Here is a 115,343-nt window from a genome sequence, read left to right as displayed (position 1 = left end):
GCGACGGGGGCGTGGCACACCAGCGCCACCGGCTTGGTCTGCGCGAGGAACTGCTCCAGGAGGCCGATCGAGACCGGATCGTCGGCGAGGTCCCAGACCGGGCCGTGTCCGCCCGGGTAGAAGACGGTGTCGAAGTCGGCTGCCGAGACCTCGTCGAGGCGCACGGTCGAGTCCAACTGCGCCTGCGTTTCCAGGTCTTCCTCGAAACGCCGGGTGAGGTCCGTCTGGAAGTCGGGCTTGGCGCTCGTGGGATCCAGGGGCGGGCGGCCGCCCTTGGGCGAAGCGAGGGTGACGTCCCAGCCCGCCTCCTTGAACCGGTAGTAGGGGGCGGCCAGTTCCTCCAGCCAGAACCCGGTCCGCCGACCGGTGTCACCGAGGCGGTCGTGCGAGGTCAGGACCATCAGAATCTTCGTCATGTCGCTTTCCTTCCGAGTGTTTTCCCGCTCGAGAAGAAAGTAGACCAGTCGTCTATGACTCGTCAAGTAGACCGGTCGGACCAGTTGAGCGAAGTGACGGGAGAGGTACGCACGAGCTGCAACAGCAACAGCGAGAGCGCGGGGGTGCGCTCAAGATGTGTCCGTGGCCCCGTCCAACAGTGCCGCCGCCAGCGTGCGGGCGTGCGCCAGCCGGCGGCCATCGCCCTCCAGGCCGGCCCGCACCATCGCGCCCTCCAGCAGGAAGGACAGGTGCTCGGCCAGCGCGCCGACCTCTTCGGGGCGTTCGAGCAGCAATTGCCCGAGGTGGCCGACGATCAGTTCCTCGACGGCCTCCTTGTGGCGGCGTACGACGTCACGCCCGGCGTCCCCGGCGGGCAGCTCGGCCGCCGCGTTGAGCATGCCGCAGCCACGGAACCCGGTCTCCCGGGCGTCCTCCGCGCAGTCGGCGTAGGCGTCGAAGACGGCCAAGACCGCCTCGCGGGGCCCCGCCGCCCCCTCCAGCCGTGTGCGGTACGTCGCGAGCCACTTCTCGTGCCGGGCATTGAGATAGGCCCTGACCAGCTCGGCCTTGGAGGAGAAGTTGTTGTACAGACTCGTCTTGGCCACGCCGGCTTCGGCGATGACCGTGTCGATCCCGGTGGCGGTCACACCGTCGGCATAGAAGCGGCGTGCGGCGGCCGCCAGCAGACGCTCCCGGGCCGGCCGTCGCCTACCGACCGCGGCCGCTCCCGTCTTGATCTCGCTCATCCCACGCTTCCCGATCTCGATGGGCGGACGCCATGGCGCCCCACTCCCCTTAAATGAACAGACCTGTACAGTTTAGCTCCGGAGACCGACCTACCCAGCCAGGAGCCGACCGCATGCACTTCCTGCCCAGTGACCTGATCGTCGACGGGGTCCGCATCGCCTACCGCGACCGCGGCGAGGGCGAGCCCGTGGTGTTCATCCACGGCACCCCCTCGCACTCCTACGAGTGGCGGAACGTCGTGCCGCACATCGAGGCCACCGGTCACCGCTCCCTCACCTACGACCTGCTGGGCTACGGACGGTCCGAGCGGCCAGTGGACCGCGACACCTCGGTCGCCGCCCAGACGGACCTGCTGGGAAGCCTCCTCGATGCCCTGGGCATCGAACAGGCCGCTGTCGTCGCCCACGACATCGGCGGCGCCATCGGTCAGCGGTTCGCCATCGCCCATCCCGAGCGGGTGCGGCGACTGATGATCATCGACACGGTCAGCTATGACTCATGGCCCTCCGAGACCTGGCAGAACATCATCGATGAGCGGCTGGAGGACCACATGCGGCTGCCGCAGGAGACGTTCGACGCCCTGCTCACCCGGCAGCTGGAGATGACGGTGTCCGACGGCGCGGCGACGATGACCGGCGATGTCCTCGAGGCGTACCTGGCACCCCATCGGTCGGCACTGGGACGCGTCTCCTTCTTCGAGCACCAGGTGCGGCACTACGACTCCCGGTACACCGAGGAGATCACCGGCCAACTCACCTGCCTGACCATGCCGGTCCGTGTCCTCTGGGGCGAACGCGACCAGTGGCAGTCTCTGTCCTACGCACAGCGGCTCGCTGAAGACATCCCCCGCGCCCGTCTCACCGTCATCCCCGGGGCCGGACACTTCGTGATGGAGGACGCGCCCGAGCGCGTCACGGAGGAGATCCTCGACTTCCTCGCAGAGCAGGACCGACTGCCGCAGGGGCAGCAGCGGTAGCGCGGCAGTGACGGCTGCGTCGATGTTCCCAAGCCGGGGACCGGGCGGCCAGGATCCTTCCGGCGGTCATGGGCGAAGCCACAGACGGATCACTGCCGTGGTGACGGTGCCGTGGAAAACGCAGGCCGTTCGTCGCAACGAGCGACGACCGCCTGGGAGCTGTTCGCCCTGTCGCCGCCGGCGCGACCGGGCCGTGTCCGGGGCCGTCCGTGTGATCCCGAACGGTCAGAGCGTGACGGCGCGCAGTGCGATCAGGGCGATGGCGATCAGGGTGAGGACGATCGCCGGGGAGGCGCCCTTGTGGTCACGGACGCGCAGGTGGGAGGCGACCGCACCGGCGAAATAGAGCGCCAGGCCGACAGCCGCGGCGATCCCGAGCGCCCTCCACCAGACGCCGACGACGAGACCCGCCGCGCCGGACAGCTGAGCGGCGACCAGGAGCGGCAGCATGCCCTCGGGGACACCGAGAGAGGCCATCTGGCCGGTGATGTGCTGTGTCCGCATGGACTTGGCGCCGGCCGACGCGACCAGCACTGTCGTCATGAGGACGGCAACGACAATGTATGTAATGAGCATGGCAATACCTCGGCTGCATGTCGGACCGGATGAACACCCGGTGGGGCCCGTCGGACACGGCCGACATTAGGCAGCCGTCAGGTACCTGAAGGTAACCTTCGACTCATGAGCTTCCGTCCCGGCAACGCCTTCCTCGCCGACTGTCCCGCCCTCCTGGCCATCGAACTCCTCGCCAGCAAGTGGGCCGTGGTCACACTCTTCGCGTTGACCGAGGGTCCCTTGCGCCATGGTGAGCTGGTCGAGCTGAGCGGCGGCATCTCGCGCAAAGTGCTGACCCAGACGCTGCGCCGGCTGCAGGACAACGGGCTTGTCGAGCGGCGCGCGTACGCCGAGGCGCCGCCGCGCGTGGAGTACGGCCTGACCGAACTCGGGCGCACCCTGGAGGAGCCGATCAGGATGCTCACCGCCTGGGCCAGGGATCACGGCGAGACCATCGCCGACTTGCAGGAGGTCGCCGGGAGGAAGGCCGCAGCCAAGGGGGAGACCGCAGAGGTCACCGACAGTGGTGCCCCGCGGTGACGTCCCGCTCGCCCGCCAGCCGCACCACACGCATTCGGCCCGGCGGGTGCGGCTGGGCACCCGCCGGGCCGAATGCGCGTGGTGTCACAGATGGAGGAGGTGCCGGGTCATGGCCGCCGCGGTGTCGAGCGGTGCGAGACTGCGATGGATCTTGGCCATGACACTCGCGCCGAGCCACATGTCGTAGAGCGCCTGGGCCATCTCACCCGGATCACCGTCGACCGTGATCGACCCGTCCTCCACACCGTCGGCGAGAGTGCGCCCGAGGCGCTCGACGATCGCGTCCGTACCTTCCTTCAGGGCCAGCCGCATCGCCTCCGACAGGTCGGCAACCTCCGCCCCGAGTTTCACCGCGAGGCACTTGCCTTCGCACTCGTCGAAGCTCTGCGTCTCCCGCCACTGCTGCCAGTACGCCATCAGCCGCTCGACGGCCGGCCTGCCCGGCTGGGTGACGATGCGGTCCATGTCCGCGAGGTACTCGGCGAAATAGTCCCGCAGGAGCGCTTCACCGAAAGCGTCCTTCGAGGGGAAATAGTGATAGAAGGAACCCTTCGGGACGCCCGCCGTCGCGAGCACCTCGTTGATGCCGACACCGGAGTAGCCCTTGTGGGCCACGATGCGTCGGGCCACCCCGAGGATGTTCGAACGGGTGTCGGTACTGCGCGTAGCTACTGCCATGACAGCAGACTAACAGTAGATTAGACTAGTCGTCTACCGGTGTCTCAGGGCATTTCACTGCTCGAGGAAGGCGAGGAGCGCCTCGTTGACCTCGGCGGTGTGGGTGAAGAGCAGCCCGTGCGGCGCACCGTCGATCTCCACGTACCGGGCCGTGGGCAGCGCCTTGGCGAAGCGTCGGCCAGTGGCGTCGACGGGGAGCGTGCGGTCGGCGGTGCCGTGGACGATCAGTGCGGGGACGTCGATGCGGGGGATGTCCGCACGGAAGTCGGTGGGCCAGGTGAGCGGCGCGGCGGCCGAGGCGATGGCCCCGGAGCCGGCGGCGACGTTCCACGCGTTGCGGACGGCCTCTTCGCTGACGCGGGTGCCGAGGTTCTCGTCGAGGTTGAAGAAGTCGTCGTAGAAGCCGGTGAAGAAGGCGTAGCGGTCCTTCTTGACGGCGTCGGAGACGCCCTGGAAGAAGGAGCGGGGGGCCGCGCCGTCCGGGTTGTCGTCGGTGATCTCCAGGAACGGCTCGAGAGACGCCAGGAAGACGGCCTTGGCGATCCGCGCGGATCCGTAGGTGGACAGGTAACGGGCGACCTCGCCGGTACCCATCGAGAAGCCGACCAGGACCGCGTCGCTCAGGTCGAGGGTTTCCAGCAGAGTGTGCAGGTCGGCCGCGAAGGTGTCGTAGTCGTAACCGGTGGAGGGCCGGCTGGACCTGCCGAAGCCGCGCCGGTCGTAGGTGATGACCCGGTAGCCGGCCTCCAGCAGGGCCGCCGTCTGCCCTTCCCAGGAGTCGCCGTCCAGCGGGTAGCCGTGGATGAGCACGACCGGCTGACCGGCACCCTGGTCCGTGTAGTGCAGTTCGATGTCCGTGCTGTTCTCGGTGCCGACCTTGATACGACCCATGACGTCCGCCTTTCCAGGGGCTGTGGTGTCTCTGCGACCCTTTATATACGACCGGTCTACTGGAATCAAGGTGCCTCCTGTCGGCCGGGGCGGCGGCGGGGCCATCCGGCGGGAGGGCCTGTGTGCCGGCCGTCGCCGCCGACTCCGGCCGCGCCCGCGCCCTCGGTCTTCTCCGGTGGCGCGTTCGTCCCGGCGTCCCGGCCCGCCCGACGCCCCGCGGACACCGCGCCGCTGGAGCACGTCTGGGGGACGACGCGGACGGTGGCCCTGCCGCCGGGAACCGGTTCGTACGGTGATGCGGCCAGGAATCAGGCGGACCTGGTGCCCGACCGGGCGAGGAACGTCATGGCCATGGCGATCACTGCCACTGCGGATCCGGCGATCAGGACGGCGGCGGGAGCCACCAGCGCGCCCAGCGTCTGCACGAGGACGGGATAGGCGAATCCGACGTAGGTGAGGGCGTAGAAGACGGCGATCGCCGTCGCGACGTCCTTGGCGGGAGCGAGCGATTCCACCAGGCGCAGACCGCCCATCAGGAGCAGCCCGTACGCCGAGCCCAGGGCGACGGCGGCGACCGGCAGCAGAGGCAGCGCACCAGTGGCCACGGTGAGGGCGGCGACGAGCAGACCGGCGACAGCGGCGGACATGCCGATGCGCAAGGGCGCCGCCGGTGAGCGCCGGGCGAGCCGGCGCGCCCAGGGCTGCACCAGGATGCCCGTGCCCAGAGTGACGGCGGCCATGGCTCCGCTGCCCACCGGGCCATAGCCCCCCAGCGGGACCAGGACGGGCAGCGCCGCGAGCGACACCGTCGCGGTCCCGAACACCCAGGGCGCCGTCGGCAGGACCGCGGCGAGGAAGACCCGACTGGCCAGCACCGCTCGCAGTCCGCGGTCCGCGGCACCGCCCCGGGTACGGGACGCGGCACCCCGGCCACCGGTCTCGGGAGTGCCGCGCAGGAACGGCAACACCAGCCCCACAAGGGCGATGTGGACGAGGTAGGACGTGACTTCGGGCGCGGGGAACCACTGGACGAGGACGCCGGAGAGGAACGGCCCGGCCGCGAAACCGGCAGTCAGCGCCACGGCGGCACGCCGCGCCCCCGCTCCCGGCGCTCGCGCGGCGTCGGACAACTCCTTGATCCACGCCGTTCCCGGGCCGAAAGCCGACCCGGCGCTGATCCCGACGAGGACACGTCCGAACAGGATCGTGCCGAAGGCCCCACCCGAGGCGAGGATCACCCCGGAGCCGAGCACGGAGACCACGAGGGCCGCGAGGAGCACCCGCCGCCGGCCCAGCCGGTCGGACAGCCGCGCCATGACCAGCAGGGCGGGGACGAGCCCCAGGGCATAGGCCCCGAACAGGCCGTCCACCTGAAGCGCGCTCAACCGGTCGCGATAGACCTGCAGAAGGGAGGCGAACATGTTCGCCCCCCATCCGACCACCACGATCGCGGCGGCGGGCCCGAGCCACGCGGTGGGCCCGACCGGAAGCACATCCGGACCCGCCCCGCCCGCCGTCCAGGGCGGCCTTGGACGGCCGGCAAGGTATCCGGCGGGTCGGGGAAGGGGACGGGTCGGGATCCGCTCAGCACGCTGTGACGTTCGCATGGGCAGAGCCTAGCCACAATTAGACCAGTCGTCTACACCGCGGCCCTCTCGTGCGGCGCGAGCTACGGCTCGGCCCCGGACACCTTCGTCCGGGGCCGTTGTGAAGATCGTCCCGCCTACTCGAACCACCGCACGGCGGGATACCGGTCGAGCAACCTGCCCGAGCTACGAAGCCGCAGGTCACGCAGGCTTCGTAGCAGGCTCGAGGATCGCCACGCACTCCACGTGATGCGTCATCGGGAACAGGTCGAACGCCCGCAGTGAGCGCACCCGGTAGCCGCCCTCGCGGAAGTACGCCAGGTCGCGGGCGAGGGCAGCGGGGTCGCAGGCGACGTAGGCGATGCGGCGGGCGCCGAGGGCGGAGAGGTGCTGCACCGTCTTGCGGCCGGCGCCCGCGCGGGGCGGGTCGAGGACGATGAGGTCGGCCTCGGTGATGCCCGTGCGCGGGAGCGCGGACTCGACCTTGCCCTGTTCGATGCGGACGCGGTCGAAGCCGGCGAGGTTGTGCCGGGCGTCCTCCACCGCGCGCTTGCCGGACTCGATGCCGAGGACCGCGCCCTTCTCGCCGACCCGGTCGGCCAGCGCGCCCGCGAAGAGGCCGACCCCGCAGTACAGGTCGAGCGCGGTGTCGCCCTTGCGCGGGAGGAGGCCCTGCATCACCGCCGCGACGAGCGTGTCGGCGGCCTTGGGGTGGACCTGCCAGAAGCCGCCGGCGCCCACCCGGTGGGTACGGTCGTCGGCGCGTTCGCGCACGAAGGGGCGGCCGTGGACCCGGTGCACGCCCCCGGAGCGCTCGTCGACCCGGAGGACGGAGACCGGGCGGTCCAGCTCCACCAGGGGCAGCCGCGCGCCCGGCTTCGGGGTGAGGACGACCTGGCGGTCCTGGGAGCCGGTCGCCGCGATCGCCTCGACGGAGTCCATGCCGGGCCACTGCCGGCGCTCGATCCCCAGTTCGCTCACGCCGGGCGCGGCGATCAGGCAGTGCTCGATCGGCTCCACCTCGTGCGAGCGGTGCCGGCGCAGGCCCGCGCGGCCCGAGGGGTCCACCGCGTAGCTCACGCGGGTGCGCCAGGCCGGGACCTCACCCGCGGGGAGCTTGTCGCCCTCCGCGGGCAGCACCGTGCCGTCCCAGCCGGCCTCCTCGGGGGTGAGTCCGGCCAGCCGCTGGAGCTGTTCGGCGATGACGTCCGCCTTGAGCCGCCGCTGGGCGCCCGGCTTGGCGTGCTGCCAGTCGCAGCCGCCGCAGCGGCCGGGGCCGGCGTACGGGCAGGGGGCGTCGATGCGGTCCTTGGACGCCTCGATGACGCTCACCGCGTCCGCGCGCAGGAAGCGGGCGCCCTCCTCCCCCTCGGTCACCCGGGCCACCACGCGCTCACCGGGAAGCGTGTGCCGCACGAAGAGGACCTGGCCCTCGGACGTGCGTGCGATGCAGTGGCCGCCGTGGGCGACGGGGCCGACCTCGACCTCGTACTCCTGTCCCACCAGCGACTTCCTCGGTTCTGCCTGCATGGGGGGAGTACTCCAGATGATCAAGAGGGGGTGCGGCGGGGCGGCACGCGCCTGTCCGCCGGTGGGCAACAGCCCACCAGTCTACGTGCCGCCGCGCCTGCCCCGGTCCCTCAGCCCTTCGCGCTCGACTCCCGGTGATGGTGATGATCCCGGTGCTCCGCGGGGCCGCGGCGCACCGCGCCCGGCGCGTTCCACTCCTGGCGCCTGCGCGCCCGCAGCTTCGCCGCCTCGGAGGACTGCAGCTGGTACGGCACCGAGGTCACCATGACCCCCGGCGTGAACAGCAGCCGGCCCTTCAGCCGCAGCGCGCTCTGGTTGTGCAGCAGGTGCTCGTACCAGTGGCCCACCACGTACTCCGGGATGATCACCGACACCGCGTCGCGCGGGGACTCCTTGCGCAGACTCTTGACATAGTCGATGACCGGCCGGGTGACCTCGCGGTAGGGCGAGTCGAGGACCTTCAGCGGCACGTCGATCCCGCGCCGCTCCCACTCCGCGCGCAGCGCCTTGGTCTCCGCCGCGTCGACGTTGACGCTGAGCGCCTCCAGGCTGTCGGCGCGCAGCAGCTTGGCGTAGGCCAGGGCACGCAGCGTGGGCCGGTGGATCTTGGAGATGAGGACGACGGAGTGGACGCGGGAGGGCCGCACCATGTCGTCGCTGGGCACCTCGTCCTCGGGGGCGGCGATCTCGTCGGCGACCCGGTCGTAGTGCTTACGGATCGCCGTCATCGTCGCGTAGAAGATGCACATGCCGAGCAGCGCGACCCAGGCGCCGTGGCTGAACTTGGTGGCCAGGACGACGACGAGCACCAGGCCGGTGAAGAACGCGCCGAAGGTGTTGATCGCGCGGGAGCGGATCATGTGGCGCCGCTTGGCCGGGTCCTTCTCCGTGCGCAGGTGCCGGTTCCAGTGCCGGACCATGCCGGTCTGGCTGAGCGTGAAGGAGACGAAGACGCCGACGATGTAGAGCTGGATCAGCCGGGTCGAGTCGGCCCCGTAGATGATCAGCAGCAGTGTCGCCGCGCCCGCGAGCAGCACGATGCCGTTGGAGAAGGCGAGCCGGTCGCCGCGGGTGTGCAGCTGGCGCGGGAGGTAACGGTCCTGCGCGAGGATCGAGCCGAGCAGCGGGAAGCCGTTGTACGCGGTGTTCGCGGCGAGGAACAGCACCAGCGCGGTGGCCGCCGCCAGTACGACGAACAGGAAGCTGCCGTTGCCGAAGACGGCCTCGGCGACCTGCGAGATCACCGGGTCCTGCACGAAGGAGGAGCCGACCGGCGAGCCGCCCCGGATCAGGTCGGCGGCGGGGTTCTCTGCCATGCGCACCTTGGTGACCATGGCGAGCGCGATGATTCCGCAGAACATGGTGACCGCGAGCAGGCCCATCATCGCGAGCGTCGTCGCGGCGTTCTTCGACTTCGGCTTGCGGAAGGCGGGGACGCCGTTGGAGATGGCCTCGACGCCGGTGAGCGCCGCACAGCCGGAGGAGAAGGCCCGCAGCAGCAGGAAGACCAGGGCGAATCCGGAAAGGCCCTGGTGCTCGGCCTTGATGTGGAAACCGGCTGTCGGCGCCCGCATCGTGTCGCCCATGACCAGGCCCCGGAACGCACCCCACACGATCATGATGAAGACGCCGCCGACGAAGACGTACGTCGGGATCGCGAAGAGCTTGCCCGACTCCTTCACCCCGCGCAGGTTCATCAGCGTCAGCAGGATCACCACCGCGACCGCGCAGATCACCTTGTGCTCGACGACGAACGGGATCGCGGAGCCGAGGTTCTCGATGCCGGAGGCGATCGACACGGCGACCGTGAGGACGTAGTCGACGAGCAGCGCGCTGGCGACGGTCAGACCGGCCTTGGGGCCGAGGTTGGTGGTGGCCACCTCGTAGTCGCCGCCGCCGCTGGGGTACGCGTGCACGTTCTGCCGGTACGAGGCGACCACGGTGAACATCAGTACGACGACCGCGACCGCGATCCAGGGACTGAAGTGGTACGACGACACGCCCGCGATGGAGAGGACCAGCAGCACCTCCCCCGGCGCATAGGCGACGGAGGAGAGCGGGTCGGAGGCGAAGACGGGGAGTGCGATGCGTTTCGGCAGGAGCGTCTCTCCGAGCCGGTCGCTGCGCAGTGCGCGCCCGATGAGGATGCGTTTGGGCACGTCGGTCAGTTTGGACACAACAGGGGATGTTAAGGGTTCGAACACGGGGGCGCCCACCCGCCACCCCCGGCGCGATAGGGGCGGCGGATCACCGTTTTCCGCAGGAAGACGGGCCCGGACCCGGCACGGCCGGTCCCGAATTCTTAACGGAATCTTGCCGGGGGGTGGGGAATCGGGCAGCCCCGGGTCCGGTCGGGGATCCGCCGCCGCCCGCCGCCCGTGCCTCAGCCGAAGGGCGACTGCCGGTCCGCGCGCAGCTCGTTCAGGGAGTGCTGGATGGTGTCCTTCACCTCGCGGGCGAGCTTCTCGACCGTGCGCGGGTCGTCGGCGGCGTCCGCGGGAAAGTCGTCCACGGTGATCGGCGCGCCGAAGCGGATGGTCCACTTGCTCGGCAGCGGGACGAGGCCGAGCACGCCGAGCAGCGGGAACGTGGGCGTGATCGGGAAGTACGGCAGGTTCAGCATGCGCGCGAGGGTGCGGGACTCGCCGATCATCGGGTACGTCTCCTCGGCGCCGACGATCGCGCACGGCACCATGGGGCGGCCCGAGCGCAGCGCCACCGCGGCGAAGCCGCCCCGGCCGAAGCGGCGCAGCCGGTAACGCTCCTCGTACGGCTTGCCGAGGCCCTTGTAGCCCTCGGGCATGACGCCGACCAGGTCACCCGCGCCGAGCAGCCGCAGCGCGTTGGCCCGGCAGGCGCGGACGTGGCCGGCCTTGCGGGCGACGTCGCGGACGAGCGGCAGTTCGAAGGCGAGGTCGGCGGCGAGCAGCCGCAGCCGGCGGTGGGCGGGGTGGTGGTCGCGCAGGGCGACCTGGAGCATCAGCGCGTCCAGCGGCAGCGTGCCGGAGTGGTTGGCGACGACGAGCGCGCCGCCCTCGGCCGGGACGTGCTCCAGGCCCTCGACGTCGACCCGGAAGTACTTCTCGTACAGCGGCCTGAGCAGGGGCAGGATCAGCTCGTCGGTGAGGTCGGGGTCGAAGCCGAAGTCGTCGACGGCGCCGTCGTCGGAGGTCAGCCGGGCCAGCGCGTCGGTGCCGGCGGCGAGGAACTCGCGCAGCAGCTCGGCGGTGAGCGAGGGCTCGGACTCCGCATCGGTGCCTGCCGCTGTGCGTGCCTCTTCCTCTGCGGCTCCGGACGGATTGTCTCCAGTCACGCGTGCCTCTTCTCGGGTCGGTGTCGGGTCGGGCGGGTGGTGGCGCGCGGCGGGCTCGGGGCTGCCGCTACGTTGGACGCGGGGCGACGGACCGCTCCCCGGGGGAGTCCGCCGCGGCGTTCCCCCGGCATGATGGTGCACCGCGGCCCGCGCACCGGGCCGCCACTGTTGCCCGGCGAGCCGAAAGAGAGCCATGAGCAGGACGCGTACGCGGGCCGCGAGGTCCGCGGGGAGTGTGGTGTAGGGCCGTGCACATCGTGATCATGGGCTGCGGCAGAGTGGGTTCCGCTCTCGCCCAGACCCTGGAGCAGCAGGGGCACACGGTCGCCGTGATCGACCAGGACCCCACCGCCTTCCGCCGGCTCGGCTCCGGGTTCGGTGGCCGGCGCGTCACCGGGGTCGGCTTCGACCAGGACACCCTGCGCGAGGCGGGCATCGAGGAGGCGGGCGCCTTCGCCGCGGTCTCCAGCGGCGACAACTCCAACATCATCGCCGCCCGGGTGGCGCGCGAGATGTTCGGCATCGAGAACGTGGCGGCGCGGATCTACGATCCCCGGCGCGCCGAGGTCTACCAGCGGCTCGGCATCCCGACCGTGGCGACCGTGCGCTGGACCGCCGACCAGATGCTGCGCCGGCTGCTGCCCTCGGGCGCCGAGCCGCTGTGGCGGGACCCCACCGGCGGGGTGCAGCTCGCCGAGGTGCACGCCTCCCCGGCCTGGGTGGGCGAGAAGATCAGCCGGCTGCAGGAGGAGACCGGGGTCCGGGTGGCGTTCCTCACCCGGCTGGGCGAGGCGATGCTGCCCTCCTCCCAGACGGTGTTGCAGGAGGGCGACCTGGTGCACGTGATGATGCGCACGGACGACGTCGAGAAGGTCGAGGCGACGTTCGCCGAGGGCCCTGAGAAGGAGGCCGGTCACTGATGAGGGTCGCCATTGCCGGGGCCGGTGCGGTGGGCCGCTCGATCGCGGGCGAGCTGCTGGAGAACGGCCACGAGGTACTGCTGATCGACAAGGCGCCGACCGCGATCTCGGTGGAGCGGGTACCGCAGGCGGAGTGGCTGCTGGCCGACGCGTGCGAGATCACGTCGCTGGACGAGGCCGCACTGCAGCGCTGCAACGTCGTCATCGCGGCGACGGGCGACGACAAGGTCAACCTCGTCGTGTCGCTGCTCGCGAAGACGGAGTACGGGGTGCCGCGGGTCGTCGCCCGGGTGAACAACCCGAAGAACGAGTGGCTGTTCAACGAGGCGTGGGGCGTCGACGTCGCCGTGTCCACGCCGCGGTTGATGTCCGCGCTGGTGGAGGAGGCGGTGAGCGTCGGGGATCTCGTACGGCTGCTGCGCTTCAGCCACGGTGACGCGAACCTGGTGGAGCTGACGCTGCCGCCGGAGTCGGCGCTGGCGGGGACGCAGGTGGGCGAGGTGCGGTGGCCCGAGGACACGTCGCTGGTGACGATCATCCGGGGGACGCGGGTGCTGACGCCGTCGCCGGAGGACGCGCTGGAGGTGGGTGACGAGCTGCTGTTCGTCGCGGCGCAGGCACGGGAGGAGCAGCTGGAGGATCTGCTGTCGGTACGGCGGGAGGACGCGGTCGGCTGAGCGGGGGCGGGGGGCGCTCCGCGCCCCCCAGGGGCGCGGGGCTGTGCCGATCTGCGGCTCCGCCGCGCGGGCGCGAGCAACCACGACGCACCGGCAGTCGCCCACGCACACGCGCCCCCGAGTTATGAGGCGCTCTCCTCCGCCGCCCTCTCCTCCGCCGCCTTCTCCTCCGCCTCCATCTCCGCGAAGACGTCGATCGGCGCGGGCGCCTTCGCCAGGAAGACCCATGTCAGCCAGACCGCGAGCAGGAACGGGGGGATCTTCAGGGCGATCAGGACCCAGCCGAGCTGCGTCGTGTCCGCCCACCAGTACAGCGGGAAGAGGATCGCGCACTTGGCGAGCAGGATCAGGCCCCACGCCCAGCTCGCCTTCGCGTACGCCTTCTTGCGGCCGGGGTTGCGCGTGCGCCAGGAGAGGTTCTCCTTGAAGACCGGCCCGAGCATCAGGCCGATCAGCGGCACGCCCGCCAGCGTCGTCACGATGTACGCGAGCGCCAGGCCGAGCGTGTAGAGCATGCCCGGCAGGTAGAAGTCCTTCGCGTTGCCGGTCATCATCGCGAACACGACGCCGAAGGCGACGCCGAAGACCCCGCTGAACGCGTGCTTGACCGTGTCCCGGCGGACCAGCCGCACCACGACCAGCAGCAGCGACACCACGAGCGCGGCGATCGCCGACACGTGCAGGTTCTTGTTGATCGTGAAGATGCTGACGAAGAGCAGCCCCGGCAGCACCGTCTCGACCATGCCCCGGACACCGCCGAACGCCTCGAAGAGCGCGGCCTCGGTGACCGCGCGCGAATCGTGCGCGGTGTCGTCTTCGGTCGGCTTCTCGAGTGAGGTCACCGGCTACTCCCGTCCGAGCGGTCTCAGTTCGTATTTCGGGTTGAACAGCACTCTGCGGCCCCGGCTCATCGAGACCCGCCCCGAGGCGATCAGTCTGCGCCCCGGTTCGATCCCGACGATGGAGCGTCTGCCGAGCCACACCACGTCCAGCGCGGCGGAGCCGTCGAACAGCTCGGCCTCCAGGGCCGGTACGCCGGCCCGCGGGCGCAGCGTGACCGTGCGCAAGGTACCAGTAACGGTGACCAGCTGTCGGTCCTGGCAGTCACCGATGCGGGTGCAGCCCGCGGTCTCGGCGTCCTCCCGCAGCTCCTCCGACTCCAGGTCCTCCTGGGACGAGGAGAGCCGGTCGAGCATGCGCCGGAACCGGCCCACCGGCTTCTCGGAACGGGGAACAGCACTCATACCCGAAAGCGTACCGGGGGCCGCCGACACCCACGGAGGGGCTACTTCTCGAACCGGTATCCCATCCCCGGTTCGGTAATGAAGTGCCGCGGATGCGAGGGGTCCGTCTCCAGTTTGCGGCGCAGCTGGGCCATGTACACGCGCAGGTAGTTCGTCTCCGTGCCGTACGACGGCCCCCACACCTCCCGCAGCAGCTGCTTCTGGCCGACCAGACGGCCGGGGCTGCGCACCAGCACCTCCAGCAGGTGCCACTCGGTGGGCGTGAGGCGCACGTCCCGGCCGCCGCGGTTGACCTTCTTCGCGGCGAGGTCGACGGTGAACCCCTCGGTCTCCACGACCACGTCGTCCTCGCCGCCCCCGGTCGGCTCCGCACGGCGTACGGCGGCGCGCAGCCGGGCCAGCAGTTCGTCCATGCCGAACGGCTTGGTGACGTAGTCGTCGGCGCCGGCGTCGAGCGCGCCGACCTTCTCGTCGGAGGAGTGGCGGGCGGAGAGCACCAGGATCGGCACCCTCGTCCAGCCGCGCAGCCCCTTGATGACCTCGACGCCGTCCATGTCGGGCAGGCCCAGGTCGAGGACGATCACGTCGGGGCGGCGTGCGGCGGCCAGCCGGAGGGCGGTCGCGCCGTCGTGCGCCGCGTCCACCTCGTAGGCGCGCGCCTTGAGGTTGATCACGAGGGCGCGGACGATCCCCGGCTCGTCGTCGACCACGAGCACACGCGTCATGAGGCCTGCCTCTCCGGTAGGGCGAGCGGACCGGACCCGGCGGGCCGGGCGGGACCGGTGGCGGCGGGATCGGTGGCGGCGAGGGCCACGGCCTCCGACGGTTCCGTCTCGTGCCCGGCCGCGCGCAGGGTCAGCACCATCGTCAGTCCGCCGCCGGGGGTGTCCTCGGCGGTCAGCGTGCCGCCCATCGCCTCGGCGAAGCCGCGCGCCACCGCGAGGCCGAGCCCGACTCCGGAGCCGCGCGGGGCGTCCCCGTAGCGCTGGAAGGGCTCGAATATGCGTTCCTTCGCCTCGTCCGGCACCCCGGGTCCGCGGTCGACGACGCGGACCTCGACCCGGTCGGCCAGGGCGCTCGCGGCGACGAGGACCGGTGTCCCGGGCGGGCCGTACTTGACCGCGTTCTCGACGAGGTTGGCCACCGACCGCTCCAGGAGCCCGGGGTCGACGGCGACCATGGGCAGCGTCTCGGGGACGTCCAGTTCCACGCTGTCCTCGGGGACCCCGCCGAGTGCCATCGGCACCACCTCGTCCACGTCGATCTCGCGGATCAGCGGGGTGACGGTGCCGGTCTGCAGCCGGGACATGTCGAGCAGATTGCCCACCAGGTGGTCGAGCCGGTCGGCGCCCTCCTCGATGCCCTCCAGAAGCTCCGCCCGGTCCTCCTCCGACCAGGCCACGTCGTCCGAGCGCAGCGAGCTGACCGCCGCCTTGATCCCGGCGAGCGGGGTGCGCAGGTCGTGGCTGACGGCGGCGAGCAGCGCGGTGCGGATGCGGTTGCCCTCGGCCAGCGTCCGGGCCTGTTCGGCGGCCTGCCGCAGCCGCTGCCGGTCCAGGACGACCGCGGCCTGCGCGGCGAACGCGGCCAGCACCCGGCGGTCGGAGGCGGGCAGCACCCGCCCGGACAGCGCCAGCGCCATGTGGTCGCCGACGGGCACGTCCACGTCGGCGTCCTCGGGCCGCGCCACGCGCGTGCCGGGACCCACCGCGCCCGCGCAGGTCCACGGGGCCACGCCCCCGGCGCGTTCCAGCAGCGCCGCCGACTCCATGGCGAAGGTCTCCCGGACCCGCTCCAGGAGCGCCTCCAGGCTGGTCTCCCCGCGCAGCACGCTGCCCGCGAGGAAGGAGAGTATCTCCGACTCGGCGCGCAGCCGGGCCGCCTGGTGGGTGCGCCGGGCGGCGAGGTCGACGACGGAGGCGACCGCGACGGCGACCCCGACGAAGATCAGGATGGCGACGATGTTCTTGGGGTCGGCGATGGTGAAGCGGTGCAGCGGGGGTGTGTAGAAGTAGTTGAGGAGCACCGAGCCGAGCGCCGCGGAGGCGAGCGCCGGGAGCAGCCCGCCGAGCAGGGCGGCGGCCACCGTCAGCGCCAGGAACAGCAGCATGTCGTTGGCGAGGCCGAGGTCGACGGTGTTGAGCAGCAGGGCGAGGACGACCGGGCCGGCGACGCCGGTGGCCCAGCCCGCGATGATCCGGGTACGGCCGAGCCGGGCGCCGCGGGCGGCGGGCAGTCCGCGTCCCTTGGCGACCTCGTCGTGGGTGACGATGTGCACGTCCAGGTCGGGCCCGCAGTCGCGGGCCACCGTGGTGCCCACGCCGGGGCCGAGGACGTACTGCCAGGTCTTGCGGCGCGAGGAGCCGAGCACGATCTGCGTGGCGTTGGCGCCGCGCGCGAAGTCGAGCAGGGCGGCGGGGATGTCGTCGCCCACCACATGGTGGAAGGTGCCGCCGAGATCCTCGACGAGGGTGCGCTGGACCGCGAGTTCCTTGGGCGAGGCGGAGGTCAGCCCGTCGCTGCGGGCGACGTAGACGGCGAGCACCTCGCCGCCGGCCCCCTTCTCGGCGAGTCGCGCGGCCCGGCGGATCAGGGTGCGGCCCTCGGGTCCGCCGGTCAGCCCGACGACGATCCGCTCCCGGGAGCCCCATATCGTCGAGACCCGGTGCTCGCTGCGGTACTGGGTGAGGTATTCGTCGACCCGGTCGGCGACCCACAGCAGGGCCAACTCGCGCAGGGCGGTGAGGTTGCCGGGGCGGAAGTGGTGCGAGAGGGCGGCGTCGACCTTGTCCGGCTGGTAGATGTTGCCGTGCGCCATGCGGCGGCGCAGCGCCTGGGGCGACATGTCGACCAGCTCGACCTGGTCGGCGCGGCGCACGAACTCGTCGGGGACGGTCTCCCGCTGCCGCACCCCCGTGATCGACTCGACGACGTCGCCGAGTGATTCCAGGTGCTGGATGTTGACGGTGGAGACGACGTCGATCCCGGCGGCCAGCAGTTCCTCCACGTCCTGCCAGCGCTTGGCGTTGCGCGAGCCGGGGACGTTGGTGTGCGCGAGCTCGTCGACCATGGCGACGGCGGGGGCGCGCTGCAGCACGGCGTCGACGTCCATCTCGGTGAAGACGCCGCCGCGGTACTCCAGCTCCCGGCGCGGCACCTCCTCCAGGCCGCGCAGCAGCGCCTCGGTGCGCGGGCGGCCGTGGTGTTCGACGTAGCCGACGACGCAGTCTGTGCCGCGTCCGACCCGGCGGCGGGCCTCGCAGAGCATGGCGTAGGTCTTGCCGACGCCCGGTGCCGCCCCGAGATAGATCCGTAGTGTGCCGCGTCCCATGGCCCCATCGTCCTTCTGTGCCGCACCGCGCCGCCATGTGTCACCGCGTGCGCAGCGTCGACCCTACGGCTCATGATTCCGGCAAAACGGGTGGTGGGCACGGTTCACGACGTCCTTGACGCAACCCTGACGGCGGCGGCACGCCCTTCGGGTTCCCCGCGGGGCGCTCAGGCCTCGGTCAGTTCGCCGTCGCTCAGCTCCAGCACCCGGTCGGCCAGCCCCAGCAGCGTCGCGTCGTGCGTGGCCACCACGGCCGTGACGCCCTCGCTGCGCACCACCGCCCGCAGCAACTCCATCACCGCGAGCCCCGTCTCGGCGTCGAGCTGTCCCGTCGGCTCGTCGGCTATGAGCAGCGACGGGCTGTTGGCCAGCGCCCGCGCGATGGCCACCCGCTGCTGCTGCCCTCCGGACAGCTCCCCGGGCCGCTGCTCCGCGTGGTCGGCGAGCCCGACGAGCGACAGCAGCAGCGCCACCCGCTCCTCCCGCTCCCGCCGGCCGGCCCGGCGCAGCCGCAACGGCACGCCGACGTTCTCGGCGGCGGTGAGGATGGGTATCAGGCCGAAGGTCTGGAAGACGAAGCCGATCCGGTCCCGCCGCAGGGCGAGCAGCCCCTCCTCGCCGAGGTCGCCGAGGCCGAGCCCGGCGACGGTGATGCGCCCCGCGTCCGGTTCGTCGAGCCCGCCGATGAGATTGAGCAGGGTGGTCTTGCCGGATCCGGAGCGGCCCTTGAGGGCGACGAGTTCGCCCCTGGGCACGTCGAGGGAGACGCCGCGCAGCGCGTGCACGGCGGCGGCGCCGGTGCCGTACGACTTGTGCACCTGCTCGACGCGCACCATCGTCTCGGTTCCGGTGTCCTTCTCGGCCCCGGTGACGACCACGCTCATGAGCCCTCCCCCGCTTTCCCCCTGTGCCGGCGTGCCCGGCATTCTCACCCGATTCCCACCCGCGCTCGCCCGGTCGAACGGCCGGGAGACGGCCGCGGTTCCCGGTGCGCCGGATTTCCCCCGGACGGGTACGGGCGGCCGCGAGCGCCGCACCGCACCCGGGTCCGGCCCAGGTCCGGACGGGCGAAAGGGCCGCACCCCACCAGGGATGCGGCCCCGTACGTCATCCGGACCGAATGCGGTCAGCGGACCTCGGTGATCTCCGGTCCGCGCTGGAGCTGGCCCATGCCGCCGGAGAAGCGCGAGCCCTCCTCCTGCTGGACGCCCTCGGGCACCATCTGTGCGTCGTTGGGCAGCTTGAGGACGATCGGGTCGCGGGGCGCCATCGGGCCCTCGCCGCGGACCACGACCGTGTCCCGGAAGATCTGCTCGAGCAGTCCGGCCGCCTGCGGCTGCACCGCGCCCTGCCCGGAGATCACTCCGCGCAGGAACCAGCGGGGACCGTCCACACCGACGAACCGCACCACCTGGAAGCCGCCGGTGCCGTCCGGCAGCTGCACGGGCACCTGGGCCCGCAGCTCCCAGCCGAGCGGACCCTCGACCTCGTCGACGATGCCGCCCTGCTGCGTGATCCCGGTGGCGATCTCCTCGCGGACCTCGCCCCAGATGCCCTCGCGCTTGGGGGCGGCGAAGGCCTGCAGCTGGACGGCGCTGTCCCGCAGTACGACGGTGGCGGCGACGATCGCGTCACCGGCGACCTCGACCCGCAGTTCCATGCCGTCGACACCGGGCACGAACAGACCGCCGAGGTCGACCCGGCCCTCGGCGGGGTCGCGCACCTCGGAGTCGTCCCAGGGGCCGTCGGGCCGCGGTCCGGGCGCGAGCCGTACGCGCTCGCGCTCTCCCTCGGCCTGCTCGTCGTCCGCCTCGGTGTCGACGTCGTCGACGACCTGCTCGGCCTCGCCCGTCGCGTCCGCCACGTCGTCGGCGGACCCCTTCTTCTTGCGACGTCCGAACACGTCACTGTCCTTCCCGGTCGGATACGACCGAAGCGTATCGATTCCCACCCGTTGCGCCGCCCACGGCGGCATGACCGCCGGTGGACCCGAAGCCCCCCTCGGCCCGCGCCGAGCCGGGAAGCTCCGCGACCTCGTGGAAGCGGACCCTCTCGACCTGCTGGACGACCAATTGGGCAATCCGGTCGAAGCGCTCGAACCGCACGCTCTCGCGCGGGTCGAGATTCACCACGATCACCTTGATCTCCCCACGGTACCCGGCATCAACCGTCCCCGGGGCATTCACGAGGGCGACACCGCAGCGGGCGGCGAGACCGGATCGCGGGTGCACGAAGGCCGCGTACCCCTCTGGCAACGCCACAGACACCCCGGTGGGCAGGACGGCCCGCTCACCGGGCGCGAGCGCGCACGCCTCGGTGGTGCGCAGGTCGGCTCCCGCGTCGCCGGGGTGCGCGTACGCCGGAAGCGGTACGTCGGGATCGACGCGCCGGACGAGCACCTCGAGCCCCTGCCGGGGGGTGCCGCTCGCGTCGGCCGGGGGCCGGGAACCTGGGGAAGTACCAGTCACAGGCGCAGACCTTACCCGCGCGTCGGCCCCGCTCCGACACCGTGCCAAGCTTGGCTCCATGCAGCACTCCGCGCCCGCGTACGAAGAACGTCTCACCGCGCCCCGCTCCTGGTGGCTGATGTGCCTCCTGATGGGCATCGCGGTGGCCCTGGTCCTGCTCCCCTTCGGCACGCTGCCGATGCTGGGCGGCCTGGTGGGCGGTACGGCGGTCTCGGCGGTGGTGGTGAGTGCGTACGGTTCCCCGCGCATCCGCGTGGTCGGCGACGCGCTGATCGCCGGCGAGGCACGGATCCCGGTGTCGGCGCTGGGCGAGGCGGAGGTGCTGGACCAGGAGGAGGCCCAGGCCTGGCGCACCCACAAGGCCGACACCCGCGCCTTCATGCTCCTGCGCGCCTACATCCGCACGGCCCTGCGCGTCCAGGTGACGGACCCCGAGGACCCCACCCCGTACCTCTACCTGTCCACAAGGGAACCGGAACGCCTGGCGGCGACCCTCAAGGCCACGCGCACACAAGAGCGCCCCTGAAGGGGGCGCGGGGCGGTGTCGGTCCGCGGCTCCGCCGCGTGGGCGGTCACCCCTCCCCCGCACCCCACGAAACCTGAACCCGCCGCAGATCCTTTCGCACCCGCTCCGCGAGCCGCTTCGTCTCGCGCCGGTTGAGCGCGGCCCCCACCGCCGCCCCCACCAGGAACGGAATCAGGTTCGGCAGATCCCGCACCAGCCTCTTGGTGATCTGCTGCCGCAGCTCCCGCTTCATCTGCCCCCCGAGCGCCGCGTTCAGCGACGCCGGCTTCGCGACGTCGATCCCCCGCTCACCGGACCAGGACCGCAGGTACATCGCGCTGCGCTGCGCGAGCGTCCCCGGCGGCCGTACGCCGTACACCTCGTGCAGTTCGGCGATCAGCTTCAGTTCGACGGCGGCGACGCCGGTGATCTCCGCGGCCAGTTCCGTCGGCATGGCCGGCGGCACGGGCATCATCGCGGCGGCGCCCACCCCGGCGCCCACCGTCGCGGTCGCGGCCGCCGCGCCGGCGACGAGTCTGTCGGCGAGTTCCTCGGGCCCGAGCCCCGGGAACTGTCTGCGCAGGGTGTCGAGGTCGCGGACGGGCACGCGCGGGGCGAGGTCGATGATCCGGTCCGCCAGGAAGGCCAGTCCCAGCCGGACCCGGTTGTCGCCCCTGCGGAGGCCCTCCCGGACGCCGTTACGCACGTATCGCACGGCGGCGGCCCCGCGCCTCCTCGCGGCGTGCGGCGCCTCGGCGGCGGGCACGGGCAGCGCACCGGCCGCGTACGCGGCGTCCAGCGGCGCGGACCCCGTGGGCACCGCGGAAGCCGGATCCGCACGCTTCCCGGGCACCGGGAAATCCGCGGGCGCCCCGGAATCCCCGGGCGCCGAAGAATCCGAAGAAGAATCCAAAGACGTGCCGTCCGACGCGAGCGAGGCCCCCCTGTCGCCCGGGGTGCCGGTCTCCCCGGGCTCTCCCGGGTGTTCCGGTACTCCGGGCCCCGAGGGACCCCGCTCGTCGTCACGCACGCCGTGAGGGCCGTCGTACGGCCCCGAGTCCGCCTCCGCCTTCTTGCGGAAGCGGCGCTTCCAGGGAGGGGTCGAGCCGGTCACGGCCGACCCCGCCTCAGTCGCAGTCGCGGCAGATCGGCTGGCCGTTCTTCTCACGGGCCAGCTGACTGCGGTGGTGCACCAGGAAGCAGCTCATGCAGGTGAACTCGTCCTGCTGCTTGGGCAGCACCCGGACGGCCAACTCCTCGTTGGAGAGGTCGGCTCCGGGCAGCTCCAGGCCTTCGGCGGCCTCGAACTCGTCGACGTCGACCGCCGAGGTCGACTTGTCGTTCCGCCGGGCCTTGAGTTCCTCCAGGCTGTCGGAATCAACATCGTCGTCGGTCTTGCGTGGGGTGTCGTAGTCGGTTGCCATTTCGCTCTCCCCCTCTGGGTGTCTGCGGGTGTCTCCAGCGCACGTAACGCGTGAGAGGCCGGACTTGTGCCCGCCTCGAGGCGGAGATTTTGCCTCACATCAAGGTCTGTTACTCAATCGACACCCAACCGGAGCCCCCAAGAGTGATCGGGTTGGATGGCGAACCGGACCGTACACGGTCCGCGCGGTACCGCTCAAAGGCGTCTCACCGTGTACTTCCCGTGATCCCGGCACCGGAAAACCCGGATTTTCCGGCTTTGTCGGCGCCCAAATGATCACGCAGCGTAGACGACCGGAAAAGCTCTCCTGTGATCCATCACACATGTGACCACCGGATGACCGGTTCGGAAATTACGCCCAAAGCGAACATTTTCCGGTCCGGCCGTGCGAGCGGCGACATGATGTCAGATCGGCAGGGTGACGCGCATCACGAGTCCACCGCCCTCCCGGGGCCGGGCGGAGATGTGCCCGCCGTGCGCTCTGGCCACCGAGCGCGCGATGGACAGCCCGAGCCCCACCCCCTTGTCGCTGCCCGTGCGTTCGGTACGCAGCCGTCTGAAGGGCTCGAAGAGGTTGTCGATCTCGTAGGCCGGCACCACGGGGCCGGTGTTGGCGACCACCAGGACCGCCTGACCGTGCTGCACCTCGGTGGTGACCTCCACCCAGCCCCCTTCGGGCACGTTGTAGCGCGCGGCGTTCTGGACCAGGTTCAGGGCGATCCGCTCCAGCAGCACGCCGTTGCCCTGGACCACCGCCGGCGCGCAGGCGCTGCGGATCTCCACGCCCTTGGCCTCGGCCTCGGCGTGCACCTGGTCGATGGCCTGGGCGGCCACCTCGGCGAGGTCGACGGGTTTGCGCTCGACGATCTGGTTGTCGCTGCGGGCCAGCAGCAGCAGGCCCTCCACGAGCTGCTCGCTGCGCTCGTTGGTGGCCAGCAGGGTCTTGCCGAGCTGCTGGAGCTCCACCGGGGCGCCCGGGTCCGAGAGGTGGACCTCCAGGAGCGTGCGGTTGATCGCCAGGGGCGTTCTCAGCTCGTGCGAGGCGTTGCCGACGAAGCGCTGCTGGGCGGTGAAGGCCCGCTGCAGCCGTTCCAGCATGTCGTCGAAGGTGTCGGCGAGCTCCTTGAGCTCGTCGTCCGGGCCGTCCAGCTCGATCCGCCGGGAGAGGTCCGAACCGGCCACCGCGCGCGCGGTGCGCGTGATCCGGCCGAGCGGCGACAGCACGCGGCCCGCCATCGCGTAGCCGAACGCGAACGCGATCACGGCGAGGCCGAGCAGCGCGAGCAGCGAGCGGCTGAGCAGGTGGTCCAGGGCCACCTGGCGCTGGTGGTCGGTGCACGCGCTGATCGCGTCGTTGAACTCGGTCAGCGACAGCTTGTTGTTGACGCCGGGGCAGTCGTTGCTCGTCACCTTGAGGTCGTTGAACTCGACGATCTTGAACAGCGGTTCGCTGCCGGTGCGCAGCGCCTGCGCGGCGAGCAGATAGATGATCGACAACAACAGGATGCCGGCGATCAGGAACATGCCGCCGTAGAGCAGTGTGAGCCGTATGCGGATGGTCGGGCGCAGCCAGGGGAAGGGCGGTTCCGGTCTGCGCGGGTCCCAGGTGGGCTTCGGGGGCGCCGAGGGGGGCGCCGGTGTCGCGGCCACGGGGATCAGATCCGGTAGCCGGAGCCGGGCACGGTGACGATCACCGGGGGCTCGCCGAGCTTGCGGCGCAGGGTCATGACGGTCACCCGGACGACGTTGGTGAACGGGTCGGTGTTCTCGTCCCAGGCCTTCTCCAGGAGCTGCTCGGCGGAGACGACGGCGCCCTCGCTGCGCATCAGCACCTCCAGGACCGCGAACTCCTTGGGGGCGAGCTGCACCTCCCGGCCGTCCCGGAAGACCTCCCGGCGGTTGGGGTCGAGCTTGATCCCGGCGCGCTCCAGGACCGGCGGCAGCGGCACGCTGGTGCGCCGGCCGAGTGCGCGCACGCGCGCGATCAGCTCGCTGAACGCGAACGGCTTGGGCAGGTAGTCGTCGGCGCCGATCTCCAGGCCCTCGACGCGGTCGCTGACGTCGCCGGAGGCCGTGAGCATCAGCACGCGCGTGGGCATGCCGAGCTCGACAATCCGGCGGCAGACGTCGTCGCCGTGCACCAGGGGGAGGTCACGGTCGAGGACGACCACGTCGTAGTCGTTGACGCCGATGCGCTCCAGGGCGGCCGCACCGTCGTACACGACGTCGACGGCCATGGCCTCCCGGCGCAGTCCGGTGGCCACCGCATCGGCGAGCAGCTGCTCGTCCTCGACGACGAGTACGCGCACGTCGCTTGTCCTTCCTTCGTCCGCTCCGCGCGGCACCCCGGAAGGGCGCACGCGGGCAGGGGTCTGTCGTGGAGTGAGGTCTCCATCCTGCCCTTTTCGGCCATAAGTCGGCTGTAAGGCGGCTGAGCGGACGTGCGGGGCGCGCCCCGTGCGCACGGGAGGACCTCCCGTGGATCCCGGGACCCACGGAATTTCTTCACCCACCGAGGTTTCCGCGCGACGCGGCATGGGGAGGACGGCTTTACACCCCGCGATCACGCTCTGCTTGGGCACGCCACCCCCGTGTGGCGGGCCGGCGACCGCTTTGCGCAGAGCGGACGTGGGTGTCCGGCACCGTCGCCGTCCGGCGGTCGACGCCGGGCATCCGCAGGAGCCGTGATCGTCCCTTCCGAATGGCACACCACCGTGCCACCGACCCACGACCCAGGACGAGGGGGCGCAGCATGGACGCATTCACCGCAGGACTTCTGCAGCGCATAAGGACGACCGAGTCCGACCTGACGCGGGCGCGCGAGACCGGCGACGACTTCCTCGCGGAGGTCGAGGAGTCGGAACTCGACGACCTGCGTCGTCTGGCCGCCGAGCACGGCGTCGAGGTCAGCGCGTGACCCGCGGCTGACCGACGCGTACGGCGTGCCGACGGCATGCCCGCGGCGCTCGTACGCCGTCTCATCATCTTGCGTACGTCATGAGAAGCGGGGCCCCGGTGGATCCAGACCGGGGCCCCGCCGCATGTCTCGTCCCGCCGCGGGATGCCGCCGCGGGAGTGTTTCAGTCGTGCCAGGCGCCCAGGGCCTCCAGGCGGGCCTGGAGCGGCTCGAAGAGGCCGGGAGGTGCCGCGAGCGTCAGCTCGGGCGAGACGGGCTCTCCCGGGCGTCCACCGGTCAGCGCGCCCGCCTCCCGGGCGATCAGGTCGCCCGCCGCGTAGTCCCAGGGGTGCAGCCCGCGCTCGTAGTACGCGTCGAGCCGGCCCACCGCCACGTCGCACAGGTCGATCGCGGCCGAGCCCCCGCGCCGGATGTCCCGCACCTCGGGCACCAGGTGCCGGATCACCTCGGCCTGCCGGGCGCGGCGCTCGGCGAGATAGCCGAACCCGGTCCCGACGAGGGCCTGTCCGAACACCGGGGCGGGCCGCACGCGCGCGGGGCGGTCATTGACGTACGCGCCCTCCCCCAGGACCGCGCGGTACGTCTCGCCGCGCAGCGGTGCGTACACGACACCCACCACGGTCTCGCCGTCCGACCGGGCGGCGATGGACACCGCCCAGCTGGGCAGTCCGTACAGGTAGTTGACGGTGCCGTCGAGGGGATCGATCACCCACTGGACGCCGCTGGTGCCCTCGACGCTTGCGCCCTCCTCGCCGAGTACGCCGTCGTCGGGCCGGGCCTCGGCGAGCAGCCCGGTGATCAGCTTCTCGGAGGCGATGTCCATCTCGGTGACGACGTCGACCGCGCTGGACTTGGTCGCGGCCACTGAGAGGTCGTCGGGCCGGCCGTCCCGCAGAAAGGTGCCCGCGCGGTCGGCCGCGTCGAGCGCGATCCGCAGCAGTTCGGTCCTGAGCGCGCCTTGTTCCGGCTGGTTCACACCGCTCCTCACGCGTAGGGGCTGTCGGCGCCCGCGGCGGCGGGCTTGGGGGTACGGGCCGGGCAGCAGCCCACCGGGCAGACGTCGTGGCTCGCGCCGAGCGCGCCGAGGGCGCACGGGGCCGCCGGCTGCCCGCGCTCGGCGGCGGCCCGCTCGGTCACCAGGTCCCGTACGGCGGCGGCGAAGCGCGGGTCGGCGCCGACGGTGGCGGACCGGCGCACCGGCAGGCCCAGCTCCGCCGCCTTGGCCGTGGCCTCGGTGTCGAGGTCATAGAGGACCTCCATGTGGTCCGACACGAACCCGATGGGCGCCATCACGACGGCGGGCACGCCCTTGCCGTGCAGCTCCTCCAGGTGGTCGCAGATGTCGGGCTCCAGCCATGGGATGTGCGGGGCGCCGGAGCGGGACTGGTAGACCAGCCGCCACGGGTGGTCGACGCCGGTCCGCTCCCGTACGGCGTCGGCGATCAGCTGGGCGACGTCCAGGTGCTGGCGCACGTACGCGCCGCCCTCCCCGTGCTGCTCGACGGGGCCCGAGGTGTCGGCGGCCGTGACGGGGATGGAGTGCGTGCAGAACGCGAGGTGGGCGCCGTCGCGCACGTCCTCGGGGAGGTCTGCCAGCGACTCCAGGACGCCCTCGATCATGGGTTCGACGAAGCCGGGGTGGTTGAAGTAGTGCCGCAGCTTGTCGATCCGCGGCGGCTCGAGCCCCTCCCCCTCCAGCGTGGCCAGCGCGTCGGCGAGGTTCTCGCGGTACTGGCGGCAGCCTGAGTACGAGGCGTAGGCGCTGGTGGCGAGGACGAGGACGCGGCGGCGGCCGTCGGCGACCATCTCGCGCAGGGTGTCCGTCAGATAGGGCGCCCAATTGCGGTTGCCCCAGTAGACGGGCAGGTCGAGCCCGTGCCCGGCGAAGTCCTCGCGGAGGGCGTCGAGGAGGGCGCGGTTCTGGGCGTTGATGGGGCTCACGCCGCCGAACAGGAAGTAGTGCTGCCCCACCTCCTTCAGTCGCTCCGTGGGGATGCCGCGGCCACGGGTCACGTTCTCCAGGAACGGGACGACGTCGTCCGGGCCCTCGGGGCCGCCGAACGAGAGGAGCAGCAGGGCGTCGTAGGGGGTGGGATCGAGTACGTCGGGCATGCCCTCGATCCTCCCACGGGGGGATCACGCGGGCCCGTGGGGGCAGCGTCCCCCGGCCTCCTGCCGGGGGCCCGGAAATCGGGGTTACCGCGGGCCGGTGACACGCGTACATTGGGGAGGCCTTGGTCGTAAGGCGTATCTTCCCGCTTCACGCCTTACCGCATCACCGGAGAGCCCCCGTGCCCAGCCCCTACCGCGCCCTGTTCGCCGCCCCCGGCTCCGCCGCGTTCTCCGCCGCCGGGCTGGTCGGGCGGATGCCGCTGTCGATGATGGGCATCGGCATCGTGACGATGATCTCCCAGCTCACCGGCCGCTACGGGCTCGCCGGGGCGCTGTCGGCCACCCTCGCGCTGTCCGCCGCGCTGCTCGGGCCGCAGATCTCGCGCCTCGTCGACCGGCACGGGCAGCGCCGGGTGCTGCGCCCGGCGACCCTGGTCGCGCTGGCCGCCGCGACCGGGCTGCTGCTGGCCGCGCACCACGGGTGGCCGGACTGGGCGCTGTTCGTGTGCGCGGCCGGGATCGGCGCCGTGCCGAGCCTGGGCGCGATGATCAGGGCGCGCTGGGCGGCGCTCTACCGCGGCACCCCGCAGCTGCACACCGCGTACTCGTTCGAGTCGGTCATCGACGAGGTGTGCTTCATCTTCGGCCCGATCCTCTCCATCGGGCTGTCCACCCGGTGGTTCCCGGAGGCCGGGCCGCTGCTGGCCGCGTGCTTCCTCGCGGCCGGCGTCCTCTGGCTGACCTCGCAGCGCGCCACCGAACCGGCGCCGCATCCGCGCGCCCACCACGGCGGCGGCACGGCTCTGCGGGCGCCGGGCCTGCAGGTGCTGGTCGGCACGTTCGCGGCGACCGGGGCGATCTTCGGCGCGGTCGACGTGGTCACCGTCGCCTTCGCGGACGAGCGGGGGCACAAGGGGGCCGCGAGCGTCGTCCTCGCCCTCTATGCGGCCGGTTCCTGCGCCGCCGGACTCCTGTTCGGACTGATCCGCTTCGCCGGGGCGCCGGAACGCCGCTGGTTCCTGGGCATCTGCGCCATGGCCGTGAGTATGATCCCATTCCTACTGGTCGGAAACCTGCCGTCTCTGGCCGTGGCGCTGTTCGTTGCGGGGCTGTCCGTCGCACCCACGATGATCACGACGATGGCCCTCATCGAGCAGCACGTACCCCGCGCGAAACTGACCGAGGGCATGACCTGGGTGAGCACCGGGCTCGCGGTCGGCGTCGCGCTCGGCTCCTCGGTGTCCGGGTGGGTGATCGACGCCTCCGGGGCCCGTGCCGGGTACGGGGTCCCGGTGGTCTCCGGGGCCGTCGCGGTGGCGGTCGGTCTCCTCGGGTACCGCCGGCTGTCGAGGCCGGTCACGCGGCGGGAGGGGCCCCATGAGCACCACAGCGAGCGGGACGAACGGCACGGGGAGCGGCGGCGCGAGGAAGGCCGGCGCGGCCGGGACCGTGAGGGGGAGGACCGGCCCGTGGCGTAACTGGGCGGGCAACGTCACCGCCCGGCCCGCCCGCGAGGTCGCCCCGGCGTCCGTCGAGGAGCTGTCCGCCGCGGTGCGCCGCGCGGCCGAGGACGGGCTGCGCGTCAAGGCGGTGGGCACCGGTCACTCCTTCACCTCGGTGGCCGCCACCGACGGCGTCCTGGTACGCCCCCACCTGCTGACGGGGATACGGAACATCGACCGCGCGGCCGGCACGGTCACCGTCGAGGCCGGCACCCCGCTCAAGCGCCTGAACGAGGCCCTGGCGCGCGAGGGGCTCTCGCTCACCAACATGGGCGACATCATGGAGCAGACGGTCTCCGGCGCGACCAGCACCGGCACCCACGGCACCGGCCGTGAGTCCGGCTCGATCGCCGCCCAGATCAGGGCACTCGAAATGGTGACGGCCGACGGCTCGGTGCTGACGTGCTCCGCGGACGAGCACCCGGACGTGTTCGCCGCCGCCCGCATCGGGCTCGGCGCCCTCGGCATCATCACCGCGGTCACCTTCGCCGTGGAGCCGGTCTTCCTGCTCACCGCGCGCGAGGAACCGATGCCACTGGACCGAGTCCTGTCCGAATTCGACCAACTCTGGGCGGAGAACGAGCACTTCGAGTTCTACTGGTTCCCGCACACCGGCAACACCAACACCAAGCGCAACAACCGCAGCGCCGGCCCCTGCCGGCCGGTGCCCACGGTCAAGGGCTGGTTCGAGGACGAGTTCCTCTCCAACCACCTCTTCCACGCCGTCAACCACCTCGGGCGCGCGGTCCCCGCGACGATCCCCGTCATCGCCGGCATCAGCAGCCGGGCGCTGTCCGCGCGGACGTACACCGACCTCCCCTACAAGGTCTTCACCTCCCCGCGCCGGGTGCGCTTCATGGAGATGGAGTACGCCGTTCCGCGCGCCGCCCTCGCCGACACGCTGCGGGAGCTGAAGGCGATGGTGGACCGCTCGCCGCTGCGGGTCAGCTTCCCCGTGGAGGTCCGCACCTGCCCGGCCGACGACATCGCGCTGTCCACCGCCTCCGGCCGGGACAGCGCCTACGTCGCCGTGCACATGTTCCGCGGCACGCCCTACCAGGCCTACTTCACCGCCGCCGAGCGGATCTTCACGGCGCACGAGGGGCGCCCGCACTGGGGCAAGATCCACACGCGCGACGCCGAGTACCTCGCGGCCGCCTACCCGCGCTTCGGCGAGTTCACCGCGCTGCGGGACCGGCTCGACCCGGACCGGCGGTTTCAGAACGACTACTTGCGGCGAGTGTTGGGGAGATAGACACCTGGCTGCCGGACCACCCGGCCGTCGGACTCGGAGCACGCCGTGGAAGCACACCGTTGAAGCACACGGTTTCCGAGAAGTCCGACGGCGTGGTGATCCACGAAGGTGGTCCGAATGGAGTACTGTTGCGAGCCCTGGGTCCCGGGTCCCATCAGGGTGTCCGGGACCGTGCTGGACCGCCGGGAGGGAGAGTGCGTTGCACAGAGTGACTGAGCTCGTCACTCAGCGTTGCGATCAGGTAACCGTGCCATAACGGCGTTCCAGGGCCCGCGCCCGACACGCCGGGCAACTCGGCAAGGTTGTGGCAGGCTGCACCCGGGCAGGCCACACTCGACTAGCGGAAGCAGCGACGCACGTGACGTCGGCAGGCACCACCCGGGAGGTCCCCATGCCCGAACTGCGTGTCGTGGCCGTCTCCAATGACGGCACACGGCTGGTGCTGAAGGCTGCGGACAGCACGGAGTACACGCTTCCGATTGACGAACGGCTCCGCGCCGCCGTGCGCGGCGACCGTCCCCGCCTCGGCCAGATCGAGATCGAGGTGGAGAGCCACCTCCGCCCCCGTGACATCCAGGCCCGTATAAGGGCCGGCGCCTCCGCGGAGGAGGTCGCCCAGCTCGCCGGGATCCCCGTCGACCGCGTCCGCCGGTTCGAGGGTCCGGTGCTGGCCGAGCGCGCCTTCATGGCCGAGCGGGCCCGCAAGACCCCGGTCCGCCGCCCCGGCGAGAACGCCGGTCCGCTGCTCGGCGAGGCCGTGCAGGAACGGCTGCTGCTGCGCGGCGCCGAGAAGGACACCATCCAGTGGGACTCCTGGCGCCGGGACGACGGCACGTGGGAGGTCCTGCTGGTCTACCGGGTCGCGGGCGAACCGCACTCCGCGAGCTGGACCTACGACCCGCCCCGCCGGCTCGTCCAGGCCGTGGACGACGAGGCGCGCTCGCTGATCGGCGAGTCCGACGACCTCGCCGCGCCCGAGCCGAGCTTCCCGTTCGTGCCGCGGATCGCCCGGCTGCCGCGCGACCGCCCGCTGGACCGCGCCCTGGACCGGGGGACGGACCGCCCCGTGCTGCCCGCGCAGATCTCCGAGCCCGCCGAGGAGAGCGCGGGCGAACGGGACTCGCTGACCAGCCTGTTGGAGGCGGTGCCGAGCTTCCGGGGCGACCTGGTGGTCCCGGAACCGCCCGCCGAGACGGAGGACGAACCCGCCGACGAACCCGTCGCGGAGGAGCCCCCGGCGCCGGCGGCCTCGGCCGGCTCGGCCTACGCGGACGTACTGATGCCGCGCTCGGTGACCAGCCACCGCGACCGGCTGATCGGCTCCACCGACCGGCAGGCGGAGGCGGACGGCGTCCGCCCGGGCCGCAGGGCGGCCGTGCCGAGCTGGGACGAGATCGTGTTCGGCACACGGCGCAAGAAGCAGGAGTAGCCGAGCGGCGCCGGATCGGCGCCGGGTGTTCGGGGGTCGGCACCGGCCGCCGGCGGGTGCCGTCACGGACGGTGAGTCAACCGCACGCATGGGCAGCCACGTTCGTGTAAGGGTCGATTTCCGGCTGACCGCCCGTCAATCCGTGGATGACGGCTCGTCAAGCACACGAAGGGCCCGTACCACTCCCGGTACGGGCCCTGTTCCTGTACGCCCCCTCTTCGGTCACTGCGGGTCCGGGCCCACCGCCACCGGGCGGCCCGAGTCGGCGCTCCACTCCGACCACGAGCCCACGTACAGCGCGGCCGGGACGCCCGCCGCGGCGAGCGCCAGCACCTGGTGCGCGGCGGAGACGCCGGAGCCGCAGTACACGCCGACCTCGGTGCCCTCCGTGACGCCCAACGCCTTGAAGCGGTCGGCGAGTTCGGCGGCGGGCAGCAGTGTGCCGGACGCCGTCGTGTTCTCGGTGGTCGGCGCCGACACCGCGCCCGGGATATGGCCGCCGACCGGGTCGATCGGCTCCACCTCGCCCCGGTACCGCTCCCCCGCCCGCGCGTCGAGCAGCAGCCCGGTACGCGCCAGCGCCGCCGCCCCGTCCGCGTCGAGCAGCGGCATCGCGCCCGGCCGCGGCCGGAAGTCGCCGGGTTCCGGAGTTTCGGTGCCGGTCGCGAGCGGCCCGTCCCAGGCGGCGATCCCGCCGTCCAGCACCCGTACGTCCGGGTGCCCCGCCCAGCGCAGCAGCCACCAGGCGCGCGCCGCCGCCCAGCCCTGGCCGCCGTCGTGGACGACGACGGGGCGGTCGGCACGGACACCGGCGGCGCGCATGGCCGCGCCGAAGCGCTCCACGTCGGGCAGCGGATGCCGGCCGGCCGGTCCCGGCGGCCCGGCCAGGTCAGCGTCCAGGTCCACGTAGACGGCGCCCGGCAGGTGTCCCGCCGCGTGGGCGGCGCGGCCGTCGAAGGGGGCCTGACCGGACGCCTTGGCGGTGCTCAGCTGCCAGCGGACGTCGAGCAGCACGGGCGGCGCGGCGGAGCCCGCCGACTGGTCCGCCGGGCGATCGGCGGGCCGCTCGCCCAGTAGACCGGCCAGCTCGGATGCGGAGATGAGGGGGTTCATGGCCCCCATCCTCCCGCACGGGGTGGCCACGTCGTCCCGATCCGGCTACCCTTCCCGCCGGACGGTTCCGATCACCCCGCGTACGGGAACGGACACCATCCGTACTGCTGATCGTCACCGCGCGGCCATCGCCCGGCAACGGACGGGACACCGCACCCCGGAACGTCCCCCGCGGTGACGCACCGACGACGGCGCGGCCCGGCCCGGGACGCGCCGCCCGCGGTGCGACCATCGGCCCGAAGCGTGCGCCGGCGCGACCGCGACAGACCGCACGCAGGCGAAGCGGACCGGCCACCGCCAAGGGGCCGAGAAGAGAGTGACCATGACCGAGGCAAGCCGGCCGGCCGGCCCGAACGGCACCGCGCACGCCCGCCCCGCACCCGGCACGCCCTGCTGGGTGAGCCTGATGGTGCACAGCACGGCCGCGACCCAGGAGTTCTACGGCGAACTCTTCGGCTGGGAGTTCCGGCCCGGCCCCGAGCAACTCGGCCCGTACGTACGGGCACTCCTGGACGGCCGTGAGGTGGCCGGCATCGGACAACTGCCACCCGACCGGGAGCTGCCGGTGGCCTGGACGCCGTACTTCGCCTCGGACGACGCGGACGCGACGGCGGAGACCGTGCGGCACTGCGGCGGCACGGTGGGCGTCGGCCCGCTGGACGCGGGCGCGGCCGGCCGGCTGGCCGTCGCCGTCGACCCGTCGGGCGCGGTCTTCGGCATCTGGCAGTCGGCCGCCCACTTCGGCACGGAGCTGACGGGGGCGCCCGGGACCCCCGCCTGGAACGAACTGCTGACCTACGACTCCACGGGCGTCACGAAGTTCTACCGCAACGTCTTCGGCTACGAGGAGGAGCCCGCCGAGGCCGCCGAAGCCGCCCCCGCCGAACAGGTCGACCGCGTCGTCCTGCGCCGCCACGGCCGCCCGGTCGCCGTCGTACACGGCATGGGCCGGGCCCTTCCCCGCGACCGGGGCGCACACTGGCTGACGTACTTCGAGGTACCCGACACGGACGAGGCCAGCCGGCGGGTGACGGCCCTCGGCGGCCGAGTCGTCGAACCGGCGCACGACGGCCCCCATGGCCGCACCACCACGGCCACCGACCCGGAGGGCGCCCTCTTCGCGATGCTGCAGCGGACGCGCTGACGTCGACACCATCGCTCCGAAGTCCCCCTGTCAGGAGTGAACGCACTCCCGGCCCGCGCCGTTCGCCGCCGTGAAGCAGAGCTTCAGGCCGGTCCGGGCCGCGTTGCCGATCATGGGTGTGAAGCTGTAGCGGTCGGCGTCGGCCGTGCTGCTGATGACGACGTGACGCGGCCGGGCACCGGGGGCGGTGACCTCGATCGTGTCGCCGACCTTCGCGTGCCAGATGCGGCCCCATGCCGCGGCGCACGCCGGGCTGTACCGGATCTCCATGCCGGCGCCCGTGGCCGAGTGGTGCGCCGGTCCGAGCGCCTCCGCGCGGCCGGGCAGTCCGCAGGACATCAGGTCGGGGTCCTTCCCGTCGCACGTGCTCCCGTGACAACCCGGGCGGGGGTTCAGCGGAGTGGCCGCGACATGCGTCGACGGCCGGCCGGTGCCCGGGCCCCAGACGCAGAGCGCCACGACGACGAGCGCGGCGGCCACCGCGGCCACGCCTTTGCCGGCGGTCACCAGTCGCGGACGCCGGGCGCGTCCAGGGGCACCGGGGACCGGTGCCGGCGGGGGCGGGGCGGGCGCGGGCGGCGTGGAGCCGGCGCGCCCGCTCCACTGGGCGTCCGCCAGTTCCCACAGGGCGAGCAGCCGTTCGGTGGGCTCCCCCGCCACCGCGCAGAGGGCCCGGACGGCGTCCCAGGGAGCCGGCTTCTTGCCGTTGAGATAGCGCTCCCAGGACGACTTGCTGTACGGGGTGCGCTCCGACAGCGCCACAAGGCTCAGCCCCGTGCGCGCCCGCACCTCGCGGAGCCGCTCGGCCAGCGCCGCGCACTCCGGTGCCGGGCCGGTCATCCGCGCAGCACCTGCCAGGTGTGGGGCCCCACCACGCCGTCGGCCGGCAGTCCGGCATGTTTCTGCAGGCGCATCACGGCCGCGATGGTCTGCTGCCCGTACACACCGTCGACGGCACCGGGCGCCAGGTGGCGATAGCGCAGTATGCACTGGGCCTCCACCACGTCCCAGCCCGGACCGGCGAGCACCGCGGTGCGCGTCGCGCTGTATCCCGCGCTCAGTCCCCCGTCGGCCCCGGGACTTCTGCGGACCTTGCACGGGTACCTCTTGCCGGGCTTGAAGACGTACCGGCCCGGCCCCTCGGTCGTGGGAGTGACGCGCGCGCCCGGAAGCGAGCCGGACGCGGCCGCCGCCGCAGCCGGCGCCCCGGCGTCCTCGTCACCGCTCCACGTCCGGGTCAGCAGGGCTCCGGCGCCCATGCCGATGAGCGCCGCCACCACCACGGCCACCAGGAGAACCGGTCTACGCACTCCCGGCGGCCGCTGTGCCGTCACCTCCGCGGGAGGCGGACCGGACCGCTCGGCAGCCGTCGCCTTCCGTGCCCCCGGGCTCGCGTTGTCCTGTGCGCCGGCCGATGGAGACGGCACGGGAGTCCCGTACTGCCCTGCCTGGCCCGCGACTTCGTGCAGCACCAGCAGTTTGGTCGGGTCGGTGCCGGCGATCCGCGCCAGCTCCTCGACCGCCTGCCGCGGGGGCATGGCCTTCCCGTTGAGATAGCGTTCCCACGACGAGCGGCTGTACCCGGTCTTGGCCGCGATCGAGGCCAGGCTCAGCCCGCTGCGGTCCTTCAGCCTCCTCAACTGCACGGTGAGTTGCCGGCTTCTCTCGTCCAGCGTCTCCGGCAGTTTCCTCCAAGCAGCCACGTCCACCCCCCGGTGTGCGTCGGGGAGCCCCCCGGTGGCTTCCCCGCTCCCCTGTCCCTGCGTTGATACCCCCCGTGCGCGGTCCGGAGGATCGGCCGGGGCCCCGCTGCCGAGAGTTCCGGCCAGGGCCCGGGCGCGGCCGTCGTCCCAGGGATGCCGCACCCTCCGCCACGTCCCAGCAGGTCGGCGGGGGTGTCGTCCCACCTCGTCCCAGTCCCGCCGGTCCCGGTGGCGGTGCCTGACATTGGCCAGCAACCTCTGTAGGGCAACGGCCAAGGAGTCGGCCGGCCGGCCCCGCCCCGGTCACTCCCGATCGAAGGAGCAACGGAACATGACGGCACATATCCGACCGCGCCTGACCATGGCGCTGGCGGCCACCCTGGCCGCGCTGACGCTCGGCGGCCTGAGCGCCGCGCCCGCGTCGGCCAGCAACAGCTACACCGGGGCCGCCTACATCGGCGGCAAGGGCGTGTTCACGGACGACTGGGAGGACGAAGGCATCCTGTCCACCGGCTCCAACGCGAACTCCAACGCCACCTGCCTGTGGCAGAAGGTCCTGTGGTCGTACGGCTACCTCGGCTGGGGAGACATCGACGGGATCTTCGGCCCGGACACCAAGGCGGCCACGAAGAAGTTCCAGTCGGACTGGGCCGTCCCGGGCCCCTCGGACGGTATCGCGGGCAAGGACACCTTCACGGTGGCCGGATACACGATCCAGAACGACGGCACGTACAACGGCTCGGAGCACTCGTTCAACCTGTGGCGGAACAGCGAGGGCCACTACGACTTCTACGACAGCAGCGGCGTCGTCCGCAGCGCCGGCTACAACTACCGCACCTGCAGCTGACGGTCCGTACCGGCAGCGGGGAGCAGAAGGGGGAAATCATGCGGAGTCGAACCCTGGCGAAGTCCGGGATCGGGATCCTCACGGCAGTGGTGAGTGTGGCCGGGGTCGTCCTCTCGGCGGGCAGTGCCAGTGCGAACTCGTGTTCCGTCACCTCCCCGTGGGGACACCGCGGAAAGTACATGTGCGGAACCGACCTCTACGCGGGGAAGGCCGACTGGGACCACGACGGTCGCGTCGACGAGATGTTCGTGATCGCCCCGAACCGGACGATCTGGCACGACTGGAAGAACTCCGGCGGGTGGAAGGTGATGCCGGGCAACGGCCGCGCCGACAACGTGGACGGCACGCGTGCGGACGCCTACCAGCGCTGCGTCTGGGTGTACGTGCGCAGCGGACAGACGCACTGGAAGAACTGCTTCTACAGCGGCACCTGGCACAACTGGGCGTACGACCCCGGGTGAGTCCACCGGAGTTCCCCGGTGACGGCGCGAGGACCGCGTCGTCACCGGGGCACGTCTCGTGGTGCCCCCCGAGCGGCAGGGCGCACCGTCGCGGCGGTGGCAGTCCTCAGGCGGGGGTCACCGGCAGCACGTCCGGCGACAGCGCGCCCGCGCGGGAGGTCGCGGCCGTCATGCGGCGGCGGTGGTGCCGGCGGCACAGCACCTCGTAGCCGATCTCGTCGGGGGACTGGGCGACGTCGCCGACGACGACCTGGGCGCCCTCGACGACCATGACGCCGCCGACCGTGCGCGCGTTGTGCGTGGCGCGGGCGCCGCACCAGCACAGGGCCTCGACCTGGAGGACCTCGACCCGGTCGGCGAGTTCGACCAGCCGCTGGGAGCCGGGGAAGAGCTTGGAGCGGAAGTCCGTGGTGATGCCGAAGGCGTAGACGTCGATGTCGAGGTCGTCGACCACGCGGGCGAGCTGGTCGATCTGTTCGGGGGCGAGGAACTGGGCCTCGTCGGCGATGACGTAGTCGGCGCGGCCGCCCTGGGAGAGGTGTTCGACGAGGTATCCGTACAGGTCCCGGCCGTCCTCGACCTCGACCGCGTCCGTGACCAGTCCGAGCCGCGAGGACAGCTTGCCCTCGCCCGCGCGGTCGTCCCGCGTGAAGATCACGCCCTGCAGTCCGCGCGCCGAACGGTTGTGCTCGATCTGGAGGGCCAGCGTCGATTTCCCGCAGTCCATCGTTCCGGAGAAGAACACCAGCTCGGGCATGGCGGGACGGGCGCCTTTCGGTGGGAGGTGCGGTGAGCGTATCGGAGGGGTGTTCAGGAGCGTACTTCGAGCAGGGGAACCCACTGTTCGGCCGGGGTCATCGAACCGTGGTTGCCGGTCATCGCCGACTCCTTCGGTTCCCGTTCGGAGGCGATGAGCAGCACGTCGTCGTGGGCGGCGGCGACGACGTCGCCGAGGCGCGGCCGGACCCGGTCCTCCACCTCGGGACCGAACCAGCCGGCCGCGATCGCCTCCTCGCGCGAGGCCACCCAGAACTGCTCGCCGAGCACCTCGCGCCAGCAGGCCAGCACGTCCTCCTGGGCGCCGGGCACCGCGTAGACGTGCCGGGCGCGGCCCTCGCCGCCGAGCAGGGCGACGCCGGCCCGCAGCTCCCAGTCCTCGTCGAAGTCGATGCGGTGCTCCTCGTCGAACGGGATGTCGACCATGCCGTGGTCGGCCGTGACGTACAGCGCGGTGCGCGGGGGCAGTTGCTCGGCCAGGCGCTGGGCCAGGCCGTCGATGTGCATCAGCCGGCCGCGCCAGGCGTCGGAGTCGATGCCGAAGCGGTGGCCGGCGCCGTCCACCTCGGAGTAGTAGGTGTAGACGAGCGCGCGGTCGGCCGCGGCGAGCTGCTCGGCGGCCAGGTCCATGCGCTCCTCGCCGGAGAGCCGGCCGAGGAAGGTGCCGCCGCTGAGCGCGACCCTGGTCAGCGGGGTGTTCTCGAAGTGCGGCGCGGAGACCTGGGCGGCGTGCACACCCGCCGCGTGGGCGAGCTGGAAGACCGTGGGGTACGGCTGCCAGGGCGCGGGCGGGGCCCAGGGCTGCCAGCGCAGCTGGTTCATCAGTTCGCCGGTGTCCGGATTGCGCACCGTGTACCCGGGCAGTCCGTGGGCTCCCGGGGGCAGGCCGGTGCCGACGGAGGCGAGCGAGGTGGCGGTGGTGGCCGGGTAGCCGGCGGTGAGCGGGCGTCCGGTGCCGCCGCGGGAGGTGCCGAGCAGCGAGGTGAGGAACGGGGCCTCGTCGGGGTGGGCCCTGAGCTGCTCCCAGCCGAGGCCGTCGACGAGGAGGACGCAGGCGCGGTCGGCCGGGGCCAGCTCGGGGATCGCGGCGGCGGTGCCGGGCACGCCCATGCCGGCGGCGAGGGTGGGCAGCAGGTCGGCGAGCGAGCCCGTGCCGTACTCGGGGACGGGCGCGGACTGAAGGGCGAGCGGTTCGGGGTCGTCCCAGGCGGGCAGTGCCATCAGCGGGCCGGGTCCGCGGTCGCCTCGGAGAGGGACTGCGCGAAGGCGAGCGCCTGGGCCACCGTCTCCGGGCCGTCCCCGGCCTCGCTCACGCGCAGGCTGAGGTCGTCGGCGGTCGAGCTGCCGGTGTAGCCGTGGTCGGCCTCGCAGTTGGGGTCGCCGCACGCGGCGGGCTCCAGGTCGATGCGGGAGACCGCGCCCCAGCCGATGGTGAGCACGACCTCGCGGGGCGGGGTGCCCGGCTTGTACGACTCGGGGTTGGCGACGACGCGGCTGAGCACGACGGACGAGATCCGGCCGATCTTCACGGACTCCGTGGAGGTGGTGGCGTACGGCGTCGGGGAGGTGTCGTCGGCGGCCTGCTCGTCGGTGTGGCTGACGATGAAGCGGTTGCCGGTGAGGACGAGCACCGTGACGTGCCGGCGGACCTCGTTCTGGTCGAACGTCGTCTCCTGGTGGACCAGGTACGACCGGATGGGCTCGCCGCCCACGGCGGCCTCCACCGCCTCGGCCACGAGGGCCGGGTAGTAGCCGCTGCGCTCGATCGCCGCTCGCAGCCCCTGGGTCGTCGTACTGGTCTTGGCCATGATGTCCATCCTACGGGGGCCCGCCGACTGCCCGGCACCGCTCGTCGCCGACCCCTCCACGGGCGGTGGACCCCGGTGTACCGGTCAGTACACCGGCAGGGTGCGGGGGCCCAGGTCGTCGCGGGCGGGCGGGGGTGCGAGCCGGACGGTGGCGCCGAGGACGGCCGCGCCGTGCGGGGCGACGACCACCGGCTCCAGGGTGACGGCGACGACCTCGGGGTGGTCGTCGACCAGGCGGGACAGGCGCAGCATCAGCTCCTCCAGCGCCGGGGTGTCCACCGGTGCCGAGCCGCGCCAGCCGAACAGCAGCGGGGCGGTGCGGATCGCACGGACGAGCGAGGAGGCGTCCCGGTCGGTGACCGGGACCAGTCGGTGCGCGGTGTCGCCGAGGAGCTGCGAGGCGGCCCCGGCGAGCCCGAAGGACAGGACGGCGCCGGCGGCGGGGTCGATCACCGCCCGTACGACGGTGTCGACGCCGCGCGGTGCCATGCCCTGCACCACGGGGCGCAGCTCCTCGGGGCCGCCGAACAGTTCGGTCAGCTCGGTGTAGGCGCGGCGCAGCTGGCTCTCGTCGGCGAGGTCGAGGCGGACGCCGCCGAGGTCGGCGCGATGGCGCAGGTGGGGGGCGGTGGCCTTGAGGGCGACGGGGTAGCCGAGCGTCCGGGCGGCCTCGGCGGCGGTGCCGGGGGTGGGGGCGGGCAGCGCGCGGTGCACGTGGATGCCGTAGGCGGCGAGCAGGTCGCAGGTGCGGTCGGGGCCGAGGGTGAGGCCCTGGCCGCCGGTGAGCCATCGGTCGATGAGGCGGGCGGCGCCCTTCTCGTCGATGTCGTCGTACTCGGGCACCTTGCCCGGCTCGGCCGACTCGCGCCGCCACTGCGCGTACCGCACGGCTTCCGCGAGTGCGCGGACGGCTCGCTCGGCGGCGGGGTAGGCGGGGATGAGGCGGGGGGCGGTGGGTGGGGCCGCGGGTTCCTGTGGGGCGGGGGTGGGGTTCTGTGGTGCGGGCGTGGGGGGCTGCGGTGTGGAAGCGGACGACGTACGGTCCTGCGGCTGCGGCGGGGCCGGGGGGCCGGGCGGCTGCGGGCCCGTGCTGGCCGCCGCCGACAGGGCCTCGGCCAGACCTCCGAGTTCCACGTGGACCACCAGGACCGGCTTCGCGGGCGCCTCCGTCGCCGCGGAGCGCAGCGCCTCGGCCAGCGCGGCGTCCGCCGCCGCGCCCTCCCCCACCGCCGGGATCGCCGTGACGACCACGGCGTCGCACGCGGGGTCGGCCAGCGCGCGGGTCAGCGCGGCGTGGAAGTCCTCCGCGCTCGCGCCCGTCGTCAGATCCAGCGGCGGCAGCGGGCGCAACCCCTCGGCCAGGCAGGCGTCGTACGTCAGCAGCCCCAGTGACTCGGAGTTGCCGAGGATGGCCACCCGGGGGCCGGCCGGGAGCGGCTGCCGGGCGAGCAGCAGGCCGGCGTCGACCAGTTCGGTGATGGTGTCGACCCGGATGACCCCGGCCTGCCGCAGCAGCGCGGAGACCGTGGCGTGCGGCAGCCGGGTGCCCCGTACGGCGTGCCCCGTCGGGGTGCCGCCGTGCCGGGCGCCCTGGACGACGACCAGGGGTTTGACGGCGGCGGTGCGGCGGGCGAGCCGGGTGAACTTGCGGGGGTTGCCGATGGTCTCCAGGTACATGAGGGCGACGTCGGTGTCCGGGTCGTCGTACCAGTACTGGAGCACGTCGTTGCCGGAGACGTCCGCGCGGTTGCCGGCGGAGACAAACGTTGAAACACCGGTAACACCGGTGACGCCGCTCACACCGGTGACGCCAGTAACACCGCTCACACCGGTGACGCCGGTGACGCCGTTCGCATGCGCACCCGGCACGTCCGTCACCCCGGTGACCCCGCCGCCGCGCCGGTGCAGCCGGGCGAGCAGGGCGATGCCGATGGCGCCGGACTGGGCGAACATGCCGATCCGGCCGGGCCGCGGCATCTCGGGCGCGAGGGAGGCGTTGAGCCGGACGGCGGGCGCGGTGTTGACGATGCCGAAGGCGTTCGGGCCGACGATGCGCATGCCGTACGTCCGCGCCTGGCGCACCAGCGCGCGCTGCCGTTCGCGCCCCTGCGCGCCGCTCTCGGCGTACCCGGCGGAGAGGACGACGAGGCCCTGCACGCCGTGCTCGCCGCACTCGGCGACCACCTCGGGGACCCGTTCGGCGGAGACGGCGACGACGGCGAGGTCGACCGGGCCGTCGATCTCGCGCACGGAGCGGTGCGCGGGCACTCCGTCGACGTCCTCGAGGTCGTCGGCGAACGCCTTGTTGACCGCGTGCAGCCGGCCGGTGAAACCGGCGTCCCTGAGGTTGCCGAGCACGCTGCGGCCCACCCCGCCGGGCGCCCGGCCGACGCCGACGACCGCGACCGAGCCGGGGGCGAGCAGCCGGTGCACGGAGCGCGCCTCGGCGCGCTGCTCCCGGGCGCGCTGCACGGCCAGCGAGCGGTCCGTCGGCTCCAGGTCGAACTCCAGTCGGACGACGCCGTCCTCGAAGCTGCGTTTCTGGGTGTACCCGGCGTCCGTGAACACCTTGATCATCTTGGTGTTGGCGGGGAGCACCTCGGCGGCGAAGCGGCGGATGCCGCGCTCGCGGGCGACGGCCGCGACGTGCTCCAGGAGCGCGGAGGCGACACCCCTCCCCTGGTGCGCGTCCTGCACCAGGAAGGCGACCTCGGCCTCGTCGGCCGGGCCGGTGGCGGGCAGGCCGTCGGCGTCGATGCGGTCGTACCGTACGGTGGCGATGAACTCGCCGCCGACCGTGGCCGCGAGCCCCACCCGGTCCACGAAGTCGTGGTGCGTGAAGCGGTGGACGTCCTTGGCGGACAGCCGCGGGTACGGCGCGAAGAAGCGGTAGTACTTCGACTCGTCGGACACCTGTTCGTAGAAGCTGACGAGGCGCTCGGCGTCGTCGGCCGTGATGGGCCGGATCCGCGCGGTGCCGCCGTCGCGCAGCACCACGTCGGCCTCCCAGTGGGCGGGGTACTCGTGCCGGTCCGACGGGATCTGCATGGGGCCCAGCGTACGGCGCGGGTCCGACACCGGCGTCCATCGGAGCCGACCGCACACCCCGGACCGGCGTTGTGGAACACTGGTCTAGACAACCTGGCACACCTGAAGGGCAGCATCACCATGGCTGAGCGCCGCGTCAACATCGGCTGGGCCGAGGGCCTCCACGCCCGCCCCGCCTCCATCTTCGTCCGGGCGGCCACCGCCTCCGGCGTCCCCGTGACGATCGCCAAGGCGGGCAGCGCCCCCGTCAACGCCGGCTCGATGCTGGCCGTGCTCGGCCTGGGCGTCCAGGGCGGCGAGGAGGTCGTCCTCGCCTCCGACGCCGAGGGCGCGGACGCGGCCCTGGACCGCCTGGCCAAGCTGGTCGCCGACGGCCTGGAGGAACTGCCGGAGACGGTCTGAGCCGTCCGCTCCTGTGCGGGGCGGCGGTTCATTCCGGCGCAGAAAGCCGCGTCGCCCCCGGGGGCGACGCGGCTTTCTGCTTTCCACCCGTCCGTCCGTGAATTCTCCGGCGTGGACGCACAGGATGACGAGCAGCGAAAAGGAAAACGGGGTCCGCACTTCCCCGCGTCCACTCTCCTTTGTATACGGCACCCCTGTTAATTCTGCGGGCCCGCGATGTTTACGGCTTGTTGCGGATTCCTCACACCCATGTCCGCGCCGACGGGCCGCAGCCGGTGGGACGTGGTCGTCCGTTGGGTGTGCTGTGCGGCGAGGATGTGGGCGCGGGCGTCGTCGCCCCGGGCGATCGCGTCGACGATGCCGCCGCGTTCCGCCCAGTCCGCCACGGGGTCGGCCGGTGTCCCGGTGACGTACATCCATGCGATCTTGTGCCGCAGCTGGGCCAGCGTGGTGCTCAGCGCCGGGCTCCCGGCGGCCTGCGCGAGCGTGTCGTGGAACCAGCCGTCCAGGGAGCGCAGGTCGTCGCTGCTGCCCTGCCCTGCCCGTTCCCGGCCGAGCCTGACCAGGCCGCGCAGCACCTTCAGATGGGCCTCCGTGCGCCGCTGGGCGGCCCGGGCGGCGCCGAGCGGTTCCAGCAGGACGTGCATCTCCAGCAGGTCGGCGGCCTCCTGCCCGGTGGGCTCGGCCACGCACGCGCCCGCGTGCCGCCGGGTGACGACGAAGCCCTCGGCCTCCAGCGTGCGCAGCGCCTCGCGCACGGGGACGCGGGAGACGCCGTAGCGGCGGGCGAGGACCTCCTCGGTGAGCCGGCTGCCGCGCGCGTGGACGCCGGCGACGATGTCCTCGCGGATCGCCGCGCATACCGAGTGCGCCGGAATACGCATGTCCGACCTCCGCCTCGATTTCCGTGCGAAGCGCCGTCGGCCGGCGCATTGCCCGACCGACTCTATTGCAGCGGAGAGGGATTTCCGACGGCGGGCCGGAATTCATGGTTCTTTTTTGGACAACGGCCGGGACGAAATGCCCGGACGGAACGAGAACGGCCCCGGCTTCGGGGGCCGGGGCCGTCGACGACGGTTCGGGGGGCGTCGGCCGGTGCGCGGGTGCGCCGACGCGGGTGCTTCAGACGTTGACGCCGTGGGCGCGCAGGTACGCCACCGGGTCGATGTCGGAGCCGTACTCCGGGCTCGTACGGGCCTCGAAGTGCAGATGCGGGCCGGTGACGTTGCCGGTCGCGCCGGACAGGGCGATCTGCTGCCCGGGGGTGACCTGCTGGCCCACCGTGACGCCGATGGACGACAGGTGGCCGTACTGGGTGTAGGTGCCGTCGGCCATCTTGAGGACGATCTGGTTGCCGTAGGCCCCGCCCCAGCCGGTCTCCACGACGGTGCCGGAGCCGACGGCGTGCACGGAGGTGCCGGTGGCGGCGTGGAAGTCGATGCCGGTGTGGGTGCCGGAGGACCACAGGGAGCTGCTGGCCTGGTAGCCGGTGGAGACGTAGGAGCCCGAGATCGGCGCGACGAAGGTGTTCAGCCGCTTGCGCTCGGCCTCGCGGGCGGCGCGCTCCTTCGCGTCGCGGGCCCGCTCCGCCTGCGCGGCGGCCTCCTTGCGCGCGGCCTCCTCGGCCGCCTTGCGCGCGGCCGCCTTCTCCTGGGCGAGGGCCTGGGCGTCGATCCGCGCGGCGACGCTCTCGCCGATGCCGGCGGCCCGCAGGAGCCCGGTCTGGTCGACGGAGGCGGCGGGCTCCGCGGCGAACGCGGGAGCGGCCAGGGTGCCGACGACGCCGGTGGTGGCGAGCGCCGCGACGCCCACGGCGCCGGTCGTCGTGCGCTTCGTGCGATCGGCACGGCGGTGCTTCCCGGGGGCGCGGGTGAACGCCATGTAAGGGGTCGTCCTTTCCTTCCTTCTCGCCTACCGGGTTAGCTGACGGGTTCGGAGCAGGAAGGTCTCCTACGGACACCCTGTGGGGGCGTCCGATTCACCCCAGGGACGTGGGTCCCCGGCTCCCCTGGCTCGCGCCGTACGGGGACTCGGCGATGACTGTCCGCTGCCGCGGATGCGGCGCGCTGCCTGACGGACAGCCGGGAAGACGCTAAGCGGGCGCCGTTTCAACGGGCAAACGAGGTAACGGTTTTGTTGCGTATCCCACACCGCGGAAGCGCCACCCTCTGTGGCAATACGGACAAACACCCGCCGTCGGCGGGCCGGACCGGGGGCGCGGGAGGCCCTGGTGACGTCCGGGGAGTCACCAGGGCCTCGTCCACGCCCCCGCGCGCCGCCCGTGCTACTCGGCGGCCACCACGGTGACTTCGCCGATCCCCAGGGCGCGTACGGGCTCCGCGATCTGCTCGGCGTCGCCCACCAGGATCGTCACCAGACGGTCCACCGGGAAGGCGTTGACGACGGCGGCCGTCGCCTCCACCGTGCCGGTGGCGGCGAGCTGCTGATACAGCGTCGCCTGGTAGTCGTCCGGCAGGTGCTGCTCGACCTGGTCGGCGAGCGAGCTCGCGACGGCGGCCGCGGTCTCGAACTTCAGCGGGGCGACGCCCACCAGGTTCTGCACGGCGACATCGCGCTCGGCGTCGGTCAGCCCCTCGGCGGCGAGGGTGCGCAGCACCTTCCACAGGTCGTCGAGGGCGGGGCCGGTGTTCGGGGTGTCGACGGAACCGCTGATGGCGAGCATCGCGGCGCCGCTGCCGTCGGGCGCGGAACGCAGCACCTGGCCGAACGCGCGCACACCGTAGGTGTAGCCCTTCTCCTCGCGCAGCACGCGGTCCAGCCGCGAGGTGAGGGTGCCGCCGAGGCAGTACGTGCCGAGCACCTGGGCGGGCCACACGCGGTCGTGCCGGTCGGCGCCGACGCGGCCGATGAGGAGCTGCGTCTGGACGGCTCCGGGGCGGTGCACGACGATCACGCGGCCGGTGTCGTCGGCGGTCACCGGGGGCACCGGACGCGGCTGCCCGGGCGCGCCCGTCCACGCGCCGAGCGTGTCGGCGAGGAGCGCGTCCAGGTCGACGCCGGTGAGGTCGCCGACGACCACCGCGGTGGCGGTGGCGGGCCGTACGTGCCGCTCGTAGAACGCGCGTACGGCCGCCGCGTCGATGGCCTCGACGCTCTCCTCGGTGCCCTGACGGGGCCGGGACATGCGGGAGTCCGCCGGGAAGAGCTGCCGGGACAGCTCCTTGGCGGCGCGACGGGCCGGGTTGGCGGTCTCGTGCGGGATCTCGTCGAGCCGGTTGCGCACCAGGCGCTCGATCTCGCCGTCGTCGAACGCGGGGGCGCGCAGCGCGTCGGCGAGCAGGCCGAGCGCCTTGGCGAGCCGCGAGACGGGCACCTCCAGGGAGAGCCGTACACCGGGGTGGTCGGCGTGCGCGTCAAGGGTGGCGCCGCAGCGCTCCAGCTCGGCGGCGAACTCCTCCGCGGAGTGCTTGTCGGTGCCCTCGGAGAAGGCGCGCGCCATGATGGTGGCGACACCCTCCTGGGCCTGCGGTTCGGCCTCCAGGGGCGCGTCGAGGAGCACCTCGACGGCGACGACCTGCTGGCCGGGGCGGTGGCAGCGCAGCAGCGTCAGGCCGTTGTCCAGGGTGCCGCGCTCGGGCGCGGGGAACGCCCAGGGCTTCGCCTCGCCGGCCCGGGGCTGCGGGTGGAACTCCATGGTCGCGAGCTCGGTCACTTCGCCGACTCCTCGTTCTCGTCGGTGACTTCGGCGGCCTCGGCGGCCTCGGGCTCCTCGGGCGCGACCGGCTCGTAGACGAGCACCGCGCGGTTGTCGGGCCGCAGCCGGGCCCGGGCGATGTCCCGGACCTCCTCGGGGGTGACCTCCAGGACACGCGTGACGGCCGTCAGGGCGAGCTGCGGGTCGCCGAACAGGACGGCGTACCGGCACAGTTCGTCGGCGCGGCCGGCGACCGTGCCGAGCCGGTCCAGCCACTCGCGCTCCAGCTGCGCCTGGGCGCGCTCCATCTCCTCGGCGGTGGGGCCCTCCTCGGCGAACCGGGCGAGCTCCTCGTCGACGGCCGCCTCGATGACGGGCACCTCGACGTCGCCGGAGGTCTTCACGTCCAGCCAGCCGAGCGAGGGCGCCCCGGCCAGCCGGAGCAGGCCGAAGCCGGCGGCGACGGCGGTGCGGTCGCGGCGCACCAGACGGTTGAACAGCCGGGAGGACTCGCCGCCGCCGAGCACGGTGAGCGCCAGGTCGGCCGCGTCGCACGCGCGCGTGCCGTCCTCCGGGAGCCGGTAGGCGGCCATCAACGCGCGCGCGGGGACCTCCTCCTCGACGACCTCGCGGAGCTGTTCCCCGAGGACGTCGGGCAGCGAGCCGTCGCGCGGGGCGGGCTTGCCGTCGTGCGAGGCGATGGAGCCGAAGTACTTCTCGACCCAGGCGAGCGTCTGCTCGGGGTCGATGTCGCCGACGATCGACAGGACGGCGTTGTTCGGCGCGTAGTAGGTCCGGAAGAACGCGCGGGCGTCCTCCAGGGTGGCCGCGTCCAGGTCGGCCATCGAGCCGATCGGGGTGTGGTGGTAGGGGTGGCCCTCGGGGTAGGCGAGCGCGGTCAGCCTCTCGAACGCGGTGCCGTAGGGGACGTTGTCGTAACGCTGGCGGCGCTCGTTCTTGACGACGTCCCGCTGGTTCTCCATGGACTCCTCGTCCAGGGCGGCCAGCAGCGAGCCCATGCGGTCGGCCTCCAGCCAGAGGGCGAGCTCCAGCTGGTGGGCGGGCATGGTCTCGAAGTAGTTGGTGCGCTCGAAGCTGGTGGTGCCGTTGAGGGAGCCGCCGGCGCCCTGCACCAGTTCGAAGTGGCCGTTGCCCTTCACCTGGCCGGAGCCCTGGAACATCAGGTGCTCGAAGAGGTGAGCCAGGCCGGTACGCCCCTTGACCTCGTGGCGCGAGCCGACGTCGTACCAGAGGCACACCGCGGCGACCGGGGTCAGGTGGTCCTCGGAGAGCACCACGCGCAGACCGTTGGCCAGGCGGTGCTCACTCGCTGTCAGGCCGCCGGAGCCTGCCTCGGCTGTGGCCGTGTGACCCATGGGCATGTACGTCCCTTCACTCACGGAAGCGGTTGCAGCCAACCGCGCAGTTCCTGCCACTGTATGCGCCCCCGAAAGGGGCGCGGGGCCGTGCCGATGAGCGGCTCCGCCGCGCGGGCGCGGGAAGCCCACCGGCGGTCGGACACCACACGCCCAGAAGGATCCGGGGGCGGCCCCCCGGCCCTCCGGGCCGGGTCCCGCGACACGTTGTCGGTCCCCCGGTCCACAATGGTCCGCACAGAACCCGCCCACGCCCACACAAGGAGCCGGCAGCGATGGCCCGCCGCAGCACCAAGACCCCGCCGCCCGACGACTCGTACGAGGAGCGGATCCTCGACATCGACGTCGTCGACGAGATGCAGGGCTCCTTCCTCGAGTACGCGTACTCGGTCATCTACTCCCGCGCCCTCCCCGACGCCCGGGACGGCCTCAAGCCGGTGCACCGCCGCATCGTCTACCAGATGAACGAGATGGGCCTGCGCCCCGACCGCGGCTACGTCAAGTGCGCCCGCGTCGTCGGCGAGGTCATGGGCAAGCTGCACCCGCACGGCGACGCGTCGATCTACGACGCCCTGGTCCGCATGGCGCAGCCCTTCTCGATGCGCGTCCCCCTGGTCGACGGCCACGGCAACTTCGGTTCGCTGGGCAACGACGACCCGCCGGCCGCCATGCGGTACACCGAGTGCCGCATGGCCGAGGCGACGAGCCTGATGACGGAGTCCATCGAGGAGGACACCGTCGACTTCGGGCCGAACTACGACGGCCAGGAACAGGAACCGGTGGCGCTCCCCGCCGCCTTCCCGAACCTGCTGGTCAACGGCGCGTCCGGAATCGCCGTCGGCATGGCGACGAACATGCCGCCGCACAACCTGCGCGAGGTGATCGCCGCCGCCCGCCATCTGATCCGGTACCCGAACGCGGACCTGGACGCGCTGATGAAGCACGTCCCGGGCCCGGACCTGCCGACCGGCGGCCGGATCGTCGGACTGTCCGGCATCCGGGACGCGTACGCGTCGGGCCGCGGCACGTTCAAGATCCGCGCCACGGTGGAGATCGAGACGGTGACGGCCCGCCGCAAGGGCCTCGTCGTCACCGAACTGCCGTTCGCGGTCGGCCCGGAGAAGGTCATCTCGAAGATCAAGGACCTGGTCGGCGCCAAGAAGATCCAGGGCATCGCCGACGTCAAGGACCTCACCGACCGCGAGCACGGCCTGCGCCTGGTCATCGAGATCAAGAACGGCTTCGTGCCGGAGGCCGTCCTGGAGCAGCTCTACAAGCTGACCGCCATGGAGGAGTCCTTCGGCATCAACAACGTGGCCCTGGTCGACGGCCAGCCGCTGACGCTGGGGCTCAAGGAGCTGCTCGAGGTCTACCTCGACCACCGGTTCGACGTGGTGCGGCGGCGCAGCGAGTTCCGGCGCGGCAAGCGGCGCGACCGTCTTCACCTGGTCGAGGGTCTGCTCACCGCCCTGGTGGACATCGACGAGGTGATCCGCCTGATCCGCTCCAGCGAGAACTCCGCGCAGGCCAAGGAGCGCCTGATCGAGCGCTTCTCGCTGTCGGACGTGCAGACGCAGTACATCCTGGACACGCCGCTGCGCCGGCTGACCAAGTACGACCGGATCGAGCTGGAGTCGGAGAAGGAGCGGCTCAACGCCGAGATCGCGGAGCTGACCCGGATCCTGGAGTCGGACGCGGAGCTGCGCAAGCTGGTCTCCGCGGAACTGGCCGTCGTCGCCAAGAAGTTCGGCACCGACCGGCGGACGGTCCTGCTGGAGTCCTCGGGCGCCCCGGCCGCCGTGCCGCTGCAGGTGGCGGACGACCCGTGCCGGGTGCTGCTGTCCTCCACGGGGCTGCTGGCGCGCACGGCCGACGGCAACCCGTTCGAGGGCGACGGCAAGGGCCGGCGCGTCAAGCACGACCTGATCGTCTCCGCGGTCCCGGCGACGGCCCGCGGCGAGGTGGGCGTGGTGACCTCGGCCGGCCGGCTGCTGCGCGTCAACGTGGTCGACCTGCCGCAGTTGCCCGAGCAGACCGGCACACCCAACCTCTCGGGCGGCGCCCCGCTGGCGGAATTCGTCTCCCTGGAGGCGGACGAGACGGTGGTGTGCCTGACGACGCTCGACGAGTCCTCCCCCGGCCTCGCGCTCGGCACCGAACAGGGCGTCGTCAAGCGCGTGGTGCCCGACTACCCGGCCAACAAGGAGGAGCTGGAGGTCATCACCCTCAGGGAGGGCGACCGGATCGTCGGCGCGGCCGAGCTGCGCACGGGCGAGGAGGACCTGGTCTTCATCACGGACGACGCCCAGCTGCTGCGTTACCAGGCCTCCCAGGTGCGTCCGCAGGGCCGCCCGGCCGGCGGCATGGCGGGCGTCAAGCTGACGCAGGGCGCCAAGGTCATCTCGTTCACGGCGGTGGACCCGGCCGCCGACGCGGTGGTCTTCACGGTCGCCGGTTCGCGCGGCACGCTGGACGACTCCGTGCAGACGACGGCGAAGGTCACGCCGTTCGACCAGTACCCGCGCAAGGGGCGGGCCACGGGCGGCGTGCGCTGTCAGCGGTTCCTTAAGGGCGAGGACTGCCTGTCCTTCGCCTGGGCGGGTCCGGTCCCTGCGCGGGCGGCGCAGAAGAACGGCGCGCCGGCCGAGCTGCCGGACATCGACCCGCGCCGCGACGGCTCGGGCGTGTCCCTGGCGAAGACGGTGGCGGTGGTGGCGGGACCGGCCTAACCGATGGGCTGTTCGGGACCCGGGGTGTCCTCCGGGTCCCGTACGTAGCGCAGGACGCCCCACAGGGCGTGCTCGTCGACGTGCTCGGAGCCGTCCTCGCACGCCTGGAGCTCCTTGCGCAGCGCGGGCGCGTCGATGCCGGAGCCGATCAGGACCAGCTGGGTCGACCGCGCTCCGGTCCCGCTCCCCGCCTCCGGCCAGGGCTCCGGTGTGAAGCGCAGGAACCGCCCGACGGCGTGCACGGCGTAGCGGCTGCGGCGGTCGTGGGCGCCGAAGTCGACGTACCCCTTGATCCGGTACAGGCCCTCGGGCCGACTGTCGAGGAAGGCCAGCAGCCGGCGCGGGTCGAGCGGCACCGCGGAGACGTACGACAGGCTGTCGTAGCCGGAGTGCGGATGGGCGGCGTGCTCCTCGGTGCCGTCGTCCTCCCTGGGGAGGTCGTCGAAGGAGAGCTGCCCGATCCGCTCCTCGGAGGGCCGGCAGTCGAAGAGGAACTCGGGGTCCACGCGCGCGTAGGAGGCCGGGACGACGGCGGCGTCCCCGGCGAGGGAACGCACGGTCTCCAGCACGCGCGGCCCGTCGGCGGCCCGGTCCAGCTTGTTGACGACGACCAGGTCGGCGAGGGCGAGGTGCCGGTCGATCTCGGGGTGCCGGGCGCGGGTGTCGTCGAACTCGGCGGCGTCGACGACCTCGACGAGCCCGCCGTAGACGACATCGGGGTTCTCCGCGGCGAGCACCATCCGGACGAGTTCCTGCGGTTCGGCGAGTCCGCTGGCCTCGATGACGACGACGTCGACGCCGACCGAGGGCCGGGTCAGCCGCTCCAGGTAGGAGTCGAGCTCACTGGCGTCGACGGCGCAGCACAGACAGCCGTTGCCGAGCGAGACGGTGGAGTCGCCGAGCGCCCCGGCCACGGCCATGGCGTCGATCTCCACGGCGCCGAAGTCGTTGACGACGGCGCCGATGCGGCTGCCTGCGCTGTGGTGCAGGAGGTGGTTGAGCAGCGTGGTCTTGCCGGACCCCAGGAACCCGGCGAGGACCACGACCGGAACCTGCCGCCGGCCGCGGTCCGGACTCCGGTCCCGACTCCGGTCCCGACTCCGGTTGACCGGGCCCTCGTCCACCGGGTTCTGGACCACCGTGCGACCTCTTCCGTGCCGGTGCGCGGGCCCGGACGGCTCCGGAACACGCGCGAGAACTGCGCTGCGGCCCCAGGATACGAGCCCCGCTCCACGCCCCGGGGTGAGCGGTCGGTCCGCGGCGCGCGCAGGGCAGACGTTCCGCTTGGCGCCGGTCCGTGCGACCCTCACTTCCCTCCGTGCGCCTTGTTTCCGCCTCCCCGCCGATCAGTACCCGTCGGCACCCTGGAAGACGGCAAGCGTCGCCCACCGCTCGCCGGTCCCCGTCAGCCCTCCCGCACCCGACGACCGGCGCACGGCCGCCTGAAATCGGGGGTTGCTCATGACCGCACAGACCTCGGCGATACGGAGGTTCGGGTCCACGGCCAGAGGCAGGCTGGCCGCGGTCGGACGCACCGTCACCGACTGGGGCGGCCGCAAACGGCGGCGCGCGGCACTCGTCGAACAGCACCGGCTCCACTTCGACCTGCTGTGCAAGGCCATGGACGATCCCGCGCTCGCCGCCGTCCTGGACACCTACGACAACGAGGTCCCGGCCGAGCGGCAGCGCCAGTACCTGTTCGCCAACGCCCTCTACGTCAACGCGCTGTACTTCCACCGCATCGGGGCGCTGAGCCTGGCCGAACTCTACGGCCACGTACGGATGATGTGCCGGAACGCGGTCTTCCGCGAGTACTGGCAGGCGACCCGCAGACATCGCGACAGCCTGCCCGAGTGGTCCGAGGAGGCGCGGATCGGCAGGATGATGGACGCCCTGGTGCGCGACATGGACGCACTGGTCGCCGACCAGGACGACGGGGAGCTCGAGGAGTGGTGGGTGGTGGGTGAACCGCCATCGGAGTGACGCGGGCCGCCGTTCGTCAACACCGGGCCGCCACCTGTGTGTCCGCGAGGAGACGCGTGCGTTGTGGGGCGCTATTCTACCCGCAGCTTGCCGGGCCCAAACCCGTTGCGAGCTGCCTCTTTTGTGCGGCTTCCCCTGCCGCACGGCGTCCCGGGCTCCCGTGGCGGCCCGTCCTTCGACCAGGCTAGGAACGGACTTGAAGATCGTGCGTCGCATCGGCGCCTCGCCCCGGGAGCGCGGCAGCGCGACGGGCCAGAGCTGCCCCGACATCTTCGAGCTGAGCGACGGCAACTTCGCCGTCATCGGCACCGAGGCAACCGCGCAACTCGACGCCGAGCTCCCCCCGGACGCGTCCCGCGCGGCCTACGAACGCATCGTGGTCATCACCCGCGACACACTGCTCCGGGCAAAGGCCGACATCCCGGACGCATGAGTGAGGCGGCGGGGGCGCGCCCCATAGGGGCGCGGGGGAACTGCGCGAGCAACCACACACGACCCGCACCCGCCAACGAACCGCCCCCCCGGAGGCAGCAGGCGGCGCGAACCGGGGGCCAAGGGGCGCAGCCCCGACCGGCACGCACAACAAACTCAGGTTAGGCTCACCTCTGTGAGTACGTGCACCACCGCGTCCCAGGCCCTCGCCGAACCCCTCCCCGGCACCGCCGCCCCCGCACGGACCTGGCTGCTCCTCGAACAGCCCGGCCCCTGGGGCGTCAAGGCCCTCACGTCGAGCCAGCTCGACCCCCGCCTCGGCCGCGCCCTGGAGGCCGCCGCGAAGGACACCGGCGTCCGTCTCGCCCTGATCCGCCGCCCCGGCCGTCACGCCGACCCGGACCCGGGCGCACCGGCCCGCACGGACGAAGCCGCACCTCCCGTACGACAGGTGTACGCCGCCCACACCCTCCCCGGCCTCTCCTGGCTGCACGGCGCCACCGTCACCGACCCCGAACAGCTGCTCGACCTCGACTTCGCGGCGCTCGGCGCGGGCGACCCGCACACCTTCGACAGCGCCCTCGGCGGCCGCCCGCACACCGGCGACCCGCTGGCCCTGGTGTGCACCAACGGCAAGCGCGACCGGTGCTGCGCCGTCCTCGGCCGGCCCCTGGCCACCGAGCTGGCCGCCGCCGGTGTGCCGGGCACCTGGGAGGTCACCCATCTGGGCGGCCACCGTTTCGCGCCCACCGTGCTCGTCCTGCCGTACGGCTACGCGTACGGGCGGGCGTCGGCGCCGCTGGTCCGGGAGGCACTGCGCGGCGTGCGCGAGGGGCGGATCGTGCTGGAGGGCTGCCGCGGCGGCTCGGCCTGGGAGCGGCCCGCGCAGGCCGCCGAGCTCGCCGTCCGCGCGCACACCGGCGTCCACGCGGCGGACGCGCTCACCGTGACCCGTACCGAGGGCACGGCACCGCACTGGGAGGTCACGGTCGCGCACGCGGACGGCCGCCTCTGGCGCGTCACCGTGGAGCAGGGCGCCTCCTCGCCGCCCCGCCCGGAGAGCTGCGGCTCGGTCCTCGGCTCCCCGGCCCGGATGGACGTGACGGCCGTACGCGAGCTGCACCCGACGGCCGCGGGCACGGCCCGACGCTGACCTGCCGTCGGCGGCTCCCCGAGTTCCCCGCCGCACCCCCTGGGGCACGGCGCACGCGCCCCGTACCGTCGTGCCCATGAGTCCCCGCACTCCCGTACGACGCCTGCGCCTCGGCCTGCCGCGGCGCGTTTTCTCGCAGGTCCTGCTGATGCAGGTGACGATCGCCGCGGGCGTCGCCGTGCTCGCGACCGGGCTGTTCCTCGCCCCGCTCGGACAGCAGCTCGACGACCAGGCGATGCGCCGCGCCCTCGCGATCGCCCAGACCACCGCCGCCCAGCCGCGGATCGCCGAGGAGTTCCGCACCTCCCGGCCGACGCCCGACGGGCCGGTGCAGCGGGAGGCGGAACGTATCCGCAGGGCGAGCGGGGCGGAGTACGTGGTGGTGATGAACCTGCGCGGGGTGCGCTGGTCGCACACCGATCCGAGCCGCATCGGCGACGTCGTCTCGACCGACCCCAGCAAGGCCCTGGCGGGCGAGGAGGTGATGGGGATCGATCGCGGCACCCTGGGCCGCTCGGCCCGCGGCAAGGTGCCGCTGCGCGACGAGAACGGCCGGATCATCGGCGCGGTCTCGGTGGGCATCGAGTACAACAGCGTCCGCGCCAAGCTCGTGCACGCGATACCCGGGCTGTTCGCGTACGCCGGCGCGGCCCTGGCCATCGGCGCGCTGGCGGCGTACCTGATCTCCCGGCGGGTCCAGCGGCAGACCCGTGACCTGGCCTTCTCCGACATCTCCGCCCTGCTCTCGGAGCGTGAGGCGATGCTGCACGGCATCAAGGAGGGCGTCGTCGCCCTGGACCGCGCCGGATGTGTCCGGCTGCTCAACGACGAGGCGCAGCGGCTGCTGGGCATCGGCGAGGAGGCCGTGGGCCGCCCCCTGGACGAGGCGCTCGGCGCCGGACGCACCACGGACGTGCTGGCCGGACGCGTCACCGGCACCGATCTGCTGACGGTGCGCGGGCACCGGGTACTGCTCGCCAACCGCATGCCCACCGACGACGGCGGCGCGGTCGCCACCCTGCGCGACCGCACCGAGCTGGAGCGGATCGGGCGCGAGCTGGACTCCACGCGCGGCCTCATCGACGCCCTGCGCGCCCAGGACCACGAGCACGCCAACCGGATGCACACCCTCCTGGGGCTGCTCGAACTGGAGATGTACGAGGACGCGGTGGAGTTCGTCGGGGAGGTGGTCGGTGATCACCGGGTCACGGCGGAGCAGGTGACCGAGAAGGTCCAGGACCCGCTGCTGGCGGCCCTCCTCGTCGGCAAGGCGACCGTCGCCGCCGAGCGCGGGGTGGCCCTGTGGGTCTCCGACGGGACGCTGCTGCCGGACCGGCTGATCGACCCCAGGGGGCTGGTCACCGTTCTCGGCAACCTGGTGGACAACGCCCTGGACGCCGTCGGCGGGACGCGGCACGCGCGCGTGGAGGTCGAATTGCGCGCCGAGGGGCGAACGGCGGTCCTCAGGGTGCGCGACACCGGCCCGGGCATCCCGGCGGACCGGCGGGAGCTGATCTTCACCGACGGGTGGTCCACCAAGCAGCCGCCGGCCCACGGCAAGCGCGGGATCGGCCTCTCCCTGGTGCACCGGCTCGCCGAACGGCAGGGCGGGAGCGTCCGCGTGGGCGAGGCGGACGGCGGTGGCGCCGAGTTCACGGTCGTGCTGCCGGAGGCGCTCTCCGAGGAGCCGTCGCGGGACGCCGGGCCGGCCGCCGACGGCGCCCGGGGGCGCCCGCTGCACGCACCTGGGGGCTCCTTCGTCGAGGAGCCCCCAGGGTGACCGCTCAGCCGGTGGCCTTTTTCACGAACTCCGTGGTGTACGTCTTGCTCAGGTCGATCGTCGCGTTCTTGATGTTGGGGTTGAACGCCTTGAGGACACGTTCCACGGTGGCCGGTCCGTCGGGGGGCATCACGCCGTCCTTGGTGAACATCGGCAGCGTGCTCTTGATCGCGCCCGCGTACAGCTTCTTGTCGCCCTGGGAGTAGTCGGCGGGCATCTTGTCCGCGATCTGCGTCGCGCTGTGCGTGGACATCCACGTGAGGGTCTTCACGAAGGCGTTGGCCAGCTTCTGGACGGTGTCCTTGTGGCTGTTGGCCCACTCCGTCTGCATGTAGAGGCTCGACGACGGATAGGGGCCGCCGAGCGCCTCCTGGGAGCCCTCGGGGGTGCGCATGTCGATGAGCACCTTGCCGAGGTCCTTGCGCAGGATCTGCGCGACGGTCGGGTCCGTGGTCATCCCGGCGTCGATGGAACCCTTCTGCAGTGCGGAGATGAACGTGGGGCCCGCGCCGACGGCGACGGGGCTGAAGTCGCTCACGTTCACGCCGTTCTTCACGGCGAGGTACTTGCTGAGGAAGTCGGTCGAGGAGCCGAGGCCGGTGATGCCGAGCTTGCGGCCCTTGAAGTCCTTGGGCGAGGTGATGTCGTCGGCGTGCTTCTTGGAGACGACCTCCACCTCGCCGGGCGCCTGGGAGAACTGCACGACGGACTCCACGTGCTTGCCCTTGGTCTGCAGGTCGAGGGTGTGGTCGTAGAAGCCGACGGCGCCCTGGACCTGTCCCGAGACGAGCGCGGTCTCGGCCTGCACACCGGCCGGCTCGCTCAGCAGTTCGACGTCGAGACCCTCGGCGTCGAAGTAGCCGAGCCGCTGGGTGAGCATCGCGGGCAGGTAGATGACCTTGTCCAGGCCACCGACCATGATCTTGACCTTGACGCCCTTGCCGTCGCCCTTGCTGCCGGAGCCGGAGGAGGTCGTGCTGGAGGCGTCGTCGGCGCAGGCGGTGAGCGAGGTGAGGGCGAGCAGGGCGGCGGTGGCCAGGGCGGCGTATCTGGCGGTCCTCGGGGTGCGCATGGTTCACGTCCTTCTGGAGGTGGTGCGGGGAGCGGTACGGGGCGACGGAAGGGGCCCTTGAGGGCTGGGGAGGCGCGGGCCGGTCAGCGGCCGCCCTCCGACGGCTTCCAGCGGAAGATGCGGCGCTCGGCGAAGGTGAGCAGCCCCTCGGCGACGAGCGCGACCGCGGCGAGGATGACCATGGCCGCGTACACGCCGGCCGCGTTGAACGTGCCCTGGGACTGCGCGACGAGCAGGCCGATGCCCTTGGTGGCGCCGATGTACTCGCCGACGATGGCGCCGATGAGGGCGAACCCGAAGCTGACATGGAGGCTGGTGAAGATCCAGGAGGTGGCCGACGGGATGACCACCTGGAAGGTCACCCGGCGGTCGCTCGCCCCGAGGATGCGGGCGTTGGCGACCAGGTTGCGGTCGACCTCGCGGGCGCCCTGGAAGGCGTTGAAGAAGACCGGGAAGAAGACGAGGACCACGGCCGAGGCGATCTTGGAGGCCGGCCCGAGCCCGAACCAGATGACGAAGATCGGCGCGAGGACGATCCTGGGGATCGAGTTGAGCACCTTGATGTAGGGGCCGAGGATGTCGGCGAGGAACGTGATCCGGCCCAGGGCGATGCCGAGGACGACACCGGCGACGACGCCGAACACCCAGCCGAGCAGCGCCTCCTGGAGCGTGTACCAGATCTGCTCGCCGAGCGAGCCGAGCGCCGTGCCGTGGGTGATCCAGGTCCAGATCTGGTCCCAGATCTTCGACGGCATCGAGAAGTTGAACGGATCGATGACCTCGGCGCGGGAGAGCAGCTCCCACAGGCCGAGGACGACGACGAGGACCAGGACGCGGGCGGCGGTGACGACCAGTCTGCGTCTGCGCGCGGCACGCGCGCGTGCCGGGGAACGGTCGGAGACGGTCTTCTCGGCCGCCGCCACGGCGACCGCGGTCTCGGGCAGGATCTCAGGCGACATCGGCGACACCCCTCTCGCGGGTGATGCGGACCTCTTCACCGAGGGACTCCCAGATCTCGCGGTAGATCTCGATGAACCGCGGCTCCAGGCGCACCTCCTCGACCTTGCGGGGTCTTGGCAGGTCGATGTCGAAGACCTGCTTCACGGTGGCGGGGCCCGCCGTCATGACGACGACCTTGTCGGCCAGGGCGATGGACTCCTCCAGGTCGTGGGTGACGAAGACGACGGAGGCCCGGGTGCCGCCCCACAGCTCCAGCAGTTCGTCCGACATCAGCGCCCTGGTCTGCACGTCGAGCGCGGAGAACGGCTCGTCCATGAGCAGGATCTCCGGGTCGTTGACGAAGGTCGCGGCAAGGGCGACCCGCTTGCGCTGGCCGCCGGAGAGCTGGTGCGGATAGCGGTCCTCGAAGGCGCCGAGGCCGACCCTGGCCAGCCAGGCGCGCGCCTTCTCGCGCGCCTCCGCCTTGGGCACGCCCCGGAAACGGGGGCCCGCCATGACGTTGGACAGGACCGTGCGCCAGGGGAAGGTGGCGTCCTGCTGGAAGACGAAGCCGACCTTGTCGCCGACCCCGCGCACCGGCCGACCGGAGACGAGGACCTCACCCTCGGTGGGCTCCTCCAGACCGCTGACGAGGGTCAGCGTGGTCGACTTGCCGCAGCCGGTGGGGCCGACGACGGCCACGAACTCACCCTGTCCGATGGTGAGGTCGAGCCCCCGGACGGCGGTGTGCAGACCCCCCGACGGGGTCTTGAAGGTCTTGCCGGCGCCCCGCAGTTCGATGGCGGGGCCGATGTCTGCGCTCATGGCCGAGGACCGTAGGTGTGACGGGGCCCACGACAGCAGTCTTCTGCGACCTGAACGTTCTTTTGCCTGCAACAGCCTGTTGTGCTCGTTTTGCTCGCGCTACAACCAGGAGGCCGAAAACAACGGGTACCGCGCCCGTCGGCCTTGAAGGAGAGGCCCGATGATTGACGTCCTGGTGGTCGACGACGACTTCCGCGTCGCCGAGATCAACGCCAAGTACGTGGCGAAGGTTCCCGGCTTCCGGGTCTCCGCCCACGCGCACAGTGCCGCGCAGGCGCTGGCCGCCGTGGCGCGCTCCCCCGTCGACCTGGTGCTGCTCGACCACTACCTGCCCGACCGTACGGGTCTTGAGCTGGTGCACAGCATGCGCGAGCGCGGCCACGGCACCGACGTCATCATGATCACGGCGGCCAGTGACGTCGCCACCGTGCGGGCGGCCATGCGGCTCGGTGCGCTGCACTACCTGGTGAAGCCGTTCACCTTCGCCGCGCTGCGTGCCCGCCTGGAGTCGTACGCCGCCCTGCGCCGCACGGTGGAGCGGGTCGGCGGGCACGGACCGGCGGGACAGGAGCAGGTGGACCGGATCTTCGGCGCACTGCGGACCGGGACGGCGCCGTCCACTCCCGGGCTGCCCAGCGGCCACTCGGAGCCGACCACCGACCTCATCTGCGCGGTGCTGCACCGTGCCGAGCATCCGCTGTCGGCCCATGAGGTGGCCGCCGAGACGGGCCTGAGCCGCTCCACCGCCCAGCGCTACCTTCGCCACCTGGAGCAGGCGGGACGGCTGAGCCTGTCCCTGAAGTACGGCGACACCGGGCGCCCGGAGCACCGGTACGCCTGGGTGGCCCCGTGAGGCCGTAGCGGGCGGGAACGGCCCGGCGGCCCCACTCCGTCACACCGCGCCGGCGCCGGTGAGCGAGCGCACCTCCGTCTCGGCGTGCTTGGCCTCGTCGGGGGGCTCCGCCGAGGTGACCGTGCCGAGCCAGCCGGCCAGGAAACCGAGCGGGATCGAGACGATCCCGGGGTTGCGCAGCGGGAAGTACTGCAGGTCGACGCCGGGGAACAGCGAGTCGGGGCTGCCGGAGACCACCGGGGAGAGCAGCACCAGGAGCAGCGCGGGGACCAGGCCGCCGTAGACCGCCCAGACCGCGCCGCGCGTGGTGAAGCCGCGCCAGAACAGCGTGTACATCAGCACCGGGAGGTTGGCGGAGGCGGAGACCGCGAAGGCGAGGCCCACGAGGAAGGCCACGTTGAGATCGCGGGCGAGCAGCCCGAGCGCGATCGCGACGACGCCGATCCCGACCGCCGCGACCCGCGCCACGCCGACCTCCCCGCGCTGCCGTCCGCCGGGCCTGCGCAGCGCCGCGTACAGGTCGTGGGCCACGGAGGCCGACGAGGCGAGGGTGATGCCGGCGACCACCGCGAGGATCGTGGCGAAGGCGACGGCGGCGACCACGGCGAACAGGACCGTCCCCCCGGTGGTGTCGGGACCGCCGCCCAGGTCGAGCGCGAGCAGCGGTACGGCCGTGTTCCCGGCCGCGTTGGAGCTCCGCAGCGCCTCGGGCCCGACCAGCGCCGCCGCCCCGAAGCCGAGCACGATCGTCATCAGGTAGAAGCCCCCGATCAGCCCCACCGACCACACCACCGAGCGGCGTGCGGCCCGCGCCGTCGGCACGGTGTAGAAGCGCGACAGGATGTGCGGCAGCCCCGCCGTGCCCAGGACCAGCGCCAGACCGAGACTGACGAAGTCCGCCCGCGCGGTCCAGCCGCCGCCGTACTTCAGCCCGGGCGCGAGGAAGGCCGCCCCGTGCCCGCTGCGGTCCATTGCGGTGCGCAGCAGGACGTCGACGTTCCCGTGGAACCTGACCAGCACCAGCACCGTCAGCACGACCGTCCCGCCGAGCATCAGCACCGACTTGACGATCTGGATCCACGTCGTGGCCCGCATGCCGCCGAACGACACATAGACCACCATGAGCGCGCCGACCCCGATCACCGTCCAGGACCGCGCCGCCTCGCCGGTGCCGCCGAGCAGCAGCGCCACCAGGCTGCCGGCCCCCACCATCTGCGCCACGAGGTACAGCACCGAGACCGTCACCGACGACGTCCCCGCGGCGATGCGCACCGGCCGCTCCCGCATGCGCGCCGCCACGACGTCGGCCAGCGTGAACCGCCCGCAGTTGCGCACCAGTTCGGCGACGAAGAACAGCACCACCAGCCAGGCGACCAGGAAGCCCACCACATAGAGCAGCCCGTCGTACCCGAACAGCGCGATGAGTCCGGTGACGCCCAGGAAGGACGCGGCGGACAGATAGTCACCCGCGAGGGCAAAACCATTCTCCATCGGTGAGAACAGCCGCCCGCCCGCGTAGAACTCCTCGGCCGAGCCGTGCCGGTTCCGGCTGACCCATGTCGTGATCGCCAGCGTCACCGCCACGAATCCGCTGAACAGTGCCAGCGCCAACGTCTGATGATGCCCCGTCACCGCTGCCCGCCCCCGCTGTTCCGCGTCAACTCCTGTGTGGTCCAGCGCAGATCGAGCGCCGCCCGGTCCCGGCGCAGCCGGGCGTGCCGCGCATAGGCCCAGGTGAGCAGGAAGGTGCTGAGGAACTGCCCGAGCCCCGCCAGCATCGCCACGTTCACCACGCCCGCCACCGGCCGGGCCATCACCCCCGGCGCCGTCGTCGCGGTCACCACATAGCCCACGTACCAGGCGAGGAAGACGACCGCCCCCGGAATCACGAACCTGCGGTACCGACCGCGCACTTCCTGGAACGCGGCGCTGGACCACACCTCCAGATAAACCTCGGCCGCCTCCCGCTCACGCTCCCGCCGCGGTGCCGGAACCGCCGGCGCGGCAAGGCCCGTACCGTCCGTCTCCCCCCAGCCGGCGGCGAGCGCGTCGTACCAGGGGTCGTCGTACCCGGCGTCCGGCCCGCGCCCCGCACCCGGCGTCACCGGGTCATGGGGATCGTGGTGCTCCGGGGGGTCCTCGGCGCCACCCCCGTCGGCGCGGGGACGGCCGTTGCGTGACTGCATGCCCCAAGGATGGACAGACCAGGAGGTTCCCCGACTCTTCTTCCCTCAGCTCTTCACCCCATCAGGTGACTCACTCGACAGATCGCACCAACCCCTTCCGAAAGGCGTAACGCACCGCCTGCGCACGGTCCTTGAGCCCGGTCTTGGCGAACATGTTGTTGATGTGCGTCTTCACCGTCGCGGTGGAGACATGGAGCCGCCGGGCGATCTCCTGGTTGCTGAGCCCCTCCGCGATCAGCACCAGCACCTCCGCCTCCCGCACGGTGAGCCCGTCCGGCGCCTCCTCGGGAGACGTAACCGCCGCCTCGGGCTCGTCCAGCCGTTCCAGCAGCCGCCGTTGGATGCTCGGGGCGAGGCCGGCCTGCCCGGAGACCACGCTCCGCACCGCCCGGAGAATCTCGTCACCCCCCGCGTCCTTGGTCAGATAACCCCGGGCACCGGCCCGGAGCGCCGGGAACAACGACTCGTCGTCCCCGAAGGTGGTCAGCACGACGACCTGGGTGCCCGGGTACTCGGCCCGGATGCGCCGGGTCGCCTCCACCCCGTCGCAACGGGGCATGCGCAGGTCCATCAGCACCACGTCCGGCGCCAGTTCCCCGACGAGCCGCACGGCCTCGTCCCCGTCACCTGCCGCGCCCACGACCTCCAGCCCCGGCAGCAGTCCGAGCAGCATCACGATGCCCTCGCGCACCACCGTCTGATCGTCCGCGACGACGACCCGCACCGGTTTCCCGTCCTCCTCCCGCGTCATACCGGCACCTTCAGCGTCACCACGAACCCCTCCTCGCCCGGCCCCGCCTCCAGCGAACCGCCCAGCAGCTCGGCCCGCTCCCGCATGCCCAGCAGACCGTACCCCCCGCCCGTACCGCTGAGTTCGCCCGGCGGCCCTCCGGTGTCCCGCACATCCAGCGTCACCTGCCGCTCCGCGTACTCCAGCCGCAGGTGCACCCTGGCGCCCGGAGCGTGTTTGCGGACGTTGGTGAGGGCTTCCTGGGCGACCCTGCGCACCGCCTGCGACGCCTCGGCCGACAGCGGCCGCCGTTCCCCCGCAACAGTGACATCGGCACCGTCCGCCGCGGTGACGAGCTCGGTCAGGAACTCCTCCACCGGGGACACCTCACCGCGCAGCGCGGACAGTGCCTGCCGGGTCTCCGCGAGCCCCTCCCGGGCCATCCCCCGGGCGGCCACGACCCGCTCGAGCACGCGCTCCCGCTCGGCCCCCCTCTCGATCAGCAACCGGGCCGCCTCCAGATGCACCAACTGGGCCGAGAGGCTGTGCGCCAGCACGTCGTGGATCTCCCGGGCTATCCGCGCCCGCTCCGCCAGCGCCGCCGACTCCGCCTCGGCCGCCCGCGCCGCCCGCTCCTGCGCGAGCAACCGCTGCGACTGCCCCCGCGCCTCGGCGTCCAGCCGCAGCACATACCCGGCGAGCGCGAGTCCGGCGGTCGTCGCGACCGTGGTCAGCCGCGCGTCGTCATTGACCACCGCGTACGCAGACAGGGCGAGCGAGGCGACCGGCAGAGCCGCCACCAGGGGCAGCCGCTCCAGCGCCGTCACGGCACAACCACACCAGATCACCAGCGCCGGCACGGTCAACCCCACGGCCCCGCCCGCGACCGCCATCGCCAGGAGAAGCACAAGCAGCGCCAGCGACCGCACCAGCCGGTGCGCGAGGGTCGTGCGGTACAGCCCCCAGGCGGCCGCAGCCGCCACGAATATGCCGGCGATCGCCCCGCCCAACTCCCACCCCCGCACGGGAGCGTCGCGGAACGCGCCCCACAGCAGCATGGCGAGGACCAGCACCCGCACGGTCCGGCTGAGCGCCCGCCGGGGCCGGGAGGATGCGCTCAGCGTGAGCGCCTCGCGGGAGGGCCAGCGCGTCCACACGTTCTCCGTCACACGGGCTCCTTCCACCCGGCCCGGCCCAGGGCCACCGCGGCACGACCGCCCTCCGGCACCACCGCCCGCGCCCTCCGGACCAGAATCCCCGAGCGGACCAGCAGAGTCACCGCCAGCGCCAGCACCAGAGCCGAACTGTCCTGATGGATACCCAGCGCCGCGCCCACCCCGAAGAGCCCGGCCCGCAGGGCTATGCCGGCACCCCACACCACCACCCCCGCCGCGGTGCTCCTGCTCCACACACCCCCGTCCGGCTCCGCCCACACCCGCGAGGTCCAGGCCCAGCCGGCCCCCACGGCCAGACCTATGAGCAGCTCGGCCACGAGCAGCGCCAGGGATCCCACACGGTGGTGCGCATCGACGAGCCCCGGCTCACGCACCGCGAGCACGGCGAGGACACCCGGCACGATCCACCAGCGCCGATCCGTGTCCACTCGACGCGTACGGAACTGGCGTACGACCACCAGCACCACAGCGGCGGCGATCAGCAGAACATCGACGACTCCGGACATCCCGGCCTCCGTGAGCGAAAGAAGCGGACGGAACGACGACCGCCGTTCACGCCCACGACGCTACGGAAAACCGCAGACCAGCGAATCGGAGCAGGGGTGGAGCCAAGGTGGAACCCCGCCTCCACCCACGGGTGGAGCCGGACCGACGGCGGCGCGCCCCAAGCACCTGTCAGCCGCGTACGCACGCGAGGGGACACGGGGTGTGTCCGCCCGCACCGCCAGCCAGCCTCCACCGACAAGCCCCCGCCCCCGCTCAGCTCGGCCAAGCCCTGCGGCAGCGCTCAGCCCAGCTCAGGTCAGCCCAGCTCAGCTCAGCCCAGCTCAGCGGCAGCGCTCACGCATCAATACGCGACCGGTCCAACGTAGCCGCCGAACTGGAGATGAACTCCTTCCGCGGCGCCACGTCATTGCCCATCAGCAGGTCGAACACCGTCTCCGCCGCCTCCAGGTCGGAGAGGTTGATCCGCCGCAGCGTCCGGTGCCGCGGATCCATCGTCGTCTCGGCCAGCTGGTCGGCGTCCATCTCGCCGAGCCCCTTGTACCGCTGGATGGAGTCCTTGTACCGGATGTTCTTGCTCTGGAACTCCAGCAGCCTGTCCCGCAGCTCACGGTCCGAGTACGTGTACACGTACTTGTCCTGGCCCTTCTTCGGCTGGACCAGCTCGATCCGGTGCAGCGGCGGCACCGCCGCGAACACCCGCCCCGCCTCGACCATGGGCCGCATGTACCGGTGGAACAGCGTGAGCAGCAGCGTACGGATGTGCGAACCGTCCACATCCGCGTCGGTCATCATGATGATCTTGCCGTACCGCGCCGTGTCGATGTCGAAGGTCCGCCCGGAACCCGCCCCTATGACCTGGATGATCGCCCCGCACTCGGCGTTCTTCAGCATGTCGGTGACGGACGACTTCTGCACGTTCAGGATCTTGCCGCGGATCGGCAACAGCGCCTGGAACTCGGAGTTCCGGGCGAGCTTGGCCGTACCCAGCGCGGAGTCGCCCTCGACGATGAACAGCTCGCTGCGGTCGACGTCGTCACTGCGGCAGTCGGCCAGCTTGGCCGGCAGGGACGAGGACTCCAGCGCGGTCTTGCGGCGCTGCGCGTCCTTGTGCTGGCGCGCGGCGATCCGAGTCCGGGCCGCGGCGACGGCCTTCTCCATGACCACGCGGGCCTGCGCGGCGGCGTCCCGCTTGGTGGAGGTGAGGAACGCCTTGAGTTCCTTGGAGACGACGTTGGCCACGATACGGCGGGCCGCGGACGTGCCGAGGACCTCCTTGGTCTGCCCCTCGAACTGGGGCTCGGCCAGCCGGACGGTGACGACCGCGGTCAGCCCCTCCAGAGCGTCGTCCTTGACGATGTCGTCCTCGGCGACACGCAGCAGCTTCTTGGCGCGCAGGACCTCGTTGAACGTCCGGGCGACGGCCTGTTCGAAGCCGGCGACATGGGTGCCGCCCTTGGGGGTGGCGATGATGTTGACGAAGGACCTGACCGTGGTGTCGTAGCCGGTGCCCCAGCGCAACGCCACGTCGACGCCCAGTTCGCGCACGACGTCGGTGGGCGTCATCTGCCCGTCGTCGTCCAGGACGGGAACGGTCTCCTTGAAGGTGCCCTGTCCGCTGAAGCGGAGTACGTCGCAGACCGGCCGGTCGGTGGCCAGGTACTCGCAGAACTCGCTGATGCCGCCGTCGTAGCGGAACGACTCCTCGCCCTTGCTGCCGCCCTCGCCGAGCCCGTACTCGTCGCGCACGACGATGGTCAGGCCGGGGACGAGGAACGCGGTCTGCCGGGCGCGCTGGTGCAGCGTCTCCAGGGAGAGCCTGGCGTCCTTGAGGAAGATCTGGCGGTCGGCCCAGTAGCGCACCCGCGTACCGAGGCGTGACTTGGGGATCTTCTTGGCCTTGCGCAGCCCCCCGCCGGCCTCGAACTTGGCGTCCGGCCCCGCCCCGGCGAAGGCGCCGGGGACTCCGCGCCGGAAGCTGACGGCGTGGGTGTGGCCGTTCCTGTCGACCTCGACGTCGAGCCGGGCGGACAGGGCGTTGACCACGGAGGCGCCGACGCCGTGCAGACCGCCGGAGGCCGCGTAGGAGCCGCCGCCGAACTTGCCGCCCGCGTGCAGCTTGGTCATGACGACCTCGACGCCGGACAGGCCGGTCTTCGGCTCGACGTCGACCGGGATGCCGCGGCCGTTGTCGCGGACCTCGACCGAGCCGTCGTCGTGCAGGACGACGTCGATGTGGTCGCAGTGGCCCCCCAGGGCCTCGTCGACGGAGTTGTCGATGATCTCCCACAGGCAGTGCATCAGACCGCGGCTGTCGGTGGATCCGATGTACATACCGGGGCGCTTGCGTACGGCCTCGAGACCCTCGAGGACGAGGAGGTGCCGCGCGGTGTAGTTGGAACCGTCCCGGTCTGCTCCGGTCAGAAGCGCTGTGGACGGCACGGACGTCTCGGCGGTCACGCGGTTCGCTCCTCGCTGAATTTCGAATGGGGCCCTTGAGGGTAAGGGCGGGGCTTCGTCGCGGGTCCGAGCGTACCGAGCCCTGGTAGAGCCGTTGTCACGCCACCCTCCTCCCGGACCCAGACTAGTTCAGGCTCGCACGGGCGTTCGATGCCTCGATGGAGTGAAGTACATATCACGTTCCCTTCGGGGCATGAACCATTTAGGCTCCGGGCACGTCCTCATGAACACCGGCAAGCCGGCCGGGAGGACCGACACCCCTGACAGACAGCGCGAAACCGTACGACACAGAGAAACGCACTACGGCACATTCGCCGCCAACCGGCAGCAGACAGCCGGCCCCGGAGAGATTTTTCCGAGGAAAGCGCCGCGAGCGGGAACGTTTTCGGCCTGGTTGGATGTTGACCCTGGTACGACAGCTCGTCGAGCTAGAGAAGAGGCGACGTGACTACTGTTCTGACCCCCGCGACCCCGCTGACGGCGGCCGACCGCTGCGACCGTTGCGGCGCCCAGGCCTACGTACGCGTGGTCCTCCTGAGCGGTGGAGAACTGCTCTTCTGCGCCCACCACGGTCGCAAGTTCGAGCCGGAACTCAAGAAGATCGCCGCTGAGATACAGGACGAGACGCAGCGCCTGACGTCCGTTCCGGCCACCGCTTCCGAAGAGGAGCGCTGACACTTCGCGTCGACGACGAGCGAGTGCCGGCACCAGGCCGGCGAAACGGGCGGCCGTCCCCTCACCTGGGGGCGGCCGCCCGTACGCGTGTTCCGAAGGCGGTACTCAGCGTCCGGCGCTGAGCGTGTGTACGACGTCCGCGACGCGCGTGTAGACACCGGGGCTCTCCGGCTGCCCGCAGCCGTTCCCCCAGGACACCAGGCCGATCAGGCGCCCCCGCGCCACCAGTGGGCCGCCGCTGTCCCCCTGGCAGGCGTCCCGGCCCCCTTCCGTCTCCCCGGCGCACAGCATCGAGCCGGCCAGGTAGGTGCCGTCCCGGCTGCCCGGATAGGCCGCCTTGCATGCCTCGTCGGACAGGACGTGCACGGGCGCGGCCCGCAGGTCGCGCGGATAGGCGCCGGCCCCCGTGGTGTCCCCCCAGCCGTACACCGTGGCCTGCTCGCCCGGCGTGTAGGCGGGGTCGTCGGCGCCCGCCATCCTGATGACCGAGTTCTCGGGAAGCGGCGACGCGAGGGTCAGCAGGCCGAAGTCGCCGGCGTTGGTGTCACTGTCGTACCGCGGGTTGACCCACACGCTGCGGACGGCGACCTCCTCGCCCTGCGTGGACAGCAGATCCGTACGGCCCGCGATGACCTTGAAGTCGCGGGCGCGCGGTGAGCCCAGGACGTCCCGCTCCAGACAGTGCGCGGCGGTGAGAACGGCCGTGCGGGCGACCACGACCCCTCCGCAGAAGTGTCCCGCTCTGCTTCCCCCGAACCGGTCACGGCTGGACAGGGCGACCGTCCAGGGGCTCTGGGAGACGTCGACGGGATGGCCGCCGATCACGACGCTGTCGGCGGTGGCGGTGGCGGGCGCGGCCAGTGGTATCACGGCCGCTGCGGCCCCGAGGGCCAGGGCCCGGGCAAAGGGACGACGCATGCGCACTCCTCACTCAGAGGTGGTCATGGAACACCCAGAGTGATTCACCTGCCTCCCGCGCGCACACGCAGAGCGGCCGTCCACACGTCGGGAGCGCCGCCGGACCGGCGGCATGCGAAGGGCCCGGCTCCTGGAACGGGAGCCGGGCCCTCGGTCGTGCTGGTGCCCCGGTCAGTCGAGGTAGTCGCGCAGGACCTGGGAGCGGGACGGGTGGCGCAGCTTCGACATCGTCTTGGACTCGATCTGGCGGATGCGCTCACGGGTGACCCCGTACACCTTGCCGATCTCGTCCAGCGTCTTCGGCTGGCCGTCGGTGAGGCCGAACCGCATGGACACGACGCCCGCCTCGCGCTCGGAGAGCGTGTCGAGGACGGAGTGCAGCTGCTCCTGGAGGAGCGTGAAGCTGACCGCGTCGGCCGGGACGACCGCCTCGGAGTCCTCGATGAGGTCACCGAACTCGCTGTCGCCGTCCTCGCCGAGCGGGGTGTGCAGGGAGATGGGCTCGCGGCCGTACTTCTGGACCTCGATGACCTTCTCGGGGGTCATGTCGAGTTCCTTGGCCAGCTCCTCCGGGGTGGGCTCGCGGCCCAGGTCCTGGAGCATCTGGCGCTGCACGCGCGCGAGCTTGTTGATGACCTCGACCATGTGCACCGGGATACGGATGGTGCGGGCCTGGTCGGCCATGGCGCGGGTGATCGCCTGACGGATCCACCAGGTGGCGTACGTGGAGAACTTGTAGCCCTTGGTGTAGTCGAACTTCTCGACCGCGCGGATCAGACCGAGGTTGCCCTCCTGGATGAGGTCCAGGAAGAGCATGCCGCGGCCGGTGTAGCGCTTGGCCAGGGAGACCACCAGACGGAGGTTGGCCTCCAGGAGGTGGTTCTTGGCGCGGCGGCCGTCCTCGGCGATGATCTCCAGCTCGCGCTTGAGCTTGGGAGCCAGCTTGTCGGCGCTCGCCAGTTTGTCCTCGGCGAACAGACCTGCCTCGATGCGCTTGGCGAGCTCGACCTCCTGCTCCGCGTTGAGCAGGGGGACCTTGCCGATCTGCTTGAGGTAGTCCTTGACCGGGTCCGCGGTGGCGCCGGCCGCGGCGACCTGCTGGGCGGGGGCGTCGTCCTCGTCCTCGTCGGAGAGGACGAAACCGGCGCTCTCGGTGCCCTCGGGCTCGTCGCCGCCCTTGTTGGGGGCGTCCTCGAGCGTCTCCTCCTCGGCCAGCTCGGCGTCGTCCTTCTTGGACGTCGTCTTCTTGGCAGCCGTCTTCTTGGTCGCGGTCTTCTTCGCGGCCGCCTTCTTGGCCGTCGTCTTCTTCGCCGCCGCCTTCTTGGCGGGCGCCTCGTCCTCGGCCGGAGCGGCGGCGGGCACCTCCGGGGCGACGGGCGCGGCGGGGGCGGCCTTCTTCGTGGTCACCGGCTTCGCCGCGACCGTCTTGGTGGCGGTGCGCTTGGCCGGACTCTTCGCTGCGACGCTCTTGCGGGTGCGCTTGGGCTCCGCGGCACTGACCATCAGCGTCACACCCTCTTCCTCGAGGATCTGGTTGAGGCTGCGCAGTACGTTCTTCCACTGAGTGGCCGGAATCTGGTCAGCTTCGAAGGCCCGACGCACATCGTCGCCGGCGATCTGCCCCTCAGCCTTTCCCCGCTCGATGAGCGCCATGACAGAGACGGACTCGGCGATCTCCGGCGGGAGCGTACGGGATGTGCTGGCCGACACGAACAACCTCTCGGAACGTTGGAAAACGGCTTCCGGCTCCGTCCACGACGGACTGGAGCCGACGACCGCCGACTTGGGGATGGGCCGACGGCGCGGGCGGGGGCCGGGAAGAGACACAGCGCCGAACGCGGCACCCGTATTCCTTCCTCGGCTGTCACCTCTTAGGTCATCGCGCAGTTCCGAGGAGCGTTACGCCCAATCCGCGTGGCCCGAGTCACACCGCGTAACCACTCAAAGAGTGAGGTATCCGATCAGAACGGATCATCTGCGGTCGGATTCGGTACTGCTGCCCGCTCGGGCCGGACCGGTACGACCGCGGTCACCGGCCGGCGGGGCGCCGCGGTCGCCGGCCGCTGCGGTGCCCCGTCGCGTCGGCGTGCGCCGGCCGGCGCGGTGCGGTGCCGTACGGCGGACACCGTCGGGCGACCGGGACGCGGCGGGCGGGGCACCGCCGGGCCGGGTCCGCCGAGATGCCGGCGGGCTCCGGATGCCGGGAGGCTCCAGGTTCCGGATGCCGAGGGCGCGAGGCTGCGGAGGTCGCGGGCCGCAGGACCACCGGGAGGCCGGGCTCGCGGAACCGCAGGGCTCGCAGGGCCAACGGGGTGGCGGGGGCGGGTCCGGGCGGCACGACCCCCGTCGCCGTGCCGCCTCGCCCGGTCCTCTCGCTCCGTGCCGTCGCCCGCGCTGCCCGCGCCGCTCCCGGCGCGCGGTCAGTGCTCGCGCGGGGCGGGCACCACACGCTCGACCTCGGGGTGGATCGTGAGCAGCTGGCGCATGGCCACCTCGGCGGCCGCCCCGTCCCCCTCGGCGAGGGCGTCGACGATGCGGGCGTGCTGGGTCAGCGAGGCGTCGTTCGGGCGGTCGCACCCGGTGACCGGACCACCGGAGACCTGCAGGGCGGCGGAGACGATCCCGGAGAGGTGTTCGAGCATGCGGTTCCCGGCGACCTGGATGAGCAGCGTGTGGAACTCGGCGTCGGCGCGCGCGAAGGTCAGCGAGTCCCCCTGCGCCATGGCGTGGCCCATGATCTCGACCATGTCCCCGAGCCGCTGCTGGACGTCCTCCCGGCCGTGCCCGGCGGCGAGCCGGGCGGCGAGCGGCTCGATCGTCCAGCGCAGTTCGCTGAGCTCGCGCCGCTGGTCGTCCCGCTGGGGGCCGAAGGCCCGCCACTCGATGATGTCCGGGTCGAGGAGGTTCCAGTCGCTCACCGGGCGCACCCGCGTGCCCACGTTCGGCCGCGCGCTGACGAGGCCCTTCGCCTCCAGGACGCGAAGCGATTCACGGACGACGGTGCGGGAGACCTCGAACCGCTGGCCGATCTCCTCGGGAACCAGCGGACGGTCCGCCCCCAGGTCACCGGAGACGATCATCTGCCCCAACTGCTGGACGAGTTGGCCGTGCAGCCCGCGGCCCCGACTGCCGGCGGCGCGGCGGCCGACCCGGCCGAGCTCCGCATCGGGGGTCTCCCAGACGGGGGCGCCGACGCGCTCGACGGCGGGGGTCTCGGCGTAGGGATAGCGGTCGAGTTCGCCCGGTCCGGTCAGGCCGGAGTCGGCGGAGCGGGCGGCGGTCATCATGGTCTGCGCAAGGGTAGTCACGGATCCTTTGTCGGCGCTGTCCTCAACTGCCTTGAGGGCTTTGGTGAAAAGCACACGAAAGGGTGATCGCTCACTCCGTCGCAATTGACGCCTTATCGGAAAGAAATGGGCGCTTTGCTGGGAGTTGTGGGCATGGCTGGACGGACGGTTGCGGACCGTCGTCACCGTGCCCTCGTACGCAGCGTCGTGCACACATACGCGCAGAGCAGCGCCCCGAGCGACAACGTCAGCGCTCCGCCGACGGGTTGGGCGACCAGCCGGGCCAGGGCCGCGACGTACCGTTCGCCGCCGAAGGGCCACTGCGGCAGGGTCAGCTCGCGCAGCCGTCCGGCGATTCCGGCCGCTGCCCGGACGGACGGGGCACCGAACACGTGTTGCACGAGGGGGACGACGGCGACGGGGACGGCCAGTACCGCGGCGAGCCCGGCGGTCGTCGAACGGAAGAGGCCCGCGGCGAGGACGCCCGCCCAGGCGCAGCCCACGACGAGCGCGAACCAGCCCGCACCGAGCGAGAGCCAGTTGCCGGGAACCCTGGTGAGCTCCTGTCCGTAGACGAGGTAGAGCACTTCGAGGTCGCAGCCGAGCGCGAGGAAGGCGATGAGCAGCGCGGTGGCCCCGGAGACGAGGAGTTTCGCGGTGAGCAGTCCCAGACGGCGGGGGACGGTGCCGCGGTCCGCGGCCAGGGCGGGGTGGCGGAACTCGTCGCCGAAGGCGATCGCGCCGAGCAGCCCGGCGCCGAGCGCGGCGGGCGGCAGCGGGATCTGCCGTGGCCAGGCCGCCAGCAGACGGTGCTGCGGGGTGTGACCGGTATGGGCGAGCAGGACGGCGACGAGGGCGGAGGTGAGCAGGACGGCGGCGGTGGTGAAGTAGCCGGTGCCCACCCCGGCGGCGCGCCGCAGCTCGTACCGCAGGGGCTGCAGCGGGCTGGGGGCGGGGCGGACGTGGATGAAGCCGGGCAGCGTGGCGGCGGAGTGCGCCGCGGGGTTCTGTGCGTGCGAGCGCGGGCTCGTTTCGGCCGGTTGCTGTGCGCGCGGCCCCCGCGTGCCGTGGACCAGTACGCCAGGACCCCGCCCGCCCGGGCCTCGCACGGCGGGGGGCCGCCGCACGGGCGAGGCGGCCGCTGCCGGGCCGGGCACCGTCGGAGCGGGCGTCGGCCGGTCGGGCGTTGACAGGCTGGGTGTCGGCCGGCCGGCTGCCGGGCGGACGGGCGTTGGGCGACCGGAGGGTTCGGACGTCTCCGCGCCGGACGCCTCCGGGACGTACGCCTCGGGCACGGACCGTGCCCGTGCGGACTGCGTGACGTCGGGCCGCGTCCCGCCGGACCGTTCCGCACTTGACGGAGGCGCGGCAGAGCAGCCCATGTCCCCGACCTCGTCGGCGAGTTGGTGGACGAGGATGCCGTGCCGGAAGGCGGCCTCTCCGACGTCGGCACAGGTGCTGCCGTACACCGACAGCCGGTTGGCCTCCTCCCGCACCACCTCCAGGGAGCGCCGGTCGGTACGCGCCTCCTTGGTGAGCAGCGCCGCGAGCCGGGCGGCGTGCGGACTGCGGACTGCGACCCGCGGGCGCAGCCGGGTTCGGGCGAAGTCGGCCGCGGCCAGGTCGGCGACGACCTTGCCCTCGTTCAGCGCGACGACCCGGTCGGCGTTCCGTGCGGCCTCCTTGGAGTCGCCCGTGGTGAACAGGACGGTGCCGCCCCGTTCCGCGTGGGCCCGCAGCACGCCGTGCAGCCAGCGGCCCTCCCGGGCGGACAGGCCCGCGGCGGGTTCGTCCAGGACGAGGGTGTGGGGGTCGGGGAGCAGGGCGCAGGCGAGGCCGAGGCGTCGGTCGAGGCCGTGCGAGAGGCTGCTGAGGCGTTCCTCGCGCAGGCTGACCAGGCCGACCGCTTCCAGGAGTTCGTCGGCGCGGCGGGCGGGGAGGCCGGTGGCCGCGCACAGCATGCGGAGGTGGCCGCGGACGGTGCGCGCGGGGTGACCGGGGACGTCGCCGAGGAGGGTGCCGACCTCTCGTGCCGGATGGGGGATCTCGTGCAGCGGACGGCCCTTGAAGCGGGCGACGCCGAGTCCCGGCTGGAGTTCGAGCATGAGCCGGAGCACGGTCGTCCGGCCCGCGCCCGGCGCCCCGAGGAGAGCCGTGACACGGCCGGCGCACGCCTCGAAGGAAACGTCGTCGACAGCGGGCGGAAGGTCCTTGCGGGGGTGGCTGGAGAGCCCGAGCACCTGGATCACCCGAAGCAAGATAGCGCTATTTGTCTGTTTTGTCGGGATGTATGGGTTGCGCCACGGACGGGATCACCCGCGGCCCGCCGGCGCCCGCCTGAGGGAACGTCAGGCCTCCGGCCGCAGCATGGGTGGGTTGAGCAGGGTGGCACCTCCGGCCCGGAACAGCTGGGCGGGCCTGCCGCCCTGACGGGTCGTCGTGCCGCCGGTCGGGACGAGGAAGCCCGGGGTGCCGGTGACCTTGCGGTGGAAGTTGCGCGGATCGAGGGCCACGCCCCACACCGCCTCGTAGACGCGGCGCAGCTCCCCGACGGTGAACTCCGGTGGGCAGAACGCGGTCGCCAGGGAGGAGTACTCGATCTTGGAGCGGGCGCGCTCCACGCCGTCGGCGAGGATCCGCGCATGGTCGAAGGCGAGCGGTGCGGCCTGCTCGCCGTCCCTGCCGTAGCCGCCCTGTCGCAGCAGGTCCTCGACGGGGGCCCAGCGGGCGCTGTGGGCGTCGCCGCCCGGGCGCGGGGCCGGCAGATCAGGGGCGAGCGCGAGGTGGGCGACGCTGACGACCCTCATCCGGGGGTCCCGGCCGGGGTCGCCGTAGGTGGCGAGCTGTTCCAGGTGCGCCCCGTTGTCCTGGGCGGGCGCGGACGGGTCGTGGGCCTGGAGCCCGGTCTCCTCGGCCAGCTCGCGCGCCGCCGCCTGCGCCAGGTCCTCGTCGTCCCGTACGAACCCGCCGGGGAGCGCCCAGCGGCCCTGGAAGGGGGACTCCCCCCTGCGGACCGCCAGTGCGCACAGGGAATGGCGGCGCACGGTCAGCACGACCAGGTCCACGGTGACGGCGAAGGGCGGGAAGGCTGACGGGTCGTAGGGCATGCGGTGATCATAGTCGTCTGCCTGACGATAAACACTCCCTTCTCCGGTCGCTCCGACGGCCGGGTCAGGCGCCCAGTTGCAGCCCCTCGGCGGCCTCTTCGACCATGGCGAGGCCGAGGCGGCCGACCCGTACGGAGAAGGGGGCGCCCGCGACCCTCAGTCCCGTGAGGCCGATCTCCCCGAGCGGTGCGCTGCGCACCGGGCGGAGCGTGACCGTCCCCGCCGGTACGTCCGGCCGGACACCGGCGAGCGTGGTCAGCAGCAGCACACCAGCGGCGGCGGCCGTCGCGGCGGGACGGCACGCGGCAGGGTGCGGCAGGGGGCCACCGCCCTCGGTGCGCTGCTCGCCCGCGTACATCTCCGGCAGCCGGTACGCGAAGGCCTCGGCCGCGGCGAGCACACCGCGCAGCAGGGAGCTGGCCTCCTTCTCGTAGCCGGCGGCGGCCAGCCCCGCGACGGCGACCGCCGTCTCCTGGACCCGCACCGCACCGGCGCGGTGACCGAAGGGGTTGTACGCCGTGTCCCTCGCCTCCATTCCGCGCAGTCCCCAGCCGGAGTCCATGGCCGGGCCGCCGAGCAGCCGTGCGACCTGTTCGGTCCGCACCGCGTCGAGCAGACCGGGCGCCGGCGCTCCGGAACCGAGCAGCCCGGTGTCGAGGAGGTGGACGCTGTGGGCGCCGAGGTGCCTCACGGGCCGTCCGTCGGCGGTGCGGGCGGCCGCGGGTCTGCCGCCGGCGCGGTCCTCGATCCAGAAGTGCTCGCGGAACGCGGTTCTGAGCGTGTCCGCCCACTGCCGCAGTTCCGTGCCGCCCGGGCGGCCGTAGGCATCGAGGAGATCGGCTCCCAGCAGTGCCGCGCGGTGGGCGTGGGCCTGCGTCTCGGCGCGCACCGGCCCGCCGGGCAGCGGGTCCGCCAGGAAGCCGCCGTCGCCGACGGTGGTGCGCAGCCAGCGCAGACAGCGCTCGGCGGTGGGCAGCAATTCCCGCGTCCGCCGGTCGGACAGGCCCCAGCGCCGGGCCTCGGCGAGGAGCACTGGGAACAGCAGGGTGGCCTCCGTGGCGGTGCAGCCCGGTGGAAGCCGGGGACCGGCGTCGCGCCGGGGTCCCGGGATCATGCCGGAGCGGGGGCCCGGCCCGGTGAGCTGGGTGCGGGCGAGCGTCCGCAGGGTGCCCAGGGCGAGGCCGGTACCGAGCGGAAGGGTCATCCGCGCGGCCGCCAGCGCCTCGGCGGGTGCCGGTCCGCAGCGCCAGGGCGCCCCGCCCGCGAGGTGCAGGTCGGTGGGGTGCCCGGGGTCGCGGAGCAGCAGGGCGCGCAGGTCCTCGAGGCAGCTCCGCCACAGATGCGTGACGCGGGGGTCGTCGCCGCTCGCCCGGGCGGGGGCGAACGGGCTCGTCGGGGTGCCCGCGGGGGCAGCGCCCGAGCCCGTGCCGTGCGGGCGGACGCGCAGTTCCACCGTCCAGGTGCCGCCCGGTGGCAGCTCGGCCTGCCAGCGCAGCAGGCCCGCGGAGGCGAGGGCGTCGGACGGCGGCGGGTCGGCCGTGACGGCACAGGCGCCCCGCGGGGTGTTCCAGCGCAGGCCGGAGGCGTGGACGTCGGCCGGGAGTTCCGGGCCCGCTTCGCCGGAGGCCACCGTGGCCAGTTCCGCGAGGTCCGTGCCGAGGGCCGCCTCGACGGGCATCCGCAGGGGGCGCACGGCGGAGCTGCGCAGGGTGATCCGTTCCGTGCCGTCCGCGTGCCGGATCCGTTCGACCAGGACGTCGGGATCCGGTCCGGCGGCGGGGGACGTACGGACGGTTCCCACGAACCGCGCCCGGTCGGCGGCGATCGTCCGCGCCTGGACCGCGAGCGGTTCGCACCCGGCCACCCGCAGCCGGCACCGGGAGAGCAGCCGCCGGCCCGCGCGGTAGAAGCCCTCCATGCCCCGGCCGGTCAGCTGCCCGTCCTCCCCGGAGATGACCAGCCCCGGCAGGGCCACGCACATCAGGGCGGTGTGCACCGGGGGCGGCCCCGCCGGTGCGGGTCCGGGCACGGGGCGCCGGGAGCGGAACGCGGGGTTCCCGGGGTGGCGCGGGAGCTCCTCGGGACGTACCGGCGGATCCCCGGGGCGGGACGGGACCGGCATGGACGGGGTGCGCCCGGACGGGACCGGCATGGGCGGGGTCTGCGTGCCCGCGGTGGGATTGCGCGCGCCCGGTCCGCTCCCCTCCGGCGACCGGAGCGAAGCCGGCTCGTCCGGTACGGGCCGGTGGTGGTGCGCAGGGGCGGTCTCGGGAAGGTGCGGGGTCGGCTGGGGCATGCGGCGGCTTCCTCTGCCCCGGGCGCGCGCCCGGGGGCGTCCGGCAGCGGGTGGGTGCTCCGGAGTGTCGGGGGCGGTGTGTCGGCGCGACCCGGCAGCGGGTTCCGCCACTCAGGTGAACGGAAGGGACCTGCCCGGGGTCACGCCCTCGCAGCCGGAATCGGGCGGTGAAGCGCCATGAAGGGGCAGTGAGGCGGCGGGAGAGGACGGTGAGGCGGCGGGAGACGGCGGTGAGGCGGCGGGAGACGGCGGTGAGGCGGCGGAAAGCGGTGGTGAAGCGGCACGAGGGCGGGCGCGGGCTCATTCCTCGGCCCCCGGCTCGTGGGGAACCGCGCTCCCCCGCTCCCGGGTGCGGTCCGCCCGGGCGTCGCGGCGCGGTGCGGCGGCGGGCCGCCGGTTCCCCTCGGCGGCCGGGGCCGGGTCGGCGGGGCGCCTGCGCCGTCCGTCTCCCGGCTTCGCGGTGCGCCGGCCCGGGTGTCCGCCGGCGTCCGCCGCGCGCGTCGTCCGGTGCCGCCGCCGTGCGGTGCGCTCCGGGCGGGGGCCGGTGGTGGACGGGCAGGACGGGGTCCGCGCGAGCCCTCGGGCCGGAGCGGGGGCGCCGGGCTGGAGGGCGACCCCCGCGGGGACGGTCACCCCGTGCTGCTGCGGCGTGCCGGTGCCCGTTCCGGTCGCCGGGCGGGGAGGGGCGGCGTCCGGCCGGTCGTTCTCGCGGCGGTCCCGCTCGCCGCGCAGGCAGTTGCGGATGGTCTCGGGATCCAGGCCCTCGTTGCAGGCCTGGTGGAGAAGGCGGGCGAAGAGGTAGTCGGGATCGGCGCCCATGGCCATGGCCAGTGCCTCGCGGGCCTCCAGTTCGTCGCCCGAGGACCAGGCGACCCAGCCGGCCAGGGTGAGCGGGGCGGCGGCGTGTTCCCGGTAGGAGCCGACGCAGCGGCGGGCCAGGGCGCGCCACAGGCGCAGGGCGGGGGCCGCCTCGTCACCCTCCATCCATGCGGCGGCGCGGTCCCGGGTGGTGCGGTCCTGCAGCCCGAGGATGACGCGGGCCGCTTCCTCGTGTTCGATCAGTTCGTCGTCGCGGGCGTCGGCGGAGGCGGTGTCGGTGACGGTGCCGGCGGCGGAGAGCCGACCGAGGAGTCGCCTGGCCGCTTCCAGGGTCTCCGCCTCGACCTCGTCCCGGGAGCCTCCGTCCAGGATGCGGGGCACGAGGGCCGCGCCGGCCGCGTCGAGGGCCGTCTCCTGCTCCAGGGCCGCCGCGGTCTCCCAGGGCAGGAGCCTGGCCCGCAGTTCCCTGAGGCTTCCCCGGACCTGGATGCCGGCGTACGTCGCGGCCGCCGCCAGGACCGAGGTGCCCGGCAGTCCCATGGGGGTGCCGTCGCCCGGACAGCAGCCCGGGCTCGGGCAGCAGTAGGACCAGAAGCGGCCGTCGGCGATGCAGAGCGCCTCCACCACGGCGACGTCGAGACTGCCGCAGGTCGTGCGCAGCAACTGGGCGAGGGGGCGCAGGCGTTCCATGACGTCCCGTCCCGTCTCCCCACTCGTCGGGTCCTGGACGAGATAGGCGACCATGCTCTCCGGCCGGGCTCCCCTGCACTCGCTCCCGGCGACCAGACCGTGCGCCAGCTGGCGGGCCGCGGCGGCCCAGTCCTCGCGCTGGGCCGGGATGCCCAGGCGGGCCCGGCCGCCGAACCTGCCGCCCCGTTCCCGGTCGTGCAGGGCGACCAGCACGATGCTGTCGTCCGGCCGGTAGCCCAGCAGGTAGGGCAGGGCGTCGGCCAGTTCGGCCGGGGAGCGCAGGGTGACCTGGTTCTCCTGGCCGGCGACGCCGGGGATGCCGTGGCCCGCGTACGTCGTGGGGTCTTCGTCGTGGTTCGTCATGCCGTGACCTTCTCGCGGATTCCCGCATTCCGCTTGGGCCTGTGGATAACTACGATCATGCCCACGCCAGGACTCGGTTCCCGGCCCACCCGGCCCGCCTCCCCGATCCGCTCCGCCGGCCCGCTCCCCCTGTCCACCCGCCCGACGTCCGAGCCGTCGAGTGTCAGTGCCCGGTCGCATACTGACGCCCATGCAGATCTCGGCGTACACACTCAAGCGGGCCTGGCACGAGCTGGCCGTGGGCTCCGACGTCCTCGACGACGCGATGCTCCCGCCCACCGGCGCCTCTCCCGACCAGTACGGGCAGCACATGGGTGAGTCGCACGGTCGTCTCTTCCTGGTCCTGGACGACGACGGCACGGTGCACGGCCGCATCGGCCCCTACCGGGAGGTCTTCGTCACCCAGGACCTGGATCAGGTGCTGTACTTCGCCGCCGAGGACGCGGTCCGCGGCCTGGCCGAGCACATAGCGGCCCGGTCCCCGGGGCGCGGTCCGGTGGCCAATCTCGTCTCCGGGCAGGCCAAGCTGCTGGACCGCGTCAACCCCGCCTGGGGCAACAGATTCCGCAACGGCGGCATGGACGGGGCCGAGCCCTCGGCCCCGTGCGGACGCGACCCGTTGGAGCGCCTCGCCTGGATCGCCGACAGCTGGCGCGAGCAGGACCCCTACACCCACCTCGTCTTCTTCCGCGGCGAGGACATCAGCGCCGAACGGATCGCCCTGCTGTACGGAGCCGACCCCGCGCAGATCTCCGCCGGCACCCGTCTCGCGGATCTGCGCAGCATGGACGGCGGCACCTTCGACCACTGGGACATCGTCTGGAAAACGTGCTGCTTCGGAGAGGCGGGCGGCTGGGCGTTTCTGATGTACCACGAGGCCCCCGGCTTCGGGCCCGGCCCCGAGGCACTCGCCGGCCTCGGCGTCACCGAGACGGTCCACCTGAGCGCCACCTCCGCGAAGGCCATCTACACGTTCACCTACATGCGCGACGGCCACCGCATCGACGACGACTGGGGCGTGCTGGAGCTGATTTGGTACGACCGCGGCCGCGCCCCCTACTTCCGGGGCGGCCAACTCGACTTCCTCAACCAGGCCGTACGCCGCGCCGAACTCGACCACCCCGAACTGATCAGCGAGTTCGAGCTGTACTTCCACGCCCTGGAGGACGCCTTCGGCCTCGAACTGCCCCGGCAGGACATTCAGCGGGGCACGGTCCGGGCCGCGCAGTGGACACGCCCCAGCAGTTGACGGTTCCGCCCCGAGAGCCGGCCGAGGACCACGGCATGCGCCCCCAGCCGCAGCCTGGCGGCGGGCAGCCCACGCGGCCGATCCGGTTAACCGGCCAGAGCCAGGACGAGCGGGAGTACTTGGTCCGCCCCTGCCTGGCGCAGGAGTCGGGCGCCCACCGCCAGGGTCCAGCCGGAGTCGGTGTAGTCGTCGACGAGCAGGACCGGGCCCGGGGTGGCGGCCAGGGCGGCGGCGAGTGCGTCGGGCACGGTGAACGAGTCGGCCAGGGCGCGCAACCGCTGGGCGGAGTTGCTGCGGTGCGCGGCGTGGTCGTCGGCCTGGGGGGTGTGTGCCAGGCTGCCCAGCATGGGGAGCCTGCCGATCCTCGCCACGCCCTCGGCCAAGGTGGCGACCAACTGCGGGCGGGTGCGGGAGGGCAGGGCGACCACGCCCACGGGCCGCGCCGCCGCGTCGGGGGAGCCGCCGGCCCAGCCGCCCGGCGAGCGGGCCCAGTCCGCCAGCACCGTCACGACGGCGTTCAGCACGTCGTCGGGGACCGGCCCGTCCGACGCCTGTGCCGACAGGAGCGGCCGCAGCCGGTTGCCCCAGCCGATGTCCGACAGCCTGCCCAGCGCCCGCCCGGTGGCCGCCTGCCGGCCGACTGGAATACGGCCCTTGAGGTCCATGCCGACCGCGGCCAGCCCCGTCGGCCACATCTTGCGCGGTTCGACCTCGGCCCCCGGCCGGTCCAGCTCACCCGTCGCCGCCGCGAGGGCCGAGGGAGAGACCGCCGCCTCCAGCCACGGCCCGGCGCAGTTGTCGCAGCGACCGCAGGGGACCGCCTTCTCGTCGTCCAGCTGCCGCTGCAGGAACTCCATCCGACAGCCCGCGGTGGCCACGTAGTCCCGCATGGCCTGCTGTTCCGCCGCCCGCTGCTTCGCGACCCACGCATACCGCTCCGCGTCGTACACCCACGGCTGCCCCGTGGCGGTCCAGCCCCCCTTCACGCGCCGCACCGCGCCGTCCACGTCGAGGACCTTCAGCATCGTCTCCAGCCGCGAGCGCCGAAGATCCACCAGCGGCTCCAGCGCCAGCAGCGACAGCGGCCGGCCCGCCTCCTCCAGCACCGCCAGCGTGCGCCGTACCTGCTCCTCGGGCGGGAAGCCCACCGAAGCGAAGTACGCCCAGATCGCCTCGTCCTCCCTGCCCGGCAGCAACAGCACGTCCGCATGGTCCACGCCACGCCCGGCGCGTCCCACCTGCTGGTAGTAGGCGATCGGAGACGAAGGCGACCCCAGGTGCACCACGAAACCCAGATCCGGCTTGTCGAAGCCCATTCCCAGAGCCGACGTGGCGACCAGCGCCTTCACCCTGTTCGCCAGCAGATCCTCCTCCGCCTGCAGCCGGTCGGCGTTCTCCGTCTTCCCCGTGTAGGAAGCCACCGGATATCCACGCTGCCGCAAGAAGGCGGCCACCTCCTCCGCCGCCGCCACCGTCAGCGTGTAGATGATCCCCGAACCCGGCAGGTCCCCGAGCCGCTCCCCCAGCCAGGCCAGCCGATGCGCCGCGTTCGGCAGCTCCAGCACTCCCAGCCGCAGACTCTCCCGGTCCAGCGGTCCACGCAGAACCAGCGCGTCCGCGCCCCCCGTACCCAACTGCTCGGCCACGTCCGCGGTGACCCGGGCGTTGGCGGTCGCGGTGGTGGCCAGCACCGGCACACCGGCCGGCAGCTCCGCCAGCATCGTGCGCAGCCTGCGGTAGTCCGGCCGGAAGTCGTGGCCCCAGTCGGAGATGCAGTGCGCCTCGTCGACGACGAGCAGGCCCGTGGTGGCCGCGAGCCTGGGCAAGACCTGATCGCGGAAATCCACCGAATTGAGGCGTTCGGGGCTTACGAGGAGAACATCGGTTTCGCCGCGCTCGACCTCCCCGTAGATCGTTTCCCACTCCTCCGGGTTGGCCGAGTTGATCGTGCGGGCCCGGATCCCCGCCCGCTCCGCCGCCTCGACCTGGTTGCGCATGAGCGCCAGCAGCGGCGAGATGATCACCGTCGGACCGGAGCCACGCCGTCGCAGCAGAGCGGTGGCGACGAAGTACACCGCCGACTTGCCCCACCCGGTGCGCTGCACCACCAGAGCACGCCGGTGCTCCTCCACCAGGGCCGCCACCGCCTGCCACTGGTCCTCCCGCAACCGGGCCGAGCCTCCCGGGGCGCCGACGAGCTCGGCGAGGACGGCATCGGCTTCGGCGCGGAGTTCCAGGTTGTCCATGGCTCCATGCAACCCGATGACGAAGGCCGCAGGCGAATCCGCTCACCCGTGACGACCGTCTCGCGGGAACGGCCGGCACAGCGCATCCACCGCGACGGGCCGCCGGGGCGCGGAGGTGTTACCGCTGGTCCTGGCCGTGCGGACGTGGCCCACGCATCGCCGGGCGGCTCGCCGGGCACACAGCGGTCAGGGATATAAGGGATGCATCGCCCGAAAACGGTCGGTGATCCCAATTGCTCGTTGCCGCAACCAAGTTCGACAGGAACAATTGGAATCCGCTCCCCGCGTGACCCGTCCGTCGTCCGGCAGGGCTCTGCCGCGGTGTGCGCTCCCCCACCACCGATCCCGCCCGCTGTGTGGGCGCGTAGCCGAAGGGAGGACCGTGACCTTCGGATTCGCTCCGTCCTCGGCGGCGTCGTTGCCGGCCTCCGCCGATCCGTCCACCGCTTCCGCCGCCCCGCCGGCCCGTATGCTCGAACCGGCGGAGTGGGCCGCCGCCGGGATCCCACTGCTGCGCAGCCCCCGGGACGTCGTCAACGGACTGCACGCACTGCACCGGCCCCGGCCCGCCACGGCCGTCGTGGCCGTGCTCGACCCGGACGAACGGCTGTGCGCCAGCGCCTCCTTCGTCCGGCGCGCGACTCCCGCGGACGGCTGGATGTTCCGCAACGCGCTGCTCGCCCAGCTGCGCCGGGTGATCCCGCACGATCTGCGGCGCCGCACTCCCGTACGGACCGCGGTGCTGCTCTACTGCCGCGAGGGGGACGCCCGGTGGACGGAGGAGGACGGTGCGTGGATGTGGGGGCTGCGGGACGCGTGCACGCTGCACGGGTTGCGGTGCGGGGCGTACATCACGCTGACGCGTGACGGGTGGCAGGTGCTCGGTGAGGGGCGTGGGGGACGGCGACCGCACGCGGGCTCCGCGCCGGAGGGGGCGGAGCAGGGGGTGGTGCGGCCGTTGCCGCGTACGGGGGGTGTGGCGTCGGAGGTGATGCGGCGGGCCGCGGCGCGTTGACGTGAGGTCCGGGGGGATTCTCTCGCCCCCGCCGCCCCTGCCCTTCCCGTCCCCGGGGGCTGCGCCCCCGTCCCCTACGGAGCTTCGCTCCGTTTTGCGCAGTTCCCCGCGCCCCTGAAGAAGCAGGCGCGGGGAACCGTGCCGCGTCAGGCTGCGACGCCCAGAACCGTGTTGATCTGTTGCGGGTCGCCGCAGACGATCAGCAGGGCGGCGGCCCTGGTCAGGGCGAGCGGCAGCGCCGTGGCGACCGTCGTGTCGGTGCCGCCGTTGACGGCGACCACGACCACGGGCCGGGGGGCGGCGCGGCCGGCCGCGGAGGCGTCGGCGTAGAAGACGTCGTCACGGGCGTCGTGCTGCGCCCAGTACGACGTCTCGCCGAAGGAGAGTTCGTGCGCGGCCCACGGGTGGAGGTCGCCGGTGGTGATCACCAGCACCTCGTTCGGAGCGCGGCCGCTCTCCAGCAGCAGGTCGACGGCTTCCTCGGCGGCGTCCAGCGCGCCCGCGGCGGAGGCCGGGATCAGCTGGAGCTGCGGAGTGGCCGCGGCATTGGTGGGGTTGGCGGGGTTGACGGACTTGGCGGGAGCCGGTTCGCGCGGGGTGCTGCGCTGCGCCGGCACGGGCCGGTTCGGCCCCGGACGGCCGGGACGCGCCGGGGCCGCGGGACGGGGGCCGGGTACGGGGCGAGGGGTCGGCGCGGTACGGCCGCTGGCCGGGGTGGCGCGGGGACCCTGGGCACTCTCGTGAATCTGAGGCTCCTCGGGAATGAGAGGCATGAGTTGATGTTTATCAAACGCCGGTGCGAGTCGCCCCGGCGGGTGGCACATGAGTGCGACCGGAATCGTCAGAAGTCGAAGCCGAGCTGACCCTCGATCTCCGGAGCGTTTCCGTCCGCCCAGCTGCGGGCCTTCTTGAGATGCCGCCACTGGGGCAGCGCATCAAGATACGCCCACGACAACCGGTGGTACGGGGTGGGCCCCCGGACCTCCAGCGCGGCCCGGTGTACGGGGGACGGATATCCCGCGTTGGCCGCGAAGGCGAAGTCTGCATGGTCGACACCCAGTTCGGCCATCATTTTGTCGCGCTGCACCTTGGCGAGCACCGAGGCCGCCGCGACGGCGACGCAGGACTGGTCGCCCTTGATCACCGTACGGACCTTCCAGGGCGAGCCGAGGTAGTCGTGCTTGCCGTCGAGGATCACCGCGTCGGGCCGGACGGGCAGGGCTTTCAGGGCACGTACCGCGGCCAGTCGCAACGCGGCGGTCATGCCGCGCTCGTCGATCTCCTCCGGAGAGGCGTGGCCGAGCGCGTACGAGGTCACCCACGTCCGCAGTGTCTCGGCGAGTTCCGTGCGCCGCTTGACGGTCAGCAGCTTGGAGTCGGTGAGGCCCTGGGGCGGTCGGCGCAGTCCGGTGACGGCCGCGCAGACGGTGACGGGGCCGGCCCAGGCGCCGCGCCCCACCTCGTCGACACCGGCAATGACCTTCGCTCCGGTCGTGGCGCGCAGGGAGCGCTCGACGGTGTGAGTGGGTGGTTCGTACGGCATGGCGATCTCAGCCTACGACGCCCCCGACCCCGCGCGACACCCCGGTCCGCCCCCGCGCCCGCAAGCGTGTCCAAGCCGCAATCCGCAGGTCGGGGGCGGCGCGGCTCAGGTGCCGTCGGGACGCAGCAGCGGGAGCATCAGCCGGTCGATCATTTCCTCGATGTCCCGTTCGCTCCATTCGCTGTCGCACATCTTGGAGCGGTACATCATCATGGCCGGGATCGCGTCGTAGACGTAGCCGTCGGCCGCGCTCGCCCGTACCTCGCCCCGCTCGATTCCGCGTTTCACGATCTCCCGGAGCAGCCTGCTGGTGGGGTCGAGGACCTTCTCACAGATCAGCACATGGAAGCGCTCGACCTGCACGGTGTCGCATTCGTGAATCACCGAGCGCAGGGCGTGGCCGGAGCGCGAGAACATCGCCTCGCGCGCCCGCAGACACAGGGCGATCAGATCCTCGCGCACGCTGCCCAGGTCGGGTGCCCGGTCGAAGCCGGGCAGGCCGGCCCGCAGCGCGTCGGCGACGAGCTCCTCCTTCGACGACCAGCGGCGGTACACCGCGGCCTTGCCGGTCTGGGCGCCGGCGGCCACGGCCTCCATCGTGAGGTCCCGCCAGCCGACGGTGCTGAGCTGGTCCAGGGTCGCGTCGAGGATCGCGCGCTCGAGGACGACACCGCGCCGGCGCACGGGCGCCGGGCGGGCGGGGGCGTCGGGCCAGTGGGAAGTAGCCATCTGGGGTTCTCCGTTGAGCGGGTGAGCGGGTGAGCGGTTCTCGGACAGCGGCGGGGCGGGGCGGAGCCACGGCGGGCCCGGTCGGGGAGTCCGGGCGCCGGGGGAATCGACGGGGGATGCGGGCCTGACGGGGAGATACGGGTCTGTCGTCCGCGCGCTGTCGGGCAGGACGACGGGAAGCGCGTCCCTCGCGGGGAGCCGCACATCCCGGCGCCGCCCGGGCGCGTGGGGGCGTACAAGCACGGCGGGCGCGCGACGTGGGGCGCGAAGAACGGCGCCGCGCGCCACGAACGTAAGTGAACGCTTGCGTTCACTGTGGCGGGATCACTACCGTAGCTCCCGACAGTGAACGCGAGCGTTCACTAATACTTCTGTGGGGGATCCACCGTGACAACCTCGCCAACCTCTTCAGCCTCTCCATCACTCCACCAACCCAAGCCGGGAGCAGCCCGCCGGGAGGGACACCCCGGCATCGCGCTCGCCGTCATCGCGGCCTGCCAACTCATGGTCGTACTCGATGCGACGATTGTGAACATCGCACTCCCGCACATTCAAGACGCGCTCGAATTCAGCACCACCGACCTGACATGGGTGGTCAGCGCGTACACCCTCACCTTCGGCGGCCTGCTGCTCCTCGGCGGCCGGGCCGGTGACATCCTGGGCCGGCGCCGGGTCTTCATGACCGGCATCCTGCTGTTCACCGCCGCCTCGCTGCTGGGCGGACTGGCCCAGGAGCCCTGGCAACTGCTGGTCGCCCGGGCGCTACAGGGTGTGGGAGGCGCGATAGCGTCGCCCACGTCACTGGCGCTCATCACCACGACCTTCCCCGAAGGGCCCGAGCGGAACCGGGCGTTCGGCGTCTTCGCCGCGGTCTCGGCGGGCGGTGGCGCGATCGGGCTGCTGGCCGGAGGCATGCTCACCGAATGGCTCGACTGGCGCTGGGTGCTCTTCGTCAACGTGCCCATCGGCGTGCTGATCGCCGTGCTGACCCCGATGTACATCAACGAGTCCGAACGCCACCCTGGCCGCTTCGACATAGCCGGCGCGCTCACCTCCACGCTCGGCATGGCGGCACTCGTGTACGGCTTCATCCGGGCGGCCGAGAAGGACTGGCACAACGGCCTCGCCATCGGCTCCTTCGTCGCGGCCGTGGTCCTGCTGCTGGCCTTCGCCTTCATCGAGACGCGGGCCAAGGAACCGATCACTCCCCTGCGGATGTTCGCCGACCGCAACCGCTCCGGCACTTACGTGATCATGCTGAGCCTCGCCGCGGCGATGTTCGGGATGTTCTTCTACATCGTGCTCTTCGTGCAGAACGTGCTCGGGTACAGCCCGATCAAGGCGGGCGTGGCCTTCCTCCCGGTCACCGTCGCGATCGTGATCGGCGCCGGACTGTCGCAGCGGTTCCTGCCGACGCTCGGCCCCAAGCCGTTCATGGTCGTCGGCTCGACGCTGGCGGTGACAGGCCTCGGCTGGCAGACCTTCATCACCCCCGACAGCTCCTACGCGGGCGGTGTGCTGGGGCCGATGCTGGTGTTCGGCTTCGGCATGGGGCTCAACTTCGTGACGCTGACGCTCACCGCGGTCTCCGGGGTCGCACAGCACGAGGCGGGCGCGGCCTCCGGGCTGCTCAACGCGATGCAGCAGGTGGGCGGTTCGCTGGGGCTCGCCATCCTGACCACGGTGTTCGGCACCGCCAGTACGAACGAGGCGGAGAAGCAGCTGCCGAAGTTCCTCGCCAACGGCACGGCGGAACAGAAGGCGGAGTTCGCCAAGTCGCACCAGCTGCCGGCTCCGTGGAGCCACGAGGTGCTGGCGCACGGCATATCCTCGGCGTTCATCCCGGCCGCGGCGATGGCCGTGGTGGGGCTGGCGACGGCGGCACTGGTGATCCGGGTCCGCAAGAGCGACCTGGAGGCGCTGGCCGGTACGGCGGGCCCCGCGGCCGGCTGACCGGGCGGACGGCGGTCGCGGCGGGCGCCCTCACGGCCCCGCCCCCCGTCGCCGCCGGCCCCCATGCCACCGCCGACCCCGCCTCTGTCGCCGCCGCCCGCCGTGTCCGTCGTACGACGGCACCGGGCGACCGGCGCTCAGCGGTACAGCGCTTCCGAGCCCAGCTGTCCGCAGGTGACCACGTCGGCGTCCGTCGACACCGGGCGGTCGGCGAGGAGGTCACGGGCCCGGGCCTGGCCCCAGCTCGTGGCGTACCAGGGGTCGCCGGCCGTGTCCGCGAGGTCCCGCGCCACCAGCCGCAGCGCGCAGGAACGCATCGGCTCCTCGAGCCGGTCGAGCGCCGGTACGGCGTCGGCGGAGAGTCCGTCCGCGTAGTCGAGGTCGAACTTGCCCGTCTCCTCGTACCGTTGCACGTTCCGCTCGGCCACCAGGGCGTCCGGGGAGGCGAGCCCGAACGCCAGTACACCGGCGACCGCGCTCGCCGCCACCGCGCGCGGCAGCCACCGGGCGCCCCACACCCCGGCCGCCATGATGAAGACGATCACCAGACCGAGCCACCACTCGACGGCGGTCACCGAGATCCGCAGCCGGGTCAGCCCGTATGCCTCCACGTACATGTCCATGCGCCGCACCGCGGACGCCACGACGACGAGCGCCAGCACGCACAGGGTCCCCAGGACACCCCGCACCAGCGTCCGGTCGCGCACGCCGCCGCGCGGTGCCCAGCGCAGCGCCAGGACGATGACGACCAGGGTCAGCAGGGTGGCGAGAAGCAGTTGCCAGAAGCCCTGGCGCGCGTACTCGGCGTACGACAGCCCGGTCTCGCGCAGCACGGCGTCGTAGCCGCCGAACAGCACGGTGAGCTGCACGGCGTTGAAGACCGCGAACAGCAGCACCAGCACGACCAGCGGCAGCGCCCACTCGACCCGGCCCCGTGCTCTGCCCTCGGGCACCCGGGCCCGGTCCCAGCGGATGGGCGCGGCGGCGGTGTGCGCGACGGCGAGCGCGCCGACGATGCCGAGAGCGAGCGTCACCACGTGCCATGTGCCACCGGTGAACGAGGCCTTGGGCATCAGATCGCCGAGGAGGTCCGCGAAGGCGGCGTCCGCGCCGGCGAAGAGCGCGCCGAAGACGAGCAGGAGGACGGCCGTCACGACGAGAGCGCGCAGGACGGGTACGACCCGGCCCCGTGCGTCGTTCGATCGGGCGCGCACGCCGTGCCAGCCCCAGAGGGGGCCGGTGACCAGGGAGTTGAACACGCCGATCGGGCCCAGCAGCACGGCGGGCCAGCTGCGGCCGCCGTGCAGCGCGAGTGAGCCGGCGGCGAGCGCGGTGACGACGGCGAGGAAGGAGGGCCAGTCCGCGTCGCGCAGGACGGGGATCGTCAGCAGGGCGAGTCCGCCGACGGCCCAGACGAGGCTCCACGCGCGTGTGCGGCGGCCCGCGAAGCGGCCCGCCGCGTAGGCGGCACAGGCGGCGGGGAGTGCGACGAGGAGGAGGTTGACGGCGAGGCCGTCGGTGAGGAGGAGGGTGGCGAGGAGGCCGGTGGCGAGCGTGGCCCACAGGGCGGGGGCCGGTATCGGGGCGGGGGGTGCGGTGGCCTGGGCGGGGGCGAGCCAGTCCGGTGCGGTCGAGGGATGGGGGGTGTCCGCCTTGACGTCTGTGTCCGACGTCGCCTCCGGGCCTGGTGGCGGAGTGGGCTCCGTGTCTGCGGGCCGCTCGCCGGGGTCGGGGTTCGTCGGTCTGTCGGTCACGGAGGTCCTCCCTGCCGGGGGCGACCGGCATGATCATCTGATGGGTGCCGGTCAGAGTAGGCAGGAGGGGGTTGCTTCGAGGCGGGGGGTGGGGGTGTCTGTGGCAAGCCTGTGACAAATGCGGGGGTTGTGAACCCGTTGTGGCCGGTAGTGCCGCGCGGCGGAGCCGCCCATGTCACGGCCGCCCGCGGCGGAGCCGCACATCTCGCATCGCAAAGCCCTTCCGGAAGCTCTAGCGGTGCGTCTCGGGCGCGGCCCAGGTGGGAAGGTCTTCCGTCTGGCGTTGCCAGGCGGGGGGCGGGGAGCCCTGCGTATGTGAGGCGATGACGCCGCCGACGATCGCGCAGGTCGTGTCGACGTCGCCGCCCACCTGAGCCGTCGTCCAGAACCCCTGTTCGTAGTCGCTCAGGGTGCGCGCGGCCGACCAGAGCGCGAACGGCACCGTGTCGTGCGCCGTCGTACGCCGTCCGCAGCCGAGAACGGCGGCGACGGTTCCCGCGTCGGCGTAGTCGAGCATGTCGCGCGCCCGGCGCAGCCCGGCGCCGACCGCGCTGCGCGCCGGTACCAGCGCGATCACGCCGTCGAGCAGCGCTCCGGCGCCCGGCGGCCCCTCGGGCGCCGCGACAAGCGCCGCCGCCGCGGCCACCGCCATCGCGCCGACCACGGCCTCCCGGTGCTGGTGCGTCGGGTAGGCGGAGATCTCGGCCTGGTGGGTGGCCTGCTCGGGGTCGTCGGCGTACCAGGCGCCCAGCGGCGCGATCCGCATGGCGGCGCCGTTGCCCCAGGAGCCCTGGCCGTTGAAGAGCGCGGCGGCCAGCTCACGCCAGTCCCCGCCCTCCCTGACCAGCCGCAGCAGCCGGTTGACGGCCGGCCCGTAGCCGCGGTCGAAGTCGTGGTGGACGGCGAAGGAGCGGGCGAGCGCGTCCTGGTCGATCCGGCGGTGCGCGGCGAGCACGGCCACCACCGAGCACGCCATCTCGGTGTCGTCGGTCCACTGCCAGGGCCCGGCGGGCAGCTCACGCCGCTTGAGCAGCGGATAGTTCTCCGGCACGAAGAACTGCGAGCCGAGCGCGTCCCCCACCGCGAGCCCGCGCAGACTGGCCAGCGCGCGCTCCAGGCGCCCGTCGGAAGGGAGAACAGAGAGGTCGGCGGTCATCGCCCTGCCACTTTAACCGGTGATCCCGTACGGCTCCGGATCCCGCCACCGCTCGAACGGGCGATCGAGTGTGTACTTGCCGTTGTCTCCCAGTACCAGCATCCGGGTTTCGCCGTTGCCCGGGTTCGAGAGGGACTCGAACTCGGCGACCGTCCAGTGGAACCACCGCATGCAGAACAGCCGCATGGCCAGGCCGTGGGTGACGATGAGGACGTTGGGCGGGTGGTCGGGGGCCTCGAAGCTGCGGAAGAGGCTCTCCAGGAAGCCGCCGACCCGGTCGTACACGTCGGCCCCGGACTCGCCCTGGGCGAAGCGGTAGAAGAAGTGGCCGTACGCGTCCCGGTACGCCTTCTGCAGGCGTACGTCGTCACGGTCCTGCCAGTTGCCCCAGTCCTGCTCGCGCAGCCGGGGCTCCTCGCGGATGCGGACGAGGCCGGGGTCGAGCCGGAACTCCCGGAGGGTCTCGTGCGTTCTCCGGTACGGAGACACGTATACGCTCACGCGCTCCCCGCCGAAGAGTTCCCGCAGCCGCCCGCCCGTCTCCCCCGCCTGGTGCCGGCCCTTCTCGGTGAGGGCCAGCGCGTGGTCGGGCTCGCGTTCGTACACGGTGTCGTCGGCGTTGCCCATCGACTCCCCGTGGCGGACAAGGACGATGCGCCGTGGTCGTGCCATGTCTCGACCCTAGAGCGAGCGAAGGCCGGTCGAACACCGGAGCGGGGGTTCATACGGCACAGATCACACCACGCGTCCCGCCCGCCGACCGTCACGCGTGTCCGGCGCTCACACCGTCCAGCCCGGTTCCAGGTCGACGATGTCGCCGGTCATCGCGGCGACGTCCGCCTCGATCTGTGTGCGCAGTGCCAGCCGCTCCACCCGCTCGGCGCGGTACTTGCCGTGTTCGGCGGCCGACTGCCACATCGAGAGGATCAGGAACTCGGGGCCCGGCGCCTCGCCGAACAGTCCGCGGATCATCCCCGGCGAGCCGGCCATCGCCGGGTTCCAGACCTTCTCCTGCATCAGCGCGAAGTGCTCGGCCCGCTCCTCGTGGACCCGGCAGTGCGCGATGCGGACCAGGTCGGCGTCGGTGAAGCGCGGCTCGAAGCCCGTCTTCACGTCGAAGCGGTAGTCGAACAGCTTGACCTGCTGGTCCTTGAACGTGCCGGACTGCGTGGCGGCCAGCCGGTCGTGGGAGCGGGCCATGAAGGAGTCGTAGAACGTGCGGCTCTCCCAGAAGGTGAAGACGTGCGCCACACCGGGGCGGGCGCGGCTGAAGCCCCCGCCCTGTCCCCTGAAGCCCGGCTCACCCGGCAGCCCCGCCCACTTCCGCTGCCCCCGTTCGAAACCGCGGCGGTCCACCACGGTGCAGCGAATCCACTTGACCAGCACCGCGCCATCGTAAGGCCACCGGCGTGGCGCCGGTCACGCTCGTCGGGAGCGCGGGGGCGCACGGGTACCCCCGGCCGTCGCACGACCGTGGCAGGATGGACAAACGGCCCTCGTGGCCTGGTGGTTGGGCGCTCGGCACTCGGGGAAGGGGCACATGCGGTGAGCGGCATCAGCAAGGGGATCGACAAGGCCGAGGTCGCGGTCAAATGGGACCCGTCGCCCACCGGCGAGGACCCCACCGACCTGGACATCGTCGCCGGGACGTTCACGGGCGACGACCCGTACGGCGCACCGGTCTACGTGGTGCACTTCGACAGCCGGTCCCCGGACGGGACGATCAACCTCAACCGGGACAGCCACGACGGCAAGGGCTTCGGCTGGGACGAGGTCATGACGCTGGAGCTGGAGCGCCTCGACCCGCGGTACGTGCGGGTGGTGGTCGGCGTGGTGATCCAGCAGCGGCACGGCGACCGCACCTTCGCCGGCGTCCTCAACCCGGCGCTGCGCGTCCGCGAGGGCTACGACGTGCTCGCCGAGGACGACTTCACCGGCGTCCCGGACGCGACGGCGGCCACGATCGCGGAGTTCGTACGGGACGCCGACGGCGAGTGGGAGTTCCGCGCGGGCCTCACCGGCTTCACCGACGACGACCTGGCGACGTTCCCCCGCGTCATGGGCCGGGCCCGCGCCTGACCTCGCGGTTCACCAAGAGCGGGGGCCCGGACATCCGGACCCCCGCCCTCACCGGGCGCATTTCAGCGCCCGGCGGTGTTCACGTCAGCTGCAGCCGCTCGTGGAGCCGCAGCCCTCGCAGATGTAGCAGGAGCCGGCCCGCTGCATCTTGGTGCCGCAGGAGAAGCAGAGCGGGGCGTCCGCCTGGATGCCGAGCTGCATCTCGACCAGCTCCGCGCTGGTGTGGGCCTGCTTCGGGGCCGGCAGGGCCGCGGCGGCCTCCGCCTTCGGGGTGGCGACGGCCTTCAGCTCCTGGGCGCGGGGCGCCGACTGCGCCAGGCCCTCGACGTCCACGTCCTCGTCGTCGAGCGGCTCGTAGGAGCCGGTCTCCAGGTGACGCTGGCGCTCCTCGGCGGAGTGGATGCCGAGCGCGGAGCGGGTCTCGAAGGGCAGGAAGTCCAGCGCCAGGCGGCGGAAGATGTAGTCGACGATCGACTGCGCCATCCGCACGTCCGGGTCGTCGGTCATGCCCGCCGGCTCGAAGCGCATGTTGGTGAACTTCGAGACGTACGTCTCCAGCGGCACCCCGTACTGGAGGCCGACGGAGACCGCGATGGAGAAGGCGTCCATCATGCCCGCGAGGGTGGAGCCCTGCTTGGACATCTTGAGGAAGACCTCGCCGAGACCGTCGTCGGGGTAGGAGTTGGCCGTCATGTAGCCCTCGGCGCCGCCGACGGTGAAGGACGTGGTGATGCCGGGGCGGCCCTTGGGGAGACGCTTGCGGACGGGGCGGTACTCGACCACCTTCTCGACCGCGGTACGGATCGTCTCCTCGGCCTTCTCGGTGATCGCGTCCTTCTCGGCGGCCTTGGTGTCCTTGGTCTTGGCGGACAGCGGCTGGCCGACCTTGCAGTTGTCGCGGTAGATGGCGAGCGCCTTGACGCCCAGCTTCCACGCCTCGTAGTAGATCTCCTCGACCTCCTCGACGGTCGCCGTCTCCGGCATGTTGACCGTCTTGGAGATGGCGCCGGAGATCCAGGGCTGGATCGCGGCCATCATGCGGACGTGGCCCATCGGGGAGATGGCGCGCTCGCCCATGGCGCAGTCGAACACCTCGTAGTGCTCGGTCTTGAGGCCGGGGGCGTCGATCACGTTGCCGTTGTCGGCGATGTGGGCGACGATCGCCTCGATCTGCTCCTCCTGGTAGCCCAGGCGGCGCAGGGCCTGCGGGACGGTGCCGTTGACGATCTGCATCGAGCCGCCGCCGACCAGCTTCTTGAACTTGACCAGCGCCAGGTCCGGCTCGACGCCGGTGGTGTCGCAGGACATCGCCAGGCCGATGGTGCCGGTGGGGGCGAGCACGGAGGCCTGGGAGTTGCGGAAGCCGTTCTTCTCGCCGAGGCGCTGCACGTCCTGCCAGGCCTCGGTGGCCGCGGCCCACACCGGGGTGTCGAGGTCGTCCATGCGGACGGCCACGGCGTTGGCGTCGGCGTGCTGCTTCATGACGCGCTGGTGCGGCTGGGCGTTGCGGGCGTAGCCGTCGTACGGGCCGACGACCGCGGCCAGCTCGGCGGAGCGGCGGTAGGCGGTGCCGGTCATCAGGGAGGTGATGGCACCGGCGAGCGCGCGGCCGCCGTCGGAGTCGTAGGCGTGGCCGGTGGCCATCAGCAGGGCGCCGAGGTTGGCGTAGCCGATGCCGAGCTGGCGGAAGGCGCGGGTGTTCTCGCCGATCTTCTGGGTGGGGAAGTCCGCGAAGCAGATCGAGATGTCCATCGCGGTGATGACCAGCTCGACGAGCTTCTGGAACCGCTCGGTCTCGAAGGACTGGTGGCCCTCGCCGTCGTCCTTGAGGAACTTCATCAGGTTGAGCGAGGCGAGGTTGCAGGACGTGTTGTCCAGGTGCATGTACTCGCTGCACGGGTTCGAGCCGTTGATGCGGCCGGACTCCGGGCACGTGTGCCAGTGGTTGATGGTGTCGTCGTACTGGATGCCGGGGTCGGCGCAGGCCCAGGCGGCCTCGGCCATCTTGCGGAAGAGCGACTTGGCGTCGACCTCCTCGATGACCTCACCGGTCATCCGGGCGCGCAGCCCGAACTGTCCGCCGGTCTCGACGGCCTTCATGAAGGTGTCGTTGACGCGGACGGAGTTGTTGGCGTTCTGGTACTGGACGGACGTGATGTCGTCGCCGCCCAGGTCCATGTCGAAGCCCGCGTCGCGCAGGGCGCGGATCTTCTCCTCTTCCTTCACCTTGGTCTGGATGAAGTTCTCCACGTCGGGGTGGTCGACGTCCAGGATCACCATCTTGGCGGCGCGGCGGGTGGCACCGCCGGACTTGATGGTGCCGGCGGAGGCGTCGGCGCCGCGCATGAAGGAGACGGGGCCCGAGGCGTTGCCGCCGGAGGAGAGGAGCTCCTTGGAGGAGCGGATGCGGGAGAGGTTCAGGCCGGCGCCGGAGCCGCCCTTGAAGATCATGCCCTCTTCCTTGTACCAGTCGAGGATCGACTCCATGGAGTCGTCGACAGACAGGATGAAGCAGGCGGAGACCTGCTGGGGCTGGGGGGTGCCGACGTTGAACCAGACGGGGCTGTTGAAGCTGAAGATCTGGTGCAGGAGGGCGTACGCCAGTTCGTGCTCGAAGATCTCGGCGTCGGCGGGCGAGGCGAAGTACTTGTTGTCCTCGCCGGCCTTCCGGTAGGTCTTCACGATCCGGTCGATCAGCTGCTTGAGGCTGACCTCGCGCTGCGGAGTGCCGACGGCTCCGCGGAAGTACTTGCTGGTGACGATGTTGACCGCGTTCACCGACCAGAACTCGGGGAACTCCACGCCGCGCTGCTCGAAGTTGACCGAGCCGTCGCGCCAGTTGGTCATGACGACGTCACGAGACGCCCATTCCACCTCGTCGTACGGGTGTACGCCGGGGGTGGTGTGGATGCGCTCGATGCGCAGGCCCTTGCTGCCCGCCTTGGTGCCCTTGGCGCGGGAACTCCGTGCCGGACCGCTCGCCGTCTCTGTCATGCCGCCTCCCTGATATCGGGCAAAACGCCCATCAGTGCCCGTTTCTTCCTGGCACTTGTGTGTGGTGTGTCTGCTGGTCACGCGCGTCCGTGCTGCTCGGGCACGCGCGACAGGTCTGTGTGCGCCGCCGTGGTGGCCGGTCCGGCATCCCCGTCCGGTCCGGCCTTCGCGTCAGTCGGCGGCGGTGGCGGGCACGGGGACGCCCGCGGGCGTCCCTCCGGACCCGCGGTCGGTTCCCTGCCGTCCCGCTCGGTCGGCTCCCTGGCGTTCCGCACGGTCGGCCGCCCGGCGTTCGGTGACGGCGCCCGCGCGGTCGTCGTCGTCCGCGCCTCCCGCCCCGTCGCCGACGGGGTGCGCCGTCTGTTGCTGCCTGAGTTCCGCGATGGCGGCCTCGAAGTCCTCCAGCGAGTCGAACGCCCGGTAGACGGACGCGAACCGCAGATAGGCCACGAGGTCGAGTTCCTGAAGGGGTCCGAGTATGGCCAGCCCCACGTCGTGGGTGGTCAGCTCGGCGCTTCCGGTGGCGCGCACCGCCTCCTCGACCCGCTGGCCGAGCTGGGCGAGTGCGTCTTCCGTGACGGGCCGCCCCTGGCATGCCTTGCGCACGCCGTTGATGACCTTGGTACGGCTGAAGGGTTCGGTGACCCCGGACCGCTTGACCACCATCAGCGAACAGGTCTCCACGGTCGTGAAACGACGGGAGCAGTCGGGGCACTGGCGGCGCCTGCGGATCGAGGTGCCGTCGTCGGTCGTACGGCTGTCGACGACACGGCTGTCGGGATGCCTGCAGAAGGGGCAGTGCATGGTTCCAAGCCTCCTTCACGGCACGACACATCAGCCACAAGAGGCCTCACCGGCCCCTCGGAGCGACCCCCAGCATAGGCGATCTCCTGGCCGGCGAAAGACCGGGGGAACACAACTTGTGGGCCGCTGTCGCCATCCAACCACTAGATGTAGCGATTGGCCCGCACATACGCCCACGACACGCCCGGCGCGCGCGACGGCGCGCGTACGGCGCGGGCAGGGTGCGACCGCGCGCTTGCGGACAGTGCGCGCGGGACCCCGGCGGGACCCCGCAAAGGGCCGCGCGGGCGCGTGCCGGGCCGCGCGGGCACGGGTCGTGCGCGCGGGCGTACCGGCGTGCGCGCGGGCCCAACCGACGCGCGGGCGGTCGTGCGCGGATGCGGTGGACACCGCATGGAGAAGCCGGGCCGGTGCGCGGCGCGCGGGAGCCCTGATGGCAGACTGGGCGCCGCCGACGCGGAGCCCCGGCCGACGGGGCCCTCGCCCCGGCGGTGAAGAGTACAGCAGCACGTGCGCGCCCCACCCCCGGACGGCCGGCGTCGGCCATACACCTGGGCACCCGATTCCGACAGGTAATCAGCGGTTTTTCACTCGAACGTGTGTTTGGCGCAACCTTTCGAAAGCTACTACCGTTGTGCTGCACGGGAGACCATCGAGAGGGGCCGACGACGTGACCACCACCGCAGACAGTGCCGCCATCACTGCCCAGGACCGTTCCCAGGGCCGACTCGAGCCGGTGCATGCGATGACGGAAGTTCCGCACCCCGAGGGACCAAAGAGGTCCCTGCCCGGGCGACCTCCCGGCATCCGGGCGGACAGCTCCGGGCTGACCGACCGGCAGCGCCGGGTGATCGAGGTCATCCGGGATTCCGTGCAGCGGCGCGGCTACCCGCCGTCGATGCGGGAGATCGGCCAGGCCGTGGGCCTGTCCAGCACCTCTTCCGTGGCGCACCAGCTGATGGCACTGGAGCGCAAGGGCTTCCTGCGCCGCGACCCGCACCGGCCGCGCGCGTACGAGGTGCGCGGCTCCGACCAGGCCGCTCCCGTGCAGCCCACCGACACGGCGGGCAAGCCGGCCGCGTCGTACGTGCCGCTGGTGGGCCGGATCGCCGCCGGTGGGCCGATCCTGGCCGAGGAGTCCGTGGAGGACGTGTTCCCGCTGCCGCGGCAGCTCGTCGGTGACGGTGAACTGTTCGTGCTGAAGGTCGTCGGTGACTCGATGATCGAGGCGGCGATCTGCGACGGGGACTGGGTCACCGTGCGACGTCAGCCGGTGGCGGAGAACGGGGACATCGTCGCCGCGATGCTGGAGGGTGAGGCGACGGTGAAGCGGTTCAAGCGTGAGGACGGGCATGTGTGGCTGTTGCCGCACAATGCGGCGTACGAGCCGATTCCTGGTGACGATGCGACGATTCTGGGCAAGGTGGTGGCGGTGCTGCGGCGGGTCTGACGTCGTCGCCTGCGCGGGGCGTCGCCTGCGGCGCCCTTTCCGACGGGCCCCGGAACCACCTGCGCCGGTTCCGGGGTCTTGTGCTGTGCGGGGACGGGGGCGGCTTTGTTCCGCCCCCGCCGCCCTTACCCTTCCCGTCTCCGGGGGCTCCGCCCCCGGACCCCTGAAAGATTGCGCAGTTCCCCGCGCCCCTAGAAGGGGCGCGGGGAACTGCGCAATCTTTCAGGGGTCCGCAGCCCTCGGTCAGCTCTCCGACCGAGCCGCCGCGTTGATCGCCGCGAGGGAGCGGCGGACCTGGGCGCCGTCCACCGTGTACCAGAAGTCCGGCATCGACGCCTTCAGATAGCTGCCGTAGCGGGCCGTGGCCAGGCGGGGGTCCAGGACCGCCACCACGCCCCGGTCGCCCGTCGCCCGGACGAGCCGCCCCGCGCCCTGTGCCATCAGCAGCGCGGCGTGCGTCGCGGCGACGGCCATGAAGCCGTTGCCCCCGGCCTCCTCCACCGCCTTCTGCCGCGCGCTCATCAGCGGATCGTCGGGCCGCGGGAACGGGATCTTGTCCATCACGACGAGCTGACAGCTCGCCCCGGGCACGTCCACGCCCTGCCACAGCGACAACGTGCCGAACAGACACGTCGCCGGGTCCGCCGCGAAATTCTTGATCAGCTCGCCGAGTGTCTCCTCGCCCTGGAGCAGGATCGGGTACTCGGGGATGCGCGCGCGCAGCGCCTCCGCCGCGAGCTGGGCGCCCCGCATGGAGGAGAACAGCCCCAGCGTGCGCCCGCCGGCCGCCTGGATCAGCTCCGTCAGCTCGTCCAGCATGTCGGCCCGGTCGCCGTCCCGGGCCGGCCGGGACAGGTGTTTGGCGACGTAGAGGATGCCCTGCTTGCGGTAGTCGAACGGGGAGCCGACGTCGACGCCCTTCCACTGCGGTACGTCCTCCCCCTCCGTGCCCTCGGGCGCGAGCCCCAGCGAGGCCCCGACGCCGTTGAAGTCGCCGCCGAGCTTCAGCGTGGCCGAGGTGAGGACCACCGAGCGGTCGGTGAAGAGCTTCTCGCGCAGCAGCCCGGAGACGGACATGGGCGCCACCCGCAGGGATGCCCCGAAGCGGTCGTGCCGTTCGTACCAGACGACGTCCCACTCGCTGCCCTGGGTGATGCGCTCGGCCACGTCGTGCACCGACTCCACCGACGCCAGGGCCTGCTTGCGGACGGCGTCCTCGTCCTGCACCGACTTGTCGCGCGTGGCGCCGATCGCCGAGATCACCGTACGGGCGGCGTCGCGCAGCGCCGCCAGGGCGTAGCCGAGGTCCTCCGGGATCTCCTCCAGGCGCCCGGGCAGCGCGAGCTCCATCAGCCGTTCGAAGCCCTCGGCGGCGGTCTGGAGCTGGTCGGCGGCCCTCTCGTTGACGAGCTTGGCCGCGCGCCGCACCGCGCGGTTGACCTGGCCCGGGGTGAGCTCACCGGTGGCGACGCCGGTGACCCGGGAGACCAGTTCGTGCGCCTCGTCGACGATCAGCACCTCGTGCTGCGGCAGCACCGGGGCGCCCTCGATGGCGTCGATGGCGAGCAGCGCGTGGTTGGTGACGACGACCTCGGCGAGCTTGGCCCGCTCCCGGGCCGCCTCGGCGAAGCACTCGGCGCCGTAGGCGCACTTGGAGGCGCCCAGGCACTCCCGCGAGGACACGGAGATCTGCGCCCAGGCGCGGTCGGAGACGCCGGGGGTCAGGTCGTCCCGGTCGCCGGTCTCCGTCTCGTCCGACCAGTCGCGCAGCCGCAGCAGGTCCTGGCCCAGCTTGCTGGTGGGGGCCGCCGCCTCGAACTGGTCGAACAGGCCCTCCTCCTCGTCCTGCGGCATGCCCTCGTGCAGCCGGTGCAGACACAGGTAGTTCGAGCGGCCCTTGAGCATCGCGAACTCCGGGCGGCGGCGCAGCAGCGGGTGCAGCGCCTCGACCGTGCGCGGGAGGTCCCGCTCGACGAGCTGGCGTTGCAGCGCCAGCGTGGCCGTCGCGACGACCACCGGCTCGCCGTGCGCGAGCGCCGGCACCAGGTAGCCCAGGGACTTGCCGGTGCCGGTGCCGGCCTGGACCAGCAGGTGGGAGCCGTCGTCGACGGCGTCCGCGACGGCTTGGGCCATGGTCACCTGGCCGGGGCGCTCCGTGCCGCCGACGGCGGTGACGGCTGCGTGGAGGAGTTCGGGAAGTGAGGGCTTCGTCATAGCCCGACCACCCTACGGCCCGGGACCGACAACCGGGGCCGGACGGCCGGAGCGCGAGGGGCGGCCCGGGGTGGTGAGGGGCGCCCGCGCGAGCCGTCCCCGGGCGGGGTGGTCGCGTTCACATCAGATGCCGCAGCGAACGGTCGCGGATCATCAGGGCCGCCCGCCTCCCGGGCAGCGTCAGCTCGGCGGAGAAGCGGAACCCCGCGCTCAGGAAGGCGGTGAGGGAGGCGGTGTTGCGCAGGTCGGGCTCCGCGACCACGCGGGCGCAGGCCGGGCGGTGGTCGAGGATCAGGTCGGTGACCGACCGCAGCAGCACCGAGCCGAGCCCGCGGCCCCGGTCGGCGACGGCGCCGAGGAGCAGATGGACGCCGGTGTCGTGCGGCCGGGCCGGATAGTGCCGGGCCAGGGGGTCGAGGTCGGCGCGGTACACCTCCCAGTAGCTCATCGCCGCGCCGTCCAGCACGCCGAGGCAGGGCACGCTGTGGCCGTCCCCGTCCACCTGGGCGCGCAGATGCCGTCCGGTGACGTCGTCGGGCCCGTCGAGCTCCCAGAACGCGGCGACCGCCGGATCGTTCATCCAGCGCGCGACCAGCGGGGCGTCCCGCTCCGGGCGGACCGGCAGCAGCCGGAAGGCGCCGACGGGGGTGGCGACCGGGCCCCAGTCCCCGATCCGGCCGAGCAGGTCGTCGGCGGGGCCGGCGTCCGCGTCCCCCGCGTCGGGTGCGGGCGCGGCGAACGCCTCGGCCGGCCGCAGGCTCAGCGTCGTCTCGCAGTCGGACTCGTCGGGGACGGACAGGGGCTGGGCGGCGGGCACGGCGGTGCGGCGCGCCGGAGCGCCGTCGTCGGTGCGCGCGTGGTGGGAGGGCACGTGGACGCTCCTCTCGGCAGACGGGGGTGGGCCGTGGTCAGCCATGGAGGGGGTTGGCGAGGGTGACGTACACGGACTGGGTGTCGACGGGACCGACGAGTTCGTCGAGCCCGTGCAGCCGGGTCAGCAGATTGGCCTTGCAGCGCAGCACGGGTGAGTCCAGCAGACGGGACGGCAGGCTCGTACGGAGCCGGTCCGGACCGGTGGCGACGGCGGTGAGGAAGCCGCGGAACGCGGCGAGCAGCAGCCGCTCGTCGGCCAGGCGCTGCGCGCCGAACGCACCGATCAGTCCGAACACGTTGTTGATGCCGAGGTAGTAGGCGAACCGTTCGTCGGCGACCGCGTCGGCGACGAAGGTGTCGCTGTGGGCCCCGATGCCGGGCAGGAGGGCGTCGAGTTCCGCGTGCCGGGAGGCGCGGAAGTAGTAGCCCTGGTTGTCGCGGTAGCGGCCGCCGGCCGGCCAGCCGTCGCGGTCCAGCAGGAGCAGGGTGTTCTGCTGGTGCGCCTCCAGCGCGATCCCGGCCTCCGCGTCCAACCACAGCAGGGGCCGTACGACCGCCTCCAGATAGCGCAGGAACCACTCGACGGACACGGCACCGGGCGGCCGGCCGGTGCGGCGGGCCAGCCGGGTGACGAGACGGGCGAGCCGGGAGCCGGTACCGGGCGGGGCGCCTACGGACGCCGACCCCGGCAGCGGGCGCGGCGCGACCAGGCCCGCCACGCACGACACGTCGTCCGACGCGGCGAACGGGTTGTGGCGGAGCAGCACGTCGAGGCCGGGCACGGGACCGCCGTCCGGGTCGTCGACGGCGAGCCAGGCCGGGTCGCGGACGATGTCGAAGCCGGGGTGGGCGGCCCGCCACCGCCGGCCCAGGCCGGTGCGCAGCAGCCGATGCGCCTCGACACCCCGGTGCAGTTCCTTGCGCAGGTTCTCCCGGCGGGAGTTGGTGATGCGCAGACCCAGCGACAGCTTGAGCATGGCGGGGGCGCCGGTGCGGTGGACCGTGCGGACGGACGAGGTGGGGTGCCAGGCCGGGCCGTACGGGCCGAGGTCGCGGAGCAGCCCGGCGTCGAACAGCGCGGCGACACCCGGTCGCAGGCGCAGTTCGCGTGCCTGCCAGGGGTGGACGGGGAGCGCGGCGTGCCCGGCGGGCAGCGGCAGACCGTGGCCCGCGAGTCGCGCGGTCAGCCGGGCGGCGGGCACGGGCCGTCCGCGTTCGGTCCAGGCGGAGTCGGTCGCGAGGGCGGCGGGGGCCACGGCGAACCAGTGCAGCGGGAAGGAGCCGCGTGCTTCCGGCGAGTAGCGGCCGGTCTCCGCCTCGGAGAGCCCTTCGCGGCTCTTCGGCGTGGGGTGCAGCGGGTGGCCGAGGAGCAGCGCCTGTTCGGCGGCGAGGAAGAGGTCGGGTCCGTCGTCGGGGCGGGCGCGGCGGTCGCGCAGGAAGACGGCGGTACGGCGCACGGAGTCGGCGACGCGCCCCACGAGGTCGGCGGCCTCCGCCCCCGCCCCGGGCGCGCCTGCGCGTGCGCCGGCCTCCCTGGCCAGCAGGGCCGCGAGCGTCACGGCGTCGACGGGCGGGGCGGACTCCGGCGCGTCCGTCAGGGCCGGCGCCCCGAAGCGGTGCCAGCCGGTCGCCGACCAGTGGCGGACCGGCACGCGCAGATGGGTGCCGGAGGCGGGCAGCGGGACGCGGAGGACGCCGTCGTCGCCCGGCGCCGCGAACCCGTTCTCCCGCACCCAACAGCGCAGCAGATTGTCGACACCGGCGGCCTGCGCGGCGGCGTACGGGTCGGGGTGGTCGAGCGGGTCGGGGCGTTCGTGGTGGTCGGGGCGTTCATGGTGGTCGGGATGATCGAGGTGGGCGAGCGGGGCGAGGTGGGCGAGCGGTTCGTGGTGGCCGCGCGCTCGGTGCTCGTCACTCGCCGTACGGCGGTCGGGCGGGCCCGCCGGGCGGGGCGCCGACAGCCGCTCGACGGGGTCCGACGGACCGGCGGGCGGCGGGACGTCCTCGGCGTCCGCACCGGCGAGGGCGGCGGTCGTGTTCACACTGGCTCCTTGGTTACGAGGGGCGCGCGGCGGACCCGGCCACGGCGCACGATTGCCTCACGCGCCGGCGCGCGGTCCCCCGGCCACCGCCGCCACGGCGTCGGCGAGGCGGTCCAGTACGGCGGAGGCCTGCTCGTCGGTGATCGTCAGCGGGGGCAGCAGCCGTACGACACTGGCGTCGCGGCCGCCCAGTTCGACGATGAGCCCGCGCCGCAGACACTCCCGCTGCACGGCCGCCGCGAGGTGGGGCGCGGTGGGGCGGGGCTCGTGCCCCGCCGCCCCCGTGAGGCCGCGGCCCGTCTCCGTGAGACCGTGACCCGTCTCCGTACGGCCGTCATCCGTCTCCGTACGGCCGTCGGGCGACGCGCAGGTACCGGGCTTGCCCCGCTCCCCGTCCCGACCGCCCGGCTCCCCCGCCGGATCGACCAGCTCCACCCCGATCATCAGCCCGCGCCCCCGCACCTCCCCCACGCACGCGTACGACCGCGCCAGCTCACGGAGCTGGCCGAGCATCCGTTCGCCCAGTTCCGCCGCCCGCCCGGCGAGCCCGTTCTCGCGGACGTACGCCAGGGTCGCCGTGCCCGCGGCCATGGCGAGCTGGTTGCCGCGGAAGGTGCCCGCGTGGGCGCCCGGCGGCCAGACGTCGAGGTCGTCGCGGTAGACGATGACGGCGAGCGGCAGGCTGCCGCCGATGGCCTTGGACAGCACCATCACATCGGGCACCGTGCCGCTGTGTTCGACCGCCCAGTAGCGGCCCGTGCGGCCCACCCCGGTCTGTACCTCGTCCACGATCAGTGGAATCGAACGCGCCTCGGTGAGCGCGCGCATGCGGCGCAGCCAGGCGTCGGGCGCGGGGAGCACGCCTCCCTCGCCCTGCACCGGTTCGAGGATCATCCCGGCGGGCCGCGGCACCCCGGACTTGGGGTCGTCCAGCAGCGACTCGGTCCAGCGCGCGGCGAGTTCGGCGCCGCGCGCGCCGCCGACGCCGAACGGGCAGCGGTAGTCCTGCGGATACGGCAGGCGCGCCACCCGTACGTCGCTCGCGCCCCCGGATGCTTCGAGCGCTCCCGCGGTCTGTCCGTGGTAGGCGCCGGTGAAGGCGAGGATCCCGGTCCGTCCGGTGGCCGCGCGGACCAGTTTGAGCGCGGCTTCGACGGCGTCGGTTCCGGCGGGTCCGCAGAACTGGACGCGGGCGCGCTCGGCGAGCCCCGGGGGCAGGGTCCGGAACAGTTCGGTGGTGAAGGCGTCCTTGACGGGGGTGGCCAGGTCGAGGCAGTTGAGCGGGGCCCCGGAGTCCAGGACCCGGCGGACGGCCTCCAGGACCACGGGGTGGTTGTGGCCGAGGGCCAGTGTGCCCGCGCCGGAGAGGCAGTCGAGGTAACGGCGGCCGTCGGCGCCCTCGATGGTGAGGCCGCGGGCGCGTACGGGCACGATCGGCAGGGCGCGCGCGTAGGTGCGGGCGGCGGACTCGCGGGCCGCCTGCCGGCGCAGGATGCCCTCGTGCGCCCCGCGCGTACCTCCGGGCACGTGCGCCCCGAGCGCGTCCGCGGACGCGTGCGCCCCCGTCACCACCGATGCCTCCGCGGCGTCTCCCGCGCCTCCTGCCTCTCCCGCGTCTCCTGCCTCGGACGCCACCGCAGATCCGGTCACTGTCACGACGACGGTTCCTCCCGCTTCCCGACGGCGAGTTGCCGGGGCGCCGCACGCCCGCGCCGGACAGCCGGGCGGCAGGCCCCGTAACCACCAACGACGGGAGGGGCCGGAGGGAAGCGGGCACGGGCACGATCTTTCACCTGCCGTTGCCCCGACAGCCCTTGTGCGGGCGGCTCTTGAGTGCCGCTGCCGTGACGCAACCGTTGCCCTCCGGTGGGCAACCACCCACAGCGACCGCATAGTGTGTGGTGCCGTCGCGTAAAGCCGTACGAGCAGGGGACTCACTCCCGCACGACAGTCAACTCCGCAGCACCATCCCGTTCTTTCCAGGGGGACTTCACACCATGCGACCCATACGCCCGCTCTTCGCCGCTCGCCGAGAAAGGAGCGGACGCCGCAGGATCTCCCCCGCCCCGGCCGCCGTCGCACTGGCCGCCGCACTGGCGCTGACGGCCACCGCCTGCGGCTCGGACGACGACACCACGGCGAACGCGGAGACCTCCGCGAGCCCCTCCGCCGGCGACGACGGCAAGATCCACATCCCGGACGACGTCAAGCAGAAGCTCAAGGAGCACGGCTTCGACCTGGACAAGTGGAAGGGCGGCGCCTGGAAGAACTGGGACAAGGACGACTGGCTGCGCGAGGCCAACGAGTACATCAACCCCATCATCCAGGGCCTGTGGGACCCGGACCGGATGCGCAAGGCCGACGACCCGGACAAGGGCGTCGACGCCAAGGATCTCGCCGCCGACCAGGGCGTCACCGACCAGACGCCCGCCCCGGTGCGGGCCCAGTCGGTCGCGGCGCCGTACCACGACAGCGCGCCCACCGCGGGCAAGGTCTTCTTCGACGCACCCGAGGGCACGATGGTCTGCTCGGCGACGGTGGTCGAGGACCCGGCGCACCCGGGCAAGTCCAACCTGGTGTGGACCGCGGGCCACTGCGTGCACGCCGGCAAGAAGGGCGGTTGGTACCGCAACATTGCCTTCGTGCCCGCGTACAACAACGCCGGTGAGACCGCGGCCCAGTTGGTGGACGCCTCCCGCGAGGAGGTCGCGCCGTACGGGGTCTGGTGGGGCGACTGGGCGCAGACCTCGCAGCAGTGGATCGAACAGGGTGGCGAGACGGGTGGCCAGGGCGCCGCGTACGACTACGCCGTGATCCATGTGACGCCGGAGAAGGGCAGCGGCGGCAAGTCGCTGGAGGAGACGGTCGGTTCGGCGCTGCCGGTGAACTTCGACGCGCCCGCCGTGCCGGACGTCGACAGCGTCACGGCCACCGGCTACCCGGCGGCGCCGCCGTACGACGGTCAGACGCTGTACCGCTGCCAGGACAAGCCGGGCCGGCTGTCGATCGAGCAGAACGACCCGACGATGTACCGCATCGGCTGCACCATGACCGGCGGTTCGTCCGGCGGCGGCTGGGTGGAGACGGGCTCGGACGGCAAGCCCGCGCTGGTCTCCAACACCTCCATCGGCCCGGTCAGCGCCGGCTGGCTGGCCGGTCCGCGTCTGGGTGACGTGGCGAAGGGCGTCTACGACGCGGTGAGCAAGAAGTTCGCAGCCGCGCGGTAGGCCGCGCGAGCACGCGGCCGAAGAGCGGCGAAAAGGGCCCGACCCCCTCGCAGGGGCCGGGCCCTTTCGCTTCACGGCGACGCCGTACGGTCCGGGGGGGCCGTACGGCGTCGCCGTACCGCCTGTGGGGGCCGGTGCGGTCAGGCGAGCGGGGCCGGAGTGTACGGCTCCAGGTCCGCCGCCAGTTCCTCGTGCACCCGTACCTTGAGCAGAGTGCCCTCCGGGGTGTGCTCCTCGGAGAGGACCTCGCCCTCGGCGTGTGCGCGGGCGACCAGCTTGCCGTGCGTGTACGGCACCAGGGCCTCCACCTCGATCGCCGGGCGCGGCAGCTCCGCGTCGATCAGGGCGAGCAGCTCGTCGATGCCGCGGCCCGTGCGGGCGGAGACGGCGATCGCGCGCTTCTCGGTCCGCAGCAGCCGCTGGAGCACCAGCGGGTCGGCCGCGTCGGCCTTGTTGACGACGACGATCTCGGGCACGTCGGTGGCGCCGACGTCCCTGATCACCTCGCGCACGGCGGCCAGCTGCTCCTCCGGGACCGGGTGCGAACCGTCCACCACGTGCAGGATCAGGTCGGAGTCGCCGACCTCCTCCATCGTGGAGCGGAACGCCTCGACCAGGTGGTGCGGCAGGTGCCGGACGAAGCCGACCGTGTCCGCCAGGGTGTACAGCCGCCCGCCCGGGGTCTCGGCCCGGCGCACGGTCGGGTCCAGCGTCGCGAACAGCGCGTTCTCGACCAGGACGCCCGCGCCGGTGAGGCGGTTGAGCAGCGAGGACTTGCCGGCGTTGGTGTAGCCGGCGATGGCGACGGAGGGCACCTTGTTGCGGCGCCGCTCCTGGCGCTTGATCTCGCGGCCGGTCTTCATCTCCGCGATCTCCCGGCGCATCTTCGCCATCTTCTCGCGGATCCGCCGCCGGTCCGTCTCGATCTTGGTCTCGCCGGGACCGCGGGTGGCGAGGCCGCCGCCCTTGCCGCCGCCCATCTGCCGGGACAGCGACTGGCCCCAGCCGCGCAGCCTCGGCAGCATGTACTGCATCTGCGCGAGCGCGACCTGCGCCTTGCCCTCACGGGACTTGGCGTGCTGGGCGAAGATGTCGAGGATCAGGGCCGTACGGTCGATGACCTTGACCTTGACGACGTCTTCCAGGTGGATCAGCTGGCCGGGGCTCAGCTCACCGTCGCAGATGACGGTGTCGGCGCCGGTCTCGATGACGATGTCCCGCAGCTCCTCGGCCTTGCCGGAGCCGATGTACGTCGCCGCGTCGGGCTTGTCGCGGCGCTGGGTGACGCCGTCGAGCACGAGGGCGCCGGCGGTCTCCGCGAGGGCGGCGAGCTCCGCGAGGGAGTTGTCCGCGTCCTGGATGGTGCCCGAGGTCCAGACGCCGACGAGGACGACCCGCTCCAGGCGGAGCTGGCGGTACTCGACCTCGGTGACGTCCTCGAGTTCGGTGGAGAGGCCGGCGACGCGGCGGAGGGCCGCACGCTCGGAGCGGTCGAGCTGGTCGCCGTCCCGCTCTCCGTCGATCTCGTGGCTCCAGGTGACGTCCTCTTCCATCAGGGCATCGGCCCGGAGACCCTCGGGGTGAGTGCGCGCGAGGCGCTTGGTGGCCTGAGAAGAGGAAGAGGAGGAGGTCATTGGGTCCTTACGTCGTTGGAATGCGGTGGGGACGGCGGGGTGCCGTCTCCCTGGTCAACGCGCGGGGGCATCGGAGGATTCCCGCCACCCCGTCGACCCCCCGATGCTCCCACGGCCCCCCGGCCCCCGTCACCGTGTTATCGCCCGAGCGGGACGTGAGGGTGTTTCTCGCCCCCGCCGCCCCTTCCCGTCCCAACCCGGGGGCAAGCCCCCGGACCCCCGAAAAGATCGCGCAGTTCCCCGCACCCCTGTCAGGGGTGCGGGGCTGTGTCCCTTACGCGGCTCCGCCGCGGGGGCGCGACCACCCACCGTGCCCCGTAAGGGACGCGGGGAACTGCGCGAGAAGCCCCACCGGCGGTCAGCCGACAACACGCCCCCCCCCGGAGTCCAGGGGGCGAGCCCCCGGTCAGCCGGCGTCAGTGGCCGGACGCCAGTCCGGGTGACCCGGCATCGGCGGCGTCTTCGCCCCGTACAGCCACGGCCGCAGGAACCCGCTCACGTCCCGCCCCGCCACCTCCGACGCGAGCCGCACGAAGTCGGCCGTCGTGGCCGTACCGTCCCGGTGCGTGCCGACCCACTTCCGCTCCAGCCGCTGGAACGCGTCCGCGCCGATCTCCTGCCGCAACGCGTACAGCACCAGCGCCGCGCCGTCGTAGACGTTGGCCCGGAAGATGCCGATCTTCTGGCCGGCCTTGGGCGGCTTGGGCGCGGCCGGCGGGCCGCCGGACGCCCTCCAGCCGTCGGACGCGGCGTACGCCGCCTTCATACGGGCCTCCATGGGCCGGTCCGCCTTCTCCTGGGCGTACAGCGCCTCGTACCAGGTGGCGTGCCCCTCGTTGAGCCACACGTCGGACCAGGAGCGCGGGCTGACGCTGTCGCCGAACCACTGGTGGGACAGCTCGTGCACCATGATCGACTCGACGTACCAGGCCGGGTAGCCGGGCTCGGTGAACACCTCCTTCTCGAACAGGGAGAGGGTCTGCGTCTCCAGTTCGAACCCGGTCTGCGCCTGCGCCATCAGCAGCCCGTACGTCTCGAACGGGTACGGGCCGACCTTGCTCTCCATCCAGGCGATCTGGCCGGGGGTCTTCGCCAGCCACGGCTCCAGCGCCTTCTTGTCCTTGGCGGGGACGACGTCGCGGACCGGCAGGCCGTGCGGGCCCTGCCGGTGCAGCACCGCCGAGCGGCCGATGGAGACCTGGGCGAGCTCGGTGGCCATGGGGTGCGCGGACCGGTAGGTCCACGTGGTGGTGCGGGCGGTGCGCTCCAGGCCCGCGGGCAGGCCGTTGGCGACGGCCGTGTAGCCCTCGGGGGCGGTCACGTGAAAGGTGAAGTCGGCCTTGTCGGAGGGATGGTCGTTGCACGGGAAGACGAAGTGCGCGGCGTCGGCCTGGTTGGCCATGGCGAGGCCGTCCGTGGTCCGCACCCAGCCGCCGTCCCGGTCGGCGGAGGGCTTGCTCGGGTCGCTGGTGTGCCGGACGGTGACCAGCAGCGGGGTGCCCGGCACGAGCGGGGTCTCCGGTGTGACGACGAGGTCCTCACCCGCGGTGGTGAACGAGGCGGGGTCGCCGTTGACGGTGACGGACTGCACCGTGCCGTGCGAGAAGTCGAGGTTGAACCGCTCCAGGTTCTCCGTGACGCGGGCGTTGATCCTGGTGACGGCGGTGAGCGGCTTGGTGTTGTCGCCGCCGTAGGTGAAGGACAGGTCGTACGCGCGGACGTCGTATCCGGGGTTGCCGAGGCGCGGGAAGAGCCGGTCACCGATGCCGAGCGGCTCCGCCGGAGAGGGCGCGGAGGCCGCGACGAGGCAGACGGAGACGGCCGGGGCGAGCAGGGCGGCGCGCAGCCGCCCGCCGCGGCGGGAACGGCGTGACCTGCGGGTGTCGGGGAGCGGAGGGGCGGACGAGCTGCTCTGCGGATCCGGGGTGTGCGGCATGGATCACGGCTATCAGCGCCCACGCCCGACACGGCGCAGACGCGCACCGGGCCCACCCGAAAGAGGGGCGCACGGGGGCCGGGGGATGTCACCGGCGGCGCGAGGGAGCCCGGAATGCAACCGGGCGCACGCATCGGGCCGGGGGCGCGTGCGGCGGCGCGGGGATGCCCGCCACACAACCGGGCGCATCCGCCCGCCCACCCGAAGTCGCGTACAGCGACACCGGGTGGCCCGGGCGGGACGCCCGGGGCCGGGCCTGGTCGGCCGGAGCCGACGGCCCGGGGGTGCGCGACGGCGCGGGTACGCCCGGAACGCGACCGGGCGCACCCGCCGCGCCGAATGACGCGCAGCCACGCCCGGCGGCGCGGGGCGCGATGCCCGCGACCCGGGCGCCGCCGGCCGGAGCCGACGACCGGGCGTTCGCTCGACGGCGCCCGCGCGATGACGCCCGCGCGACGGGCCCGGTCGACGGCGTCCGGTCGACGGCCTCCGTGCGGCGGCGCTCGGCCGGTGGCGCTCGGTCGGCCCCGCCCGGTCAGCTCCGTCCGGCCGGCTCCGTCCGGCCAGTCGCGGCCGGTCAGTCGCGGTCGGTCAGTCGCGGTCGGTCAGTCGCGGTCGACGGCTCGGGCCGCGGCCTCCGTGTGTTGGGCGCGATCGACGTCGTAGACGCCGGGGACGTCGCGCATGGCGCGCATCAGCGCGGGGAGGTGCGCGGCGTCGGGGAGCTGGAGGGTGTACGTGTGCCGTACGCGCTGCTGGCTCGGTGGTTCGACGGTCGCCGAGACGATGCCGACGCCCTCGCGGGCGATCGCCTCGGTGAGGTCGGCGAGCAGGTGGGGCCGGCCGAAGGACTCGGCGACGAGCGTCACCCGGAAGTCGGCGGTGTCCCCCCAGCGCACGTCGACCTCCTCGCGCCCGGCGCTCTTCATGCGCGCCGCTCCGGCGCACTCGACGCGGTGGACGGTCACCGCTCCCCCGCGCACGGTGAAGCCGGTGATCTCGTCGGGGGGTACGGGCGTACAGCACCCGGCGAGCCGTACGGGGGCTCCGGGCCGGTCTGCCACGACGCTCGCGGGGGCGCGGGTGCCGGCGGGGCGGGGCCCGGAAGCCGCCGCGGGCGCCCGGCGTGCGCCCTCCGGGCCGTCGGCCGGAACGGCGGGCGGGGTGGAGAGCGGGGCGGCGGGCGCGGTCGGCGGATGGGCGGTGAGCCAGCGCTGGATGGCGATGCGCGCGGCGGGGGTGTGCGCGTGCTCCAGCCACTCGCGGGAGGGCTCGGAGGCCGCGTCCTGGCCCATGAGGAGCTCGACCGCGTCCCCGTCCTTCAGCACCGTGCTGAGTGTGGCCAGCCGGCCGTTGACCCGGGCGCCCATGCAGGCGTGGGCGTCCTCGCCGTACTGGGCGTAGGCGGCGTCGACGCAGGTGGCGCCCTCGGGCAGGCCGAGCGTGCCGCCGTCGGGGCGGAAGACGGTGATCTCGCGGTCCTGCGCGAGGTCCTCGCGCAGCGCCGACCAGAAGATGTCGGTGTCGGGAACCGCCTCCTGCCACTCCAGGAGGCGGGAGAGCCAGCCGGGACGGGTGGGGTCGGCGCGCTCGCCGTCGGCCGGGTCCTCGGCCCCGGGGGCGTACGGATTGCCGAGGGCGACCACTCCGGCCTCGGCCACCTTGTGCATCTGATGGGTGCGCACGAGGACCTCGGCCACCTCGCCGTCCGGGCGGGCGACGGCCGTGTGCAGCGACTGGTACAGGTTGAACTTGGGTACGGCGATGAAGTCCTTGAACTCCGAGACGACCGGCGTCATACAGGTGTGCAGTTCGCCGAGGACGGCGTAGCAGTCGGCGTCCTCGGCGACCAGGACGAGCAGCCGGCCGAAGTCGGTGCCGCGCAGGGTGCCGCGTTTGCGGGAGACGCGGTGGACGGAGACGAAGTGGCGCGGCCGGATGAGGACTTCGGCGGTGATGCCGGCCTCGCGCAGCACCGTGCGGACCTCGTCGGCGACCTCCGCGAGGGGGTCGGTGCCGCGTTCCGCGTTGCGGGCGATCAGTTCGCGGGTGTGTGCGTACTCCTCGGGGCGCAGGATCGCGAAGACCAGGTCCTCGAGCTCGGTCTTGAGGGCCTGGACGCCGAGGCGTTCGGCGAGCGGGATGAGCACGTCGCTGGTGACCCTGGCGATGCGTTCCTGTTTCTCGGGGCGCATGACGCCGAGGGTGCGCATGTTGTGCAGCCGGTCGGCGAGTTTGATCGACATCACGCGGACGTCGTTGCCGGTGGCGACGAGCATCTTGCGGAACGTCTCGGGCTCGGCGGCGGCGCCGTAGTCGACCTTCTCCAGCTTGGTGACGCCGTCGACGAGGTAGCGCACCTCCTCGCCGAACTCCTCGCCGACCTGGGCGAGGGTGACATCCGTGTCCTCGACCGTGTCGTGGAGGAGGGACGCCGTGAGCGTCGTGGTCTCGGCGCCGAGCTCGGCCAGGATGAGGGTGACGGCGAGCGGGTGCGTGATGTACGGCTCGCCGCTCTTGCGCATCTGGCCGCGGTGGGAGGACTCGGCGAGGAGGTAGGCGCGGCGGAGGGGGCCGAGGTCCGCCTCGGGATAGTGGGCGCGGTGCGCCTCGACGACGTGGCCGATGGCGTCGGGAAGCCGGTCGCCGCGGGCCGCGGGTCCGCGGAGGGCGGCACGGCTGAGGCGGCGGAGGTCGAGGTGACGGCTCTTGCGGCGGGGGCCGGCGGCGGAGGGGGCGTCCCCGGGTGTGGGGGCTGGAGGTGCGGGGGGTGCCGGGCGCGGGGCCGGGGTCGGCGCCGGGGGTGTCATGGACGCCGCGGGCGCGGGCGTCGTGGGGGCGGGCGTGGCAGGGGTCGTGGCCTCCGCACTCATGGGCACCTCCGGCTGCTAGACCGGCGGACGGGTTCCCCTGGGCTTGTGCGCGGCTCGGGGACTGGCGGTGTTCCCCGTCCGGGCCGGTGCTTGATGCTATCGAGCCCACCACGGCTGTCCGACCGCCTCCCGCCGAGCGTGAAACGGATCACCCATTCGAGCGACGTGGGGCGAGGTTTACACCTCGCCGACCGTGGTTGCAGAAGTGTCAACGCCCCCGCCGCCCCTACCCTTCCCGTCCCCCAGGGGCTCCGCCCCTTCCACCCCGGAGGGACGAGCGGGGGCTGCGCCCCCTGCACCCCCTGAAGACCGTGAGGGGCTCCGCCCCCCGGGCCCGCCACAGGAGACCCCCGAGGGGGCTCCGCCCCCTGGACACCCGAAGTACCTTCGGGGCTGCGCCCCTGTGCCTCCGGGTGACCGCAGCCTTCCCAAGGACGCGGGGAACTGCGCGACCAGCCACCTCCCACCCGCGCCCGTCCGAACTCCCCGGGGGCCCGGGGGCGGAGGCACGCTCAGCCCCCAACCCCCCGCAGCCACTCCCCGTCGATCTCCCCCTCCGCCACAATCACCGCAGGCCCCGTCATCTCGATCTCCCCGCCGGGGTACTCCGTGATCACCAGCCTGCCGCCCGGCACATCCACCGTGTACGTCGACGCCGCCCCCGTCACCGCCGGATCGGCCCCGTCCCGCCGCCCCGCCGCGACGGCCACCGCGCACGCCCCCGTCCCGCACGACCGCGTCTCCCCCGAGCCCCGCTCGTGCACCCGCATCGCGACATGGCGCGGCCCCCGGTCGACCACGAACTCCACGTTCACCCCGTCCGGGTAGGCCGAGGCCGGAGCGACCGGCGGCGCGGTCAGCAGAGCCCCCGCGTGCGCGAGGTCGTCCACGAACGCCACCGCGTGCGGATTGCCCATGTTGACGTTGCGCGCGGACCAGCTGCGCCCGCCGACGCTGACGGTGACCTCGCCCTCGGGGAACCGTGCCCGCCCCATGCCGACCGTCACGTCCCCGTCCTTGGCGAGGTGGACCCGCTTCACGCCGCCCCGCGTGGCGACGGCGAGGTCGCCCGCCCCGACGTGCCCGGCGCGCTCGAGGTAGCGCGCGAAGACCCGTACGCCGTTGCCGCACATCTCCGCGACCGAGCCGTCCGCGTTGCGGTAGTCCATGAACCACTCGGCCTCGGCCGCCATCCCCCGGGCCTCGGGGTGCGCCGCGGACCGTACGACGTGCAGCAGGCCGTCCCCGCCGATGCCCGCGCGGCGGTCGCACAGCGCGGCGACGGCGGCCGGGGGCAGGTCGAGGGTGTTCTCGGGGTCCGGGACGATCACGAAGTCGTTCTCGGTGCCGTGCCCCTTGAGGAAGGCGATCCGCGTGCTCATACCTCGATCGTACGGGCTGGGTGCGACACCCGGCCGCCCACGCCTCAGCGCAGCCGGGCCACGCGCCACACGGCGAGCACGACCACCGCGGCGACCACCACCGCGTAGGCCATCACGACCCGCCACTCCGGCCGCCGTCCGGACCCGCGCGCGGGCAGTCCGGGCCAGGCGTAGCCCACCCGGCGGGCGGCCATCATGCCCCACCCGGCGGCGCAGGAGCAGATGAGCAGGCCGAGCATGGCGACCACGGCACCGCCGTCGCCGAACTCGAAGGCCAGTGGGAAGGCGAACATCAGCGAGCCGACCGCGGCCAGGATGACGATGGGCGCGAGCTGCCAGATGCGCAGCCGGCGCTGCGGACGCAGCTCCACCTCGACCTCGGGCCCGGTGGACAGCTCCTCCGCGCCGGGACCGTCGTCGCTCACGCCGACCGGTTCCGGTTCGTCCTCGGGGCCGTCGGAGCTGAGCGGTCCGGCGTCCACGCCGAGCCGGTCGTCGTCCGGCAGGAGCGGGGCGTCGCCGAAGTCGCGGGCGTCCTCGCCGAGGTCGCCTTCGGGTTCCGGTTGCGGGCGCCCGGTGCTCTCCGCGGTGCCGTGCGCCGCGGCGTGTGCGGTGTCACGAGGGCCGGCCTCCATCGCCACGCGCCCTCCCCACTCGGACTCCACTTGCGATCGAAGCTCGATGATGGCACGCCGCCGATGGCCCGGATGACGGCCGGAGCTTCCCGATGCCATCACGTGATCAGGCTGTAACCGGTCGTTCGACCAACGCGAGCGCGAGCCGCGGAAGTTCCCCGATGTCGGCCGCGGCCCCACTCAGCCAATACACCCGGGGGTCCCGTCTGAACCATGAATCCTGACGGCGCGCGAAGCGCTTGGTGGCGCGTACCGTCTCGGCGCGCGCCTCCTCCTCCGTGCACTCCCCGGCGAGCGCCGCGAGCACCTGCTGGTAGCCCAGCGCGCGCGAGGCCGTGCGCCCCTCGCGCAGGCCCTGCGCCTCGAGCGCACGCACCTCGTCGACGAGCCCGGCGTCCCACATGCGGTCCACCCGGCGCGTGATGCGGTCGTCGAGTTCGGGGCGTGCCACGTCGACGCCGATCTGCACGGTGTCGTAGACCGAGTCGTGGCCGGGCAGGTTGGCGGTGAACGGCTTGCCGGTGATCTCGATGACCTCCAGGGCCCGGACGATCCGTCGCCCGTTGCTGGGCAGAATGGCGTGCGCGGCCCCGGGGTCGGCGGCGGCCAGCCGCGCGTGCAGGGCGCCCGAGCCGCGCAGCACCAGCTCCTCCTCGAGCCGGGCCCGCACCTCGGGGTCGGTGCCGGGAAACTCCAGGTTGTCGACGGCCCCGCGGACGTAGAGCCCCGAGCCGCCCACCAGTACGGGCCAGCGGCCCTCGGCGAGGAGCGCGTCGATGCGGGCGCGGGCGAGCCGCTGGTACTCGGCGACGGACGCGGTGACGGTGACGTCCCAGATGTCCAGGAGGTGGTGCGGGACGCCGGCACGTTCCTCGGGCGTCAACTTGGCGGTGCCGATGTCCATCCCCCGGTAAAGCTGCATGGAGTCGGCATTGACGACCTCGCCCCCCAGCTGCCGGGCGAGGAAGACGCCCAGATCGGACTTTCCGGCCGCGGTCGGCCCGACGACGGCGATGACCCGCGGGGCGGGGGCTGCGCTACTCACGGCCCCAGTCTCGCAAACCCCGCACGCACTCCTCGAACGAGTTACGTGACGTCACCTGTGCGGGGTCGTTGCCCGGAGCGGGGTTCCGGCCGCCGTTCGTGGGCGCCGGCGTTCCGGGTGACGCGAAGAGGCGCACCGGAGCCACGCGGGATTTCGCCCGCAC

At 72.6% G+C, this 115,343-nt stretch carries 96 protein-coding genes and 1 riboswitch (1 of these 97 only partly in view); of the genes, 26 read left to right on the top strand and 70 right to left on the bottom strand.

Annotated elements, in window-relative coordinates; translation table 11 throughout:
- Together OIE12_RS25260 and OIE12_RS25255 are read right to left on the bottom strand one after the other, a co-directional pair.
- Nucleotides 1-416, bottom strand: the 5' portion of a protein-coding gene (locus OIE12_RS25260) for a type 1 glutamine amidotransferase domain-containing protein (protein WP_329139030.1). Its footprint begins 319 nt before the window's first position; the window shows 416 of its 735 coding nt (coding positions 1-416); the start codon lies at nt 414-416; its stop codon lies beyond the left edge, outside the window.
- A 150-nt stretch (nt 417-566) separates the two neighbouring features.
- Nucleotides 567-1,184 carry a TetR/AcrR family transcriptional regulator gene (locus OIE12_RS25255; protein WP_329139027.1) on the bottom strand — a complete coding sequence of 206 codons (618 nt, stop codon included), beginning with the start codon at nt 1,182-1,184 and terminating at the stop codon, nt 567-569.
- 113 nt (nt 1,185-1,297) lie between these two features.
- On the opposite strand from OIE12_RS25255, the gene OIE12_RS25250 reads away from it, so the two are divergent.
- On the top strand, nt 1,298-2,161 hold the full coding sequence (locus OIE12_RS25250; RefSeq protein ID WP_329139026.1) for an alpha/beta fold hydrolase: 864 nt from the start codon (nt 1,298-1,300) through the stop codon (nt 2,159-2,161).
- Nucleotides 2,162-2,386: 225 nt separating this feature from the next.
- On the opposite strand, the gene OIE12_RS25245 is transcribed toward OIE12_RS25250, so the two are convergent.
- Nucleotides 2,387-2,737: a DoxX family protein gene (locus OIE12_RS25245; RefSeq protein WP_329139024.1), complete on the bottom strand. Its 351-nt coding sequence runs from the start codon at nt 2,735-2,737 to the stop codon at nt 2,387-2,389.
- 105 nt (nt 2,738-2,842) lie between these two features.
- Between OIE12_RS25245 and OIE12_RS25240 the strand changes: the two genes are divergently transcribed.
- Nucleotides 2,843-3,256 (top strand): winged helix-turn-helix transcriptional regulator, encoded by a 414-nt coding sequence (locus OIE12_RS25240; protein WP_329139022.1) that lies wholly within the window; start codon nt 2,843-2,845, stop codon nt 3,254-3,256.
- Nucleotides 3,257-3,340: 84 nt separating this feature from the next.
- Here OIE12_RS25240 and OIE12_RS25235 read toward each other — a convergent pair whose 3' ends face one another.
- The 6 genes from OIE12_RS25235 to OIE12_RS25210 form a co-directional block, all read right to left on the bottom strand.
- Nucleotides 3,341-3,934, bottom strand: coding sequence for a TetR/AcrR family transcriptional regulator (locus OIE12_RS25235; RefSeq protein WP_329139020.1), 594 nt, complete (start codon nt 3,932-3,934; stop codon nt 3,341-3,343).
- Between the two features lie 54 nt (nt 3,935-3,988).
- A complete protein-coding gene (locus OIE12_RS25230) occupies nt 3,989-4,825 on the bottom strand; it encodes an alpha/beta fold hydrolase (RefSeq protein ID WP_329139019.1) in 837 nt (278 codons plus the stop codon).
- A gap of 308 nt (nt 4,826-5,133) precedes the next feature.
- Nucleotides 5,134-6,432, bottom strand: coding sequence for an MFS transporter (locus tag OIE12_RS25225; RefSeq protein WP_329139017.1), 1,299 nt, complete (start codon nt 6,430-6,432; stop codon nt 5,134-5,136).
- 180 nt (nt 6,433-6,612) lie between these two features.
- The gene (locus tag OIE12_RS25220) at nt 6,613-7,941 is read right to left on the bottom strand and encodes a class I SAM-dependent RNA methyltransferase (protein WP_329139015.1); all 1,329 of its coding nucleotides are present in this window, start codon (nt 7,939-7,941) and stop codon (nt 6,613-6,615) included.
- Between the two features lie 110 nt (nt 7,942-8,051).
- Entirely contained in the window at nt 8,052-10,118 is a 2,067-nt protein-coding gene (locus OIE12_RS25215) for an APC family permease (protein WP_329139013.1), read from the bottom strand.
- Between the two features lie 206 nt (nt 10,119-10,324).
- Nucleotides 10,325-11,254: a lysophospholipid acyltransferase family protein gene (locus OIE12_RS25210; RefSeq protein ID WP_443053899.1), complete on the bottom strand. Its 930-nt coding sequence runs from the start codon at nt 11,252-11,254 to the stop codon at nt 10,325-10,327.
- A gap of 248 nt (nt 11,255-11,502) precedes the next feature.
- Here OIE12_RS25210 and OIE12_RS25205 point away from each other — a divergent pair, with 248 nt between their 5' ends.
- Nucleotides 11,503-12,174, top strand: coding sequence for a potassium channel family protein (locus tag OIE12_RS25205; protein WP_329139011.1), 672 nt, complete (start codon nt 11,503-11,505; stop codon nt 12,172-12,174).
- Nucleotides 12,174-12,851, top strand: coding sequence for a potassium channel family protein (locus OIE12_RS25200; protein ID WP_030382158.1), 678 nt, complete (start codon nt 12,174-12,176; stop codon nt 12,849-12,851). Before OIE12_RS25205 ends, OIE12_RS25200 begins: the two co-directional genes overlap by 1 nt.
- A gap of 122 nt (nt 12,852-12,973) precedes the next feature.
- Here OIE12_RS25200 and OIE12_RS25195 read toward each other — a convergent pair whose 3' ends face one another.
- The 7 genes from OIE12_RS25195 to dut form a co-directional block, all read right to left on the bottom strand.
- Entirely contained in the window at nt 12,974-13,693 is a 720-nt protein-coding gene (locus tag OIE12_RS25195) for a DUF3159 domain-containing protein (RefSeq protein WP_329139008.1), read from the bottom strand.
- A 3-nt stretch (nt 13,694-13,696) separates the two neighbouring features.
- A complete protein-coding gene (locus OIE12_RS25190; RefSeq protein ID WP_078618472.1) occupies nt 13,697-14,095 on the bottom strand; it encodes an OB-fold nucleic acid binding domain-containing protein in 399 nt (132 codons plus the stop codon).
- 41 nt (nt 14,096-14,136) lie between these two features.
- A complete protein-coding gene (locus tag OIE12_RS25185; RefSeq protein ID WP_329139005.1) occupies nt 14,137-14,820 on the bottom strand; it encodes a response regulator in 684 nt (227 codons plus the stop codon).
- Nucleotides 14,817-17,426, bottom strand: coding sequence for an ATP-binding protein (locus OIE12_RS25180; protein ID WP_329139003.1), 2,610 nt, complete (start codon nt 17,424-17,426; stop codon nt 14,817-14,819). The genes OIE12_RS25185 and OIE12_RS25180 overlap by 4 nt, the downstream gene beginning before the upstream one ends.
- Nucleotides 17,427-17,593: 167 nt before the next feature.
- Complete coding sequence (locus OIE12_RS25175) at nt 17,594-18,310, bottom strand: ABC transporter ATP-binding protein (protein ID WP_329139001.1); 717 nt, start codon at nt 18,308-18,310, stop codon at nt 17,594-17,596.
- Between the two features lie 242 nt (nt 18,311-18,552).
- Complete coding sequence (locus OIE12_RS25170) at nt 18,553-19,329, bottom strand: DUF3710 domain-containing protein (protein ID WP_329138999.1); 777 nt, start codon at nt 19,327-19,329, stop codon at nt 18,553-18,555.
- A gap of 1 nt (nt 19,330) precedes the next feature.
- A complete protein-coding gene (gene dut, locus OIE12_RS25165) occupies nt 19,331-19,825 on the bottom strand; it encodes a dUTP diphosphatase (RefSeq protein WP_329138997.1) in 495 nt (164 codons plus the stop codon).
- 127 nt (nt 19,826-19,952) lie between these two features.
- Here dut and OIE12_RS25160 point away from each other — a divergent pair, with 127 nt between their 5' ends.
- Nucleotides 19,953-20,420 carry a DUF3093 domain-containing protein gene (locus OIE12_RS25160; RefSeq protein WP_329138996.1) on the top strand — a complete coding sequence of 156 codons (468 nt, stop codon included), beginning with the start codon at nt 19,953-19,955 and terminating at the stop codon, nt 20,418-20,420.
- A gap of 46 nt (nt 20,421-20,466) precedes the next feature.
- On the opposite strand, the gene OIE12_RS25155 is transcribed toward OIE12_RS25160, so the two are convergent.
- The 4 genes from OIE12_RS25155 to OIE12_RS25140 all read right to left on the bottom strand — a co-directional run bounded on the left by OIE12_RS25155 (nt 20,467) and on the right by OIE12_RS25140 (nt 24,131).
- The gene (locus tag OIE12_RS25155; protein ID WP_443053898.1) at nt 20,467-21,513 is read right to left on the bottom strand and encodes a hypothetical protein; all 1,047 of its coding nucleotides are present in this window, start codon (nt 21,511-21,513) and stop codon (nt 20,467-20,469) included.
- 13 nt (nt 21,514-21,526) lie between these two features.
- Entirely contained in the window at nt 21,527-21,823 is a 297-nt protein-coding gene (locus OIE12_RS25150) for a DUF4193 domain-containing protein (protein WP_005481602.1), read from the bottom strand.
- Nucleotides 21,824-22,227: 404 nt separating this feature from the next.
- Nucleotides 22,228-23,472, bottom strand: a complete 1,245-nt coding sequence (locus tag OIE12_RS25145; protein ID WP_329138993.1) for a sensor histidine kinase — start codon at nt 23,470-23,472, stop codon at nt 22,228-22,230.
- A gap of 5 nt (nt 23,473-23,477) precedes the next feature.
- Nucleotides 23,478-24,131, bottom strand: a complete 654-nt coding sequence (locus tag OIE12_RS25140; RefSeq protein ID WP_004982445.1) for a response regulator transcription factor — start codon at nt 24,129-24,131, stop codon at nt 23,478-23,480.
- A 443-nt stretch (nt 24,132-24,574) separates the two neighbouring features.
- Between OIE12_RS25140 and OIE12_RS25135 the strand changes: the two genes are divergently transcribed.
- Complete coding sequence (locus tag OIE12_RS25135) at nt 24,575-24,739, top strand: hypothetical protein (RefSeq protein ID WP_199806957.1); 165 nt, start codon at nt 24,575-24,577, stop codon at nt 24,737-24,739.
- 163 nt (nt 24,740-24,902) lie between these two features.
- Here OIE12_RS25135 and OIE12_RS25130 read toward each other — a convergent pair whose 3' ends face one another.
- Together OIE12_RS25130 and OIE12_RS25125 are read right to left on the bottom strand one after the other, a co-directional pair.
- On the bottom strand, nt 24,903-25,715 hold the full coding sequence (locus tag OIE12_RS25130; RefSeq protein WP_329138990.1) for an inositol monophosphatase family protein: 813 nt from the start codon (nt 25,713-25,715) through the stop codon (nt 24,903-24,905).
- Nucleotides 25,716-25,723: 8 nt separating this feature from the next.
- A complete protein-coding gene (locus OIE12_RS25125; protein WP_329138988.1) occupies nt 25,724-26,851 on the bottom strand; it encodes a ferrochelatase in 1,128 nt (375 codons plus the stop codon).
- 179 nt (nt 26,852-27,030) lie between these two features.
- On the opposite strand from OIE12_RS25125, the gene OIE12_RS25120 reads away from it, so the two are divergent.
- The 3 genes from OIE12_RS25120 (at nt 27,031) to sepH (ending at nt 31,037) form a co-directional block, all read left to right on the top strand.
- Entirely contained in the window at nt 27,031-28,329 is a 1,299-nt protein-coding gene (locus OIE12_RS25120; RefSeq protein ID WP_329138987.1) for an MFS transporter, read from the top strand.
- Entirely contained in the window at nt 28,229-29,608 is a 1,380-nt protein-coding gene (locus tag OIE12_RS25115) for a D-arabinono-1,4-lactone oxidase (RefSeq protein WP_329138985.1), read from the top strand. Before OIE12_RS25120 ends, OIE12_RS25115 begins: the two co-directional genes overlap by 101 nt.
- A 391-nt stretch (nt 29,609-29,999) precedes the next feature.
- Nucleotides 30,000-31,037 (top strand): septation protein SepH, encoded by a 1,038-nt coding sequence (gene sepH / locus OIE12_RS25110; protein WP_329138983.1) that lies wholly within the window; start codon nt 30,000-30,002, stop codon nt 31,035-31,037.
- A 222-nt stretch (nt 31,038-31,259) separates the two neighbouring features.
- Here sepH and OIE12_RS25105 read toward each other — a convergent pair whose 3' ends face one another.
- Complete coding sequence (locus tag OIE12_RS25105) at nt 31,260-32,150, bottom strand: sulfurtransferase (protein WP_329138981.1); 891 nt, start codon at nt 32,148-32,150, stop codon at nt 31,260-31,262.
- Between the two features lie 322 nt (nt 32,151-32,472).
- On the opposite strand from OIE12_RS25105, the gene OIE12_RS25100 reads away from it, so the two are divergent.
- The gene (locus OIE12_RS25100) at nt 32,473-33,294 is read left to right on the top strand and encodes a VOC family protein (protein WP_329138979.1); all 822 of its coding nucleotides are present in this window, start codon (nt 32,473-32,475) and stop codon (nt 33,292-33,294) included.
- A gap of 30 nt (nt 33,295-33,324) precedes the next feature.
- On the opposite strand, the gene OIE12_RS25095 is transcribed toward OIE12_RS25100, so the two are convergent.
- Both OIE12_RS25095 and OIE12_RS25090 read right to left on the bottom strand, forming a co-directional pair.
- A complete protein-coding gene (locus OIE12_RS25095; protein ID WP_329138977.1) occupies nt 33,325-34,134 on the bottom strand; it encodes a helix-turn-helix domain-containing protein in 810 nt (269 codons plus the stop codon).
- Nucleotides 34,131-34,997, bottom strand: a complete 867-nt coding sequence (locus OIE12_RS25090) for a helix-turn-helix domain-containing protein (RefSeq protein ID WP_329138975.1) — start codon at nt 34,995-34,997, stop codon at nt 34,131-34,133. Before OIE12_RS25090 ends, OIE12_RS25095 begins: the two co-directional genes overlap by 4 nt.
- Nucleotides 34,998-35,328: 331 nt before the next feature.
- Here OIE12_RS25090 and OIE12_RS25085 point away from each other — a divergent pair, with 331 nt between their 5' ends.
- Both OIE12_RS25085 and OIE12_RS25080 read left to right on the top strand, forming a co-directional pair.
- Nucleotides 35,329-35,844 (top strand): peptidoglycan-binding domain-containing protein, encoded by a 516-nt coding sequence (locus tag OIE12_RS25085; protein WP_329138973.1) that lies wholly within the window; start codon nt 35,329-35,331, stop codon nt 35,842-35,844.
- A gap of 179 nt (nt 35,845-36,023) precedes the next feature.
- Complete coding sequence (locus OIE12_RS25080; RefSeq protein ID WP_329138971.1) at nt 36,024-36,305, top strand: hypothetical protein; 282 nt, start codon at nt 36,024-36,026, stop codon at nt 36,303-36,305.
- 106 nt (nt 36,306-36,411) lie between these two features.
- Here the strand turns inward: OIE12_RS25080 and OIE12_RS25075 are convergent, their stop codons facing one another.
- The 4 genes from OIE12_RS25075 to OIE12_RS25060 form a co-directional block, all read right to left on the bottom strand.
- Entirely contained in the window at nt 36,412-37,062 is a 651-nt protein-coding gene (locus tag OIE12_RS25075) for a thymidine kinase (protein ID WP_329138969.1), read from the bottom strand.
- 53 nt (nt 37,063-37,115) lie between these two features.
- Entirely contained in the window at nt 37,116-38,303 is a 1,188-nt protein-coding gene (locus OIE12_RS25070; RefSeq protein WP_329138967.1) for an alkaline phosphatase family protein, read from the bottom strand.
- On the bottom strand, nt 38,303-38,890 hold the full coding sequence (locus OIE12_RS25065; RefSeq protein WP_329138965.1) for a DUF5998 family protein: 588 nt from the start codon (nt 38,888-38,890) through the stop codon (nt 38,303-38,305). The genes OIE12_RS25070 and OIE12_RS25065 overlap by 1 nt, the downstream gene beginning before the upstream one ends.
- Nucleotides 38,891-38,974: 84 nt before the next feature.
- On the bottom strand, nt 38,975-41,938 hold the full coding sequence (locus OIE12_RS25060; protein WP_329138963.1) for a bifunctional acetate--CoA ligase family protein/GNAT family N-acetyltransferase: 2,964 nt from the start codon (nt 41,936-41,938) through the stop codon (nt 38,975-38,977).
- A 120-nt stretch (nt 41,939-42,058) separates the two neighbouring features.
- Here OIE12_RS25060 and OIE12_RS25055 point away from each other — a divergent pair, with 120 nt between their 5' ends.
- On the top strand, nt 42,059-42,340 hold the full coding sequence (locus OIE12_RS25055; RefSeq protein ID WP_030381611.1) for an HPr family phosphocarrier protein: 282 nt from the start codon (nt 42,059-42,061) through the stop codon (nt 42,338-42,340).
- A gap of 197 nt (nt 42,341-42,537) precedes the next feature.
- Here OIE12_RS25055 and OIE12_RS25050 read toward each other — a convergent pair whose 3' ends face one another.
- The 4 genes from OIE12_RS25050 to OIE12_RS25035 all read right to left on the bottom strand — a co-directional run bounded on the left by OIE12_RS25050 (nt 42,538) and on the right by OIE12_RS25035 (nt 47,377).
- Nucleotides 42,538-43,224, bottom strand: a complete 687-nt coding sequence (locus OIE12_RS25050; RefSeq protein ID WP_329138960.1) for a GntR family transcriptional regulator — start codon at nt 43,222-43,224, stop codon at nt 42,538-42,540.
- A gap of 238 nt (nt 43,225-43,462) precedes the next feature.
- A complete protein-coding gene (locus OIE12_RS25045; RefSeq protein ID WP_329138958.1) occupies nt 43,463-44,221 on the bottom strand; it encodes a M23 family metallopeptidase in 759 nt (252 codons plus the stop codon).
- A 13-nt stretch (nt 44,222-44,234) separates the two neighbouring features.
- Nucleotides 44,235-44,386, bottom strand: a riboswitch (cyclic di-AMP (ydaO/yuaA leader).
- A 238-nt stretch (nt 44,387-44,624) separates the two neighbouring features.
- Nucleotides 44,625-46,013, bottom strand: coding sequence for a M16 family metallopeptidase (locus tag OIE12_RS25040; RefSeq protein WP_329138956.1), 1,389 nt, complete (start codon nt 46,011-46,013; stop codon nt 44,625-44,627).
- On the bottom strand, nt 46,010-47,377 hold the full coding sequence (locus OIE12_RS25035; RefSeq protein WP_329138954.1) for a M16 family metallopeptidase: 1,368 nt from the start codon (nt 47,375-47,377) through the stop codon (nt 46,010-46,012). Before OIE12_RS25035 ends, OIE12_RS25040 begins: the two co-directional genes overlap by 4 nt.
- Nucleotides 47,378-47,646: 269 nt before the next feature.
- On the opposite strand from OIE12_RS25035, the gene OIE12_RS25030 reads away from it, so the two are divergent.
- Nucleotides 47,647-50,100, top strand: coding sequence for a DNA gyrase/topoisomerase IV subunit A (locus OIE12_RS25030; RefSeq protein ID WP_329138952.1), 2,454 nt, complete (start codon nt 47,647-47,649; stop codon nt 50,098-50,100).
- Here the strand turns inward: OIE12_RS25030 and OIE12_RS25025 are convergent.
- Entirely contained in the window at nt 50,097-51,143 is a 1,047-nt protein-coding gene (locus tag OIE12_RS25025; protein WP_329138950.1) for a CobW family GTP-binding protein, read from the bottom strand. The two genes, OIE12_RS25030 and OIE12_RS25025, sit on opposite strands and share 4 nt — an antisense overlap.
- Nucleotides 51,144-51,561: 418 nt before the next feature.
- Between OIE12_RS25025 and OIE12_RS25020 the strand changes: the two genes are divergently transcribed.
- The 4 genes from OIE12_RS25020 to OIE12_RS25005 all read left to right on the top strand — a co-directional run bounded on the left by OIE12_RS25020 (nt 51,562) and on the right by OIE12_RS25005 (nt 55,448).
- Nucleotides 51,562-52,083 (top strand): DUF6082 family protein, encoded by a 522-nt coding sequence (locus OIE12_RS25020; RefSeq protein ID WP_329138948.1) that lies wholly within the window; start codon nt 51,562-51,564, stop codon nt 52,081-52,083.
- A 196-nt stretch (nt 52,084-52,279) separates the two neighbouring features.
- Nucleotides 52,280-52,516, top strand: a complete 237-nt coding sequence (locus OIE12_RS25015; RefSeq protein WP_329138946.1) for a hypothetical protein — start codon at nt 52,280-52,282, stop codon at nt 52,514-52,516.
- A 174-nt stretch (nt 52,517-52,690) separates the two neighbouring features.
- On the top strand, nt 52,691-53,668 hold the full coding sequence (locus OIE12_RS25010) for a sucrase ferredoxin (protein ID WP_329138945.1): 978 nt from the start codon (nt 52,691-52,693) through the stop codon (nt 53,666-53,668).
- A 76-nt stretch (nt 53,669-53,744) separates the two neighbouring features.
- Nucleotides 53,745-55,448, top strand: coding sequence for a sensor histidine kinase (locus OIE12_RS25005; protein ID WP_329138943.1), 1,704 nt, complete (start codon nt 53,745-53,747; stop codon nt 55,446-55,448).
- A 4-nt stretch (nt 55,449-55,452) separates the two neighbouring features.
- Here OIE12_RS25005 and OIE12_RS25000 read toward each other — a convergent pair whose 3' ends face one another.
- The 3 genes from OIE12_RS25000 to OIE12_RS24990 form a co-directional block, all read right to left on the bottom strand.
- Nucleotides 55,453-56,520: an ABC transporter substrate-binding protein gene (locus tag OIE12_RS25000; protein WP_329138941.1), complete on the bottom strand. Its 1,068-nt coding sequence runs from the start codon at nt 56,518-56,520 to the stop codon at nt 55,453-55,455.
- Between the two features lie 83 nt (nt 56,521-56,603).
- Nucleotides 56,604-57,479, bottom strand: coding sequence for an ABC transporter permease (locus OIE12_RS24995; RefSeq protein ID WP_329138939.1), 876 nt, complete (start codon nt 57,477-57,479; stop codon nt 56,604-56,606).
- Nucleotides 57,469-58,284 carry an ABC transporter ATP-binding protein gene (locus OIE12_RS24990; protein WP_329138937.1) on the bottom strand — a complete coding sequence of 272 codons (816 nt, stop codon included), beginning with the start codon at nt 58,282-58,284 and terminating at the stop codon, nt 57,469-57,471. The genes OIE12_RS24995 and OIE12_RS24990 overlap by 11 nt, the downstream gene beginning before the upstream one ends.
- Before the next feature lie 160 nt (nt 58,285-58,444).
- Here OIE12_RS24990 and OIE12_RS24985 point away from each other — a divergent pair, with 160 nt between their 5' ends.
- Nucleotides 58,445-59,137: a response regulator gene (locus OIE12_RS24985; RefSeq protein ID WP_329138935.1), complete on the top strand. Its 693-nt coding sequence runs from the start codon at nt 58,445-58,447 to the stop codon at nt 59,135-59,137.
- Between the two features lie 39 nt (nt 59,138-59,176).
- Here OIE12_RS24985 and OIE12_RS24980 read toward each other — a convergent pair whose 3' ends face one another.
- From OIE12_RS24980 to OIE12_RS24955, 6 genes are all read right to left on the bottom strand, one after another.
- Nucleotides 59,177-60,769: a solute symporter family protein gene (locus OIE12_RS24980; RefSeq protein WP_329138933.1), complete on the bottom strand. Its 1,593-nt coding sequence runs from the start codon at nt 60,767-60,769 to the stop codon at nt 59,177-59,179.
- Entirely contained in the window at nt 60,766-61,323 is a 558-nt protein-coding gene (locus OIE12_RS24975) for a DUF485 domain-containing protein (RefSeq protein ID WP_329138930.1), read from the bottom strand. The genes OIE12_RS24980 and OIE12_RS24975 overlap by 4 nt, the downstream gene beginning before the upstream one ends.
- Before the next feature lie 70 nt (nt 61,324-61,393).
- Nucleotides 61,394-62,074: a response regulator transcription factor gene (locus OIE12_RS24970; protein ID WP_329138928.1), complete on the bottom strand. Its 681-nt coding sequence runs from the start codon at nt 62,072-62,074 to the stop codon at nt 61,394-61,396.
- Nucleotides 62,071-63,222 carry a sensor histidine kinase gene (locus OIE12_RS24965; RefSeq protein ID WP_329138926.1) on the bottom strand — a complete coding sequence of 384 codons (1,152 nt, stop codon included), beginning with the start codon at nt 63,220-63,222 and terminating at the stop codon, nt 62,071-62,073. The genes OIE12_RS24970 and OIE12_RS24965 overlap by 4 nt, the downstream gene beginning before the upstream one ends.
- On the bottom strand, nt 63,219-63,734 hold the full coding sequence (locus OIE12_RS24960; protein WP_329138924.1) for a DUF1453 domain-containing protein: 516 nt from the start codon (nt 63,732-63,734) through the stop codon (nt 63,219-63,221). The genes OIE12_RS24965 and OIE12_RS24960 overlap by 4 nt, the downstream gene beginning before the upstream one ends.
- Before the next feature lie 334 nt (nt 63,735-64,068).
- Nucleotides 64,069-66,192 carry a DNA gyrase/topoisomerase IV subunit B gene (locus OIE12_RS24955; protein WP_329138922.1) on the bottom strand — a complete coding sequence of 708 codons (2,124 nt, stop codon included), beginning with the start codon at nt 66,190-66,192 and terminating at the stop codon, nt 64,069-64,071.
- Nucleotides 66,193-66,636: 444 nt separating this feature from the next.
- Here OIE12_RS24955 and OIE12_RS24950 point away from each other — a divergent pair, with 444 nt between their 5' ends.
- A complete protein-coding gene (locus OIE12_RS24950; RefSeq protein ID WP_329138920.1) occupies nt 66,637-66,867 on the top strand; it encodes a DUF7455 domain-containing protein in 231 nt (76 codons plus the stop codon).
- Nucleotides 66,868-66,972: 105 nt separating this feature from the next.
- Here OIE12_RS24950 and OIE12_RS24945 read toward each other — a convergent pair whose 3' ends face one another.
- The 7 genes from OIE12_RS24945 to OIE12_RS24915 form a co-directional block, all read right to left on the bottom strand.
- Nucleotides 66,973-67,785, bottom strand: coding sequence for a serine protease (locus tag OIE12_RS24945; protein ID WP_329138918.1), 813 nt, complete (start codon nt 67,783-67,785; stop codon nt 66,973-66,975).
- A 171-nt stretch (nt 67,786-67,956) separates the two neighbouring features.
- Nucleotides 67,957-69,495 carry an RNA polymerase sigma factor gene (locus OIE12_RS24940; RefSeq protein ID WP_329138916.1) on the bottom strand — a complete coding sequence of 513 codons (1,539 nt, stop codon included), beginning with the start codon at nt 69,493-69,495 and terminating at the stop codon, nt 67,957-67,959.
- A 710-nt stretch (nt 69,496-70,205) separates the two neighbouring features.
- Complete coding sequence (locus OIE12_RS24935; protein WP_329138914.1) at nt 70,206-71,093, bottom strand: FadR/GntR family transcriptional regulator; 888 nt, start codon at nt 71,091-71,093, stop codon at nt 70,206-70,208.
- 161 nt (nt 71,094-71,254) lie between these two features.
- A complete protein-coding gene (locus OIE12_RS24930) occupies nt 71,255-73,321 on the bottom strand; it encodes an ATP-binding cassette domain-containing protein (protein ID WP_329138912.1) in 2,067 nt (688 codons plus the stop codon).
- 99 nt (nt 73,322-73,420) lie between these two features.
- Nucleotides 73,421-74,179: an NUDIX hydrolase gene (locus tag OIE12_RS24925; RefSeq protein ID WP_329138910.1), complete on the bottom strand. Its 759-nt coding sequence runs from the start codon at nt 74,177-74,179 to the stop codon at nt 73,421-73,423.
- 64 nt (nt 74,180-74,243) lie between these two features.
- Nucleotides 74,244-76,160, bottom strand: coding sequence for a glycogen debranching N-terminal domain-containing protein (locus tag OIE12_RS24920; protein ID WP_329142191.1), 1,917 nt, complete (start codon nt 76,158-76,160; stop codon nt 74,244-74,246).
- 615 nt (nt 76,161-76,775) lie between these two features.
- Nucleotides 76,776-78,347, bottom strand: a complete 1,572-nt coding sequence (locus OIE12_RS24915) for a DUF4192 domain-containing protein (protein WP_329138908.1) — start codon at nt 78,345-78,347, stop codon at nt 76,776-76,778.
- Nucleotides 78,348-78,537: 190 nt separating this feature from the next.
- Between OIE12_RS24915 and OIE12_RS24910 the strand changes: the two genes are divergently transcribed.
- On the top strand, nt 78,538-79,596 hold the full coding sequence (locus OIE12_RS24910; protein ID WP_329138906.1) for a hypothetical protein: 1,059 nt from the start codon (nt 78,538-78,540) through the stop codon (nt 79,594-79,596).
- Nucleotides 79,597-79,682: 86 nt separating this feature from the next.
- Here OIE12_RS24910 and OIE12_RS24905 read toward each other — a convergent pair whose 3' ends face one another.
- On the bottom strand, nt 79,683-81,842 hold the full coding sequence (locus OIE12_RS24905; protein ID WP_329138904.1) for a RecQ family ATP-dependent DNA helicase: 2,160 nt from the start codon (nt 81,840-81,842) through the stop codon (nt 79,683-79,685).
- 382 nt (nt 81,843-82,224) lie between these two features.
- On the opposite strand from OIE12_RS24905, the gene OIE12_RS24900 reads away from it, so the two are divergent.
- A complete protein-coding gene (locus OIE12_RS24900) occupies nt 82,225-82,857 on the top strand; it encodes a hypothetical protein (protein ID WP_329138902.1) in 633 nt (210 codons plus the stop codon).
- A 146-nt stretch (nt 82,858-83,003) separates the two neighbouring features.
- Here OIE12_RS24900 and OIE12_RS24895 read toward each other — a convergent pair whose 3' ends face one another.
- The 3 genes from OIE12_RS24895 to OIE12_RS24885 all read right to left on the bottom strand — a co-directional run bounded on the left by OIE12_RS24895 (nt 83,004) and on the right by OIE12_RS24885 (nt 85,129).
- The gene (locus tag OIE12_RS24895) at nt 83,004-83,630 is read right to left on the bottom strand and encodes a hypothetical protein (RefSeq protein ID WP_329138900.1); all 627 of its coding nucleotides are present in this window, start codon (nt 83,628-83,630) and stop codon (nt 83,004-83,006) included.
- 68 nt (nt 83,631-83,698) lie between these two features.
- The gene (locus OIE12_RS24890) at nt 83,699-84,400 is read right to left on the bottom strand and encodes a ribonuclease HII (RefSeq protein WP_329138898.1); all 702 of its coding nucleotides are present in this window, start codon (nt 84,398-84,400) and stop codon (nt 83,699-83,701) included.
- Nucleotides 84,401-84,505: 105 nt separating this feature from the next.
- Nucleotides 84,506-85,129: a TetR/AcrR family transcriptional regulator gene (locus tag OIE12_RS24885; RefSeq protein WP_329138896.1), complete on the bottom strand. Its 624-nt coding sequence runs from the start codon at nt 85,127-85,129 to the stop codon at nt 84,506-84,508.
- A 387-nt stretch (nt 85,130-85,516) separates the two neighbouring features.
- Between OIE12_RS24885 and OIE12_RS24880 the strand changes: the two genes are divergently transcribed.
- Nucleotides 85,517-87,082, top strand: coding sequence for an MFS transporter (locus OIE12_RS24880; protein WP_329138894.1), 1,566 nt, complete (start codon nt 85,517-85,519; stop codon nt 87,080-87,082).
- A gap of 137 nt (nt 87,083-87,219) precedes the next feature.
- On the opposite strand, the gene OIE12_RS24875 is transcribed toward OIE12_RS24880, so the two are convergent.
- The 4 genes from OIE12_RS24875 to OIE12_RS24860 form a co-directional block, all read right to left on the bottom strand.
- Nucleotides 87,220-88,662 carry a DUF4153 domain-containing protein gene (locus tag OIE12_RS24875; protein ID WP_329142189.1) on the bottom strand — a complete coding sequence of 481 codons (1,443 nt, stop codon included), beginning with the start codon at nt 88,660-88,662 and terminating at the stop codon, nt 87,220-87,222.
- 406 nt (nt 88,663-89,068) lie between these two features.
- Nucleotides 89,069-89,992 carry an ADP-ribosylglycohydrolase family protein gene (locus OIE12_RS24870; protein WP_329138892.1) on the bottom strand — a complete coding sequence of 308 codons (924 nt, stop codon included), beginning with the start codon at nt 89,990-89,992 and terminating at the stop codon, nt 89,069-89,071.
- A 12-nt stretch (nt 89,993-90,004) separates the two neighbouring features.
- Nucleotides 90,005-90,664 (bottom strand): histidine phosphatase family protein, encoded by a 660-nt coding sequence (locus tag OIE12_RS24865; protein WP_329138890.1) that lies wholly within the window; start codon nt 90,662-90,664, stop codon nt 90,005-90,007.
- 108 nt (nt 90,665-90,772) lie between these two features.
- A complete protein-coding gene (locus OIE12_RS24860; protein WP_329138888.1) occupies nt 90,773-91,378 on the bottom strand; it encodes a YdbC family protein in 606 nt (201 codons plus the stop codon).
- Nucleotides 91,379-91,537: 159 nt separating this feature from the next.
- Here OIE12_RS24860 and OIE12_RS24855 point away from each other — a divergent pair, with 159 nt between their 5' ends.
- Nucleotides 91,538-92,071 carry a TerD family protein gene (locus OIE12_RS24855; protein ID WP_329138886.1) on the top strand — a complete coding sequence of 178 codons (534 nt, stop codon included), beginning with the start codon at nt 91,538-91,540 and terminating at the stop codon, nt 92,069-92,071.
- Between the two features lie 84 nt (nt 92,072-92,155).
- Here OIE12_RS24855 and OIE12_RS24850 read toward each other — a convergent pair whose 3' ends face one another.
- Nucleotides 92,156-95,065: a vitamin B12-dependent ribonucleotide reductase gene (locus tag OIE12_RS24850; RefSeq protein ID WP_329138884.1), complete on the bottom strand. Its 2,910-nt coding sequence runs from the start codon at nt 95,063-95,065 to the stop codon at nt 92,156-92,158.
- Nucleotides 95,066-95,236: 171 nt separating this feature from the next.
- Nucleotides 95,237-95,869: a transcriptional regulator NrdR gene (nrdR, locus tag OIE12_RS24845; RefSeq protein ID WP_329138882.1), complete on the bottom strand. Its 633-nt coding sequence runs from the start codon at nt 95,867-95,869 to the stop codon at nt 95,237-95,239.
- A gap of 670 nt (nt 95,870-96,539) precedes the next feature.
- Between nrdR and lexA the strand changes: the two genes are divergently transcribed.
- A complete protein-coding gene (gene lexA / locus OIE12_RS24840) occupies nt 96,540-97,319 on the top strand; it encodes a transcriptional repressor LexA (protein ID WP_030379448.1) in 780 nt (259 codons plus the stop codon).
- 243 nt (nt 97,320-97,562) lie between these two features.
- On the opposite strand, the gene OIE12_RS24835 is transcribed toward lexA, so the two are convergent.
- The 4 genes from OIE12_RS24835 to OIE12_RS24820 all read right to left on the bottom strand — a co-directional run bounded on the left by OIE12_RS24835 (nt 97,563) and on the right by OIE12_RS24820 (nt 103,975).
- Nucleotides 97,563-99,533, bottom strand: a complete 1,971-nt coding sequence (locus OIE12_RS24835) for an ATP-dependent DNA helicase (RefSeq protein ID WP_329138879.1) — start codon at nt 99,531-99,533, stop codon at nt 97,563-97,565.
- Nucleotides 99,534-99,651: 118 nt separating this feature from the next.
- On the bottom strand, nt 99,652-100,404 hold the full coding sequence (locus tag OIE12_RS24830; protein ID WP_329138877.1) for a GNAT family N-acetyltransferase: 753 nt from the start codon (nt 100,402-100,404) through the stop codon (nt 99,652-99,654).
- 37 nt (nt 100,405-100,441) lie between these two features.
- On the bottom strand, nt 100,442-102,448 hold the full coding sequence (locus tag OIE12_RS24825; RefSeq protein ID WP_329138875.1) for an IucA/IucC family protein: 2,007 nt from the start codon (nt 102,446-102,448) through the stop codon (nt 100,442-100,444).
- Between the two features lie 57 nt (nt 102,449-102,505).
- On the bottom strand, nt 102,506-103,975 hold the full coding sequence (locus OIE12_RS24820; protein WP_329142187.1) for a diaminobutyrate--2-oxoglutarate transaminase family protein: 1,470 nt from the start codon (nt 103,973-103,975) through the stop codon (nt 102,506-102,508).
- A gap of 470 nt (nt 103,976-104,445) precedes the next feature.
- Between OIE12_RS24820 and OIE12_RS24815 the strand changes: the two genes are divergently transcribed.
- Nucleotides 104,446-105,675: a trypsin-like serine peptidase gene (locus OIE12_RS24815; RefSeq protein ID WP_329138873.1), complete on the top strand. Its 1,230-nt coding sequence runs from the start codon at nt 104,446-104,448 to the stop codon at nt 105,673-105,675.
- A 140-nt stretch (nt 105,676-105,815) separates the two neighbouring features.
- Here the strand turns inward: OIE12_RS24815 and hflX are convergent, their stop codons facing one another.
- From hflX to miaA, 6 genes are all read right to left on the bottom strand, one after another.
- Nucleotides 105,816-107,309, bottom strand: a complete 1,494-nt coding sequence (gene hflX / locus OIE12_RS24810; RefSeq protein ID WP_329138871.1) for a GTPase HflX — start codon at nt 107,307-107,309, stop codon at nt 105,816-105,818.
- A gap of 406 nt (nt 107,310-107,715) precedes the next feature.
- Nucleotides 107,716-109,245, bottom strand: a complete 1,530-nt coding sequence (locus tag OIE12_RS24805; RefSeq protein ID WP_329138869.1) for a M1 family metallopeptidase — start codon at nt 109,243-109,245, stop codon at nt 107,716-107,718.
- Between the two features lie 605 nt (nt 109,246-109,850).
- Entirely contained in the window at nt 109,851-112,118 is a 2,268-nt protein-coding gene (locus OIE12_RS24800) for a RelA/SpoT family protein (RefSeq protein WP_329138867.1), read from the bottom strand.
- A 512-nt stretch (nt 112,119-112,630) separates the two neighbouring features.
- Complete coding sequence (gene dapF / locus OIE12_RS24795) at nt 112,631-113,500, bottom strand: diaminopimelate epimerase (protein WP_329138865.1); 870 nt, start codon at nt 113,498-113,500, stop codon at nt 112,631-112,633.
- A gap of 44 nt (nt 113,501-113,544) precedes the next feature.
- Entirely contained in the window at nt 113,545-114,135 is a 591-nt protein-coding gene (locus tag OIE12_RS24790; protein WP_329142185.1) for a hypothetical protein, read from the bottom strand.
- Nucleotides 114,136-114,241: 106 nt separating this feature from the next.
- The gene (miaA, locus tag OIE12_RS24785) at nt 114,242-115,180 is read right to left on the bottom strand and encodes a tRNA (adenosine(37)-N6)-dimethylallyltransferase MiaA (RefSeq protein WP_329138863.1); all 939 of its coding nucleotides are present in this window, start codon (nt 115,178-115,180) and stop codon (nt 114,242-114,244) included.
- Between the last annotated feature and the right edge of the window lie 163 nt (nt 115,181-115,343).

The sequence above is a fragment of the Streptomyces sp. NBC_00670 genome, from assembly GCF_036226765.1.
In the GTDB taxonomy this organism is placed as follows: domain Bacteria; phylum Actinomycetota; class Actinomycetes; order Streptomycetales; family Streptomycetaceae; genus Streptomyces.
Note: the sequence above shows the minus strand (reverse complement) of the source record. Positions and strands in the feature narration are given on the sequence as shown.

Excerpts from the sequence above, each read along its gene's own strand:
- OIE12_RS24915 (WP_329138908.1), bottom strand. The coding sequence starts at position 78,347 with ATGACGAACCACGACGAAGACCCCACGACGTACGCGGGCCACGGCATC.
- OIE12_RS25080 (WP_329138971.1), top strand. The coding sequence starts at position 36,024 with ATGTGCGGAACCGACCTCTACGCGGGGAAGGCCGACTGGGACCACGAC.
- OIE12_RS25230 (WP_329139019.1), bottom strand. The coding sequence starts at position 4,825 with ATGGGTCGTATCAAGGTCGGCACCGAGAACAGCACGGACATCGAACTG.
- OIE12_RS25175 (WP_329139001.1), bottom strand. The coding sequence starts at position 18,310 with ATGAGCGTGGTCGTCACCGGGGCCGAGAAGGACACCGGAACCGAGACG.
- OIE12_RS24960 (WP_329138924.1), bottom strand. The coding sequence starts at position 63,734 with ATGTCCGGAGTCGTCGATGTTCTGCTGATCGCCGCCGCTGTGGTGCTG.
- OIE12_RS25240 (WP_329139022.1), top strand. The coding sequence starts at position 2,843 with ATGAGCTTCCGTCCCGGCAACGCCTTCCTCGCCGACTGTCCCGCCCTC.
- OIE12_RS24910 (WP_329138906.1), top strand. The coding sequence starts at position 78,538 with ATGCAGATCTCGGCGTACACACTCAAGCGGGCCTGGCACGAGCTGGCC.
- OIE12_RS24975 (WP_329138930.1), bottom strand. The coding sequence starts at position 61,323 with ATGCAGTCACGCAACGGCCGTCCCCGCGCCGACGGGGGTGGCGCCGAG.
- OIE12_RS25085 (WP_329138973.1), top strand. The coding sequence starts at position 35,329 with ATGACGGCACATATCCGACCGCGCCTGACCATGGCGCTGGCGGCCACC.
- OIE12_RS25045 (WP_329138958.1), bottom strand. The coding sequence starts at position 44,221 with ATGGCGTTCACCCGCGCCCCCGGGAAGCACCGCCGTGCCGATCGCACG.
- OIE12_RS24890 (WP_329138898.1), bottom strand. The coding sequence starts at position 84,400 with ATGCCGTACGAACCACCCACTCACACCGTCGAGCGCTCCCTGCGCGCC.
- OIE12_RS25020 (WP_329138948.1), top strand. The coding sequence starts at position 51,562 with ATGACCGCACAGACCTCGGCGATACGGAGGTTCGGGTCCACGGCCAGA.
- OIE12_RS25065 (WP_329138965.1), bottom strand. The coding sequence starts at position 38,890 with ATGGCCAAGACCAGTACGACGACCCAGGGGCTGCGAGCGGCGATCGAG.
- OIE12_RS25100 (WP_329138979.1), top strand. The coding sequence starts at position 32,473 with ATGACCGAGGCAAGCCGGCCGGCCGGCCCGAACGGCACCGCGCACGCC.
- OIE12_RS25200 (WP_030382158.1), top strand. The coding sequence starts at position 12,174 with ATGAGGGTCGCCATTGCCGGGGCCGGTGCGGTGGGCCGCTCGATCGCG.
- OIE12_RS24885 (WP_329138896.1), bottom strand. The coding sequence starts at position 85,129 with ATGGCTACTTCCCACTGGCCCGACGCCCCCGCCCGCCCGGCGCCCGTG.
- OIE12_RS25220 (WP_329139015.1), bottom strand. The coding sequence starts at position 7,941 with ATGCAGGCAGAACCGAGGAAGTCGCTGGTGGGACAGGAGTACGAGGTC.
- OIE12_RS25190 (WP_078618472.1), bottom strand. The coding sequence starts at position 14,095 with ATGAGTGCTGTTCCCCGTTCCGAGAAGCCGGTGGGCCGGTTCCGGCGC.
- OIE12_RS25180 (WP_329139003.1), bottom strand. The coding sequence starts at position 17,426 with ATGGGACGCGGCACACTACGGATCTATCTCGGGGCGGCACCGGGCGTC.
- OIE12_RS25005 (WP_329138943.1), top strand. The coding sequence starts at position 53,745 with ATGAGTCCCCGCACTCCCGTACGACGCCTGCGCCTCGGCCTGCCGCGG.
- OIE12_RS24990 (WP_329138937.1), bottom strand. The coding sequence starts at position 58,284 with ATGAGCGCAGACATCGGCCCCGCCATCGAACTGCGGGGCGCCGGCAAG.
- OIE12_RS25160 (WP_329138996.1), top strand. The coding sequence starts at position 19,953 with ATGCAGCACTCCGCGCCCGCGTACGAAGAACGTCTCACCGCGCCCCGC.
- OIE12_RS25255 (WP_329139027.1), bottom strand. The coding sequence starts at position 1,184 with ATGAGCGAGATCAAGACGGGAGCGGCCGCGGTCGGTAGGCGACGGCCG.
- OIE12_RS24925 (WP_329138910.1), bottom strand. The coding sequence starts at position 74,179 with ATGCCCTACGACCCGTCAGCCTTCCCGCCCTTCGCCGTCACCGTGGAC.
- dapF (WP_329138865.1), bottom strand. The coding sequence starts at position 113,500 with ATGAGCACGCGGATCGCCTTCCTCAAGGGGCACGGCACCGAGAACGAC.
- OIE12_RS25070 (WP_329138967.1), bottom strand. The coding sequence starts at position 38,303 with ATGGCACTGCCCGCCTGGGACGACCCCGAACCGCTCGCCCTTCAGTCC.
- OIE12_RS24865 (WP_329138890.1), bottom strand. The coding sequence starts at position 90,664 with ATGGCACGACCACGGCGCATCGTCCTTGTCCGCCACGGGGAGTCGATG.
- OIE12_RS25105 (WP_329138981.1), bottom strand. The coding sequence starts at position 32,150 with ATGAACCCCCTCATCTCCGCATCCGAGCTGGCCGGTCTACTGGGCGAG.
- OIE12_RS24945 (WP_329138918.1), bottom strand. The coding sequence starts at position 67,785 with ATGCGTCGTCCCTTTGCCCGGGCCCTGGCCCTCGGGGCCGCAGCGGCC.
- OIE12_RS25225 (WP_329139017.1), bottom strand. The coding sequence starts at position 6,432 with ATGCGAACGTCACAGCGTGCTGAGCGGATCCCGACCCGTCCCCTTCCC.
- OIE12_RS25245 (WP_329139024.1), bottom strand. The coding sequence starts at position 2,737 with ATGCTCATTACATACATTGTCGTTGCCGTCCTCATGACGACAGTGCTG.
- OIE12_RS25030 (WP_329138952.1), top strand. The coding sequence starts at position 47,647 with ATGGCCCGCCGCAGCACCAAGACCCCGCCGCCCGACGACTCGTACGAG.
- hflX (WP_329138871.1), bottom strand. The coding sequence starts at position 107,309 with ATGACCTCCTCCTCTTCCTCTTCTCAGGCCACCAAGCGCCTCGCGCGC.
- nrdR (WP_329138882.1), bottom strand. The coding sequence starts at position 95,869 with ATGCACTGCCCCTTCTGCAGGCATCCCGACAGCCGTGTCGTCGACAGC.
- OIE12_RS25185 (WP_329139005.1), bottom strand. The coding sequence starts at position 14,820 with ATGACGCGTGTGCTCGTGGTCGACGACGAGCCGGGGATCGTCCGCGCC.
- OIE12_RS25060 (WP_329138963.1), bottom strand. The coding sequence starts at position 41,938 with ATGCAGATCCCGTCGGACCGGCACGAGTACCCCGCCCACTGGGAGGCC.
- OIE12_RS24800 (WP_329138867.1), bottom strand. The coding sequence starts at position 112,118 with ATGAGTGCGGAGGCCACGACCCCTGCCACGCCCGCCCCCACGACGCCC.
- OIE12_RS24790 (WP_329142185.1), bottom strand. The coding sequence starts at position 114,135 with ATGGAGGCCGGCCCTCGTGACACCGCACACGCCGCGGCGCACGGCACC.
- OIE12_RS24985 (WP_329138935.1), top strand. The coding sequence starts at position 58,445 with ATGATTGACGTCCTGGTGGTCGACGACGACTTCCGCGTCGCCGAGATC.
- OIE12_RS24805 (WP_329138869.1), bottom strand. The coding sequence starts at position 109,245 with ATGCCGCACACCCCGGATCCGCAGAGCAGCTCGTCCGCCCCTCCGCTC.
- OIE12_RS25115 (WP_329138985.1), top strand. The coding sequence starts at position 28,229 with ATGAGCACCACAGCGAGCGGGACGAACGGCACGGGGAGCGGCGGCGCG.
- OIE12_RS25125 (WP_329138988.1), bottom strand. The coding sequence starts at position 26,851 with ATGCCCGACGTACTCGATCCCACCCCCTACGACGCCCTGCTGCTCCTC.
- OIE12_RS24815 (WP_329138873.1), top strand. The coding sequence starts at position 104,446 with ATGCGACCCATACGCCCGCTCTTCGCCGCTCGCCGAGAAAGGAGCGGA.
- OIE12_RS25150 (WP_005481602.1), bottom strand. The coding sequence starts at position 21,823 with ATGGCAACCGACTACGACACCCCACGCAAGACCGACGACGATGTTGAT.
- OIE12_RS24895 (WP_329138900.1), bottom strand. The coding sequence starts at position 83,630 with ATGCCTCTCATTCCCGAGGAGCCTCAGATTCACGAGAGTGCCCAGGGT.
- OIE12_RS25035 (WP_329138954.1), bottom strand. The coding sequence starts at position 47,377 with ATGCCCATGGGTCACACGGCCACAGCCGAGGCAGGCTCCGGCGGCCTG.
- OIE12_RS25250 (WP_329139026.1), top strand. The coding sequence starts at position 1,298 with ATGCACTTCCTGCCCAGTGACCTGATCGTCGACGGGGTCCGCATCGCC.
- OIE12_RS25135 (WP_199806957.1), top strand. The coding sequence starts at position 24,575 with ATGGACGCATTCACCGCAGGACTTCTGCAGCGCATAAGGACGACCGAG.
- OIE12_RS24995 (WP_329138939.1), bottom strand. The coding sequence starts at position 57,479 with ATGTCGCCTGAGATCCTGCCCGAGACCGCGGTCGCCGTGGCGGCGGCC.
- OIE12_RS25000 (WP_329138941.1), bottom strand. The coding sequence starts at position 56,520 with ATGCGCACCCCGAGGACCGCCAGATACGCCGCCCTGGCCACCGCCGCC.
- OIE12_RS25055 (WP_030381611.1), top strand. The coding sequence starts at position 42,059 with ATGGCTGAGCGCCGCGTCAACATCGGCTGGGCCGAGGGCCTCCACGCC.
- OIE12_RS24905 (WP_329138904.1), bottom strand. The coding sequence starts at position 81,842 with ATGGACAACCTGGAACTCCGCGCCGAAGCCGATGCCGTCCTCGCCGAG.
- OIE12_RS25095 (WP_329138977.1), bottom strand. The coding sequence starts at position 34,134 with ATGACCGGCCCGGCACCGGAGTGCGCGGCGCTGGCCGAGCGGCTCCGC.
- OIE12_RS25050 (WP_329138960.1), bottom strand. The coding sequence starts at position 43,224 with ATGCGTATTCCGGCGCACTCGGTATGCGCGGCGATCCGCGAGGACATC.
- OIE12_RS24850 (WP_329138884.1), bottom strand. The coding sequence starts at position 95,065 with ATGACAGAGACGGCGAGCGGTCCGGCACGGAGTTCCCGCGCCAAGGGC.
- OIE12_RS25075 (WP_329138969.1), bottom strand. The coding sequence starts at position 37,062 with ATGCCCGAGCTGGTGTTCTTCTCCGGAACGATGGACTGCGGGAAATCG.
- OIE12_RS24870 (WP_329138892.1), bottom strand. The coding sequence starts at position 89,992 with ATGACCGCCGACCTCTCTGTTCTCCCTTCCGACGGGCGCCTGGAGCGC.
- OIE12_RS24835 (WP_329138879.1), bottom strand. The coding sequence starts at position 99,533 with ATGACGAAGCCCTCACTTCCCGAACTCCTCCACGCAGCCGTCACCGCC.
- OIE12_RS25235 (WP_329139020.1), bottom strand. The coding sequence starts at position 3,934 with ATGGCAGTAGCTACGCGCAGTACCGACACCCGTTCGAACATCCTCGGG.
- OIE12_RS24920 (WP_329142191.1), bottom strand. The coding sequence starts at position 76,160 with ATGTGCGTGGCCCTGCCGGGGCTGGTCATCTCCGGGGAGGACGGGCAG.
- sepH (WP_329138983.1), top strand. The coding sequence starts at position 30,000 with ATGCCCGAACTGCGTGTCGTGGCCGTCTCCAATGACGGCACACGGCTG.
- OIE12_RS24970 (WP_329138928.1), bottom strand. The coding sequence starts at position 62,074 with ATGACGCGGGAGGAGGACGGGAAACCGGTGCGGGTCGTCGTCGCGGAC.